At 70.1% G+C, this 114,915-nt stretch carries 106 protein-coding genes, 2 pseudogenes and 2 riboswitches (1 of these 110 only partly in view); of the genes and pseudogenes, 75 read left to right on the plus strand and 33 right to left on the minus strand.

What is annotated here, in order from left to right:
* The 3 genes from OO70_RS34265 to OO70_RS34275 all read left to right on the plus strand — a co-directional run.
* Positions 1-656: polysaccharide deacetylase family protein (locus tag OO70_RS34265; RefSeq protein WP_043680067.1), on the plus strand; the 656-nt coding region annotated here is incomplete at its 5' end.
* Positions 656-1,855 carry a YVTN family beta-propeller repeat protein gene (locus tag OO70_RS34270; protein WP_043680069.1) on the plus strand — a complete coding sequence of 400 codons (1,200 nt, stop codon included), beginning with the start codon at positions 656-658 and terminating at the stop codon, positions 1,853-1,855. The genes OO70_RS34265 and OO70_RS34270, both read left to right, overlap by 1 nt.
* Positions 1,856-1,942: 87 nt before the next feature.
* The gene (locus tag OO70_RS34275; protein ID WP_043680072.1) at positions 1,943-2,542 is read left to right on the plus strand and encodes an ADP-ribosyltransferase; all 600 of its coding nucleotides are present in this window, start codon (positions 1,943-1,945) and stop codon (positions 2,540-2,542) included.
* Positions 2,543-2,545: 3 nt separating this feature from the next.
* Here OO70_RS34275 and OO70_RS34280 read toward each other — a convergent pair whose 3' ends face one another.
* A complete protein-coding gene (locus OO70_RS34280) occupies positions 2,546-3,181 on the minus strand; it encodes a GNAT family N-acetyltransferase (RefSeq protein WP_043680075.1) in 636 nt (211 codons plus the stop codon).
* Between the two features lie 58 nt (positions 3,182-3,239).
* Here OO70_RS34280 and OO70_RS34285 point away from each other — a divergent pair, with 58 nt between their 5' ends.
* The 3 genes from OO70_RS34285 (at position 3,240) to OO70_RS34295 (ending at position 5,236) form a co-directional block, all read left to right on the plus strand.
* The gene (locus OO70_RS34285; RefSeq protein WP_043680078.1) at positions 3,240-4,157 is read left to right on the plus strand and encodes a MerR family transcriptional regulator; all 918 of its coding nucleotides are present in this window, start codon (positions 3,240-3,242) and stop codon (positions 4,155-4,157) included.
* A gap of 48 nt (positions 4,158-4,205) precedes the next feature.
* Complete coding sequence (locus tag OO70_RS34290; RefSeq protein WP_043680081.1) at positions 4,206-4,418, plus strand: EF-hand domain-containing protein; 213 nt, start codon at positions 4,206-4,208, stop codon at positions 4,416-4,418.
* A gap of 128 nt (positions 4,419-4,546) precedes the next feature.
* A complete protein-coding gene (locus OO70_RS34295) occupies positions 4,547-5,236 on the plus strand; it encodes an NADPH-dependent F420 reductase (protein WP_324604893.1) in 690 nt (229 codons plus the stop codon).
* Between the two features lie 254 nt (positions 5,237-5,490).
* On the opposite strand, the gene OO70_RS34300 is transcribed toward OO70_RS34295, so the two are convergent.
* Both OO70_RS34300 and OO70_RS34305 read right to left on the minus strand, forming a co-directional pair.
* Complete coding sequence (locus tag OO70_RS34300) at positions 5,491-6,048, minus strand: glycoside hydrolase family 25 protein (RefSeq protein ID WP_043680087.1); 558 nt, start codon at positions 6,046-6,048, stop codon at positions 5,491-5,493.
* Between the two features lie 35 nt (positions 6,049-6,083).
* Positions 6,084-7,124: a phosphatidylinositol-specific phospholipase C domain-containing protein gene (locus OO70_RS34305; RefSeq protein ID WP_043680090.1), complete on the minus strand. Its 1,041-nt coding sequence runs from the start codon at positions 7,122-7,124 to the stop codon at positions 6,084-6,086.
* Between the two features lie 197 nt (positions 7,125-7,321).
* On the opposite strand from OO70_RS34305, the gene OO70_RS34310 reads away from it, so the two are divergent.
* The 4 genes from OO70_RS34310 (at position 7,322) to OO70_RS34325 (ending at position 12,396) form a co-directional block, all read left to right on the plus strand.
* On the plus strand, positions 7,322-8,293 hold the full coding sequence (locus OO70_RS34310) for an LLM class flavin-dependent oxidoreductase (protein ID WP_043680093.1): 972 nt from the start codon (positions 7,322-7,324) through the stop codon (positions 8,291-8,293).
* A 185-nt stretch (positions 8,294-8,478) separates the two neighbouring features.
* Positions 8,479-10,056, plus strand: a complete 1,578-nt coding sequence (locus OO70_RS34315; RefSeq protein WP_234337013.1) for a streptophobe family protein — start codon at positions 8,479-8,481, stop codon at positions 10,054-10,056.
* 16 nt (positions 10,057-10,072) lie between these two features.
* Positions 10,073-10,789, plus strand: coding sequence for a response regulator transcription factor (locus OO70_RS34320; protein ID WP_043680096.1), 717 nt, complete (start codon positions 10,073-10,075; stop codon positions 10,787-10,789).
* A 2-nt stretch (positions 10,790-10,791) separates the two neighbouring features.
* Entirely contained in the window at positions 10,792-12,396 is a 1,605-nt protein-coding gene (locus tag OO70_RS34325) for a sensor histidine kinase (RefSeq protein ID WP_043680098.1), read from the plus strand.
* 26 nt (positions 12,397-12,422) lie between these two features.
* On the opposite strand, the gene OO70_RS34330 is transcribed toward OO70_RS34325, so the two are convergent.
* Positions 12,423-13,319 carry an aminoglycoside phosphotransferase family protein gene (locus OO70_RS34330; protein ID WP_043680101.1) on the minus strand — a complete coding sequence of 299 codons (897 nt, stop codon included), beginning with the start codon at positions 13,317-13,319 and terminating at the stop codon, positions 12,423-12,425.
* A gap of 273 nt (positions 13,320-13,592) precedes the next feature.
* Here OO70_RS34330 and OO70_RS34335 point away from each other — a divergent pair, with 273 nt between their 5' ends.
* Positions 13,593-13,871: a hypothetical protein gene (locus tag OO70_RS34335; RefSeq protein ID WP_043680103.1), complete on the plus strand. Its 279-nt coding sequence runs from the start codon at positions 13,593-13,595 to the stop codon at positions 13,869-13,871.
* Between the two features lie 21 nt (positions 13,872-13,892).
* Positions 13,893-14,303 carry an ANTAR domain-containing protein gene (locus OO70_RS34340; RefSeq protein WP_063749762.1) on the plus strand — a complete coding sequence of 137 codons (411 nt, stop codon included), beginning with the start codon at positions 13,893-13,895 and terminating at the stop codon, positions 14,301-14,303.
* A gap of 291 nt (positions 14,304-14,594) precedes the next feature.
* Here the strand turns inward: OO70_RS34340 and OO70_RS34350 are convergent, their stop codons facing one another.
* Entirely contained in the window at positions 14,595-15,884 is a 1,290-nt protein-coding gene (locus tag OO70_RS34350; protein ID WP_407702854.1) for a N(5)-(carboxyethyl)ornithine synthase, read from the minus strand.
* Between the two features lie 364 nt (positions 15,885-16,248).
* Between OO70_RS34350 and OO70_RS54815 the strand changes: the two genes are divergently transcribed.
* The 4 genes from OO70_RS54815 (at position 16,249) to OO70_RS34365 (ending at position 20,434) form a co-directional block, all read left to right on the plus strand.
* Positions 16,249-16,404, plus strand: coding sequence for a hypothetical protein (locus tag OO70_RS54815; RefSeq protein WP_158711554.1), 156 nt, complete (start codon positions 16,249-16,251; stop codon positions 16,402-16,404).
* Positions 16,401-17,321, plus strand: coding sequence for a phosphotransferase (locus OO70_RS34355; RefSeq protein WP_051741903.1), 921 nt, complete (start codon positions 16,401-16,403; stop codon positions 17,319-17,321). The genes OO70_RS54815 and OO70_RS34355 overlap by 4 nt, the downstream gene beginning before the upstream one ends.
* Entirely contained in the window at positions 17,318-19,219 is a 1,902-nt protein-coding gene (locus OO70_RS34360; RefSeq protein WP_043680109.1) for an ATP-binding cassette domain-containing protein, read from the plus strand. The genes OO70_RS34355 and OO70_RS34360 overlap by 4 nt, the downstream gene beginning before the upstream one ends.
* 81 nt (positions 19,220-19,300) lie before the next feature.
* Positions 19,301-20,434, plus strand: coding sequence for a bifunctional class I SAM-dependent methyltransferase/NUDIX hydrolase (locus tag OO70_RS34365; protein ID WP_051741906.1), 1,134 nt, complete (start codon positions 19,301-19,303; stop codon positions 20,432-20,434).
* Here the strand turns inward: OO70_RS34365 and OO70_RS34370 are convergent.
* Positions 20,414-22,051, minus strand: a complete 1,638-nt coding sequence (locus OO70_RS34370; RefSeq protein WP_051741907.1) for a serine/threonine-protein kinase — start codon at positions 22,049-22,051, stop codon at positions 20,414-20,416. The two genes, OO70_RS34365 and OO70_RS34370, sit on opposite strands and share 21 nt — an antisense overlap.
* Before the next feature lie 198 nt (positions 22,052-22,249).
* Between OO70_RS34370 and OO70_RS34375 the strand changes: the two genes are divergently transcribed.
* Positions 22,250-23,272 (plus strand): LLM class flavin-dependent oxidoreductase, encoded by a 1,023-nt coding sequence (locus OO70_RS34375; protein ID WP_043680111.1) that lies wholly within the window; start codon positions 22,250-22,252, stop codon positions 23,270-23,272.
* A gap of 27 nt (positions 23,273-23,299) precedes the next feature.
* Here OO70_RS34375 and OO70_RS57120 read toward each other — a convergent pair.
* The 4 genes and pseudogenes from OO70_RS57120 to OO70_RS34385 all read right to left on the minus strand — a co-directional run.
* Positions 23,300-23,734, minus strand: a pseudogene (locus tag OO70_RS57120) (ABC transporter substrate-binding protein); the annotation flags it as partial.
* Between the two features lie 64 nt (positions 23,735-23,798).
* Positions 23,799-24,656, minus strand: coding sequence for a zeta toxin family protein (locus OO70_RS51410; RefSeq protein WP_078651673.1), 858 nt, complete (start codon positions 24,654-24,656; stop codon positions 23,799-23,801).
* Positions 24,657-24,662: 6 nt separating this feature from the next.
* The gene (locus OO70_RS51415; protein ID WP_051741911.1) at positions 24,663-25,595 is read right to left on the minus strand and encodes a zeta toxin family protein; all 933 of its coding nucleotides are present in this window, start codon (positions 25,593-25,595) and stop codon (positions 24,663-24,665) included.
* Positions 25,596-25,703: 108 nt separating this feature from the next.
* Complete coding sequence (locus OO70_RS34385) at positions 25,704-25,967, minus strand: hypothetical protein (RefSeq protein WP_043680114.1); 264 nt, start codon at positions 25,965-25,967, stop codon at positions 25,704-25,706.
* Positions 25,968-26,084: 117 nt separating this feature from the next.
* Between OO70_RS34385 and OO70_RS34390 the strand changes: the two genes are divergently transcribed.
* Positions 26,085-26,909, plus strand: coding sequence for a GntR family transcriptional regulator (locus OO70_RS34390; RefSeq protein WP_051741913.1), 825 nt, complete (start codon positions 26,085-26,087; stop codon positions 26,907-26,909).
* 85 nt (positions 26,910-26,994) lie between these two features.
* Entirely contained in the window at positions 26,995-29,676 is a 2,682-nt protein-coding gene (locus tag OO70_RS34395; RefSeq protein WP_043680654.1) for a YfgM family protein, read from the plus strand.
* Position 29,677: 1 nt separating this feature from the next.
* On the opposite strand, the gene OO70_RS56695 is transcribed toward OO70_RS34395, so the two are convergent.
* The 5 genes from OO70_RS56695 to gcvT all read right to left on the minus strand — a co-directional run bounded on the left by OO70_RS56695 (position 29,678) and on the right by gcvT (position 34,252).
* Positions 29,678-29,800, minus strand: a complete 123-nt coding sequence (locus tag OO70_RS56695) for a hypothetical protein (RefSeq protein WP_267881245.1) — start codon at positions 29,798-29,800, stop codon at positions 29,678-29,680.
* 82 nt (positions 29,801-29,882) lie between these two features.
* Positions 29,883-31,250: an L-serine ammonia-lyase gene (locus OO70_RS34400; RefSeq protein WP_043680117.1), complete on the minus strand. Its 1,368-nt coding sequence runs from the start codon at positions 31,248-31,250 to the stop codon at positions 29,883-29,885.
* A gap of 92 nt (positions 31,251-31,342) precedes the next feature.
* Positions 31,343-32,617: a serine hydroxymethyltransferase gene (gene glyA / locus OO70_RS34405; RefSeq protein WP_043680656.1), complete on the minus strand. Its 1,275-nt coding sequence runs from the start codon at positions 32,615-32,617 to the stop codon at positions 31,343-31,345.
* A gap of 27 nt (positions 32,618-32,644) precedes the next feature.
* Positions 32,645-33,022, minus strand: a complete 378-nt coding sequence (gene gcvH, locus OO70_RS34410; protein ID WP_043680120.1) for a glycine cleavage system protein GcvH — start codon at positions 33,020-33,022, stop codon at positions 32,645-32,647.
* Between the two features lie 111 nt (positions 33,023-33,133).
* Positions 33,134-34,252 (minus strand): glycine cleavage system aminomethyltransferase GcvT, encoded by a 1,119-nt coding sequence (gene gcvT / locus OO70_RS34415; RefSeq protein WP_043680123.1) that lies wholly within the window; start codon positions 34,250-34,252, stop codon positions 33,134-33,136.
* 34 nt (positions 34,253-34,286) lie between these two features.
* Positions 34,287-34,405: riboswitch (glycine riboswitch) on the minus strand.
* Positions 34,406-34,504: riboswitch (glycine riboswitch) on the minus strand.
* Between the two features lie 154 nt (positions 34,505-34,658).
* On the opposite strand from gcvT, the pseudogene OO70_RS34420 reads away from it, so the two are divergent.
* From OO70_RS34420 to OO70_RS34465, 10 genes and pseudogenes are all read left to right on the plus strand, one after another.
* A pseudogene (locus OO70_RS34420) lies at positions 34,659-35,374 on the plus strand (AAA family ATPase).
* A 64-nt stretch (positions 35,375-35,438) separates the two neighbouring features.
* Positions 35,439-36,224, plus strand: coding sequence for an enhanced serine sensitivity protein SseB (locus OO70_RS34425; protein ID WP_043680126.1), 786 nt, complete (start codon positions 35,439-35,441; stop codon positions 36,222-36,224).
* A gap of 174 nt (positions 36,225-36,398) precedes the next feature.
* Positions 36,399-37,187, plus strand: a complete 789-nt coding sequence (locus OO70_RS34430) for an enhanced serine sensitivity protein SseB C-terminal domain-containing protein (protein WP_043680128.1) — start codon at positions 36,399-36,401, stop codon at positions 37,185-37,187.
* A 343-nt stretch (positions 37,188-37,530) separates the two neighbouring features.
* A complete protein-coding gene (locus tag OO70_RS34435) occupies positions 37,531-38,529 on the plus strand; it encodes an ABC transporter permease (protein ID WP_043680131.1) in 999 nt (332 codons plus the stop codon).
* A gap of 53 nt (positions 38,530-38,582) precedes the next feature.
* The gene (locus tag OO70_RS34440) at positions 38,583-40,334 is read left to right on the plus strand and encodes an ABC transporter substrate-binding protein (protein WP_043680134.1); all 1,752 of its coding nucleotides are present in this window, start codon (positions 38,583-38,585) and stop codon (positions 40,332-40,334) included.
* A gap of 75 nt (positions 40,335-40,409) precedes the next feature.
* The gene (locus tag OO70_RS34445; RefSeq protein WP_043680137.1) at positions 40,410-41,417 is read left to right on the plus strand and encodes an ABC transporter permease; all 1,008 of its coding nucleotides are present in this window, start codon (positions 40,410-40,412) and stop codon (positions 41,415-41,417) included.
* Positions 41,414-42,511, plus strand: coding sequence for an ABC transporter ATP-binding protein (locus tag OO70_RS34450; protein WP_043680141.1), 1,098 nt, complete (start codon positions 41,414-41,416; stop codon positions 42,509-42,511). The genes OO70_RS34445 and OO70_RS34450 overlap by 4 nt, the downstream gene beginning before the upstream one ends.
* Positions 42,508-43,782 carry an ABC transporter ATP-binding protein gene (locus OO70_RS34455; RefSeq protein ID WP_051741915.1) on the plus strand — a complete coding sequence of 425 codons (1,275 nt, stop codon included), beginning with the start codon at positions 42,508-42,510 and terminating at the stop codon, positions 43,780-43,782. Before OO70_RS34450 ends, OO70_RS34455 begins: the two co-directional genes overlap by 4 nt.
* 97 nt (positions 43,783-43,879) lie before the next feature.
* Entirely contained in the window at positions 43,880-45,271 is a 1,392-nt protein-coding gene (locus OO70_RS34460) for a M1 family metallopeptidase (RefSeq protein WP_043680143.1), read from the plus strand.
* A 44-nt stretch (positions 45,272-45,315) separates the two neighbouring features.
* A complete protein-coding gene (locus OO70_RS34465) occupies positions 45,316-45,987 on the plus strand; it encodes a trimeric intracellular cation channel family protein (RefSeq protein ID WP_043680146.1) in 672 nt (223 codons plus the stop codon).
* On the opposite strand, the gene OO70_RS34470 is transcribed toward OO70_RS34465, so the two are convergent.
* Positions 45,881-47,119: an alpha/beta hydrolase gene (locus OO70_RS34470; protein ID WP_043680661.1), complete on the minus strand. Its 1,239-nt coding sequence runs from the start codon at positions 47,117-47,119 to the stop codon at positions 45,881-45,883. The genes OO70_RS34465 and OO70_RS34470 overlap by 107 nt on opposite strands.
* A 163-nt stretch (positions 47,120-47,282) precedes the next feature.
* On the opposite strand from OO70_RS34470, the gene OO70_RS34475 reads away from it, so the two are divergent.
* Entirely contained in the window at positions 47,283-48,164 is an 882-nt protein-coding gene (locus OO70_RS34475; RefSeq protein ID WP_043680150.1) for a thioesterase family protein, read from the plus strand.
* Here OO70_RS34475 and OO70_RS34480 read toward each other — a convergent pair.
* The gene (locus tag OO70_RS34480; RefSeq protein WP_043680153.1) at positions 48,157-48,744 is read right to left on the minus strand and encodes a TIGR03086 family metal-binding protein; all 588 of its coding nucleotides are present in this window, start codon (positions 48,742-48,744) and stop codon (positions 48,157-48,159) included. The genes OO70_RS34475 and OO70_RS34480 overlap by 8 nt on opposite strands.
* 78 nt (positions 48,745-48,822) lie before the next feature.
* Between OO70_RS34480 and OO70_RS34485 the strand changes: the two genes are divergently transcribed.
* Both OO70_RS34485 and OO70_RS54820 read left to right on the plus strand, forming a co-directional pair.
* On the plus strand, positions 48,823-49,800 hold the full coding sequence (locus tag OO70_RS34485) for a helix-turn-helix transcriptional regulator (protein WP_043680155.1): 978 nt from the start codon (positions 48,823-48,825) through the stop codon (positions 49,798-49,800).
* A 140-nt stretch (positions 49,801-49,940) separates the two neighbouring features.
* A complete protein-coding gene (locus OO70_RS54820; protein WP_043680157.1) occupies positions 49,941-50,315 on the plus strand; it encodes a hypothetical protein in 375 nt (124 codons plus the stop codon).
* 78 nt (positions 50,316-50,393) lie between these two features.
* Here OO70_RS54820 and OO70_RS34495 read toward each other — a convergent pair whose 3' ends face one another.
* Positions 50,394-51,017, minus strand: a complete 624-nt coding sequence (locus OO70_RS34495) for a TetR family transcriptional regulator (RefSeq protein WP_043680159.1) — start codon at positions 51,015-51,017, stop codon at positions 50,394-50,396.
* A gap of 141 nt (positions 51,018-51,158) precedes the next feature.
* On the opposite strand from OO70_RS34495, the gene OO70_RS55495 reads away from it, so the two are divergent.
* The 6 genes from OO70_RS55495 (at position 51,159) to OO70_RS34525 (ending at position 57,604) form a co-directional block, all read left to right on the plus strand.
* Positions 51,159-51,326, plus strand: coding sequence for a hypothetical protein (locus OO70_RS55495; RefSeq protein WP_043680160.1), 168 nt, complete (start codon positions 51,159-51,161; stop codon positions 51,324-51,326).
* 44 nt (positions 51,327-51,370) lie between these two features.
* The gene (locus tag OO70_RS34505) at positions 51,371-51,655 is read left to right on the plus strand and encodes a hypothetical protein (RefSeq protein WP_043680164.1); all 285 of its coding nucleotides are present in this window, start codon (positions 51,371-51,373) and stop codon (positions 51,653-51,655) included.
* A gap of 74 nt (positions 51,656-51,729) precedes the next feature.
* On the plus strand, positions 51,730-52,893 hold the full coding sequence (locus tag OO70_RS34510) for a cysteine desulfurase family protein (RefSeq protein ID WP_043680167.1): 1,164 nt from the start codon (positions 51,730-51,732) through the stop codon (positions 52,891-52,893).
* A gap of 289 nt (positions 52,894-53,182) precedes the next feature.
* The gene (locus OO70_RS34515) at positions 53,183-55,138 is read left to right on the plus strand and encodes an autotransporter outer membrane beta-barrel domain-containing protein (protein WP_043680170.1); all 1,956 of its coding nucleotides are present in this window, start codon (positions 53,183-53,185) and stop codon (positions 55,136-55,138) included.
* A gap of 194 nt (positions 55,139-55,332) precedes the next feature.
* Entirely contained in the window at positions 55,333-56,364 is a 1,032-nt protein-coding gene (locus OO70_RS56255; protein WP_043680173.1) for a formylglycine-generating enzyme family protein, read from the plus strand.
* Between the two features lie 76 nt (positions 56,365-56,440).
* Positions 56,441-57,604 carry an FG-GAP repeat domain-containing protein gene (locus OO70_RS34525; protein WP_051741916.1) on the plus strand — a complete coding sequence of 388 codons (1,164 nt, stop codon included), beginning with the start codon at positions 56,441-56,443 and terminating at the stop codon, positions 57,602-57,604.
* 36 nt (positions 57,605-57,640) lie between these two features.
* On the opposite strand, the gene OO70_RS34530 is transcribed toward OO70_RS34525, so the two are convergent.
* Entirely contained in the window at positions 57,641-59,200 is a 1,560-nt protein-coding gene (locus OO70_RS34530) for a multicopper oxidase family protein (RefSeq protein WP_043680175.1), read from the minus strand.
* Between the two features lie 212 nt (positions 59,201-59,412).
* Positions 59,413-60,081, minus strand: coding sequence for an N-acetylmuramoyl-L-alanine amidase (locus OO70_RS34535; RefSeq protein ID WP_043680177.1), 669 nt, complete (start codon positions 60,079-60,081; stop codon positions 59,413-59,415).
* A 60-nt stretch (positions 60,082-60,141) separates the two neighbouring features.
* Between OO70_RS34535 and mnmA the strand changes: the two genes are divergently transcribed.
* On the plus strand, positions 60,142-61,272 hold the full coding sequence (mnmA, locus tag OO70_RS34540) for a tRNA 2-thiouridine(34) synthase MnmA (RefSeq protein ID WP_043680180.1): 1,131 nt from the start codon (positions 60,142-60,144) through the stop codon (positions 61,270-61,272).
* Positions 61,273-61,293: 21 nt separating this feature from the next.
* Here mnmA and OO70_RS34545 read toward each other — a convergent pair whose 3' ends face one another.
* Together OO70_RS34545 and OO70_RS34550 are read right to left on the minus strand one after the other, a co-directional pair.
* Positions 61,294-62,073: an alpha/beta fold hydrolase gene (locus tag OO70_RS34545; RefSeq protein WP_043680183.1), complete on the minus strand. Its 780-nt coding sequence runs from the start codon at positions 62,071-62,073 to the stop codon at positions 61,294-61,296.
* Between the two features lie 36 nt (positions 62,074-62,109).
* Entirely contained in the window at positions 62,110-62,433 is a 324-nt protein-coding gene (locus OO70_RS34550) for a DUF427 domain-containing protein (protein WP_043680186.1), read from the minus strand.
* Between the two features lie 50 nt (positions 62,434-62,483).
* Here OO70_RS34550 and OO70_RS34555 point away from each other — a divergent pair, with 50 nt between their 5' ends.
* The 10 genes from OO70_RS34555 to gatB all read left to right on the plus strand — a co-directional run bounded on the left by OO70_RS34555 (position 62,484) and on the right by gatB (position 73,805).
* Positions 62,484-63,023 (plus strand): LOG family protein, encoded by a 540-nt coding sequence (locus OO70_RS34555; protein WP_043680191.1) that lies wholly within the window; start codon positions 62,484-62,486, stop codon positions 63,021-63,023.
* A gap of 7 nt (positions 63,024-63,030) precedes the next feature.
* Positions 63,031-63,729 (plus strand): SDR family oxidoreductase, encoded by a 699-nt coding sequence (locus tag OO70_RS34560; protein WP_078651675.1) that lies wholly within the window; start codon positions 63,031-63,033, stop codon positions 63,727-63,729.
* Entirely contained in the window at positions 63,726-64,127 is a 402-nt protein-coding gene (locus tag OO70_RS34565) for a hypothetical protein (RefSeq protein ID WP_043680197.1), read from the plus strand. The genes OO70_RS34560 and OO70_RS34565 overlap by 4 nt, the downstream gene beginning before the upstream one ends.
* A 65-nt stretch (positions 64,128-64,192) precedes the next feature.
* Positions 64,193-65,200 (plus strand): methionine synthase, encoded by a 1,008-nt coding sequence (locus tag OO70_RS34570; RefSeq protein WP_043680200.1) that lies wholly within the window; start codon positions 64,193-64,195, stop codon positions 65,198-65,200.
* A gap of 15 nt (positions 65,201-65,215) precedes the next feature.
* Positions 65,216-67,408, plus strand: a complete 2,193-nt coding sequence (gene ligA / locus OO70_RS34575; RefSeq protein ID WP_043680203.1) for an NAD-dependent DNA ligase LigA — start codon at positions 65,216-65,218, stop codon at positions 67,406-67,408.
* Positions 67,409-67,678: 270 nt separating this feature from the next.
* Positions 67,679-69,937 (plus strand): putative bifunctional diguanylate cyclase/phosphodiesterase, encoded by a 2,259-nt coding sequence (locus OO70_RS34580; RefSeq protein WP_043680206.1) that lies wholly within the window; start codon positions 67,679-67,681, stop codon positions 69,935-69,937.
* 294 nt (positions 69,938-70,231) lie between these two features.
* A complete protein-coding gene (gene gatC / locus OO70_RS34585) occupies positions 70,232-70,528 on the plus strand; it encodes an Asp-tRNA(Asn)/Glu-tRNA(Gln) amidotransferase subunit GatC (RefSeq protein ID WP_007384860.1) in 297 nt (98 codons plus the stop codon).
* Between the two features lie 5 nt (positions 70,529-70,533).
* Positions 70,534-72,036, plus strand: a complete 1,503-nt coding sequence (gene gatA / locus OO70_RS34590) for an Asp-tRNA(Asn)/Glu-tRNA(Gln) amidotransferase subunit GatA (RefSeq protein ID WP_043680213.1) — start codon at positions 70,534-70,536, stop codon at positions 72,034-72,036.
* A complete protein-coding gene (locus tag OO70_RS34595) occupies positions 72,033-72,275 on the plus strand; it encodes a hypothetical protein (RefSeq protein WP_019068646.1) in 243 nt (80 codons plus the stop codon). Before gatA ends, OO70_RS34595 begins: the two co-directional genes overlap by 4 nt.
* A gap of 15 nt (positions 72,276-72,290) precedes the next feature.
* Positions 72,291-73,805, plus strand: coding sequence for an Asp-tRNA(Asn)/Glu-tRNA(Gln) amidotransferase subunit GatB (gene gatB / locus OO70_RS34600; RefSeq protein ID WP_043680220.1), 1,515 nt, complete (start codon positions 72,291-72,293; stop codon positions 73,803-73,805).
* Positions 73,806-73,889: 84 nt separating this feature from the next.
* On the opposite strand, the gene OO70_RS34605 is transcribed toward gatB, so the two are convergent.
* Positions 73,890-74,678, minus strand: coding sequence for an SAM-dependent methyltransferase (locus OO70_RS34605; RefSeq protein WP_043680222.1), 789 nt, complete (start codon positions 74,676-74,678; stop codon positions 73,890-73,892).
* 116 nt (positions 74,679-74,794) lie between these two features.
* Between OO70_RS34605 and OO70_RS34610 the strand changes: the two genes are divergently transcribed.
* From OO70_RS34610 to OO70_RS52920, 7 genes are all read left to right on the plus strand, one after another.
* Positions 74,795-75,085: a hypothetical protein gene (locus OO70_RS34610; protein WP_043680225.1), complete on the plus strand. Its 291-nt coding sequence runs from the start codon at positions 74,795-74,797 to the stop codon at positions 75,083-75,085.
* A gap of 203 nt (positions 75,086-75,288) precedes the next feature.
* On the plus strand, positions 75,289-77,532 hold the full coding sequence (locus OO70_RS34615; RefSeq protein WP_043680228.1) for an MMPL family transporter: 2,244 nt from the start codon (positions 75,289-75,291) through the stop codon (positions 77,530-77,532).
* Positions 77,510-78,085 (plus strand): GNAT family N-acetyltransferase, encoded by a 576-nt coding sequence (locus tag OO70_RS34620; RefSeq protein ID WP_043680231.1) that lies wholly within the window; start codon positions 77,510-77,512, stop codon positions 78,083-78,085. Before OO70_RS34615 ends, OO70_RS34620 begins: the two co-directional genes overlap by 23 nt.
* A gap of 35 nt (positions 78,086-78,120) precedes the next feature.
* On the plus strand, positions 78,121-78,726 hold the full coding sequence (locus tag OO70_RS34625) for a hypothetical protein (protein WP_043680234.1): 606 nt from the start codon (positions 78,121-78,123) through the stop codon (positions 78,724-78,726).
* Between the two features lie 196 nt (positions 78,727-78,922).
* Positions 78,923-79,108 carry a hypothetical protein gene (locus OO70_RS34630; protein ID WP_043680238.1) on the plus strand — a complete coding sequence of 62 codons (186 nt, stop codon included), beginning with the start codon at positions 78,923-78,925 and terminating at the stop codon, positions 79,106-79,108.
* A 56-nt stretch (positions 79,109-79,164) separates the two neighbouring features.
* Positions 79,165-82,227: a helix-turn-helix transcriptional regulator gene (locus OO70_RS34635; RefSeq protein WP_043680241.1), complete on the plus strand. Its 3,063-nt coding sequence runs from the start codon at positions 79,165-79,167 to the stop codon at positions 82,225-82,227.
* 37 nt (positions 82,228-82,264) lie between these two features.
* Positions 82,265-82,486, plus strand: a complete 222-nt coding sequence (locus OO70_RS52920; RefSeq protein WP_078651676.1) for a DUF6191 domain-containing protein — start codon at positions 82,265-82,267, stop codon at positions 82,484-82,486.
* On the opposite strand, the gene OO70_RS34640 is transcribed toward OO70_RS52920, so the two are convergent.
* Positions 82,443-83,600: a PQQ-dependent sugar dehydrogenase gene (locus OO70_RS34640; protein ID WP_043680244.1), complete on the minus strand. Its 1,158-nt coding sequence runs from the start codon at positions 83,598-83,600 to the stop codon at positions 82,443-82,445. The genes OO70_RS52920 and OO70_RS34640 overlap by 44 nt on opposite strands.
* A 184-nt stretch (positions 83,601-83,784) precedes the next feature.
* Positions 83,785-84,783: an aldo/keto reductase gene (locus tag OO70_RS34645; protein ID WP_043680247.1), complete on the minus strand. Its 999-nt coding sequence runs from the start codon at positions 84,781-84,783 to the stop codon at positions 83,785-83,787.
* Positions 84,784-84,859: 76 nt separating this feature from the next.
* Between OO70_RS34645 and OO70_RS34650 the strand changes: the two genes are divergently transcribed.
* The 6 genes from OO70_RS34650 (at position 84,860) to serA (ending at position 94,806) form a co-directional block, all read left to right on the plus strand.
* Positions 84,860-85,819 carry a 2-hydroxyacid dehydrogenase gene (locus OO70_RS34650; protein ID WP_234337014.1) on the plus strand — a complete coding sequence of 320 codons (960 nt, stop codon included), beginning with the start codon at positions 84,860-84,862 and terminating at the stop codon, positions 85,817-85,819.
* Positions 85,820-86,256: 437 nt separating this feature from the next.
* A complete protein-coding gene (locus OO70_RS34655) occupies positions 86,257-89,235 on the plus strand; it encodes a putative bifunctional diguanylate cyclase/phosphodiesterase (protein WP_043680253.1) in 2,979 nt (992 codons plus the stop codon).
* Between the two features lie 237 nt (positions 89,236-89,472).
* The gene (locus OO70_RS34660) at positions 89,473-91,326 is read left to right on the plus strand and encodes an acetolactate synthase large subunit (RefSeq protein ID WP_043680257.1); all 1,854 of its coding nucleotides are present in this window, start codon (positions 89,473-89,475) and stop codon (positions 91,324-91,326) included.
* Between the two features lie 20 nt (positions 91,327-91,346).
* Complete coding sequence (gene ilvN, locus OO70_RS34665; protein ID WP_043680260.1) at positions 91,347-91,874, plus strand: acetolactate synthase small subunit; 528 nt, start codon at positions 91,347-91,349, stop codon at positions 91,872-91,874.
* 111 nt (positions 91,875-91,985) lie between these two features.
* Entirely contained in the window at positions 91,986-92,984 is a 999-nt protein-coding gene (gene ilvC / locus OO70_RS34670; protein ID WP_043680264.1) for a ketol-acid reductoisomerase, read from the plus strand.
* Positions 92,985-93,216: 232 nt separating this feature from the next.
* Positions 93,217-94,806, plus strand: coding sequence for a phosphoglycerate dehydrogenase (serA, locus tag OO70_RS34675; protein WP_043680266.1), 1,590 nt, complete (start codon positions 93,217-93,219; stop codon positions 94,804-94,806).
* Positions 94,807-95,203: 397 nt separating this feature from the next.
* Here the strand turns inward: serA and OO70_RS34680 are convergent, their stop codons facing one another.
* Positions 95,204-96,778 carry an MFS transporter gene (locus OO70_RS34680; RefSeq protein ID WP_043680268.1) on the minus strand — a complete coding sequence of 525 codons (1,575 nt, stop codon included), beginning with the start codon at positions 96,776-96,778 and terminating at the stop codon, positions 95,204-95,206.
* A gap of 123 nt (positions 96,779-96,901) precedes the next feature.
* Between OO70_RS34680 and OO70_RS34685 the strand changes: the two genes are divergently transcribed.
* A complete protein-coding gene (locus OO70_RS34685) occupies positions 96,902-97,477 on the plus strand; it encodes a TetR/AcrR family transcriptional regulator (RefSeq protein ID WP_043680270.1) in 576 nt (191 codons plus the stop codon).
* Between the two features lie 129 nt (positions 97,478-97,606).
* On the opposite strand, the gene OO70_RS34690 is transcribed toward OO70_RS34685, so the two are convergent.
* From OO70_RS34690 to OO70_RS34700, 3 genes are all read right to left on the minus strand, one after another.
* On the minus strand, positions 97,607-98,833 hold the full coding sequence (locus OO70_RS34690) for an MFS transporter (RefSeq protein ID WP_043680272.1): 1,227 nt from the start codon (positions 98,831-98,833) through the stop codon (positions 97,607-97,609).
* Between the two features lie 80 nt (positions 98,834-98,913).
* Complete coding sequence (locus OO70_RS34695; RefSeq protein WP_051741918.1) at positions 98,914-99,183, minus strand: DUF7848 domain-containing protein; 270 nt, start codon at positions 99,181-99,183, stop codon at positions 98,914-98,916.
* Positions 99,180-99,452 carry a hypothetical protein gene (locus tag OO70_RS34700; protein ID WP_234337020.1) on the minus strand — a complete coding sequence of 91 codons (273 nt, stop codon included), beginning with the start codon at positions 99,450-99,452 and terminating at the stop codon, positions 99,180-99,182. The genes OO70_RS34695 and OO70_RS34700 overlap by 4 nt, the downstream gene beginning before the upstream one ends.
* Positions 99,453-99,558: 106 nt before the next feature.
* On the opposite strand from OO70_RS34700, the gene OO70_RS34705 reads away from it, so the two are divergent.
* From OO70_RS34705 to OO70_RS34715, 3 genes are all read left to right on the plus strand, one after another.
* On the plus strand, positions 99,559-100,386 hold the full coding sequence (locus tag OO70_RS34705; protein ID WP_043680274.1) for a helix-turn-helix domain-containing protein: 828 nt from the start codon (positions 99,559-99,561) through the stop codon (positions 100,384-100,386).
* Complete coding sequence (locus OO70_RS34710) at positions 100,383-100,592, plus strand: DUF397 domain-containing protein (RefSeq protein ID WP_043680275.1); 210 nt, start codon at positions 100,383-100,385, stop codon at positions 100,590-100,592. Before OO70_RS34705 ends, OO70_RS34710 begins: the two co-directional genes overlap by 4 nt.
* Positions 100,593-100,691: 99 nt before the next feature.
* Entirely contained in the window at positions 100,692-101,270 is a 579-nt protein-coding gene (locus OO70_RS34715; RefSeq protein WP_043680277.1) for a DUF4240 domain-containing protein, read from the plus strand.
* Here the strand turns inward: OO70_RS34715 and OO70_RS34720 are convergent.
* The gene (locus OO70_RS34720; protein ID WP_043680279.1) at positions 101,242-101,901 is read right to left on the minus strand and encodes an HAD family hydrolase; all 660 of its coding nucleotides are present in this window, start codon (positions 101,899-101,901) and stop codon (positions 101,242-101,244) included. The genes OO70_RS34715 and OO70_RS34720 overlap by 29 nt on opposite strands.
* 30 nt (positions 101,902-101,931) lie before the next feature.
* Positions 101,932-103,113 carry a PucR family transcriptional regulator gene (locus OO70_RS34725; protein ID WP_043680282.1) on the minus strand — a complete coding sequence of 394 codons (1,182 nt, stop codon included), beginning with the start codon at positions 103,111-103,113 and terminating at the stop codon, positions 101,932-101,934.
* Between the two features lie 128 nt (positions 103,114-103,241).
* Between OO70_RS34725 and OO70_RS34730 the strand changes: the two genes are divergently transcribed.
* From OO70_RS34730 to OO70_RS56700, 5 genes are all read left to right on the plus strand, one after another.
* Positions 103,242-104,168, plus strand: a complete 927-nt coding sequence (locus tag OO70_RS34730) for a proline dehydrogenase family protein (protein WP_043680285.1) — start codon at positions 103,242-103,244, stop codon at positions 104,166-104,168.
* Between the two features lie 37 nt (positions 104,169-104,205).
* A complete protein-coding gene (gene pruA, locus OO70_RS34735; RefSeq protein WP_043680288.1) occupies positions 104,206-105,837 on the plus strand; it encodes an L-glutamate gamma-semialdehyde dehydrogenase in 1,632 nt (543 codons plus the stop codon).
* A gap of 53 nt (positions 105,838-105,890) precedes the next feature.
* Positions 105,891-106,751 (plus strand): alpha/beta fold hydrolase, encoded by an 861-nt coding sequence (locus OO70_RS34740; protein WP_051741920.1) that lies wholly within the window; start codon positions 105,891-105,893, stop codon positions 106,749-106,751.
* A gap of 24 nt (positions 106,752-106,775) precedes the next feature.
* Positions 106,776-107,315 (plus strand): GNAT family N-acetyltransferase, encoded by a 540-nt coding sequence (locus OO70_RS34745; RefSeq protein WP_043680294.1) that lies wholly within the window; start codon positions 106,776-106,778, stop codon positions 107,313-107,315.
* 252 nt (positions 107,316-107,567) lie between these two features.
* The gene (locus OO70_RS56700; protein WP_106971817.1) at positions 107,568-107,699 is read left to right on the plus strand and encodes a hypothetical protein; all 132 of its coding nucleotides are present in this window, start codon (positions 107,568-107,570) and stop codon (positions 107,697-107,699) included.
* 96 nt (positions 107,700-107,795) lie between these two features.
* On the opposite strand, the gene OO70_RS34750 is transcribed toward OO70_RS56700, so the two are convergent.
* Positions 107,796-109,355 (minus strand): purple acid phosphatase family protein, encoded by a 1,560-nt coding sequence (locus OO70_RS34750; protein WP_043680297.1) that lies wholly within the window; start codon positions 109,353-109,355, stop codon positions 107,796-107,798.
* A gap of 143 nt (positions 109,356-109,498) precedes the next feature.
* On the opposite strand from OO70_RS34750, the gene OO70_RS34755 reads away from it, so the two are divergent.
* The 4 genes from OO70_RS34755 (at position 109,499) to OO70_RS34770 (ending at position 114,427) form a co-directional block, all read left to right on the plus strand.
* The gene (locus tag OO70_RS34755) at positions 109,499-110,542 is read left to right on the plus strand and encodes a 3-isopropylmalate dehydrogenase (protein WP_043680300.1); all 1,044 of its coding nucleotides are present in this window, start codon (positions 109,499-109,501) and stop codon (positions 110,540-110,542) included.
* Between the two features lie 263 nt (positions 110,543-110,805).
* Complete coding sequence (locus OO70_RS34760; RefSeq protein WP_043680303.1) at positions 110,806-111,894, plus strand: branched-chain amino acid aminotransferase; 1,089 nt, start codon at positions 110,806-110,808, stop codon at positions 111,892-111,894.
* 129 nt (positions 111,895-112,023) lie between these two features.
* Positions 112,024-113,091, plus strand: coding sequence for a hypothetical protein (locus OO70_RS34765; RefSeq protein WP_158711556.1), 1,068 nt, complete (start codon positions 112,024-112,026; stop codon positions 113,089-113,091).
* Between the two features lie 13 nt (positions 113,092-113,104).
* Complete coding sequence (locus OO70_RS34770) at positions 113,105-114,427, plus strand: KamA family radical SAM protein (RefSeq protein ID WP_043680305.1); 1,323 nt, start codon at positions 113,105-113,107, stop codon at positions 114,425-114,427.
* Here OO70_RS34770 and OO70_RS34775 read toward each other — a convergent pair.
* Positions 114,374-114,915, minus strand: partial view of a cytosine permease gene (locus OO70_RS34775; protein WP_043680308.1) — the 3' portion only. The gene runs 892 nt beyond the window's last position; the window shows 542 of its 1,434 coding nt (coding positions 893-1,434); its start codon lies off the right edge, out of view — the gene reads right to left on this strand; its stop codon occupies positions 114,374-114,376. The two genes, OO70_RS34770 and OO70_RS34775, sit on opposite strands and share 54 nt — an antisense overlap.

A 114,915-nucleotide genomic window follows, 5' to 3' on the forward strand; every position in this document is an offset into this window, starting at 1 on the left:
CCCCCGCCGCCAAGGCGACCCCGCTCGCCGCCCCCGCCCCGCGCGCCTTCCCCCAGCAGCCCGCGCAGATCACCCACGGACCCCGCGACCACCCCCGGATCGCGCTCACCTTCCACGGCCAGGGCGACCCCAAGGTCGCCACCGCACTCCTCACCGAGGCCGAGAAACACGGTGCCCACGTCACCGTCCTCGCCGTCGGGACCTGGCTCGACACCCACCCCGAGATGGCCCGCCGCATCCTCGACGGCGGCCACGACCTCGGCAACCACACCCAGCGGCACATCGCCGTCAACACCCTGTCCGAGGCCGACGCGTTGGCCGAGATCACCGGCTGCGCCGACCGCCTCAAGCGGCTCACCGGCTCGATCGGCACCTGGTTCCGCCCCTCGCGCGCCCCGGCCGCGTCCCCGCTCGTCGAGCGCCTGGCCCACCGCGTGGGCTACCCGCACGTGCTGTCCTACGACGTCGACTCCCTCGACTTCACCGCGCCGGGCGCCCCCGCCGTCACCCGCAAGGTGCTCGCCGAGGTCCGCAACGGCTCCGTCGTGAGCATGCACTTCGGGTACGCCGACACGGTCGCCGCGCTCCCTGCCGTACTGGAAGAACTCGACCGCCGCGGACTGCGCGCGGTGACGACCACGGAGCTGCTGAGCTGATGCCACCCACCCCCCTCACCCGCGCCGCCCGCGTCCTGGTCACCGGCGCCGCCCTCGCCGCGCTGACCGCCCTCGCCGGCTGCGGCTCGCAGAACCACGCCGACGAGGCCCTCGGCACCAAGGCCGCGCTCCAGCCGCAGCAGCAGAAGAAGGAGAAGCAGGCGGCGCAGGGGCTGCCCGGTATGCCGCCGGTGCTCGACCCGGCCGACGTGTACGCGGCCGACCGCCCGAACCGGCTCTCCCCGGTGGTCAAGGACTTCCCGTCCCGGGTCTACGTCCCCAACACCAACTCCAACACGGTCTCGGTGATCGACCCGAAGACGTACAAGGTCATCGAGACCATCCCGGTCGGCGCACAGCCCCAACACGTCGTTCCCTCCTGGGACTTGAAAACCCTGTGGGTCAACAACGACCGGGGCAACACCCTCACCCCGATCGACCCGAGGACGGGGGAGGCGGGCAAACCGGTCGACGTGCACGACCCGTACAACCTCTACTTCACGCCCAACGGCAAGTACGCGATCGTGATGGCGTCCCTGGACCGCCAACTGGTCTTCCGGGACGCGCACACGATGAAGACCGTGAAGGCGGTCCCGGTCGGTTGCTACGGCGTCAACCACGCCGACTTCTCCCCGGACGGGCGGTACTTCATCGTCTCCTGCGAGTTCAGCGGTGAACTGCTCAAGGTCGACACCGAGAAGATGAAGGTCATCGGGCAGCAGAAGCTGCCGTTCCACGGCTCGATGCCGCAGGACGTCAAGATCTCGCCCGACGGGAAGCGGTTCTACATCGCGGACATGATGGCGAACGGCATGTGGGTCCTCGACGGCGACACCTTCGCCAAGCCGGACTTCCTGCCCACCGGCAAGGGCTGCCACGGCCTGTACATCAGCCGGGACTCACGCGAGATGTACATCTCCAACCGCGGCGAAGGCACCATCTCCATCTTCGACTTCACGAAGAACAAGCTGACGAAGAAGTGGCACCTCCCGAACGGCGGCAGCCCCGACATGGGCGGCGTCTCGGCCGACGGCAAGGTCCTGTGGCTCTCCGGCCGCTACAACTCCGAGGTCTACGCCATCGACACCCGCACCGGCACCCAACTCGCCCGCATCAAGGTGGGCGGCGGCCCCCACGGCCTCGCGGTGTACCCACAGCCGGGGCGTTACTCGCTGGGCCACACGGGAATCTTCCGCTGAAACCACGTTGACATGCGGTCAGTTGGACACACTCCGTACGGGTGATGATCCACGGTCCGCCGCCGCAGAACCGGAATCGTGCCCGGCATGATCACCCTTCACCTGCGACGGCGGACCGCCGCCGCCGTCCTGTCCCTCGCGGCCGTCTTCGCCACCACGGCCGCGACCGTCCCCGCCCACACCTCGGCCCGGGCCGCCGCTCCGGCCTGTCCCGTGGTCGCCGACCCGGCGATGGCCGCCGTCGACCAGCGCGTGGACATCAGCCGCATCACCCCCGACCCGGTCTGGCGCACCACCTGCGGCACCCTCTACCGCAGCGACAGCCGCGGCCCGGCGATCGTCTTCGACCAGGGCTTCGCCCCCAAGGACGTCATCAACGGGCAGTACGACATCGAGAAGTACGTCCTCGTCAACCAGCCCTCGCCGTACGTCTCGACGACCTACGACCACGATCTGTACAAGACCTGGTACAAGTCGGGCTACAACTACTACATCGACGCCCCCGGCGGCGTGGACGTCAACAAGACCATCGGCGACACCCACAAGTGGGCCGACCAGGTCGAGGTCGCCTTCCCCGGCGGCATCGCGCGGCAGTACATCATCGGCGTCTGCCCGGTCGACAAGAAGACCAAGGTCGAGATCATGAGCGACTGCGAGAGCAACCCGTACTACAAGCCCTGGCACTGACCCCTAGGGCTTGCTGAGCAGCACCGCCTCCGCGCCCACCGGACGGTAACCCGCCGCCAGGAACGCCCGCATGCTGCGGGCGTTCCCCGGTGCGACCTGCGCCCACAGCGGCTCCGTGGCGAGGTGGCGGGCGGCTGTCACCAACGACCGCCCCAGTCCCCGGTGTCGTACGCCTTCCTCGATCTCGACCGAGACCTCCAGGCGGCCACCGACCCCTCGGCCCATCACCAGCACACCGCCGTCCGTCGTCCAGGCGCGGACGTCGTCGCGCCGGCCGCGGGCGTACACGATCCGGGGATGGGCGCCGTGCGTGATCTCCCGTAGGGGGAGCGGGGGTTCGCCCGGCAGTGGGGAGCCCACGAGCATCGCGTCGATCGTCTCCGCCCTGCGGCCCGTCCGGTCGAGCAGGGCCATCAGGAACCGTGGGTTCATCGGCGCCGCGAGCGCGTCGCACGGCACGGCCGCCAGGGTGTCGAGGACCCACTGCGGATCCTCGTCGATGAAGACGACCGCGTGCGCGGTGAAGGCGAGCACCCCCGCGTCCCGCTCGGACATCTGCGGCACGACGGTCGTACGACCGTCCGGCGGAGGGAGGACACCCTGGGCCACCGCATCGAGAATGTCCCGAAGAGTCTCCATCACCGTGCTCCTTGAACTCCTTGAGTCTCCACCCACTGGAAGGCCCACACTCGCAGACATGATCGACGACGGCACCGGACTTTTCACCATCGGAGAGCTGGCCAGAGCCACCGGGCTGACCGTGCGCACCATCCGCTACTGGTCGGACGAGGGCGTGCTCACCCCGGTGACCCGCTCCGCCGGCGGCTATCGGCTGTACGACGCCGAGTGTGCCGCCCGTCTCGAACTGATCCGCACGCTGCGGGAGTTGGGCCTCGGCCTGGACGACGTACGCAAGGTGCTGGCCGGCGAGACGACGGTCGCGGAGGTGGCCGCCGCGCATGTGGTGGCGCTGGACGCGCAGATCAGTTCGCTGAGGGTGACCCGTGCGGTGCTGTCGACCGTGGCGCGACGCGGTTCGACCGCGGAGGAGATGACGCTCATGAACAAGCTGGCACGGCTGTCGGCGGCCGAACGGAAGCGGATCATGGAGGAGTTCGTGGACGAACTGTTCCACGGACTCGACCAGGTGGACCCGGCAATCGAGGAGCGGATGCGCACCATCGCGGTGGACCTGCCCGACGACCCGACCCCCGAACAGGTCGACGCCTGGGTGGAGTTGGCGGAGATGGTGCAGGACCCGGAGTTCCGGGCGCAGATGCGCAAGGTCATGGAGTTCAACGCGGCGGACCAGGACCGCAGCGCCGCACCCGGGCGCGCCATGTGGTTCCCCATGCGCCTGGTGAAGTTGGGCGCGGAGGCCCGCGAACGGGGCATCGCCCCCGAGTCGCCGGAGGCGGAGGCGATCGTACGGGGGGTGCTGGGGGAGGGCGGCGACCCGGCCGTCGTACTCGAACGGATGGTGTCGGCGTCCAACGACCGGCTCGCCCGGTACCGGGAGTTGCTGTCCACGCTGAAGGGCGGGACGGCCGCGGGGGCGCACCGTCCGGAGTTCGCGTGGGTGGTCGCCGCACTGCGTGCTCGCGTGGCCGGTTAATCTGGCCTGCGTCAACAAGTAGTAATGCGTTACGAAGGGGCGGATCCGGTGGCGGACATCGAGGAAGCACGCAAGCATTTCCAGCGGATCGACACGGATGGTGACGGCTTCGTCACCGCGGCCGAGTTCAAGACCGCCCTGGCCCAGGGAGGCGACTGGAACGTGACCGAGGCGGTCGCCGAGGCCATCATCAAGAGCCGGGACCTCAATGGGGACAAGGTCCTGTCGTTCGACGAGTTCTGGGCCCACCTGAACAAGTGACCCGAGAGTGATCCGATCGGAAGGGGTGCCCGTCCTACGGTGGACGGGCACCCCTCCGTCATGTCCGGCGGGGGATCGGAATAGGGGGCGATCGCCAGGGGTTGCCGTACCCAGATGCATGCGTATGCATTGATTCTGGATCGGCGAAGGGTCCTGTTATGAAGATCGGCATCATCGGCGCGGGTCAGATCGGTGGCAACCTCACCCGGCGGCTCACCGCTCTCGGTCACGACGTCTCCGTCGCCAACTCGCGCGGCCCGCAGACACTCACCGCACTGGCCGAGGAGACGGGCGCGACCCCCGTACGGGCCGAGGACGCGGCGCGGGGGGCCGAAGTCGTCGTGGTCACCGTCCCGTTGAAGGCGGTCCCGAACCTGCCCAAGGGCTTCCTCGACGGCGCGGCGGAGAACGTCGCGGTCATCGACACCGGCAACTACTACCCCGGGCGGGACGGCCGGATCGCCGCGATTCTGGACGACGGGCTGATGGAGAGCCGCTGGACGGCGCAGCAGATCGGCCACACCGTGATCAAGGCGTTCAACGGCACCTACGCCCAGGACATCCTGGACCGGCACCGCCCCGCCGGCGCCCCCGACCGCCTCGCGCTCCCGGTGGCCGGTGACGACGAGGCGGCGAAGCGGGTGGTCAGGGCCCTGATCGACGAACTCGGCTTCGACACGGTCGACACGGGCAGCCTGGACGACTCCTGGCGTCAGCAGCCGGGGACGCCGGTGTACGGGATGCGGGAGGGCGTGGACCCGATCACGAAGGGGCTGGCGGAGGCTTCGCCGGAGCGGACGGGCGACTTCAGGGCCTGAGGAGTCGGCTCACGCGATCTCCAGGGCGCGGCTCGTGGGGTGCGTCGAGCGCACGGCCTCCGGGCCGCGGTCCCTGGCCGAGGGCCCGGTCTTCCCCGGCTTCCGGGTGGCCCCCGCGATCCCGGGCAGGGAACTGGTCCTCCAGGGTTCCCACCGGTTCTCGGTGTACGCCCTCGTCATCCGCACCGGCGGCCACGCGGTCGGGGTCCGCCGACTGCTGATCGGGATGCGGCGCCGGGCCGAGCAGGCAGAGCTCAGGCGTTCTTGGCCCACGTCTGCAGGGCCGCCTTGCTCGCGAAATCGGCGACGTCCTTGTCGTGGGGCTCGGACGTGTACTGGTGGAAGGTCCAGTCGGCCTTGATGCGGGGCTTGCCGGCCGTCGTGTAGTCGGCGATCCACAGGCCGTCGCCCGCGTAGGACGTCGTGTCGATGTTCAGCCAGAAGTTGCGGTTCGTGTAGAGGACGACCCGGTTGTCCGGCCGGAGTGCCTTCACCTTGCGGATGAAGCTGTCCTTCTCCGCGTTCGTCGCGTGGGTGCCGTCGCCGGTCGTCTCCCAGTCCACGGCCAGCAAGTCCCCTGCTTTTTCGGGGGTCTTGCTCACGAAGTACTCCGCCTGGGCCGTGATGTCGCCGGGCCAGAGGAAGTGGTAGAAGCCGACGACCAGGCCCGCGTCACGGCCCGTCTTCGTCTGGGCGGTGAGTCTCGGGTTGACGTACGAGCGGCCCTCCGTCGCCTTGATGAAGACGAAGGAGGAGCCGTCCGTTTCGTGCGCGGTGGACTGGTATGCGCTTACGTCGATGCCATGCAACATGGGGGACTTGTGCCCCCTCCCCGGCATCCGGAACCTCAGCTTCTGGTGGCCACCGAGGACAGTACCGACGCCGACTTCGACGACCAGTCGGAAGTGATCACGCTTGCGTGGTCCGCCGCCAACAGTGCCAGTTTGGCGGCGACTTCCGCGTCCGTGGGGGCCGTGGAGGAGATCGCCGGGGCCACCGCGTACGCGTCTGTCATGATCAGGATGTAGTGGTTCGTGGAGTAGAACGACGTGTCGTAGCCGTTGTTGACGTACGTCGCCGCGTCACCGTCGAAGAACACGAACCAGGGGCGGATCGACGTGTCCGAGGTCCAACGGGTCGATCGCGGATCGCCGTTCGCCGCGCCGAGTACAGCCGGGAAGGCCTGCGCCTGCGCGATCGTGCCGGCCGCGTACAGGTCGCGCAGGTGGTCGCCGTACTCCTGGTCCGTCCAGTAGTGGTCGAACGGGTTGGCCTGCTCGACCGTGCCCGGGATCAGCTCGAAGATGAACTTGCCCTTGAGGGCGTCGCGCGAGGGCCACGCGTTCGCCTGGGCCGCCGCGTCGAGCGTGGAGTACGAGGAGCCCAGCAGGTCGGACGGCTTGTAGACGCTGCTGCCGAGCTTCTGCGAGACCAGGGTGTCGAACGCGGTCGGGCCGAGGCCGATGGTCTGGTTGAAGCCGACCTTCATCTCCACCTTGATGATGATGGGTGCGTGGTCCGGGTGGAGGGTGTTCCAGGCGGCCATGTTGTCCAGGCAGCTGCCGAGGTCCTGGTTGCGGTCCTTGCTGTACAGGTCGGCGGGGGTGCTCGCGTACTCGCAGTTGTTGTCGTTGGAGAACAGGTCGCTGTGGCTGACCCGCCACCGCTTGCTCAGACTGTCGACGTAGACGTCGAGTTCGAGCAGCGAGGCCCCGGAGTCCAACGCCTGTGCCCAGTACGTGTACTTGTCCTTCTCGTACGCGTTGTGCGTGCCGATCGTCGTCGTCTCGGAGAACTTCGCCGCCGCCGCGTGGGCGTTGCCCGCGGCCCCGGTCAGCAGCAGGGCCGTGGCGCCGAGCAGCGCCGCCAGCCGTCTTATCGCCTTCATGAGTCTCAAGTCCCCTTCGCCGTGGCCTAGTTGGCGCCTGTTGGCGGCAGCAGCGTAGGGCGAAGGGGTTACTGCCCGGTAGCCCCTGGAGGAACATAGGCTTCCGCCTGTCCCGTGCGGAGAGGGTTGATTTCGTTTCTCGGATATTGCGTTCTGTTGAGCGAGAATCATATTCTCGCACCATGAATCGTCCTGGCATGGGGTTCGCTCTTCGCTTCGACTTCCGCAACCCGGAGTCGGCCGGTACGTCCATGGCGGAGCGTTACGCGGCCGCCCTCGACATGGCCGAGTGGGCCGACGGGCTCGGCTGTACGCGGATCACCGTCTCCGAGCACCACGGTTCGGCGGACGGCTATCTGCCCAGCCCGGTCCAGATGCTCGCGGCGATGGCCGCCCGCACGAAGCAAGTCCGTTTCCTCGTCGCCGCGTTGATCGCCCCTTTCCACGATCCGCTGCGCCTCGCCGAGGAGTTGACGGTCCTCGACAACATCAGCCGGGGGCGCGTCGATCTGATCGTCGCGGGTGGCTATGTGCGCGAGGAGTTCGACATGTTCGGCGTGCCGATGAACGAGCGGGCCAAGCGGGTCACCGAGGTGGTGACCACCCTCAAGTCGGCCTTCACCGGGGAGGAGTTCGGCTACCGGGGCCGGGCCGTGCGGGTCACGCCGGCGCCGTACCGACCGGGCGGCCCCTCCGTCCTGCTCGGCGGCAGCAGTGAACCGGCGGCGCGCCGGGCCGCCCGGATCGCCGACGGGTTCGTCCCCTCGGTGCCCGAGGTGTGGGAGTACTACCGCGACGAGGTCGGCAAGCTGGGCCGTCCCGACCCCGGCCCCAGCCCGATCGGGCCGAACCAGGTGGTGGCCCTCGCCGAGGACCCCGACGACGGCTGGGAGCGCATGGCGCCGTTCTTCCTGCACGAGACCAACGCCTACGGCGAGTGGCAGGCCCAGGACGACGCGGCCTCACCCTTCCGTACGGCCGACGGTCTGGCGGAGCTGCGGCGCGGCGATCAGTACCGGGTGCTGGCGCCCGAGCGGTTCGTGACGGAACTGAAGGCCGCGCCAAGCCCGTTCACCCAGTTCCATCCGCTGTGCGGGGGCATGCCGATGGATCTGGCGTGGTCGAGCCTGCGGCTGTTCGAGCGCGAGGTGCTGCCCGCCTTCGGCTAGCAGGCCGCGCGGCGCCTCTGGGAACTTCCTGGGAACCGGGGCGGACGCGGGCAGCCCCGCCCCCGTGACCTGCATCCGTTCCGCGCCGACTCTCAGAAACCTCCCAGAACCTCTCCGGAACCCGGCAATCGCGTGCGCCACCTTGTGCGGACGACGTCCCCGAAGCACTCCGGAGGGTTCCCGCGATGCCCGTCTCCACATCCACGTCCACCAGGTCCCGTCCCGTTTCCACCCCCACGCCGGACGGCCCGGGAGCGAGCGCTCTCGAAGGCGCGGCGGCCGCGCTGTGCGGGCTCGTCGCGATGGCCGCCGTGGCATGGCTCGCGTTGTGGCTGATGGGCGCCGGTTCCGTCGGATCGCCGGGAACGATGGCAATGGCCCTGGCCGCCATGGCAGTTGGCGGGTCGGTGAGCGCGGGCTCCGCCATATCCGCTGGGGGTGCGGGCGGTTCGGGGTCGTTGGGCTCGATGCTGTCCGGGCTTCTCGGTGGCGGCGGGGGCGGAATGAGTCCGTCGATGAGCGGGGCGGCCGACATCACGCCGCTCGGCTTGACGCTCGTCGGGTCCGTGGTGCTGTGGCTGGTGTTCTCGCGGAGGTTGCGCCAACGACCTGTCACCGTGCGTGAGTTGGGCGCTCGGGCGGCCGGTGCCGGAGCTGCGGCACTGATCGCGTTCGTCCTCGTGGCCACCCTCGCGCACGGCACGTTCAGCATGCCCGCGTCGGCGATGAGCAGCGGACTCGGCGGCGGGCAGAGCGCCGGGGCGGGCAGCGGCGGCGGTGTGCTCGGCGGGCTGTTCGGCGGCGGCAGCGCGTCGCAGGACACGACGATGTCGTACGACGTCCAGGTGGGCTCGACCGCGTTCGGCGCGCTGGTGTGGGTGGCCGTGGTGCTCGCCCTGGGGTGCCTGGTCAGCCGGCGGGTGCGGGTGCCGTTGGGCGGTGCGGTGGACCGGGTGCGGCCCGGGTGGGCGCCGAGTCTCTCGGCGGTCGTGCGCACGCTGCTGGTCCTGGTCGCCGTACCGATGGCGTTGGTGACGTTCGTGGGGGTGGTGGTCGGCGGCCGGGCCGGGACGGCGGCCGGTGGGGTGCTGCTGTTGGCGCCGAACGCGCTGGCGGTGTTCCTGAGCCTGGGCGTGGGATCGCCGTGGACGGCCGCGACGCACCCCGTGCGGAGCCAGGGCGGCAACCCCCTCGCCTCGCTGATGGGCGCCCTGGGCGGCGGACAGCAGGCCACCCCGCAGCAGCAGGACCGCACCGAGCACCTCAGGAGCCTTTCCGCCGGGGGCCGGCCGCTGTGGCTCGCGGCCCTCGCCGTGACCGCCGTCATCCTCCTGGCCTGCGCCTACGCTGCTGCGCGGAACACCGCCCCGGCCCACACGCTCCCGCCGCACCGCTACGACGGCCCGCTGGCCCGGCACCTCGGCATGGCCGAGCGGTTCGGACTCGTCACGGCGGTGGTCCTGGGCTCGGCGGCCTGGCTGGCGGGGGCGTCCGGGAACTTCGGCGTCAGCATGTTCGGCAGCGAAATGGGCGGTATGCGGGCCGAGTTGACCGGCAGCGTGCTGTGGACGGTGATGTTCGGGCTGCCGGCCGGCGGTCTGGCGGGCTTCCTGGCCGGCCTCCTGCGCACAGCGGACCTTTACGGAGGAATGACATCCCTCCGCCGTATTCTCGCGCGCAAGTCCCCGCTGTCCGTGTCCCCGCACGCCCCGGCGCCGGGCACCGATCCCGGCACCCTGGAGGCACCCCTTGGCAACCATTGAGCGGGCAGGCCCGCCCATGTCCCGGCCCACCACCACGGACGTGAACCTGCTGGTCGTCGACGACGAACCGACCGTACGAGAGCTGCTGTGCGCGGCGCTGCGGCACGCCGGGTTCACGGTCGCCGCGGCCGCCACCGGGCAGGAGGCGCTCGACGGGGCCCGCGAGGTCTCGCCGGATCTGGTCCTGCTGGACGTGATGCTCCCCGACATGGACGGCTTCGAGGTGATCCGGCGGCTGCGCGAGCAGCGCGGTGCCGCCTCCCGCTCGGGGCACATCCCGGTCGTGTTCCTCACCGCCCGTGACGCCACCCAGGACAAGATCGAGGGGCTGGTCCTCGGCGGCGACGACTATGTCACCAAGCCCTTCGACCTCCAGGAGTTGATCGCCCGTATCGGCGCGGTACTGCGCCGCACGAGCGGCGATCCCTCGGCGCTGCTGCGGGTGGCCGACCTCGAACTCGACCCGGAGGGCGTCCAGACGACCCGTGCGGGCGAGCCGATACGCCTCTCGCCCACCGAATTCCGGCTGCTGCACTACCTGATGTCCAACGCCGGGCGCACGGTCGGCAAGGCACAGATCCTCGGGCGGGTGTGGGAGTACGACTTCGGCGGCGACACCGGCATCGTCGACACCTACATCAGCTATCTGCGCCGGAAGCTGGACAACGGCGGGCCGAAACTGATCCACACCGTGCACGGCGTCGGCTACGTCCTGCGCGGGCCGCGGACATGACCGTGAACCGGCGTCGCCCGCAGGCCATTTGGGCGCGGGCCTCGCTGCGCAGCCGGGTCCTGCTGCTGGCCGTGGTCCTGCTGACGGCCGGGTTCACCGCGTTCAGCCTGGTCACCGGCAACGCCCTGCGCTCGTACATGGCGGACCGCGTCGACGCCCAACTCCGGGCCTCCGCCCAGGTGTTCGCCCTGCTCCCGGCAACTGTGGCCAAGACGGGGACCGGTGGGAAACCGCCGCCCGGTCTCACCGACTTCAGCACGGAGGTGCTGGGCAACCCGGTCATCACGTATGTCACCAAGGACGGCAAGGTCGAGAGCAGTATCGACTCGCTCGCCGGCCCGAAACGCACCGAGGACGCGTCAGGCCCCGACCTGCCGACGCTGGACGCGTCCGCCGTCGCTGCCCGCGCGGGCAAGCCGTTCACCGTGGCCGGCACCTCGGGCGACACCCGGTGGCGGTCGATCGCCGTGCCCCGGATCACCGGCGCCAAGCTGCTGGGCGGCGGCACGCCGGGCAGCGTGATCGTGTCCGCGCCGATGAGCCAGGTGGACGGCACGGTGGACCGGATGTGGCACATCTACGAGACCACCGGGCTCGGCCTGCTCGTGGTGCTGGGGCTGGCCGGCTGGTTCGCGGTGCGTTCCGGGCTGCGCCCGCTGACCCGTATCGAGCAGACGGCCGCCGAGATCGCGGCCGGTGACCTGTCCCGCCGCGTCCCCGAACTGGCGGGCCCGCACACGGAGATGGGCCGGCTGGCCACCGCCCTGAACGGCATGCTCGCCCAGGTCGAGACCGCCTTCGCCGCCCGCGCCGAGTCCGAGGCGCGGATGACCCGCTTCGTCGCCGACGCCAGCCATGAGCTGCGTACCCCGCTGGCGGGCATCAAGGGCCTCACGGATCTGCACCGCATGGGCGCGCTCGCCGACCGTGAGGACATCGACGCGACGATGGCCCGCATCGCCCGGGAGTCGGACCGTCTCGCCCGGCTGGTGGAGGACATGCTGCTGCTGGCGCGCTTCGACGAGCAGTCGCTGAAGAAGGCCGATGCCGACACCGACACCGGCGGCGATGTGAGTGCGGTCGGGCGGATCGCTCCAGCCCTCGATCTGGCTCCCATGGACCTGCGCACCCTCGCCGCCGACGCGCTGCACGACGTACGGGCCCTGGACGCGAGCCGTCCCGTCACGCTCACCGGGCCTGACGGCGTGGGCACCCCCGCCTCGGCCCCGGCCCTTGCCGACGAGGCGCGGCTCCGCCAGGTGGTCACCAACCTGGTCGGCAACGCGGTCGCCCACACCCCGGCCGGCAGCGCGATTCGGATCGGGGTCGGCACGGTCGGGGAGGAGGCGGTCCTGGAGGTGGCGGACGAGGGGCCCGGCCTCACACCGGCGCAGGCCGACCGTATCTTTGAACGCTTCTACCGCGCCGACACCTCCCGCACCCGTGCCACGGGCGGTGCCGGTCTGGGGCTGGCCATCGTCGACTCCCTGGTCGGTGCGCACGGGGGACAGGTCGAGGTCCGCTCGACGCCCGGACGAGGGGCCACCTTCCGGGTCAGGCTGCCGCGCCATGCCGAACTGCCGTCGCCAGTGGGGTTGTTGGGGTGAGTATCGGTGGTCGGTGGCTGTCGGCGTCAGGGGGTGGTGGATGTGACTCCGGCGTGCTCGGTGAGGACCTCGGTGAGTTGGCGGGTGGTCTGCTGTGCGACGCGGGGGTTGGTGGCCGCGTGGAACGTGTAGGCGTTCAGTCCGGTGGCCAGGGCCCAGCCCATGCCGCGGGTCCAGGTGGCGTCGTCCGGGCCGAGCGCTTCGCGGAAGAGCGGGCGGGTCGTGGCCGACAACAACGTGTAGGCGATGACCAGGTCGCAGGCGGGATCGCCCATGCCCAGGCCGCCGAAGTCGATGACGGCGGAGAGGTGGCCGTCGACGGTGAGCAGGTTGCCGGTGTGGAAGTCCCCGTGGCACCAGACCGGTTCGCGGTCCCAGGCGGGGGCCCGCAGCGCGTTGTCCCAGACCTCGGTCAGGGCGGCGGTGTCGAACACTCCGTCCACGGCCTCGATCGCCGCCCGCGTCGCGTGGTCGCGGTCGGCCAACGGGGCGCGGTTCAGCTCGGGGTGGGCTCCGGGGGCCAGCGTCCCGGCGGCGGGGATGCTCTGCAACTGCCGTAGAAAGTAAGCCAGTTGATGTGCGGTCGCGGCGGGATCGGCGAGGCTGTCCACGGTCGGTGTCGTGCCGTCGAGCCAGCGGGTGACGGACCAGTGCCACGGGTAACCGGGGCCCGGTGTGCCGAGCCCCAGCGGTTCCGGGACGGCCAGCGGCAGCCGAGGGGCCAGGCGCCGTAGCCAGGTGTGCTCCTTGGTGGCCTCCCCGTCCGCCCAGTCGCTCCGCGGCAGCCGTACGGTCATCGTCTCGCCGAGCCGGTAGATGACGTGATCCGAACCGGCGGGTTCCAGGAGGGTCAGCGGCAACGGGGCCCAGTGCGGAAACTGCGCGGCGAGCAGACGATGGACGAGCTCGGGGGTGATGGTCATCTTTCCCTTTCCCGGGGTGGTGAGTACCGGTCAAGGGTGGCAGCGGAGGGTACGGCGGTCTCGGGAATTACCGGCTGGGCGATGGCAGTCGCATCCCACACGCCGCCGCCGCTCCTCCGGGACAGACGCCAAGTGGCCGTCCGGGGCGTCCGGTTGGGCGCGCTGAAGACCGGGACCCGGATCACTGTCCGTCACCTCCGGGGAGGACTAGGCTGAGAGCACAGGCCCCGGCCCCCGGCAGTGACACTTCGCTCCGCTCCGGGGAGGCCCGCCGTGTTCGTTCTGCTCGTCGTCCTGATCGTGATCCTGTTCGGCCTCGGCTTCGTCAACGCCCTCTGGTGGGTGGCCGCGGTCGTACTGGTCTTCGCCGCCACCCGGCGCGGTCGCGGTGGTGGCGGTGGCTGGATCCGCGGTGACGGCTCCGATCTCCGTGACTACCGGGACTACGAGGACCGCCGTGACCGTCAGGACCGCTGGGACCGCCGCTACAGCCGCCGGCACCGGGCGCGGTGGAGGCGCGAGGACCGCAGGGACCGTGAACGTCGTGGGTGACCGAGGAAACCGAGGAAACCGATGAACCTGTGGGGAGCCAGAGCCGTGGCCCCGGCGGAGGCGGACCCGCCGGGCGGGGATGCCGTGGCCCTGCGTGCGGAGATCGGCCGGTTGCGGCGGACGCAGGCCGGCAGCGCGGTCGTAGAACAGGCCTGCGGGATTGTGATGGCCCTGGCACCCTGCACCCGGGAGCCGGCCAGGCATCTGCTGGAGGACATCGCCCGGCGGTGCAACACCAAGCTGCCGGACGTGGCGGCGGCCCTGGTCGCCACGTGGGAGGGCGAGCCGCTCTCCCGGCTGATGCAGCACGGGTTGCGGCACGCGCTGCGGCGGCTCTACGCGCAGGACCGGGAGGGCGGTTCACCCTCGGTACCGCCGACGTTCCCAGCGTCACCGGTCCCACCAGTCCCACCGGTGGTCCCGGTGGACTAGGGCCGGTCCGGGAGGAGTTCACCACCACGGCCTGCCCTACGGCCCCGATGCGGCCGGCGCACGCCAACTGGCGCGCCGCTGACGGCACCGGGCGCCGCGAGGTTTCAACTCGGCTTTACGGGCCACCCGTTGAACATGTCCAGACGCTACGGCGGAAGCCCCGCGGGGACGGCGATCTCCCTCATCGCCGACATCGCGGCACTGATCCTGATCCTGTGGATCGTTCTCTACCTGTTCGACGCCAACACCGCGAACAACACGGTCTCCTGGGTCCACGACGCGGCCAACTGGCTATCCGGCTGGTCGCACAACCTGTTCACCATCCACTCGGCGGACTGGCGCACCGTGGTCAACTACGGCCTGCCCGCCCTCCTTTACCTGTTCATCGGTCACGCGGTGGCCACCGGGGTCAACCGCTCCTAGACCGCCGGACCCCTGGACCTCGGGGCTGTGGGGGTACGCGGCCGACCGGTGCTGGAAGGAGAGGATCTTCGGGTTCTGGACGACACCGTCCCGGATCTCGATGGCCTTCCTGACCGTGACGTCGTCGTCCCATGCGGTGGGGCCGCTCATGACCTTGCGCAGGTAGGGCAGGAGCGCCTCGCTGATCTCCCAGGTGGCGGAGTCCCACAGGTGGGACGGGCTGTGGTCCACCGCGTAGTAGTGGCAGCCCGGACCCACCGTGGACATCGGGTCGTCGAAGCCGCTCGGCTTGGCCCAGGCGAAGCCCATGCCCTCGTCGCAGGCGACGTCGATGAAGAAGGTCCCCGGCTGGAACAGGGCGAGTTCCTCGTTGTTGACGAACATGAGCGGCGCGTCGGTGTCCTGGAGGACGCAGTTGACGACGATGTCGAACCCGGCGAGGTACTGCGCGAGCGGTACGGGCCCGAGTCCGGTGACCGCCTGGAGCCGCGTCGGATCGTCCTCCTGCTCCTCGAAGTGCCCCATCACGACCGACGGCATCGGCGAGGCCACCGCCGCGGCGGCACGCTGAGTGAGCACCGTGACGTCGGAGACCCCCATCGCGCCCAGGCCCGTGACGGCGCCGCGCGCGGTGGCGCCGAAGCTGATGACAACCGCGCGCAGACGGCGCCCGTAGCTGCCGGTCAGGCCGCCGAGCTGCAGGGCCTGCAGCACCGAGCAGTAGCCGGCGAGCTCGTTGTTCTTGTGGAACACGTGCACGCTGAAGGCGCCCGTGGACGTCCAGTGGTTCATGGCTTCCCAGGCGATCAGGGTCAGCCGTCGGTCGATGCCGATCTGCGTCATCTTCTCGTCCTGCACACAGTGCGGCCAGCCCCACAGCACCTGGCCCTCGCGCAGCTCCGCGAGGTCCTCGTGCATGGGCTTGGGCAGCAGCATGATGTCGCACTCGGCGACCAGTTGCTCACGGGAACGCAGTCCCGCCACAAGTGGTCGCAGCGCGTCGTCGGCGACGCCGAACCGTTCGCCGTATCCCTCTTCGAGGAAGATCCGCTCCCTTATGTCCGGGGCGATCCTGTCGAGGTGGCGGGGGTGCAGCGGCAGACGGAACTCGTTCTCCTTGCGGGAGGAGGAGAGTACTCCGAGACTCATCAGACTCATGTGGGGCGGCTCATTTCCGACCGGACACGAGGCGCTCCGGCCTTGCCGTTCCCCGAGGGCGACGCCGAAACGGCTGACGGCGTGCGAGGTGCGCTCGGTAACGCCCACGTTACTCCTGTCCGGAAAGGCCGGATTCCACCGTCGACGTGCACGCCGGGCGGTCCGGCAATCCCTCGATCAGGTGACGGCCCCTTGCGCGGCTGATCGAACACCGCACGGCGACCGCACCTCCCAGCGGCCCCTAGGGCGGCACCCACATCCTCGAACTTTCGTCCGACGATTCGCCCGCCCTCACCCGTGACGGCTACTTGATCAGGCACGTTCTTCAGGCGCCGAGTCACTCCGTCGACCGCAGGAGGTCGCCATGAATCCCGTCCCCGTCCCCGCCCTCGCCCCGCTCGCGTTCGAACATCGCGCCACCTCGTTCGCGGTCCCGCTCCTGCCCGCGATGCGCAAGGTTGACGCCACGGCCGTCGCCCACGCGGATACGTCACGACGCGCACCGAGGTGGGGGGCATGACCGGAGCGACCACACTTCCGGACCCCGTCCGGGCCTGGGCCGAATCCGTCATCGGTCCCCTTGCCGATCTCCACGACACCTCCGCCGACCGCTCCTCGCACGCCGACCGCTCCTTGCACGCCGGCCGCTCCTCGCGTGTATGGGAGGTGACGACCCGCCCGGACGGCGGTGAACGCTTCTGCGTGAAAATCGCCCCGTCCCCCCTCGCCTTCACCCGCGAGACCTTCGCCCACCGGCACGCCGTGTCCTTCCTCGGCCCCGGCCGAGCGCCCCGTCTCACCGCTACGTCGGCCCAGCACCTCGCCCTGATCATGACCGCCGCCCCCGGCACCCCCCTGAGCGCCCTCAGGGCAACCGGTGCCGCACTGGAGACGGTCCACCGGAGGGCCGGCGCCCTCGTCGCCCAACTGCACCAGGCCGGAAAGCTGACCCGCACGGCGCGCGAGGAGGCGTCGCAGACGCTGCGACGCACCGCCGACCGCGCCGAGCGGAGCGTCCGGGGAGCGGGTGACCAAATGCCGCCCGCCGAAAGGGAGTTCGCGCTGGACCGGGCCGCCGAACTGCGTACCGTCGGACGGGTCCCGCTCGGCTACATCCACGGCCGGCTGGACGAGCACACGCTGAGGTGGTCCGGCACACGCGAACCGTTGGCGCTGATCGACTTCGAGCACGCGCGATTCGCCCCCGTCGTCCAGGACTTCGTACCGCTCGCCCGCGGACCCTGGGCCGACCAACCACGCCTGCGCACCGCGTTCTTCACCGGCTACGGCCGCCGCCTCCTCCCGGAGGAGAAGCGCGCGCTGCACTGCCTGACTGCCCTGCACACGGCCGGACTTGGGGCTTGGGGCGCCGGTCATGAGGAGCAGGAAATCGCCGGGCGCCGCGTACCGGAGCCGATGCGGGAGGCGACCGTATGAGCGCCAGTACCACCGGCCGGACGCCACCGCCCGGGACGGCGTCACGCGTGCCGCCACCGCAACCCGCCGAGATCCGCTACGAAGGCCGGCACGCCCAGAACCCCCTGGCCGAGGCCGAGTTCGGGAAGCTGTGCGCGCGGCTGCCCTCCGTGTTGGCGCAGACCGCGCGGATGGCGTGGGCCATCGACCGGTACGCGGTACTGCTGCTCGCCGGCTGCCAACTGGCCGTAGGCGCAAGTGCCGTGGTCCTGCTGCTGTCCACCGCACGCGCGATGCGCTCGGTCCTGGCCGCCGGGCCGGTGGCCGACCGGCTGCATCAGGTGCTGCCCGCGCTGCTGGTGATCACCGTCGCGGCGGCGGTCGGCCGGATCGCGAGCGCGCTGTCCTCGTACGCCGACGGGCGGATCACACCCCGCCTGACCACGGCGGCGGACAGCGCCCTCGTCGAGGCGGTGTGCCGGGTGGAGGCCTCCGCCCGTGCCGAGGACGGCTTCGCGGACCGGCAGGAGGCCGCGGAGATGGGCGTGATCCGCGGCCACGTGATGGTGCAGGACGCCACGCGCTTCACCGCCGCCGTGGTCCGCATGGTCAGCGCGAGCGGCGTGCTCTCCGTACTGCACCCGCTGCTGCTGCCCCTGCTGCTGCTCGCCGTCGTACCCGCCGCGGTGGGCGCGATCCTGCACGCGAAGGTCCAGTACGAGACGCACTACGCCAACGTCGGCGACCGCAACGTCCGCCAGAACATGCGGGGTTGGGTGACCAGCCCGAAGTTCTCCGACGAGATCCGCGCCAACGGCATGGTCCCCTACCTCGGGTTCTGGCACCGTACGATCTCCGAACGCATCGACCGCCGGGTCCTGGACGTGGCGCCGCGCATGCTGCGGATCGTGCTGGCCAGTTCGGCGATCGGCGGGGTCTTCCTCGTCGCGACCTGGGCCGCGCTCGCCTGGCTGGCCGGCACCGGACGCGTCGAACCGGCGATCGCCGCCACCGCGGTCGTCGCCGTCCAGACCACCCTCGCCGCCCTCGGTCAACTCGTCGTCTACGGCGCCGCCATGTTCCACACCGCCCTCTACCTCGCCGACATGGAGGGCTTCCTCGCCTTCGCCGCCGAACGTGCCCCGAAACGAGGGGAGTTGGCGCCGGGGGAGCCGGTGCGGGAGATCCGGCTCGACGAGACCGTCTACCGCTACCCGGGCAAGGAGATCCCGGCGGTGGCCGGCGTCTCGCTGACCGTGCGCCGCGGGGAGATCCTCGCCGTGGTCGGCGAGAACGGCTCCGGAAAGTCCACGCTGACCCGACTCCTCGCGGGCATCTTCCTCGCCGACAAGGGCACGGTCAGCTGGAACGGCCACGACCTCGCCACTCTCGCGCCCGACCGGCTGTGGGAGTCGTCGGGGCTGGTGCCCCAGCATTTCGCGCAGTGGCCCCTCAACGTCCGCGACAACGTCACCCTCGGCCAACCCCGCACGTACGACGACCTGTTGGTGTGGGAGGCCCTGGACGCCGTAGGCCTGCGGGAGGCGGTGGAGGAACTCCCGTACGGGCTCGACACGTTGCTGGCCCGTGAACTGTGGGGCGGCACCGAACTCTCCGGCGGCCAGTGGCAGCGGCTCGCGTGCGCACGGGCCCTGTACCGGCAGCCGGACCTGCTGATCCTGGACGAGCCGACCAGCCAGATGGACGCCCGCGGAGAACACGCGATCCTCGAACGGATCAAGGCGATCGCCGCCCACCGCATGACGATCGTGGTCACCCACCAACTGGTCAACACGAAGATCGCCGACCGGATCGTCGTCATGACACACGGCCGCATCGCCGAACAGGGCACCTACGACGAACTCGCCCACGGCGGCGGCCTGTTCGCCGAACTCCTGGCACTGTCGACCGACCGCTGACGGTCGGGGTGCCGTGCCCCGGCGGGGTGCGGCACCCCTGCCCTCACCCGCGAACCCCCACCACGCACACCAGGAGCCCGAGTGGCACACACCAACCCCGACGCATGGAACGCGCACTACACCGACGGCAACACCTTCAGCCCCCTCAGTGACGCCGAGCGCGCCCTGCTCGCCGAGCACGCGCCGGCCCCCGACGGCGGCGGACACGCCCTGGACGTCGGCTGCGGGCTGGGTGAACTCGCCCGCCATCTGGCCGAGTTGGGCTATGAGGTCGACGCGGTCGACTTCGCCCCGGCCGCCCTCGCCCGCGCCGCAACCCGACCCCGGCACCCCACCACCCCGGCGGTGACCTACCACCTGCTCGACATCGAACGCGACAGCCTCGACGCCCTGCCCCACCCCGCCTACGACCTGATCACCTTCCGCCTCAGCTGGGCCTTCGTCCACGACCGCACCCGCGTACTGAACCGTCTGCGCGAGCGGTTGCGACCGGGCGGCACCCTCTGCGTCATCACGCCTGTCGCGGAGGACGTACCGGACGGCAAACGACCCACCGCCCTCGACGACGAGGAGATCGGGGTGCTGCTGCGCGCGGGCTGGGTGTCCGCCGAGCGCCATGACGCGGACGGCCTCGCGTTCGTGGTCCTGCGTGACCCCGCCCCCGCCTCGGCCCCCGTCGACTGCGCGGACAAGGGGCGCCCCTCGCCGCACGCCCTCACCGGTGCCGGTGTCGTCGTCACCGACCCGGCGGGGCGGATCCTGCTGGGCTGGTCGGTGCGCGGGGTCTGGGAGTTGCCCGGCGGCAAGAACGACGTAGGCGAAGGCTTTCTGGAGGCGGCTGTACGGGAGTTGGAGGAGGAGACAAGCCTGCGGGCCGACCCCGCCGACGCCCGCCTGGTGGCCTTCCTGATGGACTCCACCCACGGCATGCCCCGGCTGACGGCCGCCGTCCACGTCACCGCCCACACCGGCCAACCCACCGTCACCGAACCGCAGTTGATCCACCGCTGGGAGTGGCACGAGATCACCGACCTGCCCACCCTGCCCCGGCCGCTGTTCACACCGAGCGCGCATGTCATCAACACGGTGTGGCCCGGTTTGTTGCCTGGTCTTCCGCCTGTTCATCGTTACCCGGTCAGTCGGCTCGACGACGCCCTCGACCTGCCCCGCACGGACGCCGGACCGGCATCGGACTCAGCACAGGTAGTTCGGTGAACCGGCCCAGTAGGTGAGGTAGGACCATGTCTCCGGGCCGATGAGCCCGTCCACCGTGATGTTCGCGCAGGCCTGGAACCGCCTCGTCGCCGCCTCGGTGACGGGCCCGAAGTCGCCGTCCTCGGGAATCGTGCTTCCTGTCATCGAAAGGTTCAGATAGCACTGCGCCTGCTGGACGGCCGCGCCGGACGAGCCGTTCTCGATCGTCGGGCGGCTGCTGGTGTAACCGCAGGAGGTGGCGGGGCCCCTTGGCACGGTGCCCGCCGGCGGGGCGACCGTGGCCGTCACCGTGACCGGCGGCGCTTTCGTCACCGTCGGGGTGCTGGTCACCGTCGGAGTGCCTGCCGACGTCGGGGTGCCTGCCACCGTCGGAGTGCTGGTCACAGTCGGAGTGCTGGTCACCGTCCGCACCGGCACCGCCGTCCTGGCGGCCGCACTGGGAGGGGTCTGCGCGGCCGTCGGGGCCGTGCTCCGGGAGGCGGTGGGCGCGGACTGCGAGCTGTCATGGGTATTGCCGCTCAGCACCACGGCCGCTGCGCCGCCTCCCGCCAGAGCCACCGCGAGTGCGGCCCCGGCGATCAGCAGCGACTTGCGTCGCCCCCGCTTGGGCTCCCGCTGTCGGTCGTACGCCGCCGGACCGGACTCGGGTCGGTCGACCGACCCCTGCGACGGCATCGGCGTGGGAGGTGTCGCGCGGGTGGGTGCCTGGGGGAAACGCTCCTCGTCGGTGCCTTCCGCCGGCGCCACCACCTGCGTGGCCGGATGCTCCGCTGCCCCGGCCGCCGCCGCGTCCACCGGCTGCCCGGCTGCCACCTGGTTCAGCATGCGCTGGGCCTGCTCGGCGGTGGGCCGTTCGGTCGGGTCCTTGCGCAGCAGCGCTTCGATGACAGGAGCGAGCGGTCCCGCGTGCCGGGGTTCGGGAAGCTCCTCGGCGATCACCGCCTGCAAGGTGCTCATCGTCGTAGTGCGATGGAACGGAGACTCTCCCTCCACCGCGGCGTACAGCGTCACACCGAGCGACCACAGATCGGACTCCGGGCCCGGACGGTGGCCCATGGCGCGCTCCGGGGCGAGATAGTCCGGCGACCCGACGACGTCGCCGGTGCGCGTCAGACCGCTGGAGCCCTCCATGACGGCGATGCCGAAGTCCGTGAGCACCACCCGGCCGCCCCGCTCGAGCAGTACGTTGGCGGGCTTCACATCCCGGTGGAGAACGCCCAGTTGATGCGCCCGGTCGAGCGCCGACAGCAACTGTGCGCCGAGCCGGGCGGCGTCCCGCGGCAGCAGCGTTCCCTCGGTGGCGAGGACGTCGGCCAGCGACTGTCCGTCGATCAGCTCCATCACGATCCACGGCCGGCCGTCCTCCTCCAGCACGTCGAATACGGTGACGACCCCCGGGTGCTTGACCCGCGCCGCGGCCCGGGCCTCCTGTTCCATGCGGGTGTGCAGCACCGCGAGCTCTTCGCGCGGCAGGCCGCCGACCGTCAGCTCCTTCACCGCCACCTCGCGGCCGAGCACCTGATCCCGGGCCCGCCACACGGTCCCCATCCCACCGCGGCCGAGCCGCTCGACGAGGAGATACCGGCCGGCCAGCAGCCGCTCCTCCTCCTCACTCATGGCGTACGCATGATCATGGTTCCTCACTTCCGCCGACATGCGGCCGAGGATGATCCCGCCTCCTTCCATGCTGTGCCGACCGCTCGGCGTTGTCGCGCCGAACCGGACCGAGGACGCCGATGGCCGCACCGGCCGGTGGCCTGGTCACGGTGGGCCGGCGCGGGGAATCAAACGGGGTCGCCGGACGCTCTGGCCTGCGTGAAGAAGATAGGTTTCCTTTCGTTCGGTCACTGGTCGCCGAGTCCGCATTCCAAGACCCGGTCCGCCGCCGACTTCCTGCACCAGTCCATCGACCTGGCGGTCGCGGCCGAGGAACTGGGCGTGGACGGCGCGTACTTCCGCGTGCACCACTTCGCGCAGCAGGCGGGCAGCCCGTTCCCGCTGCTCTCGGCCATCGGCGCGAGGACCTCGAAGATCGAGATCGGCACCGGCGTGATCGACATGCGCTACGAGAACCCGCTGTACATGGCCGAGAACGCGGGCGCGGCCGACCTCATCTCCGGCGGCCGACTGCAGCTCGGCATCAGCCGGGGCTCACCGGAGCAGGTGATCGACGGGTGGCGCTACTTCGGCTACGCCCCCGCGGAGGGCGAGACCGGCGCGGACATGGCCCGCCAGCACGCCGAGGCTTTCCTGAAGGTGATCGAGGGCGACGGCTTCGCACAGCCGAACCCGCGGCCGATGTTCCCCAACCCGCCGGGGCTGCTGCGCGTCGAGCCGTACTCCGAGGGGCTGCGTGAACGGATCTGGTGGGGCTCCAGCTCGAACGCGACCGCCGTCTGGGCCGCGCAGCTGGGGATGAACCTGCAGAGTTCCACCCTGAAGGACGACGAGACGGGCGAGCCGCTGCACGTCCAGCAGCGCAAGCAGATCGAGGCGTACCGCGAGGCGTACAAGGAGGCGGGCCACACGCGCGAGCCGAGGGTGTCCGTCAGCCGCAGTATCTTCGCCCTGACCGACGACGTGGACCGGGCCTACTTCGGCCGCGACCGCGACTCGCGCGACCAGATCGGCATGATCGACGACACGACCAGGGCGATCTTCGGACGCTCGTACGCCGCCGAGCCGGACGTGCTGGTGAAGCAACTCCGGGAGGACGAGGCCATCCAGGCCGCGGACACCGTCCTGCTCACCGTCCCGAACCAGCTCGGGGTCGACTACAACGCCCACGTACTGGAGAGCATCCTGACCCAGGTGGCACCGGAGCTCGGCTGGCGCTGAGTGTCCGGCACACAGGGGATACGCGATGGTCTTGGCCAGTCCCTTGTACGTGGACGCACGGAGCCTGTGCACCACGGCGCCCCGCTCGACCGCGCCCGTGCCCGGTTCGCGCAGGCTCCGGGCGATGAAGAGCAGCGCGTCGTAGGCCTCCACCGCGAAGAGCTCGACGCTGCGTCCCCCGAAGCGTTTCCTGTACGACGCCACGAAGCGCGCCGCTGCGGGCAGTTCGGCCGAGTCCACGTAGGTCGTGCCGAACAGCCGGCCCTCGACCGCCGTGCCCGCCTGCGTGAGGAACTCGCTCTGCAGGGCGGGTTCCGCCGCAGTGCGCGTGCCTGTGAAGCCCGCCTGTTCCAGCGCGCGGGCGCACAGGGCGGCCGGGTGCGGCGATGCGCCGGTGTACACCATGGCCTGCGACTTGGCCGCGACGACGGCGGCCGCGGGGCGGAAGTCCGCGCTGCCCGCCGGGACGACATGGCTGGTGGTCCTGCCGTTGGCCGGTGGCCATTCGGTCGTCGACCAGCCTCATTCAAGCCGGCCGCGCCCGAACGGCCTCCTCGATACCCCGAGCATTTATCAGCCCACGAAGCGGGAAGTCCGGTGGTAGCAGGGGCGCTGCCAAGGCGGCGATGTCCGAGAGTTCCGGGCGGTGTTGCGGTAGCGATGCCCACAGCCGGCGCTGCACGGCTGCGAACCGGGCTGCTTCGGTGTGCGTGTAGGGGCGCTGCCGCTCCCTTTCCAGCATGGCCGCGGGACCACCTTGCCGGTTCCGCAGCGCGCGAACGTCCCGGTCGGTCACCGTGACGGTGCGTACTGCCGGATGGCGGTCGAGGGCCGGTGCGAGTGCGGCGAGCGCTCGGTAGCACCGGTCGTGCCCGTGGAGAGTGGTGAAACGGGAGGGCAGGCCTTGTTCCAGGCCGAGGGCGAACCGGTGCGCGGTGCCCTGACGACTGTCGGCCGCACGTACCGCCAGGACCAGCATCTCGACGCGGTAGCCCGCGGCCTGGAACCGGGAGGCCGAAGCCAGCAGGTCCGTACCGGTGGCCGGCGCCGCCTCCACCACCACATCGGCCCTCCGGTTTCGGAGCCATTCCTCTGCCGCGTTCTGCCAGGCCCGGTAGTCGGCTCGCAGCACAGCTCCCGCCGTACGCGGACGCTCGGCGAGCAACCTGGCGTACTCGGGGTGGAACGCGCGGAAGTCCTCGCCGGACACGAGGACCGCACCTGGACGCATGGCACGTAGTACCAGGACGGAGGCCGCTGTCTTCCCGGCGCCGGGCTGCCCCACCACGTAGACCGCCACCGGGTGGCGTCGGGGTTCGGGGTCGCCGAGATGGCTCGGAACGATCAGGTCGGTGAAAATGCGTTGGTGTTCCGCGGGTGACAGCTGGCGCTAGCCGCCCCCTCGGGGAGCGGCCGGATCTGCGCGGTCCCGGGGGAGCAGTGGTGCGGCCCATCGGAGGCTGTGGCGGATGTCCTCGGCAACGGCCGTCCGGCGGGCCGGCCCAGGGGTGGTGCGCGCCATGTGCCGGACGCGCGAGGCGGTGTCGTGGAAGCGGTCGGCTTCGGTGACGGTCCATGGCCGTGTCCGCTCGGCGTCCACCGCCTGAGCAGCGCTCGGCCGGCGTGACCAACGTCCGTTCGGCGCCAGCCGGTTCAGGTACCGAACGCCGTTGGCGCCGATCACTGTCACCAGGTTCGCCAGTCGCTCGGCTTCGATGATGCGCAGGACTTCGGGGAGTGCTCGGGAGCAGTGGTCGTGGTGGTGCGCCGACACATAGCGGCCGGTCCCGGTGGCCCGCACCTGCTGGAGGTAGCGGCGCAGTACGGCCAGGCCGCTGAGGGCCTGCGGAACTGCGAGCACGGCCAGTTCGACCCGGTGGCCGGCGTGTCGGTAAGCGCCCACGGTGGTGCGGGCCTCCTGCGGGTCGGCCAGAGCCGTCTCGATGACGGCGTCCAGCCGGTGACGGCGGGTGTAGTCCTCCACCTCGGCCTGCCAGCGGCGGGTGTCCGGGCGCGTACGCATTCCGGCGCTGAGGTCGTCGACAGCCAGGAGCGCCGGATAACAGGGGTGGGCCCGTTTGTAGTCGTCGCCGGCGATGCGCACGGCGCCTCCGCGGTGGGCCAGCGCGTGGTGCACCAGGTTCGCGAAGGTGGATTTGCCGACGCCGGGCTGGCCCGCCACGAAGACCGCGACCGGGGAAGTCTGGGGCGTGGCCTTCTTGGTGACGGTCGGCAAGATCGTGGTGATCAGCAGGTCGCGGTGTCGCTCTTCGGGCAGTACGGCAGGGGCGAACCGTTGTTCACCGTCACGTGGCCGCGTCAATCGGCGTCCCGCGCTGTGGGCGCCCCTGCGTGACGCGGACTCGACTCCGCGGCCCGACGGGCATGGGGGCGTCGAGGACTGGAGAGGGTGATCGCAGAAGTGCGGAAGTCATCCGGTGTCGGGATCCTTCGAGCGGAGCTCGGCGCGCAGCAGTCGGGGTTCGGGGCCGGGGCCGCGGCCTTGCACGCTCCAGGCGTCGGCGTCGTCGAGTGCGTTCTGCACGTCGACCCAGGCGTCCTCGGAGCCGATCGGGTCGATGGTGCACAGGACAAGCGCGCCCTGGTTGATCTCCTGGATCCGGGTGGTGCCGCCCGTGAGGTCCGCGAGCCGGGCGGCAAGTGCCGCGGCACGCCCTGCCAGGACCGCATCCACTCCTCCCCCTCACACCGCACTGATTACTGACCGTATTGCTAATCGATTAGCGTGCCGTTAACCGATTAGCGTGTCAAGGGTTGCAAGGAGTAGCCAGTTCCTCTCCGGGAGTAGGCAGTGCCCACTGCGGACTATCAGCGCATCGCCGAAGACCTGCGCAGGCGACTAGCGGAAGGAGAATGGTCCCCGGGTGAGCGACTGCCACCGCGGGCCCAGCTGGCTCACGAGTACCGGACCAGTCCGGCCGCGATCCAGCGCGGCCAGGAACTGCTGATCGACACCGGCCTGCTGGAGGGGCGCAAGAGCGTCGGCGTCTTCGTCCGCGCCCCGGAGGCGCGCATCGCGCTGCCCGTGCTGCTGCCGATTCCGGACGCGATCCGGCAGGCCGGGCTCGTCCCGGCCATCGAATACCGGTCGGACGTCAAGGTCCCGGCTCCGGAGCCGATCGCCCGGCGGCTGTCGGTCGACATCGACACACTGTGCGTCCGCACCCGCTACGAGTATCTGGGCAACGCCCGCCCTCTGGCCCTCGGTGAATCGTGGGAGCCGATGGCTCTCACGCATCGCACGCCCGTTCTCCTGCCGGAGGACGGGCCGCTGGCCGGTACCGGCGTGGCTCGCCGGATGGCCTCGGTCGGCGTCCGGGTCGGCCATGCCCAGCTCCGCACGCACGCCCGGCACCCGGACGACCATGAGGCACTGCGGCTCGGGATCACCCGCCGCACGTTGATCATCAGGCTGGACCGGACCCACCTGACCGACACGGGCCGGCCGGTCGAGACCGCCACCTTCCTTCTCCCGCAGACGCGTTGGGAACTGGTCTACGACGTCCCGATACCGGCCTGCGATCCCCTCGGCGACGGGCACCGCCCGCAGGGAGCCGACGGTCACGCCGCCGAGAGCCGACCGATCAGACAGGGCGGCACCCCCCGCAGGCGGTGACCGCCGCGTGGCACGTGGGGAAGGGATGCCGGCCACGCGGACCGGCAGTCACAGACGCGGGATCGGACGACCATCAGGGGTGGGCGTGACAGGTCGGGACTTGAGGGCTCTCTTCGGCTCCAACGACCACCAAGTGGGAGCGGACGAGGCGTTCACCAACCGGGAGGGCCAGTGGCGGATGTTCGTGAGCGCCCTGGACGCCCACCGGCAGCACGTGACCGCCGCGGGTTTCGACGCCGCAGACCTGGAGGCACCGCGACGCAACCTGCTCGTCTTCCACGGTGTCGGCGGCATCGGCAAGTCGACGCTGTCACGGAGGCTGGAGGCCGCGCTGGCCCATGCCGAACACAGGCCGGCGCAATGGGGCGAACCGGCCTGGCACGGGCCGCGGATCGTCCCTGTCCGGCTCGACCTGGCGCGCTCGGCGAACACCGACTTCGAACGCGTCGTCGTCACGATCCGGCTCGCCGTCGCGGCCGCGGTCGGCCGGCCCATGCCCGCCTTCGACATCGCGCTGCGCCGCTACTGGGACCACCAGCACCCTGGCGAGCCGTTGGAGGAGTACCTGCGCCGTGACGGTCTGGTGACCCGCTTCGGCCAGGCTCTTCCGCAGCAGGTGCAGGCGGCGCTCGGCGAAGTCGCCCAAGGCCTGGCACTGCCCGGGATGCTCGGATCCGCGGTCGGGCAGCTCACCGGCGCGCTGGTGCGGGCGCTGCGCGAACACCGCCGCTCAGTGAGCGCGTTGGCCGGCTGCGCGCGGCTGGCCGACCTCCTGGAAGCAGACACCGACCTGGAGGCACTCTCGTACTACCCGCACCTGCTCGCCTGGGAGCTGGCCCGCTTACCGGCCCGCAAGCAGATCACCCCGGTGGTGCTGCTGGACACCTTCGAGGACATCGGGGACCGCACCCACCGGGACCTGGAGCGGCTGCTCCAGCACGTGGTGTGGCTCATGCCCAACGTCTTCTTCGTCGTCACCGGACGCAACCGGCTGCAGTGGGCCGACCCGGCCCTGCACGGCCAACTCGACTGGACCGGCCCGGCAGCCTGGCCCGGGCTGGCAGGCCACGGTGTGCCGGCGCCCCGCGCCGCCGCAGCCGATCCGGCAGCCGACCCGGACGGTCGCCGTCAGATCCTGATCGGGGACTTCAGCGACGAGGACTGCCAGGATTACCTCACCCACCGCCTCGCCACCGACGGCCGGCCACTGATCGACCCGACGCTGCGACGGGTGATCGCCGAGCGCTCCCACGGACTGCCTCTGTACCTCGACCTGGCCGCCATGCGCTTTCTCGAGATCCGCCGCACCGGCCTCACCCCGCGACCGGCCGATTTCGACGTCGACTTCCCGGCCCTGATCGCCCGCACCCTCACCGACCTCACCCCCGACGAACGCCACGTCCTGCGCTCGGTCAGCCTCCTGGACGCCTTCGACATCCCCCTGGCCACGGCCGGCGCCGGAATCAGCCGCGACGCCCCGGTACTCCGCCTGCTCGAGCGGCCCTTCGTCCGCCACACCCCCACCGGCCTGTGGCCCTACCACCTGCACGCCCTCATCCGCTCGACCCTGCGCACCGCCGAAGACACCACCGACGACCGCTGGTCACCCCGGGACTGGCGAAACGCGGCCGAACGCGCCCACAGCGCCGTGGGCCGACAGTGGGCCGAGCACACCGGTCCCGGCCGCCGTCTGCTGATCGCCTGCCTGCGCCAAGGTCTCACCCTCGCGGCCGAGTTCCACCTCGACCTGGGCTGGCTGACCGAGGCAGCCTGGCAGTACGTCAGCGACTCCGTGTGGGAACCCGTCACCCCCACCCGGCGGGACATCGGCGACGAGGCACATCCACAGACACCGGCCGACGCCCTGGCCGAACTGCTCAACACGCTCGGCCGCCGACAACACGAACACCGCCGCACGACGGCCCACCGGCTCGCCGCCGTCATCGACGCCGGCCTGCTACCGGAGGAACTGGGCCAGATGGCCCTCTACTACCTGGCCAAGGCCCACCGTGACCTCGGCGAGTCGGCCGCCTCCCGAACCGGGATGCAGCAGGTGGCCGACGGAGGAGGCCGCCTCGCCCCCGCCGCCCGCCGCGGCCTGGCCCACCTCGCCCGCCTGGCCGGCGACTTCCCTGCCGCCCTGACCGTTGCCGAGACACTGGGGTGGGCCGGCCGGCAAAACCGCGTACTCGGCGACATCCACTGGCCTCAAGGCGACATCACACGAGCAGCCGACGCCTACGAACATGCCCGCGACGACGCCGACCAACGCGGTATCGCAGGAGAACGCGCAACCGCCCAGGCACACCGCGCACTCGCACTGGCCTTCGCGGACCCCACGACCGCGGACAGCGACATCGCCCTCGCCCACCACCTCCTGACCGACCTCACACTCCACGCCACCACCCTGACCCTTCACATCGCCGTCCTCATCCGCGACGCGGGCCGCAGCACGGACATCGACGAACGCGCCCGGTCCCTGCGCACCGAGATCGAGACCGCCGGGCTGACGTCCCTCTTCCCCCTGCTCGAGCTCGCAGTCTGCTTCCACCACGCCGTCCGCAGCGACGAGGAACTCCTCGCCGCCGCCATCCACCGACTGCGCCGGCTCACCAACGACGGCGACCACGCCTACCTGGCCGACATCGCCTGCTTCATGGACAACCGGCCACTCACACCGGACGCCCGCCCTGTCCGGTGGCTGGAGAACGAAGAGACCATCCGCCGACGCTGGCGCACGCTCGTCACCGAACGGCGCGGCACCTGACTCACCCGAACGTGATCGCTGTGGGGGGGAGTTGGAAGCGCCCCGCGCGGCTGCGACGCTGGAAGCCGCCGAGGTCGGGCTGGAGCGGCAGATCATCGCGCGCGAGGTACTGTCCCAGGGACATTCCGGGGATTTTCCGCCGCGTAAGAAGGGAAGGCCCCGACAGCGCCGAAAGACAAGAACGCGCTGATCAGGCCCCACCCCCCTCAACACTCGATGATGTTCACCGCAAGCCCGCCCCGAGCCGTCTCCTTGTACTTCACGCTCATATCCGCCCCCGTCTCCTTCATCGTCTTGATGACCTTGTCGAGGGACACCTTGTGCGACCCGTCCCCCCGCATGGCCATCCGCGCCGCGGTCACCGCCTTCACCGCTGCCATGCCGTTGCGTTCGATGCAGGGGATCTGGACGAGGCCGCCGACGGGGTCGCAGGTGAGGCCGAGGTTGTGTTCCATGCCGATCTCGGCCGCGTTCTCGACCTGTTCGGGGGAGCCGCCGAGGACCTCGGCCAAGGCGCCGGCCGCCATCGAGCACGCCGAGCCGACCTCGCCCTGGCAGCCGACCTCGGCGCCGGAGATGGAGGCGTTCTCCTTGAAGAGCATGCCGATCGCGCCGGCGGCGAGCATGAAGCGGACCACGCCCTCCTCGTCGGCGCCGGGCACGAAGTTGATGTAGTAGTGCAGGACCGCCGGGATGATGCCGGCCGCGCCGTTCGTCGGGGCCGTCACCACACGGCCGCCCGCCGCGTTCTCCTCGTTCACCGCCATCGCGTAGAGCGTGATCCACTCCATCGCGTGCGCCAACGGGTCGCCCTCCGCCCGGAGTTGGCGTGCCGACATGGCCGCCCTGCGCCGGACCCGGAGGCCGCCGGGCAGGATGCCCTCCCTCGACATGCCCCGCGACACGCACGCCTGCATCACACGCCAGATCTCCAGCAGGCCGGTCCGGATCTCCTCCTCCGTGCGCCAGGCGCGCTCGTTCTCCAGCATCAGGGCGGAGATGGACAGGCCGGTCTCCTGCGTGAGGCGCAGCAGCTCGTCGCCGGTGCGGAACGGGTACTTGAGGACCGTGTCGTCCAGCTTGATGCGGTCGGCGCCCACCGCCTCCTCGTCGACGACGAAACCACCGCCCACCGAGTAGTACGTCTTGGAGAGCAGCTCCTCGCCCGCCGCGTCGAACGCCCACAGCGTCATGCCGTTCGCGTGGTACGGGAGGGCTTTTCGGCGGTGCAGCTTCAGGTCGTTGTCGAAGGAGAACGGGATCTCGTGCTCGCCGAGGAGACGGATGCGTCCCGCCGCCTTGATCTGCTCGACCCGTTCATCGGCCCCCTCCACATCCACCGTGCGCGGCGACTCGCCCTCCAGGCCCAGCAGCACCGCCTTGGGCGTGCCGTGCCCGTGGCCGGTCGCGCCGAGGGAGCCGTACAGCTCGGTGCGGACCGAGGCGACGGAGTCCAGCAGTTCGTCGTTGCGCAGTCGGCGCGCGAACATGCGGGCCGCCCGCATCGGGCCGACCGTGTGGGAGCTGGACGGGCCGATGCCGATCGAGAACAGGTCGAAGACCGAGATGGCCACGGTGACTCCTCAGAACGCAAGACGTGCGGGGTGGTGCAAGGGGTAGGACACCGCGCACACCTACTGGCGTGCGCGGCGCCCGGTGGGCCGACTTACAGCCCGGGATACAGCGGGTACTTCTCCGCCAGCGCGGTCACGCGGGCCTTCAGACCCTCCGCGTCGGCCTCCCCGAAGGGAGAGGGCGCCTTCAGCGTCTCGGCGATGACGTCCGCGACCTCGGCGAAGTCCTCGGCCGTGAAGCCGCGGGTCGCCAGCGCCGGCGTACCGATGCGCAGGCCCGAGGTGACCATCGGGGGACGCGGGTCGTTCGGGACGGCGTTGCGGTTGACCGTGATGCCGACCTCGTGGAGCCGGTCCTCGGCCTGCTGACCGTCCAGTTCGGAGTTCCGCAGGTCGACCAGGACCAGGTGCACGTCCGTGCCACCCGACAGGACGTCGACTCCTACGGCCTTCACGTCGTCCCGCACGAGGCGCTCGGCCAGCAGCCGCGCCCCCTCCACGGTACGCCGCTGACGCTCCTTGAAGTCCTCGCTCGCCGCGACCTTGAAGGAGACCGCCTTCGCGGCGATCACATGCTCCAGCGGACCGCCCTGGAAGCCGGGGAAGACCGAGGAGTTCAGCTTCTTCGCGAAGGACTGCTTCGCCAGGATGATGCCGCCGCGCGGGCCGCCCAGCGTCTTGTGGGTCGTGGACGTGACGACGTCCGCGTACGGCACAGGGTTCGGGTGCAGACCCGCGGCCACGAGCCCCGCGAAGTGCGCCATGTCGACCCACAGATAGGCCTCGACCTCGTCCGCGATCCGGCGGAACTCGGCGAAGTCCAGCTGCCGCGGGTACGCCGACCAGCCCGCGATGATGACCTTCGGGCGGTGCTCCTTGGCGAGCTTCTCGAGCTCGGCCATGTCGACCAGACCGGTCTGCGCGTCCACGTGGTAGGCGACCACATTGAACTGCTTGCCGGAGAAGTTCAGCCGCATCCCGTGGGTCAGGTGGCCGCCGTGCGCCAGGTCCAGGCCGAGAATCGTGTCGCCCGGCTGGGCCAGCGCGAACAGGGCGGCCTGGTTGGCGGAGGCGCCCGAGTGCGGCTGCACATTGGCGTACTCGGCGCCGAACAGCTCCTTGACCCGGTCGATCGCGATCTGCTCGGCCACGTCGACGTGCTCGCAGCCGCCGTAGTAACGACGGCCCGGGTAGCCCTCGGCGTACTTGTTGGTGAGGACCGAGCCCTGCGCCTCCATGACCGCGACCGGAGCGAAGTTCTCCGAGGCGATCATCTCCAGCGTGGACTGCTGCCGGCGCAGCTCGGCGTCGACCGCGGCGGCGATGTCCGGGTCGAGCTCGTGCAGGGGAGTGTTCAGGACGGACAGGTGATCAGACATCGGTGGTACGACTCCTCAGCCGGCGGAAAACGCGGTGTACTCGTCGGCGGAGAGCAGGTCGGCCGGCTCCTCCGCGACGCGCACCTTGAACAGCCAACCGCCCTCGAAGGGCGCCGAGTTCACCAGCGACGGGTCGTTCACCACGTCCTCGTTGATCTCGGTGACCTCGCCGCCGACCGGCGAGTACAGGTCGGACACCGACTTGGTCGACTCCAGCTCACCGCAGGACTCGCCCGCGGTCACCGTGGAGCCCACCTCGGGGAGCTGGGCGTAGACGACATCGCCGAGCGCGTTGGCCGCGAACTCGGTGATGCCGACCGTCGAGACGCCGTCCTCGGCGACCGACAGCCACTCGTGCTCCTTGCTGTAGCGCAGCTGCTGGGGGTTGCTCATGGCCTGAATTCTCCTGTACGCGGGGGAGTGCTGATGAATGGGGGACTACGGAGGACATCGGCAAGCAGGGGCGATCCGCCCCGGGTCACAGACGTGACGCTACGACGACTGTCACTTCTCGCGCTTGTAGAACGGCAGCGCCACGACCTCGTACGGCTCGTGACTGCCCCGGATATCCACGCCGACACCGGTCGTGCCCGGCGCCGAGTGCGCCGCGTCGACGTAGGCCATGGCGATGGGCCTGCCCAGGGTGGGGGACGGCGCGCCGGAGGTGATCTCGCCGATGACCTGGCCGTCGGCGACGACGGAGTACCCGGCGCGCGGGACCCGGCGGCCCTCGGCGACGAGCCCGACCAGGACGCGCGGGGGCTGCGAGGCGGCGCGCTCGGCGGCCGCCTCCAGGGCGCCGCGCCCGACGAAGTCGCCGTCCTTCTCGAACTTCACGACCCGGCCGAGCCCGGCGTCGAACGGGGTGAGGGAGGTCGACAGCTCGTGGCCGTACAGCGGCATGCCCGCCTCCAGGCGCAGGGTGTCCCGGCAGGACAGGCCGCACGGGATCAGGCCGACCGGCGCTCCGGCCTCGGTCAGGGCCAGCCACAGCTTCTCCGCGTCAGCGGGGGAGACGAACAGCTCGAAGCCGTCCTCGCCGGTGTAGCCGGTGCGCGCGATCAGCGCGGGGACGCCCGCGACCGTGCCGGGCAGACCGGCGTAGTACTTCAGTCCGTCGAGGTCGGCGTCCGTGAGGGACTTGAGGATGCCGGGGGACTCGGGGCCCTGCACGGCGAGCAGTGCGTACGCGTCACGGTCGTCGCGGACGACGGCGTCGAAGCCCTCGGCCCGCTCCACCAACGAGTCCAGGACAATCTGGGCGTTGGACGCGTTGGCGACCACCATGTACTCGGTCTCCGCGAGGCGGTAGACGATGAGGTCGTCGAGGATGCCGCCGTCGGCCCGGCAGATCATGGTGTAGCGGGCGCGGCCCACGCCCACGGAGGCGATGTTGCCGACGAGCGCGTAGTTGAGGAGACGGGCCGCGTCCGGTCCCGTGACCGTGATCTCGCCCATGTGCGAGAGATCGAAGAGGCCGGCCTTCGTGCGGACGGCGAGGTGCTCGTCGCGCTCGGAGCCGTAGCGCAGCGGCATGTCCCAGCCGGCGAAGTCGGTCATCGTCGCACCGAGCGAGCGGTGCAGCGCGTCGAGCGCGGTACGACGGGGGGCGGTACTGCTCATCGGTCGGTCTCCCAAGGCATGACGGCGAGGTCGTTCCTCCCCATCTGTCATCGGAACCTGAGAGGTTCGCCATGACCGCGCGGGACACGCACGGGACATGGGTTGCACCTTGGGTGGGACCACCGGCGATGGCGGTCCGCTTTTCAGATGTGCCTCGCCCGCGCGGTAACTGGGCCTGAGAGATTCAAGGGAGGGACTTGCTCCTTCGGCGCCCCAGCAACAGATGCCTGGGGACTCTCCCGCGCGGATTCAAGCGGCCGGTATGCAGTTGGCGCGCACATCATCGCACAGGCTTTGTAACAGGCCTGTGGCCGGAAGCGAACGGAACCGCGAGACACCGTGCATTACCTTCTCTTTACGTTCAGTGGGGAGAACCTTTCCTGACCCCGCAGGGAGGACGATCACGGTGACAAGGACCACGGTGTACGCCACGACCTCGGCCGTAGCGCTGCCCAAGCAGCCCTCGGCCCCGGCCAGGGAGGCATGCCCGGCCCGCCCGGTACCGATAGTCCGCGACCTGCGCGAGCGCGCAGGCCACAGCCCGCGCGCGAGCGCGCAGGCCACAGCCCGCACGGACTCCTCTTCGGCCCCCGCGACCTGGTCGTGGTCACCGGCCTGCCCGGCAGCGGCAAGTCCACGCTGATGCGGCGCGCGGTCGCGGGCGACGCCGTCCGCGTCGACAGCCAGGACACCCGCGACCGCTGGGACGCCCGCATGTCCCGCACATCCGGCCTCCTTGCCTTTCCGTACGCGGTCTACCGCCCCTTGGTCCGGCTCGCGCACTACGCCGGGCTGCACCGCACCCTGCGCTCCGCGTCCGGAGCCGTCGTGCACGACTGCGGCACCCAGAGCTGGGTGCGCGGCTGGCTGGCCCGCGCGGCGCACCGTCGGGGCGGCTCGCTGCACCTGGTGTTCCTCGACGTCAGCCCGGACACCGCGCTCGACGGCCAGCGCGCACGCGGGCGCGGAGTCTCGCGGTACGCGTTTCTGCGCCACCGCCGGGCGGCCACCCGGCTGCTGCGTGCCGTGGAGCGCGGAGACCTGCCCCGGGGTGTCGGCTCGGCGGTCCTGCTGGACCGGGACGCGGCGGACGTGCTGCGCCGGATCGACTTCGCGGGCTGAGCCGCTAGCCTTTTGAGCCACGGCAGGTTTGCAGCAGGCGGTATCACCAGCAGGCGGTAGGTAGATGGACTTCCCGGCGGACTTCCCCGGACACGCGTACCCCCACCCGCATCCGCACGGCGGATGGCCCGGCAACGAGCTGGAGGAGGTGCTCTCGGTGTCCCTCGGCATGCCCTCGGCGAGCGGCCGGATCATCGAGGTGCTCGGCCGCAGCTTCGTCTGGATCCCGCTGCCCAGCGGCGGCGGCTCGCAGAGCGGCCCCCTGGACCTGCCCACACTGGAGATCGACGGTCAGGCCTACGTCCCGGTCTTCAGCTCGGAGGAGCAGTTCCGCCGGGTCGTCGGCTCGCATCTGTCGTTCACCATCGCGCCCGCGGTGGAGTTCGCCCGCGGGCTGCCCCCGCAGGTCGGCATCGCGGTGAACCCGGACGGCATGGTCGGCGTCCCCCTTCCCCCGCCCGCCGTCGCCGAGCTCTGCCGCGTCGGCCGCAGCGCCCTCGACGGCCCCACCAGCGGCGGCCGGGTCCGCCTCTTCGAACCCGACTGGCAGGACGACCCGGTCGACTTCCTCGCCGCGGCCGCCGCCGAGTTCGCCGGCACGGGCGTCGTCGGCACCGCCCGCCGCTGCCTGGCCGCCATCGAGACCGCCGACCCCGTCATGTTCGTAGGCGTAGAACTCACCAACTGGGACGGCGACTTGAGGGCGGCCCCCATGGACGCCCTGTCCCGAGCCCTCACCACAACCCAGATCAAATGGCCGGTCAACCTGGTCCTCCTGGACGTAACCCAGGACCCGGTAGCGGACTGGATGCGCCAGACGGTACGACCTTTCTATACACAGGGTCACTAGAAACCCCGCAAAGGGCAGCCAACCTAGGGGCGCGGGGCTGTGTCGATTTGCGGCTCCGCCGCGGGGCGCACCCAGCCACAACGCACCCGCACTCGCCAACGCACACCAAGCCGCAGACGATTGGGCGCTTAAGCTGTTTCCCAACGCAGGGCACCTACCAAAAGGAGCGGACACGTGAGCGCCAGCGGCACCGCGACCGGCCAGGTCGAGCACATGCTGCGCCAGGTGACGCCCGGGCGCTACGACGCCTACGAGGCACTCCTCCGCGCCCTCGCGACCCCCCACTCCGGCCAGATCTGGATGCTCCTGTGGCACGGCCAGTCCGGCTCCCCGGACGCCCAGTACGGAAACATGCACGTCGAGGGCTACGGCTACGCCCCCTGCGTCACCTCCGCCCAGGAGCTGTCGGCCAGCGGCTGGAACCGCTCGTACGAGGTGGTCGACGGCCTGGACGTGGCCCGCACCCTCTACCCCGACCACTTCGGCCTCTGGCTCAACCCGCACGCCCCCGGCGGCGGCGTCGGCATCCCGTGGCTAGATCTGCGCCGGATCGCCACCGGCCTGGAACGCCAGCCCGCGGGACCGCTGCGGCTGACGGAACCGGCCATCGAGGTCCCGCAGTTCTACGCCGTGCTGACGCAGAACGCCCACCGCACCCCGGCGGTCCGCACCCTGCGCCGCGCCTGGGTGCAGCCCGCGCTCGGGGCGCCGTATCTCGCGATCGGTCTTGATGTCTACGACACCAGCCCGGCCGCTGTGGACTCGGTGCGCGGAATGATGCAGCAGTCCATCGGCGTGGTCCCGGACGGGCTGCCGGTGTCGACCGTGGCGATGTCCGACGACTACGACCCGGTGGCGCTGTGGCTGCGGGCGAACGCCCGCCCGTTCTACGACCGTGAGGCGCACGCGGCGCCCGCCCAGGCGGGTGGGTACGGATACCCACCCGTCCGTGGTGGATACTGAGCCCGCGAGTCCTCTTCCCAGCTTCTCCGCAGGATTTACGTCTACGACACATTTCTTCGCGCGTAGACGGCGGTGGGATGCCCCGAAAGACGCCGAATCTCCGTACTGTCCCAAGTATCCGGCGTCCGGGGGGCGTTACCCACTGTTCGGATAACGGAATCCCTAGTTAAGCATCACGGTTGCGCATACTTTCGCCGTCAGACCTGGCGGGTGATCGCAGCCACGCTGAAGACTCGCGACTCAGACACAGGGTCGAGGGCTCCGTGTCCACTGCAAGTCGACAAAGCCGCTAATCCGCGGCAGGCGTAAGCCGGTAACCACCGGCGAGAGGGGTCGGGTCACAGTGACCGCACCGATCGAGACCACGGGGGCGGAAGCCGGGGCGCAGCCGGAGGCTGTGCTGGCCGGCGCCGAGAAGGGGCAGATCGAGGGCCGTTCCCTTGGACAGATCGCCTGGACCCGGTTCAAGAAGGACAGGGTCGCCGTCGCCGGCGGTGTCATCGTCGTCCTGCTGATCCTGGTCGCGGCACTCTCCCGCCCCATCCAGTCGATGTTCGGCCTGGACCCCGATGCCTTCAACCAGAACCTGATCGACGCCAACACCTCGCTGCCCAAGGGCGGTTGGGGCGGCATGAGCTGGGACCACCCGCTCGGTGTGGACCCGCAGTTCGGCCGGGACGTCGCCACCCGCATCCTCGAGGGTTCCTGGGTGTCGCTGGTGGTCGCCTTCGGCGCCACGATCCTGTCGAACGTGATCGGCACGATTTTGGGCGTCATCGCGGGGTACTACGGCGGCCGGGTCGACTCGATCATCAGCCGTCTGATGGACACCTTCCTCGCCTTCCCCCTGCTGCTCTTCGCCATCGCGATCTCGGCGACCCTGCAGGGCGGTGCCTTCGGCCTCAACGGTCTGCCGCTGCACCTGAGCGTGCTGATCTTCGTCATCGGCTTCTTCAACTGGCCCTACCTGGGCCGGATCGTCCGCGGTCAGACCCTCGCACTGCGCGAGCGGGAGTTCGTGGACGCCTCCCGGGGGATGGGCGCCAAGGCGCCGTACATCCTCTTCCGGGAACTGCTGCCCAACCTGGTCGGACCGATCATCGTCTACTCGACGCTGCTCATCCCGACGAACATCCTCTTCGAGGCGTCCCTCAGCTTCCTCGGGGTCGGTATCCAGCCCCCGCAGGCTTCCTGGGGCGGCATGCTGCGGGACGCGGTCACCTATTACGAGGTCGACCCCGCGTACATGATCGTGCCCGGCCTCGCCATCTTTGTGACCGTCCTGGCGTTCAACCTGCTCGGCGACGGTCTCCGCGACGCTCTCGACCCCCGCAGCCGCTAGGGCCCGCACCCGAGAGTTCATCAAGTTTCCGACAATGGAGGAAGCAGACCATCATGCGAAGGTCAGCGCTGGCCGCAGTTGCGGCCATCGGCGCTGCGACACTGCTCATGGCAGGTTGCAGCAAGGCCGATGACAGTAAGAGTGACAACGGTGGGACGAAGGCGGCTGGGGCCAACGCAGCGACCAAGGACGTCGTCAACGCCTCTACGCACAAGGGCGGGACGGTCACCTACGAACTGTCCGACGTTCCGGACTCGTTCGACCCGGGCAACACGTACTACGCGTACATGTACAACTTCAGCCGGCTGTACGCCCGTCCGCTGATGACGTTCGAGCCCGGCCCCGGTTCCAAGGGCAACACCCTTGTCCCGGACCTCGCCGCGAGCAAGGGTGTCTCCAGCGACGGCGGCAAGACCTGGACGTACAAGCTGCGTTCGGGCCTGAAGTACCAGGACGGCACGGCGATCACGTCCAAGGACGTCAAGTACGCCGTGGAGCGCTCCAACTTCGCGCGTGACGTGCTCTCCCTCGGCCCGAACTACTTCCAGCAGTTCCTGGTCGGCGGCAAGGACTACAAGGGCCCGTACAAGGACAAGAGCGCCGAGGGCCTCAAGTCCATCGCGACGCCGGACGACACCACGATCGTCTTCCACCTGAACACGGCCTTCCAGGAGTTCGACTACCTGGTCGCGGCGCCGCAGACGGCTCCGGTTCCGCAGGCGAAGGACACGGGCGTCGACTACGTCAAGAACATCGTGTCCTCCGGCTCGTACCAGTTCTCCAGCTACGAGGACGGCAAGTCGGCCACCCTCGTGCGCAACAAGAACTGGGACCCGAAGACGGACCCGCTGCGCAAGCAGTACCCGGACAAGATCGTCGTCAACCTCAAGGTCAACGCCGACACGATCGACAAGGACGTCCTCGCGGGCAACGCGATCGACATGGGCGGTACGGGTGTCCAGGCCGCGACCCAGGCGCAGCTGCTGACCTCCGCGGACAAGAAGGCGGGCACGGACAACACCTTCGGTGGCCGTCTCGTCTACATGGCGATCAACACCAAGGTCGCGCCGTTCACCAACGTGCAGTGCCGCAAGGCCGTCGAGTACGCCATCGACAAGGTCTCGGTGCAGACCGCCGAGGGCGGCCCGATCCGCGGTGAGATCGCCACCACCGTCCTGCCGCCGGACATCACCGGCTACGTGAAGGACGACCAGTACGCCTCCACGGGCAACAAGGGTGACGTCGCCAAGGCCAAGGCCGCGCTGCAGGCCTGCGGCAAGACGACGATCTCGACCAACCTGTCGGCCCGCAGCGACCGCCCGCAGGAGATCTCCGCGGCCACCGCGATCATCAACTCGCTGAAGGCCGTCGGCATCAACGCCAGCCTGAAGCAGTACCCGTCGGGCAAGTACTTCACCGACTACGCGGGTGTCCCGAAGTTCACCGAGCAGCAGAACATCGGCCTGATCATGATGCAGTGGGGTGCCGACTGGCCCTCCGGCTACGGCTTCGAGCAGCAGATCCTGAACGGTGCGGCGATCGGTGCCTCGGGTAACACCAACCTTTCGCAGTACGACAACAAGACGGTCAACAACCTCCTCTCCAAGGCCATCGGCACCGAGGACGTCACGACCCGCAACAGCATGTACGCGCAGGTCGACAAGCAGACCATGAGTGACGCGGTGCTCGTCCCGCTGACCTACTTCAAGGTTCTGCTCGCGCGTCCGGCGAACTACAGCAACCTGGTGTCGACGGCGGCCTTCAGCGGCCAGTACGACTACCTCAACATCGGCACCACGAAGTAGTCGCAGCCCCGGAAGGCAGGTGAAGGCATTGGTGCCCGCGGGCTTAGCGGCCCGCGGGCACCAGCGCCGATCCCCGTGATCTCGTACATTCTCCGTCGGACAATCGCAGCGGTGATCCTGCTGCTGGTCGTCTCCGCGGTCACCTTCGGCATCTTCTTCCTGCTGCCACGGCTCGCCGGCCAGACCGCGGACCAACTGGCCCAGCAGTACATCGGGAAGAGCCCGTCGGCGGCGGACATCGCCGCGGTCAAGCACAACCTGGGTCTGGACCAGCCCCTTTACCTGCAGTACTGGCACTTCATCAAGGGGATCGTGGCGGGCGCCACCTACAACCTCGGCCCCACCACCGTGCACTGCAACGCGCCCTGCTTCGGCTACTCCTTCAAGGACCACGTCGAGGTCTGGCCGCAGCTCACCTCTCGTCTTCCGGTGACCGTCTCGCTGGCCGCCGGCGCCGCCGTGCTGTGGCTGGTGTCCGGTGTCACCGTCGGTGTGATCTCCGCGCTCAAGCCGCGGTCGTTCTTCGACCGCGCCTTCATGGGCGTGGCGCTCGCGGGTGTCTCGCTGCCCATGTTCTTCACGGGCAACCTGGCCATCCTGCTCTTCACGTACCAGTGGCCGATCTTCGGCCGCACCTACGTCCCGTTCACCGAGAACCCCGCGCAGTGGGCCAACACGCTGTTCCCGGCGTGGTGCTCGCTCGCGCTCCTCTACTCCGCCATCTACGCGCGGCTCACCCGCTCGGGCATGCTGGAGACGATGAACGAGGACTTCATCCGCACGGCCCGCGCCAAGGGCCTGCGGGAACGCAACGTCGTCGTCAAGCACGGTCTGCGGGCCGCCCTGACGCCGATCATCACCGTCTTCGGCATGGACCTCGGTCTGCTGCTCGGCGGCGCTCTGATCACCGAGTCGGTGTTCTCCCTGCACGGCATCGGCCAGTACGCGGTGCAGTCGATCGAGAGCAACGACCTGCCCCCGATCCTCGGCGTGACCCTGCTCGCAGCGTTCTTCGTAGTGATCGCAAACCTTCTGGTGGACCTGTTGTACGCCGCCGCCGACCCGCGGGTGAGGCTCTCGTGACCGACCTTTCGAAGACCGGCGCCGCGGTCGGCGAGCCCGTCAACGCTCCCTCGGACGCCCCGAACGCGTTCCTCGAGGTCCGCGACCTCAAGGTGCACTTCCCGACCGACGACGGCCTGGTCAAGTCCGTCGACGGGCTCAGCTTCTCGCTGGAGAAGGGCAAGACCCTCTCCATCGTGGGCGAGTCGGGCTCCGGCAAGTCCGTCACCTCGCTGGCGATCATGGGCCTGCACCGGCTCGGCCCGCGCGGCAAGAACGTGCAGATGTCCGGCGAGATCTGGCTCGACGGCCAGGAGCTGGTCAACGCCTCGCCGGACGACGTGCGCAAGCTCCGCGGCCAGCAGATGTCCATGATCTTCCAGGACCCGCTGTCCGCGATGCACCCGTACTACAAGATCGGCGACCAGATCGTCGAGGCGTACCGGGTCCACCACGACGTCAGCAAGAAGGTCGCCCGCAAGCGCGCCATCGAGATGCTCGACCGGGTCGGCATCCCCGAGCCGGCCAAGCGCGTCGACGGCTACCCGCACGAGTTCTCCGGCGGTATGCGCCAGCGCGCCATGATCGCGATGGCCCTGGTCAACAACCCCGAACTGCTCATCGCGGACGAGCCGACGACCGCCCTGGACGTCACCGTCCAGGCGCAGATCCTCGACCTGATCCGGGATCTGCAGAAGGAGTTCGGCTCCGCGGTCGTGCTGATCACGCACGACCTCGGTGTCGTCGCCGAGATCGCCGACGACGTCCTGGTCATGTACGGCGGCCGGTGCGTCGAGCGCGGTCCGGTCGACGAGATCTTCGAGACCCCCCAACACCCGTACACCTGGGGCCTGTTGGGCTCGATGCCGCGTATCGACCGGGAGACCTCGGACCGGCTCATCCCGGTCAAGGGCCAGCCGCCGAGCCTCATCAACGTCCCCTCGGGCTGCGCCTTCCACCCGCGCTGCCCGTACGCGGACATCCCCAAGGGCGACGTCACGCGAACCGTGCGCCCCGAGCTGGAGCTGGTCCCCGGCGGACACTGGTCCGCCTGCCACCTCCCGGCTGCGGACCGTACGCGGATCTGGACCGAAGAGATTGCGCCGAAGCTGTGAGCGATACGACGAAACAGACCGCCGCCGCGGTCGCCCCGGAGCAGACGTCCTCGTCCGAGGAGCGTGAGGTACTGCTCAAGGTCGAGGGCCTGAAGAAGCACTTCCCCATCAAGAAGGGGATCCTGCAGCGTCAGGTCGCCGCGGTGAAGGCCGTCGACGGCATCGACTTCGAGGTGCGCAAGGGCGAGACCCTGGGCGTCGTCGGCGAGTCGGGCTGCGGCAAGTCGACCATGGGCCGGGTCATCACCCGGCTCCAGGACCCGACGGGCGGCTCGATCCACTTCGAGGGCCAGGACATCACGCGCCTCAACTCGGCCGGGATGCGCCCGCTGCGCCGCGACATCCAGATGATCTTCCAGGACCCGTACGGCTCCCTGAACCCCCGGCACACCATCGGCTCGATCGTCTCGGCGCCGTTCCGGCTCCAGGGCGTCGAGCCCGAGGGCGGGGTGAAGAAGGAGGTCCAGCGCCTTCTGGAGCTGGTCGGCCTGAGCCCCGAGCACTTCAACCGCTACCCGCACGAGTTCTCCGGCGGTCAGCGGCAGCGCATCGGCATCGCCCGCGCGCTGGCCCTGAAGCCGAAGCTGGTCGTCGCGGACGAGCCGGTCTCCGCCCTGGACGTGTCGATCCAGGCGCAGGTCGTGAACCTGATGGACGACCTCCAGACGGAGCTCGGCCTGACGTACGTGATCATCGCGCACGACCTGTCCGTGGTCCGGCACGTCTCGGACCGGGTCGCGGTGATGTACCTCGGCAAGATCGTCGAACTCGCCGACAGCACCAAGCTGTACGAGTCGCCGATGCACCCGTACACCAAGGCCCTGATGTCGGCCGTACCGGTGCCGGACCCCAAGCGCCGGGGTACCAAGAGCGAGCGCATTCTCCTCAAGGGCGACGTCCCCTCGCCGATCTCCCCGCCCAGCGGCTGCCGTTTCCACACGCGCTGCTGGAAGGCCACGGAGATCTGCCGGACGACGGAACCCCAGCTGATCGAACTCCGCCCGGGTCAGCAGGTCGCCTGCCACCACCCGGAGAACTTCGCGGACCAGGCTCCTCAGGACACGGTCCTGCTGAGCGCCGCGAAGGAAGCGGTGGAGCTGGTGGGGGAGGCCGTACTGGAGAAGTCGGCGGAGACGGTGGCGGCGGCCGAGGCCGAGGAAGCCGCTGCGGAAGCCCCTGTTGCCGACGCCGAAGCTCCCGTGGCTTCCGAGGGAACTCCCGACGAGACCCCCGAAGCGGAATCCGGCGATCAGGAGTCAACTCCCAAGTAGGGCATGACAAGTTGGTAAAGTCATGACCATGACGAAACGGGAGAGTGCAGAGTCGAGCGTGTCCGACTGATCGGAAACGCACCCGAAGGGACGACTCATGGCACTCTCCCGTTCGGCACGTTTAGGGGCCCTCGCTACCGCGGCGGCCTCTTTTCTTGTCATAGCCGCCTCCTCCGCCCCCACCCCCGGCGCCGACGGCATCGGTGACAGCTACTTCCCGCAACTGGGCAACGGCGGCTTCGACGCCCGGCACTACGCCCTCGACGTCGCCTACAACCCCGACACCGACCGCCTCGACGGCCGTACGACACTCACCGCCCGCGCCACCCAGAACCTCTCCTCCTTCGACCTGGACCTGCAGAAGCTGGAGGTCACCAAGGTCCAAGTGAACGGAAGACGGGCCGACTTCACCCGCACCGGTGACGAACTGCGTATCACCCCGCGGGACTTCCTCCGCAAGGGCAGGGACTTCACGGTCACCGTCACCTACGGCGGAGTGCCCGAACCCCTCAACGGCCCCATCGTGTTCGGCTCCGACTACGGCTGGATGAAGACCACCGACGGAGTCTTCGTCGCCTGCGAACCCAACGCCGCCTCCACCTGGTTCCCGTCCAGCGACCACCCCTCCGACAAGGCCACCTACGACATCCGTATCAAGGCCCCCAAGGGGCTCACGGGAGTCTCCAACGGGCGGCTCGTCTCGACGTACGACAAGGGCGACTCGACGTACACCCACTGGCGGGAGTCGAAGCCCATGGCGACCTACCTCGCCACCGCCACCATCGGGAAGTTCGACGTGAAGACGGGGACGACCCCCGGCGGCACCCCGATCTACGTCGCCATCGACCCCGTCCTCGCCAACAGCAACAGCGTCGACGTGTACGCCGTGACGGCCGCCGCCACCGACTACTGGTCGCAGGTCTTCGGGCCGTACCCCTTCGAGGAGACCGGCGCGATCGTCGACGACATGCCGGAGGCGGGGTTCTCGCTGGAGGTGCAGAGCAAGCCCGCCTACTCCGCCGTGCGCAGCGAGACGACGATCGTGCACGAGCTCGCCCACCAGTGGTTCGGCGACTCCGTGTCGGTCGCGCACTGGAAGGACATCTGGCTCAACGAGGGCTTCGCGACCTACGCCCAGTGGCTGTGGGCCGAGCACCAGGGCACCCGCACCGCCCACGACTCGTTCCTGGCCGGATACAACGCCCGCCCCGCCGAGAGCGCCTTCTGGCAGACCGTCGTGGCGGACCCGCAGCGCGACACGATGTTCGCGTCCGCGGTCTACCAGCGCGGCGCGATGACCCTCCAGATGCTCCGCGAACGCATCGGCGACACCGCGTTCTTCAAGCTGCTGCCGACCTGGACGAAGCTGCACCGCTACGGCAACGCGAGCACCGCCGAGTTCATCAAGCTCGCCGAGAAGATCAGCGGGCAACAACTCGACGACCTGTTCCAGACCTGGCTCTACACGACAGGCAAGCCCACCCTGTAGATCCACCCAGGTCCGTGCAGATCCCCCGCGAGTAACAATGTGGGGTGCTTCAGCAACTGTTCAGCCCCTCCGTCCAGCACACGCTCGACCTCGTCGGCATCTTCGTGTTCGCGATCTCCGGCGCGCTGCTGGCCGTCCGCAAGAACTTCGACGTGTTCGGCATCGCCGTGCTCGCCGAGGTCACCGCGCTGGGCGGAGGGGTGTTCCGCGACCTCATCATCGGGGCCGTACCCCCGGCCGCCTTCACGGACCTGGGCTACTTCAGCACCCCGCTCTTCGCCGCGCTCCTCGTCTTCTTCCTCCATCCGCACGTGGAGCGCATCCAGACCGGCGTCAACGTCTTCGACGCGGCCGGCCTCGGCCTGTTCTGTGTCACCGGCACGGTGAAGGCGTACGACTACGGGCTCGGCCTGACCGCCTCGGTGGCCCTCGGTCTCGGGTCCGCCGTCGGCGGTGGTGTGCTGCGGGACGTCCTGGCCAACGAGACTCCCTCCCTGCTCCGCTGGGACCGCGACCTCTACGCGGTCCCGGCGATCGTCGGCGCCACCATGGTCGCCGTGTGCATCCGCTACGACGTGCTGGGCCCGTTCACCAGCGGGCTCGCGGTCGTCACCGCTTTCGTGTTGCGCCTGCTCGCGATGCGGTTCCACTGGCGAGCGCCTCGCGCGTGGAACCGGCGGTCGAACGCCCGCGAGGATCCGACGCCGACTTCGTGACCCTGGGGTGGTTCTGGCCCAGCTCCAGGGTCAGCCAGCGGAACACCGTCTTCACCTGGGGCCGCCACAGCGCCATGGTGTGCCCGCCGTCGCTGCGCGGCAGGAACACCACGTGCACGCTCGTCGGCGCCTTCGCGATCTGTTCGAGGGCCACGCCCGCCTGATAGCCGTCGCCGGACTCGCCGGAGAGGTACATTGCGATCGGCGGGGGTGTCGCCGCCTTCTTGAGCAGCAGGTAGGGGTTGTTCGCCTCGCGCAGGGCCACACTCTGCGCGGCCAGCGAATTGCGTTCGCCGATCGGGTCGTTGTAGCCGGACATGCTCACGGCGGCCTGGTAGCGGTCGGGGTGGGCGACGGCGAGCTTGACCGCGCAGTGCGCGCCGGCCGAGTAACCGGCGACCCCCCAGCCCTTGGGCGCGGGCTGGGTGCGGAAGTTGTCGGTGACCATCTTCGGCACGTCGATGCTGAGCCAGGTGTCGGCGTTGACCGTGCCGGGGATGTTGGCGCAGCCGGTGTCCACCCCGGCCAGCAGGTTGTAGCGCGGCGCGACCAGGATGAAGGGCGCGATCCGTCCGCTCCTCATCAGCGGCTCCAGCTGCTGGGTCACGTGCATCGACCCGAACCACGCCTTCGCCGAACCGGGCCAGCCCGGCAGCAGTTCCACGACGGGGAACTTCTTGTGCCGGTAGGCCGCTTCCTTGTACTGCGGCGGGGTCCAGACGTAGACCTCGGCGTTCACGCCCGACACCCGGCCCTTGAGCTGGGTGACCTCCACCTGCCCCGCGGAGCTCATGCCGGGACCGGTGGCGGGGGCGAACGCCTGCCTGACCTTGGGCAAGCGCCTCAGCGCGATACCGCCGGTGCCGTCCTTGCCGAGGTTCGCGGCCTGCTGCACGTGGTTGCCGGTGCCGAGGAGGTCGGCCCAGTTGTCGTAGAGGTTGTTCTGGTTGTTGACCATGACGAAGACCAGGGTGACGGCCGTCGCCTGGGCGAACAGCAGCATCAGGGCCCGTGCCGCCACGCGTACGGCCTTGGGGCCGCGCAGCCGCGACCACAGCACGAGCGGCAGTATCAGGGCGACGATCGTCAGCACGACGGCGGTGTAGAGGAACGGAGTCCCGGTGAGGCTCATGTCCCCAAAGAGGGGGATCACGGGCCGAGGGTCACGGACGAGTTCGGACACTTACCAAGAAATTGCCGGTTCCTCACCCGGGTGGCCGAGGGCTTGCCGGTGTTTTCATCTGCCCGCAACAACAAAGCTACCGCTTAGTAATCACCTGTTGTACGGTTCATTCATGCGAGAAGCAGCATCCGCCCCGGCGCCCACGCGGGCCGCACAGGCCGTACGGGCCACGATCGGCGACAGCGAGTTCGACCGCGACACGGCGGTCACCCGTCGCGCCCCGGGCGTCTACGACATCGACCTCTCGGCCGGCTGGACGATCATCAACGCCGTCAACGGCGGCTACCTCCTGGCGGTCCTGGGCCGAGCCCTCGCGGACGCGCTCCCGCACACCGACCCGTTCACGATCTCCGCGCACTACCTGACGGCGTCCCAGCCGGGCCCCGCGGTCATCCGTACGGACACGGTCCGCACCGGCCGCACCCTCTCCACCGGCCAGGCGTCCCTCTTCCAGTACGACGAAGAGGGCGCCGAGGTGGAACGCATCCGCGTCCTGGCTTCCTACGGCGACCTGGACACCCTCCCGGACGACGTCCGCACGACGGCGAAGCCCCCTGCTTTCCCACCCATGGACCAGTGCTTCGGCCCGGAGGACGGCCCTGCCCCGGTCTCCGGCAGCTCGGCGATCGCCGACCGCCTGATGCTCAAGCTCGACCCGTCCACCCTCGGCTGGGCCCTCGGCGCCCCCTCCGGCAAGGGCGAGATGCGCTCGTGGTTCGGCCTCGCGGACGGCCGCGACGCGGACCCGTTCTCCCTGCTCCTCGCGGTGGACGCGCTGCCCCCGACGGCGTTCGAGATCGGCCTCAAGGGCTGGGTCCCCACGGTGGAACTCACCGTCCACGTCCGCTCCCGCCCGGCCCCGGGCCCCCTCCGCGTCTCCATCACCACCCGCAACCTGGCCGGCGGCTTCCTGGAGGAGGACGCGGAGGTCTGGGACAGCAGGGACCGACTGGTGGCCCAGTCGCGACAGTTGGCCCGGGCCCGACTCAGCTGACCGGCTTCCGGCCCAGCCAGGCCGCCAACTGGCCGTAGGCATCGGTTCCTTCGGGTACCGGCACGGCTGTGTCGAAGGGCGTGTCCGCGTCCCGTTGCTCGTCCGGGAGGACCCGGCGGGCGATCGCCAGGGCGAACTCGGCGAGTTCCGGGTCGAGTTGGACGGGGTGGCCCAGGGCCTCGGAGAGGTCCCAGGTGTGGGTGACGGCCTCCATGACATAGCCGGAGAGGGCGATGCGGCCGGGGGCCTTTCCCCAGGGGACCTGGACCAGGGCGTCTAGACGGGCGTCGTCGGCCCAGGCGTTCAGGACGCGGGTGCGGGCCTCGGCGTACGCCGTCGGCCAGCCGTCGTCGTCGACGCCGTCCACGAAGGGGTGTACGGCCATGCCGTCGCCGCCCTCGCCGACGGTCGCAATGCGGTGGGTGCCGCCGACGAGATGGCTCAGCAGGGTCCGTACGTCGAACTCCGTGCAGGGGGTGGGGGCGGCCAGCTGCTCCGGTCGTACCGTCCTGATCAGGGCGGCGACCTGGTCGGTGGTGCGGGTGTAGAGGGGGCGGGGGTCCGTGGCGTTTGTGTTCATGGCGCTGATGCTGGCCCCATAACCTGACAGTTTCCGTCAACATTTGCGCGGGGTTTTCGGGAGGCGGATTCTGGGGGTGTGAAGGCCGACCGACTGCTCTCGATCCTGTTGCTCCTGCAGACCCGGGGCCGTGTCCCCGCGCACGAACTCGCCGACCGGCTGGAGGTGTCGGTGCGGACCATCTACCGGGACGTCGAGGCGCTGTCCGCCTCCGGGGTGCCGGTGTACGCCGAGCGCGGGCGGCACGGCGGGATCGAGCTGCTCGCCGGGTTCCGTACGGACGTCACGGGACTGACCGCCGACGAGTCACGCGCCCTGTTCATCCTCGCCGCGCAGGGCGCCCACGCCGCGCTGGGTCTCGACGCCGCGCTCGGTTCCGCGCTGCGCAAAGTGATGGCCGCGCTGCCGGCACCGTACCGACCGGCGGCCGAGGTGACCTCCCGGCGCATCCTGGTCGACGCCACGCGCTGGAAGGGCGGACCCCAACCCGCCGTGGATCTCGACGTGTTGCAGGACGCGGTCTTTACCGACCGGCGGCTGCGCCTGAGCTACCGGCACAGCGGCGCCAAGGAGCCGCGCACCTACACCGTCGACCCGTACGGCCTGGTCTCGAAGGCGGGCGTCTGGTACCTGGTCGCCGATCGCCGTGCGCAGCCCCGCCTCTTCCGCGCCGACCGCGTGCACTCCGCCACCCTCCTGCCCGACCCGGTGAAGCGCCGCCCCGGCGTCGAACTCGCCCACGCCTGGGAGGAGTTGCGCCGCCAGGTCGAGGACCGCCCCGGTGGAATCGACGTCACCGTCCGCGTCCGCCGCTCCCGCCTCGACATGTTCGTCCGCCTCAACGCCTCCTCGCTCGCCGAACTCCCTGAAGACCCCGGCGAGAACGAGTGGGTGACGGTCCGGCTGACGTACGGCTTCGTCCCTGAAGCCCGCCAACTGCTCCAGTTCGCGGACGCGTTGGAGGTCGTATCGCCGCCGGAGGTGCGCGCCGAGGTGGCCGCGGCGGCCGCTTCTGTCACGGAGCTGTACCAGCGAGTAGGCGAGTCCCGATCGTGAAGTCGCAGGTCAGGGCGTTCTCTTGAGCTGCGCTTTACCTGGCGCACAGGGTGGGGACAGGGCGCCGACAAGGAAGCCCTAAGCGGCGTTGATTGAGTTCCCGCCACAAGGCCTCCTCATCGTTTTTGGAGTTGTTTCTCATGAAGCGTGCGCGTCTCTTCCCCGCAGTGGCCCTGCTGGCGCTCTCGCCCCTGGCCCTGGCGGCCTGCGGCTCTAGCGACTCTTCGTCGTCCTCCGGCAGCGGCAACTCCGGTTCCACGCAGTCCTGTTCGGCGGCCTCCGGCATGCCCACCGGCAACGCCACGGCACGGCCCAGCGGCGCCCCGTCCGGTGCGCCCACGGGTGCCGCGGCCTCGGGCGCGCCGACAGGTCAGCCGACCGGCAACCCGTCCGGAATGCCGAGCGGCGGCCCCGGCGGGGGCGGCGGACAGGGCGGCCAGGGCGGCGGCCCCGGCGGCGGATGCGGCGGCGGCCCGGGCGGTGGCCAGATGAGCGGGGCCCCACAGCAGGGCTGACCGCGGCTCCGCACGACAGGGGCGGCACGCTCGTACACCGGGCGTGCCGCCCCTGTCGTATGCCTGCCGGTGTGGCGGTCAGCCGAGCCAGTGGCGGCGGCCGACGCTGATCAACCGCATCTGGCGCGTGGCGAGTTGGGTCACGCGCTCACGCTCCTCGGCCGACGCCTCCTGGGCCTCCAGGAAGAGCGAGGCCGTGACGAGCATCTGGTCGACATAGAGGTGGGCCAGCATCAGCAGGTCGTCGTCGTGCCAGCCGCCCGACTCCGGGTCCTTGGCGAGTTCGGCCTTCACCTCCTCGGCGAACCGGGCGAGTTGCTCCCGGATGGCCTCCCGCACCGGCTGCACCCCGCCGTGCCGCTCGCGCGCGAGGAAACGGACATGGGCCGGGTACGCGTCCACGTGATGGGCGATCAACTGGACGGCGCGCGCGATGCGTTGGTCGCTGTCCGCCGGGGACACCGTCTGCCGGATCATCGGGTGCAGACTGCCCAGCGCCTCCTCGACGAGCGCGACCCCGAGGTCGGCCGTGGAGCGGAAGTGCCGGTAGAAGGCGGTCGGGGCGACGCCCACCGCACGGGTGACCTCGCGCAGGCCCAGGCTGCTCAGGCTCTGCTCCTCCAGCAGCCCCAACGCGGCGTCCAGCAACGCCTGTCGGGTCTTCTGCTTCTGTACCTGCCGGATGCCGAGGGTGTGACTCATGTCATCCAGTTAACAACTGTTCTCCGTAATTGGAAAGTCGCCGGACGCGCTAGACTCAAGTTCAGTGAACAACTGTTACTACAACCGTTCACCGAAACGTAACGAGAGCCGTCCCGGACATCTCGGAGGGGGATTCATCCCATGCTGTTCCTCGTCGTAGCGCTCCTGCTGTTCGGCGTCGTGGTGGGCACCGTGGCCCACGCGCCGCTCGCCTTCACCGCCGTCGCCGCCACCGTCATCGCCGTGTGGCTGGGCATCTTCGCGCTCCGCGAGCGGCACGGCCGCCGCGGCCGTACGCCCGCCAACTGACCGCCCGCCCATCCGCTCACCCCATCGACGGGAGCTGATCCACCATGCAACTCACCGCACCGGCACCCAGCAGCGCGGCCGACGTCAAGCCCACCGGCCGCCGCGACGCCGACGGCATGGCCGTCGCGTCCTTCATCCTCGGCCTCGTCGGCCTGCTCGTACTCAACGTCTTCCTCGGCCCGATCGCCATCGCCCTGGCCGTCGCGGCGCTGTGGCGCGGCACCGCCCGTCGCGGCCGTGCCCTCCTCGGTCTGGGGCTCGGCATCGCCGATCTGCTGGTCCTCGTCGCCTTCATGCAGATCGACAGCACGCTCTCCTGGAGCTTCTAGGCGGCGGGGCCGGATCCCATCGAGGCGCCCGCCCCTCCGAGGTACGCACCGGGGCCCGTAGAATCGGCGTCACCATGGCATACCTCGACCACGCCGCGACCACCCCGATGCTTCCCGAGGCAGTCGAGGCGATGACGGCCCACCTGAGCATCACGGGCAACGCCTCCGCCCTCCACGCTTCCGGCCGCAAGGCCCGCCGTACGGTCGAAGAGGCCCGCGAAGCGCTCGCCGAGGCGCTCGGCGCCCGCCCCAGCGAGGTCGTGTTCACCTCCGGCGGCACCGAGGCCGACAACCTCGCGGTGAAGGGCCTGTACTGGTCCCGCCGCGACGCCGACCCGGCCCGCACCCGCGTCCTGGCCAGCCCCGTCGAACACCACGCCGTCCTGGACGCCGTCCACTGGCTGGGCGAGCACGAGGGCGCCACCGTCGAGTACCTCCCGGTCGACTCCTACGGCCGTGTCCACCCCGAGGCGCTGCGCGAGGCGATCGCCCGCAACCCCGAGGACGTGGCCCTTGCCACCGTGATGTGGGCCAACAACGAGATCGGTACGGTCATGCCGGTCCGTGAACTCGCGGATGCGGCGCGGGAGTTCGACATCCCGCTGCACGCGGACGCGGTGCAGGCCTTCGGCCAGGTCCCCGTCGACTTCGCCGCCTCTGGCCTCGCCGCGGCGACGGTCTCCGGCCACAAGATCGGCGGCCCGTACGGCATCGGCGCCCTGCTCCTCGGCCGCGAGTACACCCCCGTACCCGTCCTGCACGGCGGCGGCCAGGAACGCCATGTCCGCTCCGGCACCCTCGACGTCCCCGCGATCGCCTCCTTCGCGGTCGCCGGCCGCCTCGCCGCCGAACAGCGCGAATGGTTCGCCCGCGAGATCGGCGCCCTGCGCGACAGCCTGGTCGACGCGGTGCGTACGGCGGTCCCGGACGCGATCCTCGGCGGCGACCCGGTGGACCGGCTGCCGGCCAACGCCCACTTCACGTTCCCGGGCTGCGAGGGCGACTCGCTGCTCCTCCTGCTGGACGCCCAGGGCATCGAGTGCTCCACGGGTTCCGCCTGCACGGCGGGCGTCGCCCAGCCCAGCCATGTCCTGCTCGCCACGGGCACCGATCCGGACCTGGCCCGCGGCACCCTGCGCTTCTCCCTCGGCCACACCTCCACGGAGGCCGACGTGGAGGCCGTGGCGAAGGTGATCGGCCCGGCGGTGGAGCGGGCGCGTGCGGCGGGGCTGATGTAGAACGCTGAGGGGCTGTTCCCCGTATGCCCGCCTTGTCGACCAAGTGTCGGCAGAGGCGGGCTTTTTCACAGGCGCTTACCCCTTGAGTGGAGAAAGTGTCGACAGTAGTCTCCCGGTTGCCATCCTCGTGGGGGGACGGCGACGCATCAGCCGCCCCAGGGGCCCCTGATCCGGCGCCGCGACGAGGCCGTTGAACACGCCCGCCCCACCGCGCCGCTCACTTCCTGTTGAACGCGTCACGCGGCGGGCGCGGCTGCCCGAAAACACCCGGAAGACAAAGGAGTTCACAGTGGACGTCAGTTATCGCGCCCGCCCCCGCGCCCTTCTCGTGGCGGTCGCCGCCGTGTTGGCGCCGACGGTGATCGCCCCCGCGACCGCACGCGCCGCGACCGCCAAGGCCGACGCGGGCATCACGGTGGCCTCCGGCGAGACCCTCACGCTGACCGAGACCACCACCACGACCAGCCTCACCATCGAGGAGGGCGGCGTCATCGCCGTCCCCGACGGCTACAGCCTGACCCTCACCGTCGACGGTGAGGAGACCGGCAGCGAACTCGCCGCGCTCACCGACGGATACGGCGGAGCGGCCACCTCCATCGCCGCCGGCACCTACACCGGCACCGTCATCCTCACCGTCGCCGACGCCACCGACATCGCCTACAGCGACCTCACCTTCCCGTTCCGCCAGGCGATCTACGTCGACTCCGACGGAGTGGACGAAGCCAAGTCCGTCCCCTCCGCCGTCCTCGGCGGCACCGTCACCGACATCGCCGCGACCGGTGTCACCCTCACCTCCGACGGCGAGGCCTTCAACGGCGTCTACGTCGCCGACGGCGGCACCTACACCCTCACCGACCCGACCATCTCCTTTACGGGCAACGGCCGTTGCGACTTCGTGGGCTACGGCGCCGCGATCGTGGGCACCGGCTCCGGCACCACTCTCGTCGTCGACGGCGCCACCATCGCCAACGAAGGTGTCGTCCGTACCGCCGTCATCGCCGACGCCACCGCCAACGTCGTCGTCAAGAACTCCACGATCCACTGCGCCGACGGCACCCTGCCCGCCGAGTACCCGGCCTCCGGCACCGGCGACACCCGCTACATGATCACCGTCCCCTGGATGCTGGGGATCTCGGGCAACGTCCGCGCTACCAACCTGCTCGGCGCGAGCACCAGGGCGTCGTACATCAACTCGTCGGTCTCCTCGGAGAAGTGGGGCGCCCTGTCGGTCGACGGCGGCAGCTACTGCACCCTGACCGCCATCAACAGCACCATCGCCAACACCGGTGGCCAGGGCTACGGTTCGTACGCCATCGGCAATGTGACCGAGCACTTCCTGGGCTGCACCTTCGACGTCGGTGACTACGCCCTGATCCACTGGGGCGCCTCGGCGCACTACGGGGACAGTACGAAGGACGCCGTGGCCGCTCTCAACACCTCGCTCGAACTGGGGCTCACCAGCGCCGAGTTGAGTGCCCTGCCGGTGCGGGCGACCACCATCGACGCCGGCCGCTTCATGGTCCTGTGGTACGCCGCCGGATCCGTCGCCATCGACGGCGGCACCCAAGTCACCACCGGCGAGACCGCGTTCATGTGCAAGGCGGTCGCGGGCACCGTCACGGTCGACGGCTCCGACGGCGCCACGATCACCGCGGGCAACGGTGTCCTCTTCCAGTTGATGGACACCGACCGGCCCAGCAGCGTCACCGTGTCCGGCGAGCCGTGGAGCTCCGAGACCATCGGCACCTACACCGAGCCCACCGGTTCCCCCACCAAGTCCTCGACGTGGGTGACCACTTCGGCCCAGACCACCGACGCCAGGGGCACCTTCACGGACATCGACCTGACCGGTGACTTCTACAACTCCGTGCGAGGCGGCGGCAACGCGAGCCTCCGGGGCCAGAACCTGGTCCTGAGCTTCACCGGGTCCACGGTCGAGGGTGTCATCTCGGCGTCCACCGCCGCGCACGCCGTCTCCACGATCACCTCGGCCGAGTACCGCGAGATCAGCGAGGTCACCAACACCCCGAGCGCGGTGGTCAACAACGGCGTCGTCGTGACCCTGGGCGCCGGCTCCACCTGGACGGTCACGGGCACGTCGTATCTGAGCGCTCTCAGCCTGGCCTCGGACGCCTCGGTCACGGCACCGTCCGGCAAGACGGTCACCCTCAAGGTGAACGGCACGACCACGGCGATCAAAGCGGGCGGCACATACACGGGCGCCCTGACTCTGACGGTGTCCTGAACCAAAACTGTCGACAGAATAGCCGACTATCGGGCTCATATGTCATTCATAGCCCATTCTGTCGACACTGTGTTGTCTTGTCGTGCACACTCCGTGCTTACGGGAATCCGTGAACGGCCGGTCACGTGGCACGCCCCCCCCGGCGCCGCGTGACCGGTCCCGCCCCTGCCAACCCATCGACGGAGGGCCGCCCCATGGCCGTCGTACCCTCGCGCCACCACTTATTGTCCCGGCGGAAGTTGCTCGTGCTCGGCGGTGCCGGAGCCGCCTGGCTGGTCACGTCGGTGCCCGCCGCCGCGTCCGATGCGGTGTCCGTCGCCGGGCAGACGCTCACCGCGGTCCCCGCGGATCCCTCCTTCGTCTTCACCGCCGACCTGTCCAACAACGCGGGCGCGGGGGAGGCCTCGGCGATCGACTCCCCGTACTGGCTCGGCGCCTACCAGGTCACCAACACCCAGTACAAGGCGTTCCTGGACGCCTCCCCGAACGCCTCGTACACCGTCCCGTCGTACTGGGACGACGGCGCCGTCCCGACCGCCAAGACGGACCATCCGGTCCTGGAGATCTCGGCGGCGGACGCCGAGGGATTCTGCGACTGGCTCACCGGTCAGGCGGACGGCTGGACCTTCCGGCTGCCCACCGAGGCCGAGTGGGAGAACGCGGCGCGCGGCCCGGACGCGTACGCCTACCCCTGGGGACAGGCCTCCGGCACCACGTACACGGACTCCACGCTGACCAGCAACTACAACTACAACGCCGTGTGCGCCGCGTACTACCTCGCCAACGAGGGCGACACGCTTGCCACTTACGACAACGAGAACTCCACCCGGTACGGCGAGAGCGAGCCGATCTCCGAGATCCTCACCGTCTCCGCCACCGGCGGGGTGACCGGCTGGATCGACCACAGCACCTGGACCGGGTTCGTCTACACCGACGTCTTCGACGCGCTGACCGCCACCGGCGGACTCACCTCGGCCGTGGGCGCGTACCCCGCCGGCGTCAGCGTCCACGGCGCCTACGACATGGCCGGCAACTGCTTCGAGTGGACCTCCAGCATCGTCACGGCCACCAACGGCGGCGAGGCCGGCCTGGAGGTCAACGCCGTACGCGGCGGCTCCTGGTACGCGACCGGCCGCAGCTGCACCACCCACTACCGGGGCGAGGGCCGCGACGGCACCGGCGGCTACCTCACCGTGGGCCTTCGCGTCGCAGCGGTCCAGAGCTGATCCATGAACTGCCCCGCATCGAAAGCGGACCAGAACTGACCCCCGTCAACCGCCCCGCACGAAAGGCGACATCACCTTGAACCGGCCCAACTCCCGTCTCCCGCACCGGATCGCCGTGACCGGCGCGGCCGGCCTGCTCGTCGCCGTCGGCGCGGGTACGGCCCCGGCAGCCGTAGCGAGTACGACGGAACTGTCCAACTCCTGCACAGGCACGCCCACTTACGCCCTCTCCGCCTCGGCGACGGCGTCCACGAACACCCGTCATGTGGTCGCCGCGGACGTCAACGGCGACGGCGCGCAGGACGTGGTCGCCGCCAACCTGGACGACAACTCGGTGACCGTACTGCTCGGCAACGGCGACGGCACGTTCGCCACGGGCGGCACCTACGCGGTCGGCACGCATCCGTACCAGACCGTGGTCGCGGACTTCGACGGCGACGGACACCCGGACCTCGCGACCGCCGACTTCGGCGGCGCCCAGGTGAGCGTGCTGCTGAACACGGGCGACGGCACCTTCGGTACGGCCACCGCCATCGACGTGTCCGGGGCGCCGCGTGCTCTGGCCGCCGGGGACCTCGACGGTGACGGCCGCACCGACCTCGTGGTCGCCGAGCAGGAGACGAGCACCGTGCGCGTACTGCTCGGCAACGGCGACGGCACCTTCGACGACGAGGGCGAGACCGCCACCGGAAGCCAGCCGCACGGCATCGTCGTCGGCGACTTCGACGGTGACGGGAGTCCCGACGTGGCCACGGCGAGCGTCGGCAGCGACGGGGTCAGTGTCCTGCTCGGTGACGGCACGGGCGCGTTGGGCACCGCGACCGACCTCGCCACCACGTCCCGCCTCTACTCCCTGGCCGAGGGCGACTTCGACGGGAACGGCACCCTCGACCTGGCCACGGTGAGCAACGGCTCCGACGCTCTGGACGTGCTGCTCGGCAACGGCGACGGGACCTTCGCCTCGGCCACCACCTACACCACGCCCGCCCTGCCCGTGGCCGTGGGAGCCGCCGACCTCGACGGCGACGGCGTCACGGACCTCATGGTCTCCTCGCTGAAGGGCGCCTCGGTGACGCTCTTCCGGGGCACCACCACGGGTACCCTCGCGCAACTCGCCGAAGTGTCCGCCACCGGTGCCTACGACACCGCCGCGACCGATCTGGACGCGGACGGGGTCGTCGACCTCGCGGTGGCGGACAGCACGGCCGGCCAGGTCGACGTGTTCCGAGGGACCTGCTAGCCGTCGGAACACCCGACCGACCGTTCTTCGGGGCTGTCAGCTCTCCGTCACCATGAGGGCGGCCATCATGCCCTCGTCCTCGTGTTGCAGGAGATGGCAATGGAGCATGTACATATAGGTGTCGTCGGAGAAGTCCGTGAACTCCATGGCGATCTCGATCGAGCCGCCACCGACCACTTCGTAGGTGTCGTACCAGCCGAGTTCGACTCCTGTCGGTGTCTCGCCGTTGATCGATATGAGCTGATACGGCACGTCGTGCAGATGGAACGAGTGTTCCAGCTGGGTGCTGTTGGTGATCGTCCAGACCTCCTTGGAGCCCACCGTGGTGCTGATCATCGCCATGGACGACATGCTCGTGCCGGCCGAGCCGTTGATCAGCATCTTCGTGCCGCTCTGGCCGAGCGTGATGGTGCGGGCGGTGAAGTCGCTGGTGTCGTACCGGTCGATCGTGTTGAGGCTGGACGGCAGGTCGTCCGGGGTGTCCGTGCCGCTCGCGGTGATCGCGAGGACGTCGTAGGTGCCACTGCCGCCGCGCACCCAGCCGGTGGTGACGACGGCCTGGAGCGTGGCGTCCGCGCTCAGGTCCATCACGAACTCGGCGCGGGCGCCGGCCACCAGCCGGATGGTCGTGACGTCGGTCGCCTCCGTCAGATAGCCCTGGTCGGTGGAGATCTGGGTGAGCGTGCCGCCGTCGCTGCGCTGGATGGTGATGATGTCCGACGGCGAGGCGTTCAGCGCCCGGAACCGGGTGCGGGTCTTGGTGGCGGTGAAGGCGAGCGTGGTGGAGTCGACGTTCGTGCCGTTCAGCAGCAGCGGGTAGCTGAGGCCGCTGCTGAGGTAGCCGGTCAGGTCGTACTTGATGTCACCGGCGCTGTCCGTGGCGAGGCACTGGAAGATGAGCGGGATGTCGTCGACGCCGTAGTCGCTGGGCAGCGCGGCGGACGCGTCCGTGGAGTCCTCGACGATGATCATCCCGGCCAGGCCGTGCACGGCCTGCTTGGCGGTGGTGCCCAGCGCGTGCGGGTGGTACCAGAGCGTGGTGGCCGGGTCCTTGACCGTGAACGTGGGCGACCAGGTCGTGCCGTCGGAGAAGGCGACCTGCGGGCCGCCGTCCATCTTCGCCGGGACGTGGGCGCCGTGGAAGTGGACGGTGGTGTCCTCGCCCAGGCTGTTGGTGATGTTCAGCAGGACCGTGTCGCCGTTGGTCCACTTCATGGTGGGGCCGAGGAACGACTGGTTGTAGCCCATGGTGTCGCTGGTGACACCGCTCAGCACCTCGGCGGTGCCGGTCTGCGCCTCCAGCGTGAAGGTGGTGGTGCTGTCGGAGGTGGTGCCCTCCAGCAGGTCGGGGATGGTGAGGGCGGTGTCCACCGCGGACGCCTTGTTCTTCGTCGCGCCACTCAGCAGGGAGAAGGTCGTCCCGGCCCCGACGACCGCCGCGATGCCGGCGCCGGCCATGCCGCCGAGGAACTTGCGACGGTGCAGACCCTTGCCCCGGGCCGCGATGTCCTTGCCGTGTTCGCGCTTCTCGGCCGTGTTCTTCCGGTGGTTGCCCTTGCCGTTCTCGCCGGACGCGGGCTCGCTGGTGTGTGTCATGCGGCAGAGATTTGACCTAAGGGCTGTGTAAAGACTGGGGAGTTGTTAGTAGTCAGCGGGGCAAGCTGTGAAAGGTAAGAGTGCGGGATGTCTCCCAACTCCCCTTGAAGTGAAGCCGAGTTGGCGTACCCCAGGTCACATCCGGAGCAGGGGACGCATCGGACACGGCCGTGACTGAAACGACTCATAGCCAAACCCGAGTGTGACCAGCATCACACTTGCGTCCGATGTGCCCGCCTTACGAGTGTCATGTACCGGTCCCAGTCCCAGTACCGCCCGGGGTCCGTGTGATCCGTCCCCGGCACCTCCACGTGCCCGATGACGTGCTCCCGGTCGACGGGCATTCCGTAGCGTCGGCATATCTGCGCCGTCAGCCGCGCGGAGCCCGCGTACATGGCGTCCGTGAACGAGGACGCCCGCTCCACGAAGCCCTCGTGCTCGATGCCGACACTGCGTTCGTTGTACTCGCGGTTGCCCGTGTGGAAGGCCACGTCCAGCTCGCGGATCATCTGCGTGACGTGCCCGTCCTTGCGGACGATGTAGTGCGCCGCCGCCTCGTGCGCGGGGTCCTGGAAGGCCTTCACCGCGCTGGTGAAACTGCCCTGCGTGACATGGATGACCACCCGGTCTATCGCGTAGTCGTCCGGCCGGTCGGCCCGCCGGTAGTTCGCCGAGGACGCCGCCACCCAGGACGCACCCCGGTAGTCGACCGCACCCGGCGTCCGCGGCTTCTCCACCCCCGGCAGCCGCCACCACATCCGCGACAACTCGTCCCGCGCCAACGCCGCCGTCCCCACGGCGGCCACCGCCCCGCCGATCAACAGCGCGCGCCTGCCGGGCCGCCGGCCCTTCGCTTCCCCGTCGTCCTTCGCATCCCCCATGTGATCGTCAACGGATACTCGCGGGTCCCGGTTCCCGATGCCCCGTACCCTGGAAGGGTTATGACTGAGACCTCGCAGCGCCCCCGCCCCCTTCGCGTACTCGCCGCCATGTCGGGTGGCGTCGACTCCGCCGTCGCCGCCGCCCGGGCCGCCGAAGCCGGCCACGACGTGACCGGCGTCCACCTCGCGCTCTCCGCGAACCCGCAATCGTTCCGCACGGGCGCGCGTGGCTGTTGCACGATCGAGGACTCACGGGACGCCCGCCGCGCCGCCGACGTCATCGGCATCCCCTTCTACGTCTGGGACCTCGCCGACCGCTTCCGCGAGGACGTCGTCGAGGACTTCGTCGCCGAGTACGAGGCCGGCCGCACCCCGAACCCCTGCCTGCGCTGCAACGAGAAGATCAAGTTCGCCGCGCTTCTCGACAAGGCGCTCGCCCTCGGCTTCGACGCGGTCTGCACCGGCCACTACGCCCAGGTGATCGTGAACGACGACGGCACCCGCGAACTGCACCGCGCCTCCGACATGGCGAAGGACCAGTCGTACGTCCTCGGCGTCCTGGACGAGCGGCAGCTCGCGCACGCCCTGTTCCCGCTCGGCGACACGGTCACGACGAAGGACGAGATCCGCGCGGAGGCCGAGCGCCGCGGCCTCGCGGTCGCCAAGAAGCCCGACTCGCACGACATCTGCTTCATCGCCGACGGCGACACCCAGGGCTTCCTCGCGAACCGCCTGGGCAAGGCCGAGGGCGACATCGTCGACGAGTCCGGGTCCGTCATCGGCTCGCACGAGGGCGCGTACGGCTTCACCATCGGCCAGCGCAAGGGCCTGCGCATCGGCACCCCGGCCGCCGACGGCAAGCCGCGCTACGTCCTGGACATCTCCCCGGTCGACAACACGGTGACGGTCGGCCCGGCCGCCTCCCTCGACGTCAGCGCCCTCACGGCCGTCAAGCCGCGCTGGTGCGGCACGGCTCCCTCCGGCCCCGGCACCTACACCGCCCAGCTCCGCGCCCACGGCGGCGAGACCGAGGTCACCGCGGAACTCGTCGACGGCACCCTGGAGGTGTCGTTCAGGGAGCCGGTGCGGGGCGTGGCTCCCGGGCAGGCGATCGTCCTCTACGACGACACGCGCGTGGTCGGCTCCGCGACGATCGCGACGACCACGCGCGCGGCGACGGCGATGGCGTGACCCTTCAGGAGCGTCGCGCGGTCACTGTGTGAAGAACTCCGTGAGCAGCGGCGCCAGGACGGTCGGGTCCACCATGTGGGTCTGACCGTCCAGCGTGCGATACGTCCCGTCCGGCGCCGCCTCCGCCGCGGCCCGCGCGGCCTGCCGCATCCACTCGGGGCTCGCGCCGCCCGCGATCGTGAGCACCGGGACGGACAGGGACGCCAGCCGCTCCACCGGCACCAGACCGTCACCCATGGCCGCGTCGTCGTAGGCGAGGGTGGGGGCGATGGCCTCCATGCCGGACCACATGGGGGAGCGGCGGGCGCCCGCGATCATCTCCGGGGCCGCGCCGGTGAGGGCCATGAACAGTTCTACGGCGTCTCCGTGGCGGCCCTCGGCGAGCAGTTCCGTGAGCCGCTCGGTGTATGCGGCGCGTTCCTTGGCGCCGGCCGCGTCGAGGGCGAACGGCGGTTCGTACAGGGCGACTTGGATGACCGGCAGGCCGCTCGCCGCCGCGTGCAGGACCAGGGCGGCGCCCGAGGAGTGGCCGTACAGGGCCGCGCTGCCGCCCACGGCGTCGATCAGCGCCGCGAGGTCCTCGACCTCGCGGGCCACGGCGAACGGGGCCGTGTCGCCACTGGCGCCACGACCCCGGCGGTCGTACGGAACAGCCCCGAACCGGTGCGCGAGCTGCGCGGCGAGCGGCAGCAGGCCGTCGCCCGTCGTCATCGCGCCACCGACCAGGACGACGGGCGGACCCGCACCGATGCGCTCGTACGCGAGGGCGGTGCCGTCGCGCGAAACAGTCTTCTTGTCCATGCCCTGGAGACTGCCGCAGGGCGGAGGACTAATCGGTCACAACACCTCTACTTCGTAGAAGGAGAGGTGGTCCTTGATCTGTGCGACGTCGGGCTTGGGGTCGGGGTACGCCCACACCAGGTCGGGCGCGTCCGGCAGGGACCAATAGGACGCGTCGCCCTTGAAGGGGCAGTGGGTGTGGGTCTCGGAGGGGGTCAGGAGGTCGAGGCGTACGTCCTCCGGGGGGAGGTAGTACCGCACCGGGGAGCCGGTCTCCTTCAGGATCAGGGGCCGGTCGCTCTCCGCCAGCACCTGGTCGCCGTGGACGACGCGTACGTGCTGGTCGCCCTGCTCGATCGTGATCGTGTGTCCGTCAGCCATACCGGAAAAGCACTCGCGGACCCCTGGTTCTTCCCGCGTACGGTGACGGGATGAAGATCTGTGTCTTTCTCTCGGCCGCCGACCTGGACGAGCGCTACACGCGCCCCGCGCGGGAGTTCGCGGAACTGCTGGGCAAGGGCGGGCACACGCTCGTGTGGGGCGGCTCGGACGTCGGGCTGATGAAGGTGGTCGCGGACGGCGTCCAGGCTGCCGGCGGACGGCTGGTGGGCGTCTCGGTGGACTTCCTGGCGGCGAAGGTGCGCCCGGGCGCCGACGAGATGGTGATCGCGGCCGACCTCGCCGAACGCAAGAAGCTGCTCCTGGAGAAGGCCGACGCCGTGGTCGTCATGGTGGGCGGCACCGGGACGCTGGACGAGGCGACCGAGATCCTGGAGCTGAAGAAGCACGGCCACACCGACAAGCCGGTGGTGCTGCTCAACACGGCGGGCTTCTACGACGGCCTGAAGACGCAGTTCCGGCGCATGGAGGACGAGGGGTTCCTGCCCGTCCCGCTCACCGACCTGGTGTTCTTCGCGGAGGAGCCGGTGGGGGCGCTGGCCTACCTCGAAGAGTCCTTGGGTACCCGCTGATGCGAGCATGGCGGGCATGGCTACACATGTGATCACCGGGGCCGGTTCCGGCATCGGCGCGGCCGTCGCCCGCCGGCTGCACGCGCGCGGGGACGAACTCGTGCTCCACGCGCGCGACGCGGGCCGCGCGAAGGAACTGGCGGCGCAGTACCCGGGAGCGAGCACCCTGGTGGGCGACCTCGCGGACCCGGACCGGCTCAGCTGGGCGTTCTCGCACCAGAGCCTGCCCGACCGGGTGGACACGCTCCTGCACATCGCCGGGGTGGTCGACCTGGGCCCGGTGGGCGACCTGACCCCGAAGACCTGGCGCCACCAGTTGAACGTCAACCTGATCGCCCCCGCCGAACTGACCCGCCACTTCCTCCCCCAACTCCGGGCGTCCGGCGGCCACGTGCTCTTCGTGAACTCCGGCGCGGGACTGCGGGCGAGCGCCGACTGGTCCGCGTACGCCGCCTCCAAACACGGCCTGAAGGCCCTGGCGGACTCCCTCCGCCACGAGGAACACCCCAACGGCGTCCGCGTCACCTCGGTCTACCCCGGCCGCACCGCCAGCCCCATGCAGGCCAAGGTCCACCAGCAGGAGGGCAAGCCCTACGACCCCTCCGAGTGGATCGACCCCGAGTCGGTCGCGACGACGATCCTGATGGCGATCGATCTGCCGGGGGACGCGGAGGTCAACGACCTGACGGTGCGGCCGGGACGGTGACCGGACCGGCGCAGCGGCGCGGGGCGAGCGGTGCGGAGGTCCGGGACTGGCTTGACGAGGTCTGGGGGCGCACGGAGGCCGCATTGGTCCTCGTGGGCGGCGACGATGGCGGGCCGCTCGCCGAACGCAGGGTCTGCGGCGAGGTGTTCGACCCCGAGGGCGTCGCGGAACTGCGGGCTCTCACCACGACCGGTGAGTTCTCGAACGGCATCTGCCGCTGCCACGGCAGCGTGACCATCGCGCTTCTCGACGCGGAGGGCGAGTTCATCGGGAGCGGCAGCGTGCACGGCGAGACGGACGTCTCCTGGGAGCGCGGTCGATTCCGGAACAACCTGAAGGTCACGGATCCGGAGCGGCTGATCACGTTCTTGGAGCGGCTCGGGATCCCGATGCGCTGAACCGACCATCGGGTACCGGCGGCACCCCGGAATCCACCCCACTGCCGGCGGCATACGCTTCCTGGGTGAGCAACAACAGCCAGTTCAGCTTCGGCGCAGCCACCGGTGTCGGTTCTCTGCCCGGCCTCGACGCCCGGGAGGCCGCGAAGACCGCGACCGGGGCCTTCGAGGACTTTCCGTTCCTGCCCGAGCTGCCCGCTCGGGGACCCGGCGCGGACATGATCGGGCGGACCGCCGGGCTGCTCGTCGAGGTGTACGCGCGTGTGGAGCCCAGCGGGTGGCGGATCGGGGACCGGCCGGGGCGGGACACGAAGCGGGCCTGGGCGTGGCTGGGGGAGGACCTCGACGCCTTCGAGGAGTTCACCCAGGGGTACGAAGGGCCGCTCAAGGTGCAGGCCGTCGGGCCCTGGACCCTCGCCGCCAACCTGGAGTTGAGGAACGGCGAGTCCGTGCTCTCCGACCTCGGCGCCTGCCGGGACCTCGCCGGCTCGCTCGCCGAGGGCCTGCGCAACCATCTCGCCGACGTCCAACGCCGAGTCCCCGGCGCCCAGATCGTGCTGCAACTCGACGAGCCGTCCCTCATCGCCGTACTGCGCGGACACGTCAGGTCCGCCAGCGGCTACCGCACGCACCGCGCCGTCGACCGCCAACTCGTCGAGGGCACCCTCCGCGAGGTCGTCGACGTACACGAGAACGGCCCGGTCATCGTGCACTCCTGCGCGCCGGACGTGCCGTTCGCCCTGCTGCGCCGGGCGGGCGCGACCGGGGTCTCCTTCGACTTCTCGCTCCTCACCGAGCGTGACGACGACGTGATCGGGGAAGCGGTGGAGTCCGGTACCCGGCTCTTCGCCGGTGTCGTGCCGGGCACGGACACCGCATTGTCAGACCCTGCCGGTAGCGTCATGGGTGTCAGGACGCTGTGGCGCAGGCTGGGGCTGCGACCGGGACTTCTCGCGGAGGCGGTCACGATCACCCCGGCGTGCGGACTCGCGGGGGCTTCCCCCGAGTACGCGCGCCATGCTCTCGCCCACTGCGTCCGGGCGGCGAGATCCCTCGCGGACAACCCTGAGTGACGGAAGGACAACACGGTGGCCGGCGACAGGCAGGCGGAGACGACGGTGCCCGCAGAGGCACGGGAGAAGCACGCGCAGCTCGCTGAGCAGATCGAGGAGCACCGCTTCCGTTACTACGTGAACGACGCCCCGGTCGTCAGCGACGCGGAGTTCGACAAACTCCTGCGCACCCTGGAGGCGCTGGAGGAGGAGTATCCCGAGCTGCGCACGCCGGACTCCCCGACGCAGAAGGTCGCGGGGGCGTACGAGACGGAGTTCACCTCCGTCGTGCACCGCTCGCGCATGCTCTCCCTGGACAACGCCTTCGACGACCTGGAGTTGGCGGCCTGGGCCGAGCGCGTCCACAAGGACGTCGGCACCTCCGACTACCACTTCCTGTGCGAGCTGAAGGTCGACGGCCTCGCCGTCAACCTGACGTATGAGCAGGGCCGTCTCACGCGCGCGGCGACCCGCGGCGACGGCCGTACGGGCGAGGACATCACGCCCAACGTCCGGACGATCGCGGAGATCCCGGACCGGCTGACCGGCGAGCGCGTGCCCGACCTCGTGGAGATCCGCGGCGAGGTCTACTTCCCGATGGAGAAGTTCGAGGAGCTGAACGCCCGTCTGGTCGAGGCCGGCGACAAGCCTTTCGCCAACCCCCGTAACGCGGCGGCCGGTTCGCTCCGCCAGAAGGACCCGCGCGTGACCGCCACCCGCCCCCTGCACATGGTCGTGCACGGCATCGGCGCCCTGGAGGGCTTCGATCCCCTCACCCGCCTCTCCGAGGCGTACGCCCTGCTGAAGACCTGGGGCCTGCCGACCTCCCCGCACAACAAGGTGGTCGACGACCTCGACGGCGTACGGGAGTTCATCCGGTACTACGGCGAGAACCGGCACTCCGTCGCGCACGAGATCGACGGCGTGGTCGTCAAGCTCGACGAGATCCCCCTCCAGGGGCGGCTCGGTTCCACCTCCCGCGCCCCGCGCTGGGCGATCGCGTGGAAGTACGCGCCCGAGGAGGTCAACACCAAACTCGTCAACATCCGCGTGGGCGTGGGCCGTACGGGCCGGGTCACGCCGTACGCCCAGGTCGAGCCGGTGACGGTGGCCGGCTCCGAGGTCGAGTTCGCGACGCTGCACAACCAGGAGGTCGTCAAGGCCAAGGGCGTCCTCATCGGCGACACGGTGGTGCTGCGCAAGGCCGGTGACGTCATCCCGGAGATCCTCGGCCCGGTCGCCGATCTGCGCGACGGCAGCGAGCGGGAGTTCGTGATGCCGGCGGAGTGCCCCGAGTGCGGTACGCCGCTGCGGCCGATGAAGGAGGGCGACATCGACCTCCGCTGCCCGAACGCCCGTACGTGTCCTGCCCAGTTGAGGGAGCGCCTCTTCTACCTCGGGGGCCGCAAGGCGCTGGACATCGACCACTTCGGCTATGTGTCGGCGGCGGCCCTCACCAAGCCGCTGGAGCCGGCGGACCCGCCGCTGAAGGACGAGGGCGACCTGTTCGGCCTCACCATCGAGCAGTTGCTGCCCATCAAGGCGTACGTCCTCGACCAGGACAGCGGGCTGCCCAAGCGGGACCCGAAGACCGGCGAGGAGAAGATCGCGACGGTCTTCGCCAACCAGCAGGGCGAGCCGAAGAAGAACGCGCTGGCGATGCTGGAGACCATCGCGGCGGCCAAGGAGAGCCCGCTCGCCCGCATCCTCACCGGCCTGTCGATCCGTCATGTCGGCCCGGTCGCGGCCGAGGCGCTGGCCCGCGAGTTCCGCTCGATCGAGCGTATCGAGCAGGCCGACGAGGTGGAGTTGGCGAACACCGACGGGGTCGGCCCGATCATCGCCGCCTCGCTCAAGGAGTGGTTCGCCGAGGACTGGCACCAGGAGATCCTCCGCAAGTGGCGGGCCGCCGGGGTCCGGATGGAGGACGAGGGGTCCGGCGAGGACGAGGGCCCGCGTCCGCTCGAAGGGCTGACCGTGGTCGTCACCGGCACACTTGAACACTTCACACGGGACGGGGCCAAGGACGCGTTGCAGAGCCGGGGAGCGAAAGTGACCGGTTCTGTTTCGAAGAAGACCTCTTTCGTTGTCGTAGGTGACAATCCTGGTTCCAAGTACGACAAGGCGATGCAGGTCAAGGTGCCCGTTCTGAACGAGGACGGGTTCAATGTCCTGCTTGAACAGGGACCTGAGGCGGCCGCCGAAGTCGCGCTTCCGGTCGAGGAGTAGCGAGGAGCAGCGGTTGAAGGCCACCCGATCGGCGCATACCAGATGCATACGGGTGGCCGGGTCGCATTCGGGCAACCGTCTACGACCGCTGCCCGTGGAAGCCTTCTGCGGCCTACTGTTGAGGTGTGCACCTGCCGTGCCCAGCTGCGGTTGGGGCAACCCCCTGCTCTTGGTGAGCAAGGGGAAGGGTTTTCCAAACGCGGTGCCGTTGGTGGAAGTCGGGCATCGGACCGCGTGGCGTGGGCACCGCCGGCTGTGAGAGGGACGGGAATGGAACCGACCGAGAGCGCCCCCCCGGACTCACTCCTGCGCCGGGTCACCGGCGCCTGGCGGGAGAGTCGTTGGGGTGCGCGACCCGTGGAGCGTCCGGGCGCCCAGCCGCGCGCCACCGGACAGTACTCCACACCGGACGCGCGTCACGACGCACCGCTCACCCCCGACCACTCCTCCGGACTGCCGGGCGGTGAATCCGGACGCCACCTGACCTGGCCCGCGCTGCCCACGGCGGTCGTGGCCGCGGCCGGCTTCGTCCTGGGCGCCGGATTCTTCCGGGCGTTCACCGGCGACCACGCGCTCTTCCCGTCCGGCACCGTCGGCTGGTCGCTCGCCGTCCTCACCGGCATCATCGTCGGCCACCTCGTCGCCCTCGGCCGCGCCCGCTGGTGGGGCGGCACCGGCTCGGGAGCCGCCCTCACCCTCGGCGTCCTGCTGCTCTACGGCTGGGTCGCCGCCGGCATGGTGAGCCTCACCGTCGTCGTCCTGGTCGGCATAGCCCGGCGCAACCGCTGGCGCCAGGGCGTGCTGCACGGCGCGGTGGACATCCTCGGCATAGCCGCCGGAGCACTCGTGCTGGGCGCGTTCGGCCGGGTGCCGTCCGTCGAGAAGCCGTGGAACCCCGACACCTGGACGGTCTACACCGCCCCCGAAGTCGTGCTGGTCGCCCTCGCCTATCTCGCCGTGACCCGCACCCTGCTCTGGTATCTGCACGCCCCGCGCCACGGCGGGCTGCCCACCGTCGCCCGCACCGCCCTGCTCAGACAGGGCCTCGTCGCGGTCGCCCTGCTCGGTATCGCCCCGCTGATCTGTGTGGTCGCCGTAGCGCAGCCGGTTCTGCTGCCCCTCTTCTCGATCCCGCTCATCGCCCTCGACTCCACCCTGTGGATGGCCCGCGCCCGGGCCGAGGAGCAACTGCGCGACCCGCTGACCGGGCTGCCCAACCGGCAGTGGCTCCTGGAGCGCATCTGGACCGCCCTGGACGACGCCGAGCGCATCGGCGCCAAGGCCGCTCTCATGCTGATCGACCTCGACCGTTTCCGATCGGTCAATGACACTCTCGGTCATCTGGCCGGAGACAGGCTGCTGTTGCAGATAGCCGACCGGCTGCGGGTGGCGCTGCCGCGCGGGGCGGAGGCCGCGCGGCTCGGCGGCGACGAGTTCGCCGTCCTGCTGCCCGTCGCCGACTCCACGACGTCCGCGACCCGGGTCGCCCGCAACCTCGTCGTCGCGCTCAGCTCCCCGCTCGACCTCGACGGGCTCACGCTCGTCCTGGAGGCCAGCGCGGGCGTCGCCGTCTTCCCCGACCACGCCCTCGACGCCGAGGGACTGCTGCGCCGGGCGGACGTCGCGATGTACCAGGCGAAGCGGGACCGCACGGGCGTAGAGGTCTACGAGTCCAAGCGGGACTCCAACACCCCCGACCGGCTGGGCCTGTTGGGGGATCTGCGCCGGGCGCTCGACGCGCACGAGGTGCAGCTGCACTACCAGCCCAAGGTCCGCTTCGACGGTCAGGTCGCCGGCCTGGAGGCGCTGGTGCGGTGGGTGCATCCCGAGCGCGGGAAGGTGCCGCCGGACGAGTTCATAGCGATCGCCGAGTCGTCCGGACTGATGCCCCATCTCACCGAGTACGTGCTCGACACGGCGCTCGCCCAGGTCGCCAGATGGCGGGCCCAGGGGCTGTTCGTGCCGGTCGCGGTGAACGTCTCCCCGCGCGATGTGCACACCCCCGGTTTCGCGGGCTCCGTCGCCGCGCGTCTCGCCCGGCACGGCGTCCCGGCGGGGTCCCTCCAACTCGAGATAACGGAACACGTCCTCCTGGAGGACCCCCAGCGCGCCGCCGACACCCTCAACGGCCTCACCGGCCACGGCGTGAAGATGTCCCTCGACGACTTCGGCACGGGGTACTCGTCCCTGGTGCACCTACGGCGGCTGCCGGTCAGCGAGTTGAAGATCGACCGGTCGTTCGTGGCGCGGCTCGCGGTGGACAACGAGGACGCGGAGATCGTGCGCTGCACCGTTGATCTGGCGCACTCCCTCGGGTTGCTCGTTGTGGCGGAGGGGGTTGAGGACGACGAGACGTGGGAGCGGTTGCGGGATCTGGGGTGTGATGCGGTGCAGGGGTGGCTTGTCGCTGCGGCGATGCCTCCGGAGGACATGACGGCTTGGTTGCGGGCGAGGGGCTCGCGGGGTTGGCAGCGGCCTCGGGCTGCGTTGCCGGCGGCTGCGGCGGATGATCCCGGGAGGATCGGCTGATTGGGTGCGCCTATGGGGGAGGGGGCTTCTGTGGATTTGCGGCTGCGGGTCCGCTGTGGCTGGTCGCGCAGTTCCCCGCGCCCCTGACGATGCAAGCCCCGTTGTGAAGTGGACGATCGGCAGCCCTGGGCGCGCCCACGCGGCGGAGCCGCAAATCGACACAGCCTCCCGCCCCTAGGGGGTTGCCCCTCGACCCTGCTGAGAGCTGGGCGATCGAAACCGTTTAACGGCTACGGCCCCCCGCCCCATAGGATTGGCCCCAAACCACACACACTCACCCCAGAGGAACGCTGCATGCCTGGCATCACGCGCGAGGAGGTCGCCCACCTCGCCCGGCTGGCGCGTCTGGAGCTGAAGCCCGAAGAGCTCGAACACTTCGCGGGACAGCTGGACGACATCATCGGCGCGGTCGCCCGCGTCAGCGAGGTCGCCGACCAAGACGTACCGCCGACCTCCCACCCGCTGCCGCTGACGAACGTCATGCGCGCGGACGAGGTCCGTCCCTCGCTCACCCCCGAGCAGGCGCTCTCCGGCGCCCCGGCCCAGGAGCAGCAGCGTTTCAAGGTGCCGCAGATCCTGGGGGAGGACTAATCACCATGACGGACCACAGCAGCATCATCCGGCTCACCGCCGCCGAGACCGCCGCGAACATCGCGTCCGGCGTGCTCACGGCCGTCGAGGTCACCGAGGCCCACCTCGCCCGGATCGAGGAGGTCGACGCGAAGGTCCACGCCTTCCTGCACGTCGACCGCGAGGGCGCCCTCGCGCAGGCCCGTGCCGTCGACGCGAAGCGCGCCAGGGGCGAGCAGCTCGGCCCGCTGGCCGGCGTCCCGCTCGCGCTCAAGGACATCTTCACCACCGAGGGCATCCCGACGACCGTCGGCTCGAAGATCCTCGAGGGCTGGATCCCGCCGTACGACGCGACCGTCACCAAGCGGCTCAAGGCCGCCGACGTGGTCATCCTCGGCAAGACCAACATGGACGAGTTCGCCATGGGGTCGAGCACCGAGAACAGCGCGTACGGGCCGACCGGCAACCCGTGGGACCTGACCAAGATCCCCGGCGGCTCCGGCGGCGGTTCCTCCGCCGCGCTCGCCTCCTTCCAGGCGCCCCTCGCGATCGGCACCGACACCGGCGGTTCGATCCGTCAGCCGGCCGCCGTCACCGGCACGGTCGGCGTCAAGCCGACGTACGGCGCGGTCTCCCGCTACGGCATGGTGGCGTTCTCGTCCTCCCTCGACCAGGGCGGGCCGTGCGCCCGTACGGTCCTGGACGCGGCGCTGCTGCACGAGGTCATCGCCGGGCACGATCCGCTGGACTCCACCTCGATCGACGCCCCGGTGCCGCCGGTCGTCGAGGCCGCCCGCAACGGCAGCGTCGAGGGCATGCGCGTCGGCGTCGTCAAGCAGTTCCGCGGCGAGGGCTACCAGGCCGGCGTCATCCAGCGCTTCGACGAGGCCGTCGCCGTACTCAAGGAACTCGGCGCGGAGATCGTCGAGTTGGACTGCCCGTCCTTCGACCTCGCCCTGTCGGCGTACTACCTGATCGCGCCCTCCGAGTGCTCCTCCAACCTCGCCCGCTTCGACGGCCTGCGCTACGGCCTCCGTACCGGCGACGACGGCACCCACTCGGCCGAAGAGGTCACCTCCCTCACCCGTGAGGCGGGCTTCGGCCCCGAGGTGAAGCGCCGCATCATGCTCGGGACGTACGCGCTCAGCTCCGGCTACTACGACGCGTACTACGGCAGCGCCCAGAAGGTCCGTACGCTCATCACCCGCGACTTCGAGAAGTCGTTCGAGAGCGTCGACGTGATCGTGTCGCCGACGACGCCGACCACCGCCTTCCCGATCGGCGAGCGTGCCGACGACCCGATGGCGATGTACCTCGCGGACCTGTGCACCATCCCGACCAACCTGGCGGGCAACTCGGCCATGTCGCTGCCCTGCGGTCTCGCGCCGGAGGACGGCCTCCCGGTCGGGCTCCAGATCATCGCGCCGGCGCTGAAGGACGACCGCCTTTACAAGGTCGGCGCCGCCGTAGAGGCCGCCTTCGTGGAAAAGTGGGGCCACCCGCTGCTTGAGGAGGCACCGTCGCTGTGAGCAACGCACTGTCGAAGGCCAAGGGCTTCAAGAAGTCCAAGTCCGGCACGTATGTGTCCATCGCCACCACCGCGTTCGGCGCGCTGGGTGTCGCCAAGCAGATCAAGAAGGCGCGCACCGAGCACGACACGCTCCGTCTGATCGACGCCACGGTCTCCGCCGTCGCGATCGTCACCGGCCTCGCCATCCTGTACCGCGAGCTGAAGCGGCTGGGCGACGACGACGTCCTGCTGGGCTGAGAGGGAAAGTTCACCGTGACCACCACGACCGACCTGGAGTCGTACGAGGACGCGCTGGCGTCGTACGACCCCGTCATGGGCCTTGAGGTCCATGTCGAACTCGGCACCAAGACCAAGATGTTCTGCGGCTGTTCGACCGAACTGGGCGCCGAGCCCAACTCGCAGACCTGCCCGACCTGCCTCGGCATGCCCGGCGCGCTCCCGGTCGTCAACGCGATCGGCGTCGAGTCCGCCATCAAGATCGGCCTCGCGCTGAACTGCGAGATCGCCGAGTGGTGCCGCTTCGCCCGGAAGAACTACTTCTATCCGGACATGCCGAAGAACTTCCAGACCTCCCAGTACGACGAGCCGATCGCCTTCAACGGCTATCTGGACGTCCAGTTGGAGGACGGCGAGACCTTCCGGGTGCAGATCGAGCGCGCCCACATGGAGGAGGACACCGGCAAGTCGCTGCACGTCGGCGGCGCGACGGGCCGTATCCACGGCGCCTCGCACTCGCTGCTCGACTACAACCGCGCCGGCATCCCGCTCATCGAGATCGTCACCAAGCCGATCGAAGGTGCGGGCGAGCGCGCTCCCGAGGTCGCCAAGGCGTACGTCGCCGAGCTGCGCGAGCTGATCCGGGCGCTCGGTGTGTCCGAAGCCCGCATGGAGCAGGGGCAGATGCGCTGCGACGTCAACCTGTCGCTGCGCCCGCACGGCCGCGAGAAGTTCGGCACCCGCAGCGAGACCAAGAACGTCAACTCGCTGCGCTCCGTGGAGCGTGCCGCCCGCTACGAGATCCAGCGCCACGCCGCGGTGCTGAACTCCGGCGGCACGATCATCCAGGAGACCCGCCACTTCCACGAGGACACCGGGTCGACGACCTCGGGCCGCGTGAAGGAGGAGGCGGAGGACTACCGTTACTTCCCGGAGCCGGACCTGGTTCCGGTGGCCCCCTCGCGCGAGTGGGTCGAGGAGATCCGCGCCGGGCTTCCGGAGCAGCCGTTGGCCCGCCGCAACCGGCTGAGCGAGGAGTGGGGGATCACCGCGTTCGACATGCAGTCGATCCTCAACGCCGGTGCCATCGACCCGATCGTCGCGACGATCGACGCCGGTGCCGACGCGGCCTCCGCGCGCAAGTGGTGGATGGGCGAACTCGCCCGCAGCGCCAACGAGTCCGGCAAGGCGCTCGACGAGCTGCCCATCACGCCGGAGCAGGTCGCCCGGGTCACCGCCCTGGTGACCGCCGGTGACCTGAACGACAAGCTGGCCCGCCAGGTCATCGAAGGCGTCCTCGCCGGCGAGGGCACCCCGGACGAGGTCGTCGAGAAGCGCGGCCTGAAGGTCGTCTCCGACGACGGCGCCCTCACCACCGCCGTCCAGGAAGCCATCGCCGGCAACCCGGGCATCGCCGACAAGATCCGCGGCGGCAAGGTGGCGGCGGCCGGCGCCCTGGTCGGCGCGGTCATGAAGGCCACCCGAGGCCAGGCCGACGCGGCCCGCGTCAAGGAACTGATCCTGGACCAGTTGGGCGTCAGCGAGAGCTGAGACGGTCGTAGGGAAAAGCGACCGTAGGAAATCAACGGCCCTGGGGGATGCATCGGTTGCGATGCATCCCCCAGGTGCGTCGCATCAGAGGCGGCGCCCCACGACGCGTGTGAAGCCCAGCAGATGCTCCACGTCGGCGTGTACCAGCTCCGCCGACGTGCGCGCCATGCCCGCCATGAACTCGCTCGGGCTCTCCTCGGCGCACACCTCGCTCCACAACAGCCAGTCGCGCCATCCGTCGGGCAGCCAGTCGGCCGTCTCGACCTCCACGGCCTTGCCGCGTGTCCAGTGCCCGCGCCACCAGGCGGGGGAGTGGAAGGCCCAGAAGCCCGGGTCCCCTTCCCAGTACTGCTTCAGATGCTCCGGCGGCTCGTCGCCCGGCAGTTCCTCCCGCAGCGCGGGCATGACGACGCCGATCCGGCCGCCCGGCTTCAACAGCCGTGTCAGCGTGGGCAGATAGAGGTCGGCGGTGCCGAAGTACTGGTACGCGTCGATCGACACGATCGCGTCGAACGTGCCCTCCCCGAAGGGGAGATCGTGTGCCTCCACGTGCAGGGGCAGCACGCGGTCGGCGACGCCCGCCTCCGCGATCCGTACGGCGTTCTCGTCGGGCTTCACCCACAGGTCGGCGGCGGTGACCTGGACGTCGTACTCCCGGGCGAGGAAGACGGAGGTCATGGCGCGCCCGCAGCCCAGGTCGAGGACGCGGGCGCCGGGGCGCAGCGCGTCGAGGCCCAGGGCGGGGGCCAGCCATTCCAGGAGCCACAACGCGTGCGGGCCCATCTGGTTCTCGATGGTCCAGCGGGCGTCGTAGCCGTTGCTGCGCGGATAGCGGGGGTGGGTCAGACGGGCGGTCAGGTCGGTGTCCGGCATCGGTGAACGGGCTCCTCCGGTTCTGCGTAGCTTCCTAGGGAGAGCAACGAGATTGTGGAGGACGTCGGTTGGCCGCGCACCAGGTTTCTCAGGCGGAGGCGCTACCCTCGCCCGCCATGGACGGACGCGCAGATTCCGAGACACCGGACTTCGATCCGGCACTGGACGCGCGGCGGGCCCGTTGGACGGCCGCGCTGACCGGTGCCGTGCTGGCCCTCGCGGGGGTGGCCGCGGCGGCGCTCAGAGCGAGTGGTTCCGCTCCGGTGCTGGTCCCGGCCGCCTATGCCGCGGGTGCCGCGGTGTGTGCGCTCGCGTCGGTGCTCGGGTCCAGGGGCCGTACCAGACGGGCGCTTTGGCTGCTGGTCGTCGGCGCGATGGTGATGGCGCTGGGGGACCAGTTCGACTGAGCAGGGTGCCCTGACAGAGTTGCCGTTACTGTCCTGTGATCTGGCTCCCACTCCTGTGAATAAGGGCACGAACGTGCTGAACGATCACTTTCGGCTGCAAGAGTGGGTCACGCATTGCTCATGCGTTCTTTGCGGGCTGTTCATCCCTTGAACCTGGATTCCCGGTCAAAGATCCACAATTCGTCATCCCCGGGAGCACGTTCGTGGCAGCCCTTGCCCGCTGGTGTGTTCGGCACCGCCTTGTCGCCGTCCTGCTGTGGCTCCTCGCGTTCGGCGGGGTCACCGCGGCCGCCGCCGTCGCCGGCTCGGCGTACTCGAACGACTACGAGGCCCCCGGCACCGAGTCGGGTCGCGCAACTCAACTGCTCAAGGAGAGTTTCCCGGGCCTCGGCGGCGACAGCGACACCGTCGTCTGGCACACCTCGCCCGGTTCCGTCCGCGCCGCCGACGTCGAACAGACCATGACCGGCGCCCTGGACAAGATCGCGGACCTGCCCGGGGTGGCCTCCGTCGTCAGTCCGTACGACGGGCAGGGCGCGGGCCGGATCAGTGCCGACGGGCACACCGCGTACGCCACCGTCACCTTCGCGCACCAGGCCGAGGACATCGACAAATCCGAGGCGCAGGCCGTCGTCCGCGTCGCCAAGGCCGCCGGGACGGACGGGCTGCAGGTCGAACTGGGCGGCAGCGCCATCGCGCTCACCGAGCCGTCGAGCGGGCACACCGCCGAGATCGTCGGGGTCGCCGTCGCCGCCCTCGTACTGTTCCTCGCCTTCGGTTCGCTCGCCGCCTCGCTGCTGCCCATCGGCACCGCCCTGTTGAGCGTCGGCACCGCGTACGCGGCGATCGTGCTGCTCGGGCACGTCATGACCGTCGCCGACTTCGCGCCCATGCTCGGCATGCTGATCGGGCTCGGTGTCGGCATCGACTACGCCCTGTTCATCGTGACCCGGCACCGACGCGGGCTGAAACGCGGACTGTCCGTCACCGAGGCGGTCACCAACGCGGTCGTCACCACCGGGCGCGCGGTCGTCTTCGCGGGCGCCACGGTGTGCATAGCCCTCCTGGGGATGCTGATCCTGCGGCTCGGCTTCCTCAACGGGGTCGCGATCGCCGCCTCGTTGACCGTGGTGCTCACCGTCGCGGCCGCCGTGACGCTGCTCCCGGCCCTGCTGTCCTTCATCGGCCCCCGTGCCCTCAGCCGCCGCGAACGGCGCCGACTGGCCGACCACGGGCCCCAGCCGGAGCTGCCCACCGGCCTCGCCGCCCGCTGGTCCGCGTTCGTCGAGCACCATCCCAAACTGCTCGGCACCCTCGCCCTGGCCGTCATCACCGTCCTCGCGCTGCCCACCTTCGCGCTCCACCTGGGCACCTCCGACCAGGGCAACGACCCCAGGTCGTCGACCACCCGCCAGGCCTACGACCTCCTCGCGGAGGGCTTCGGCCCCGGCGTCAACGGCCCCCTCACCCTCGTCACCAGGATCGACGGAGCCGAGGACAAGCTCACCCTGGACAACCTCGACGCCACCCTGCGCACCACCGAGGGCGTCGCCTCCGTGACCCCGGTGACCTACGACAGCAGTGGCTCCACCGGGTACTTCAGCGTCGTACCGGACTCGGCACCGCAGTCCCAGAAGACCAGCGACCTCGTCGACCGGCTGCGCACCGAGGTACTGCCGAGGGCCGAGACGGGCACCTCGCTCGACATCCACGTCGGCGGAGTGACCGCGAGTTACGACGACTTCGCCGCCGTGATCGTCGGCAAGCTGCCGCTGTTCGTCGGGGTCGTCATCTCGCTCGGCTGTGTGCTGCTCCTGCTCGCCTTCCGGTCGGTCGGCATCCCGCTCAAGGCCGCCGCGATGAACGTCGCCGCCGTGGCCGCCGCCTTCGGGGTCGTCGTCGCGATCTTCCAGTGGGGCTGGGGGAGCGAGTTCCTCGGCCTGGGACGCGCCGGGCCCATAGAACCCTTCCTCCCCGTGATCATGGTGTCGGTCCTCTTCGGGCTGTCCATGGACTACCAGGTCTTCCTGGTGAGCCGGATGTACGAGGAATGGCTGGAAACCGGCGACAACCGCCGCGCCGTCCGGGTCGGCCTCGCCGAGACCAGCCGGGTCATCAACTCGGCCGCGGTCATCATGATCTCGGTCTTCCTCGCCTTCGTGCTCAGCGGCGACCGAGTGATCGCCATGTTCGGCATCGCGCTCGCGGCGGCCGTCGCCCTGGACGCCTTCGTGCTGCGCACCCTCCTGGTCCCCGCCCTCATGCACCTGCTGGGCGGCGCCAACTGGTGGCTGCCCCGCGGCCTGGACCGCGTCCTGCCCCGCATCAGCATCGAGCCCCCCGAGTGCCGCGCCGCCCATGAGAGGCTGGCCGCTGCGACGGACGCCGAGGTGGCGGACGTACTGGCGAAGGAGCGGGAACAGGATGTACGCGATATCCCTGGGTGACGACGGCACCGAACTGCGTCCCCTGGAGACGTGGCACGCCGAGGAGTTCCTCGCCCACCTGGAGCGCGGCCGGGAGTTCATCGGACAGTTCATCTCCTTCGGCTCGAAGGCGACGGACGTCGAGTCGGCGCGGGGGGAGCTCCAGCGCTACGCCGACCTGCGCGCCGCCGACAGCGCGTCCCTGCACGGGATCTGGCTGGACGGGAAGCTCGTCGGCGGGGTCCTCTTCCTGAACTTCCACGCCGACCAGGGCAACTGCGAGGTCGGCTGCTGGCTGGAACCCGCCGCTGCCGGGCGCGGGCTGATCACCCGCGCGATGCGGATTCTCATCGACTTCGCGATCGAACAGCGCGGAATCCACCGCGTCGAATGGCATGCCGCCTCGGGCAATGAGAAGAGCCTGAATGTTGCCCGCCGCATGGGCATGACCAGGGACGCGATACTCCGCGAGTCCCACCCCTTTGGGGGCGTACGGCACGACATCGAGGTGTGGTCCGTGCTCGCCCCCGAGTGGCGCGAGGCACGCGCGCGTGCGCAGCACAGCGATCTTTAAGGAACTTCTCAGAAATCACCCCTACCGTGCGCACCATGGGTACCAAGACTGTTGACGAGGCCGCGAACGAGGCCACCGAGGTGAAGAGCGACGCGGAAACCGTCGATGTCACCAAGACCGACGAGGAAGTGACCGAGCCGGAGACCGCGAACACCGAGGCCGAAGCCGCCGAGGACGAGGACGACCTCTCCGAGGAGGAGTACGCGGCCGAGCTCGCGAAGCTCCGGCTGGAGCAGCCGGAGGGCCCCTCCGGCGTCGGCCAGGGCGCCGCCGCCGTGGTCTCCGCCGCGCTCGGCTTCATCTCGCTCTCCGGCGGCTGGATCGGCTCCGTCGCCGCCGCCCGCGAGACCCTCGTCGGTCAGCTCCACACCGCCTCCACCGCGAGCGTGGCCACCCAGATCAAGGAGGTTTACGGCGACGCCTGGCACACCACCGCGCTGTGGGCCGGCATCTTCGCGCTGGTGGGCGCCCTCGTGGGTGTCGCGGCCCTGGTCCGGCCCGCGTTCGGCACCCCCGGCAAGCCGCAGGCCACCTGGATCAAGTCGGTCGCCTGGGCGGGCGTCGCGCTCGGCGTCGTAGGCCTGCTCCTGGCCGTCCTCAAGTACACCGACGTCCTGCTCAGCCTGCCGTCCGCGACCTGAGTCACCGCAGTTCACCAGGGGTCTTAGGGCCTTCGTAAGCACCTTACGGAGGCCCTAAGACCCCTTACGCACGTCTAAGGCCCGCCCGGCCCCGCAAGATGCGGAACTCTCCCGATGTGGCGGACCCCCCTTGGAGACGAAGGTTGAGGCATCGCAGAAAGCGAAGCCAGAAACCGCCACTTCCAAGGGACTTGAGATGTACGAGTACGAACTCCACCAGATGCGTTCCGCCGAACTCCGCCGTCAGGCCGCCGAAGAGCGGCTGGCCCGCGAGGCCGTCCGCAGCCGTCGCGCCGCCCGCCGCGAGCAGGCCAGGCAGGCCGCCGAGGGGGAGGTGCATACCCAGCGCCCCCGCAGGCACCTGTTCGCCCGCGCGTGGTGAACGGCTCCGCGGCAGCCCTCCAGAAAACGGGTGCCGCGTTGTCAGACCCGCGTGACATGCTCGGATCTGTGGAGACCAGGTCCGTCAGTCCGGTCTTCGTCGGCCGCGCCGACGAGTTGGACACGCTGAACGATGCGCTCGCCCGCGCCGCCGCGGGCGAGCCGCAGGCGTTGCTGCTGGGCGGCGAGGCCGGCGTCGGCAAGACCCGGCTGGTCGAGGAGTTCGCCACCACCGCCTGCCGCCGGGGCGCCGTCGTCGCCCTCGGCGGCTGTGTCGAGATCGGCGCGGACGGACTGCCCTTCGCCCCGTTCTCCACCGCCCTGCGCGCCCTGCGCCGCGAACTGCCCGAGGAGCTGTCCGCGGCGGCCGCCGGCCAGGAGGAGGAACTCGCCCGACTGCTCCCCGAGTTGGCGGAGGCGCCCACCGACCGCCGCGCCCGCCGGCAGGACGAGGAGGGCATGGCCCGCCTCTTCGAACTCACCGCGCGCCTCCTGGAGCGCGTCGCCGCCGACCGCACGGTCGTCGTCGCCCTGGAGGACCTGCACTGGGCCGACGCCTCCACCCGCCACCTCCTCGCCTACCTCTTCCGCACCCTGCGAACCGGCCGTCTCGTCGTCCTCGCCACCTACCGCGCCGACGACATCCACCGCCGCCACCCGCTGCGCCCCCTCCTCGCCGAACTCGACCGGCTCCGCACGGTCCGCCGTATCGAGCTCGGCCGTTTCAACCGGCAGGAGGTGGGCCGCCAGATCGCCGGCATCCGCGCCGCCGAACCGGACCCCGCCCAGGTCGACGAGATCTTCGAACGCTCCGACGGCAACGCCTTCTTCGTCGAGGAACTCGCCGTCGCCGCGCACGACGGCTGCCGCTCCAGCCTCACCGACACCCTGCGCGACCTGCTCCTCGTCCGGGTCGAGTCACTGCCCGAGAGCGCCCAGCGGGTCGCCCGGATCGTCGCCGAGGGCGGCTCCACCGTGGAGTACCGACTGCTCGCCGCCGTCGCCCGGCTCGCCGAGGACGACCTCATCGAGGCGCTGCGGGCCGGCGTCGGCGCCAACATCCTCCAGGCCGCACCCGGCGACGACGGCTACCGCTTCCGCCACTCCCTGGTCCGCGAGGCGGTCGGCGACGACCTGCTGCCCGGCGAGCGCTCCCGCCTCAACCGCCGCTACGCCGAAGCCCTCGAGGCCGACCCGACGCTCGTCCCCGCCGACCAGCGCGTCATGCGCCTGGCGAGCTACTGGTACCACGCCCACGACCCCGCCAAGGCCCTCCCCGCCGTCCTGGACGCCTCCGTGGCGGCCCGCGGCCGGCACGCCCACTCCGAGCAACTGCGGCTCCTGGAGCGGGCGATGGAGCTGTGGGACACCGTCCCCGACGCCGTACGGGCCGGTCTGCGCCCCGTCGACTACACCGAGGTCTACCCGCCCTGCGGCTGCGACCCGGAGACCACACCGCTGCGCTACCTCGACCTGATGGCGGAGGCCGCCGTCGCCGGGCGGCTGAGCGGGGAGCGCGAGCGCGCCCTGAAGATCACCAAGCGGGCGCTGCATCTCCTGGAGGACGAGGGGGACCCGCTGCGGGCCGCCTGGTTCTGGGTGCAGCGCTCCGTCCTGGTCCGGCACCAGGCCCGCGGCGACGGCTGGCCCGAACTGGCCGCCGCCCAGGAGCTGGTCCGCGGACTGCCGCCCTCCGAAGTGCACGCCGAAGTACTGGCCCAGGTCGCCGGCTGGTCCATGGTCCATGTGCCCGGCCCGGACGCCTACGTGGCCGCCGAGCGCGCCGTCGAGTACGCGCGCATGGTGGGCGCCCGCGAGATCGAGATGGACGCCCGCCTCACCCTGGCCGGCCTCATGGTCGCCTCCGGCGACGTCGAAGCGGGCCTCGCCGAACTGGCCGAGGTCAACGAACGCACGGTCGCCGAGGGCATCACCACCGTCGCCGGACGCAGCTATGTCAACCTTCCGTCCTCCCTCGAGACGGTCGGCCGCTCCCGCGAGGCCGTGCCGATCCTGGAGACGGGGCTCGCCTACGCCAAGAAGTTCGGCCAGTTCGACAAAGAGGCCTGGATCTGGGGAAACCTCGCCGAATCCCTGTTCACCCTGGGGCGTTGGGACGAGGCCACCGAGGCCGTGACCAAGGCGGAGCGGGTGAGCCGGCGGTCCAAGCCGCGCGGCTTCCACGCCACGCTCCGCGCCGAACTCGCGCTCGCCCGGGGCGATGTGGCCGAGGCCCGTCGCCAACTGGCCGCGGCCCGCGAGCACTTCGGCACCCTTGACGTCGCACCCCAGCACCATCAGCCGCTGGAGCGGATCGCGATCCAGATCGCCGCCGCTGAAGGCCGCCTCCTGGACGCCCGGGCCACCCTCGAAGAGATCCTGGACTCCGGCTTCCGCCCCGGCACACAGTTCGACGTCTGGCCCCTGCTGCTCACCGCCGCCGTCGCGGAGAACCAGGCAAAGGGCCTGCCCGTCGCCGAGCCCGGCCGCCCCAAGATCCTCGACCGCATCCGGCAAGCCGCCAAGCCGGTGGCCACGAACGTCCCCGTCTGGCGGGCCTACGAACGCTGGGTGCGCGCCGAACTGTTGCACGCCGAGGGACGCGGCACCCCGGACGACTGGTCCGAGGTGGTCGCGGCCTTCGAATGCCTGGAGCGCCCCTACGACCTCGCCCGCGTCCGGCACCGCCTCGCCGAAGCCCTCCTCGCCGACTCCGACGGCGGGGACGACGAGCGCGACCGCGCCACCGAACTCCTCCGCCTGTCCGGTGCCGTCGCCGAGCACCTCGGTGCCCGCCCGCTCGCCGACTCCGTCGCCCTGCTCGCCCAGCGGGCCCGGCTGACGCTCACCAGGGTCCCGGCGCCCAGAGCCGTCCCCGCCGACCCCGTCGAGGCGCTCGGCCTCACCAGCCGGGAGCGCGACGTGCTGCGCCTGGTCTCCGCCGGCCGCACCAACCGGCAGATCGCCGAGGAACTCTTCATCTCCCCGAAGACCGCGAGCGTCCACGTCTCGAACATCCTCGGCAAGCTCGGCGTCTCGGGCCGGGGAGAGGCCGCGGCCGTCGCCCACCGGCTGGAGCTGTTCCCGCCCGACCCGCTCACCGCGCGCTCGGCGAGATGAGTCGTACGCTGTAGGGGACCGGCACAGGGGAGGCGCCGTGTTCAACATGTTCGAGGAGTTGTTCTCACCGGGCCGCAAGCACACCCAGGACGAGGCCAACCGGCTGGAGCTGACCAGGGTCGACGTCGCCGACGGAGACCCCGGGCGCGGGCCGATAGACCTGGAGTCCGGCAAGGTCGTCGTACGCCTGCCGGACCCTGCTGCCGACGCGTCCGCTACGTCACCTGAAGCTCCAGAATCCGGTCGTCCCCCGACTTAGGCGTGCCCCGGCCGTCCGTGTTGCTGGTCACCAGCCACAGCTTGCCGCCGTCGGCCGACACCACCGTGCGCAGCCGGCCGTACTCGCCGGTGAGGAAGGCCTGCGGGGCGGCCGACGCCTTCGTGCCGTCCAGCGGGATGCGCCACAGGCGCTGCCCCTTCAGCCCCGCCATCCAGATGGAGCCCTCGGCATAGGCGATGCCGCTGGGGGAGGCGTCGTCCGTGTGCCACTGGGCGATCGGGTTGTGGTACTTGGGGTCGCTGCTCTTGCCTTCAGCGTTCGGCCAGCCGTAGTCGTCGCCCGGCTTGATCGCGTTCAGCTCGTCCCAGGTGTCCTGGCCGAACTCCGAGGCGAACAGCCGCTGCTTGGAGTCCCAGGCGAGACCCTGCACATTGCGGTGGCCGTAGGTGTACACCGGCGAGTTCGGGAAGGGGTTGCCCGGCGCCGGGTCGCCCTCCGGGGTCAGCCGCAGGATCTTGCCGCCCAGGGACTTCTTGTCCTGCGCGAGACCCCGCTGACCGCTCTCGCCCGTGCCCGCGTACAGCATCCCGTCCGGGCCGAAGGCGATCCGGCCGCCGTTGTGGATATAGCCCTTGGGGATGCCCTTGAAGACCGTGTCGGGCGCCCCGAGCTGTTCACCGGCGGGCTTCTTCTCGTCGTACAGCATGCGGACGATGCGGTTGTCCGAGTCCGAGGTGAAGTAGGCGTAGATCATGTGGTCCGAGGCGTAGTCCGGCGAGAGCGCGATGCCGAGGAGGCCGCCCTCACCGGCCGGGGACACCCCGGACACGTTGCCCAGCTCGGTCTTCTTGCCGGTCTTCTCGGTGATCCGGGTGATCGTCCCGTCGTCGCGGGAGGAGACGAGGAGATCCCCGCCGGGCAGCGGGGCGAGGCCCCACGGGGTCTTCAGTCCCGTGGTGACCGTGCGCAGCACCTTCACCGTGCCCTTGGCGGGCGGGGGCTGCTCGGCGGCCTGCGCGGAGGGGGACGCCCCCGTCGCCGTACCGCTGTCGCCGGACGACGCGCTCGTGCCGTTGTCCGGGGAGCCTCCTCCGCCGTCGGAGGAGCAGCCGGCCGTCAGCAGGAGCGCGGTCACGGCCAGGGCGGCCGACACGACTCGACGTTGCACGATCAGGTCCCTTCGACGGACGGGTTCCTACGGTGGCTACGGCGGGCTCTCCCGGGCCTGCCCCTGTGGCTGGTTCTACTTTTCATACACCGCTCGCGCCGCAGGGGTTCCCGATCACCGCGTACCGACGCACGATCGAGCCGTTGCCCTCGCGCGACCGATCCCGCCGTCAGTCCCACGACCCCAGCGCCGCCGGCAGCCCCGCCACCTCCGTCAGGTCCTCCGCCGTCAGCCGCAGTCCCGCCGCCCCCGCGTTCTCCGTCACCCAGCGCTCCTGCTTGGTGCCCGGTACCGGCACCACGTGCGGGCCCTGCGCCAGCGTCCACGCCAGGGCCACCTGGGCGGGCGTGACGTCCTCGCCGTGCCGGCGGGCCACCCGGCGCAGGCCGGCGACGATCGGCTGGTTCGCGGCGGTCATCTCGGCGGTGAAGCGGGGGTGGCGGGCGCGGACGTCGTCCGGTTCGAAGCCCTCGCCCGGGGTGAGGGTGCCGGTCAGGAAGCCGTTGCCGAGGGGCATCGCCGCCAGGAAGCCGACCCCGCGCGCCGCGCACCACGGCAGCAGCGCGTCCAGCGCCTCCGTCGACCACACCGACAGCTCGGCCTGCACCGCGCTCACCGGGAACACCTGCTGCACGCGCTGGAGTTGGCGGATCGTTCCGTCATGCAGCCGTGCCCCGGGCCGGCGCGCGGCGCGGGCGCCGACCGCGCACACCCCCAACGCCCTTACTTTTCCGGCCTGTACGAGGTCCGCCATCGCACCCCAGGTCTCCTCGACCGGGACCTCGGGGTCGGCGCGGTGCAGTTGGTAGAGGTCGATGACGTCGGTCTGCAGGCGGCGCAGCGAGGCGTCGCAGGCCCGTTTCACGTAGCCGGGGCGGCCGTTGGCCACGATGTGCTGTTCGCCGACCAGCAGGCCGACCTTGGTCGACACGAACGCGTCCTGGCGCCGTTCCTTCAACACCCGCCCCAACAACAGCTCGTTGGTGAACGGGCCGTACATGTCGGCGGTGTCCAGAAGCGTCACGCCGAGATCGAGCGCCCGGTGCACGGCCCTGACCGACTCGTCGCCCCGTTGCCGCGACCCGCTGTACGCCCAACTCATCGGCATGCAGCCGAGTCCGACGGCTCCCAAAGCGAGCGCCCCCGCACCGATCGTCCTGCGCTCCACCTGCTCGTGACCCTCCCTCTCCTGGCCCACAAACCTAACCTCTGCACGCGCGCGTGCCTGACATAGCCTCTCGACCATGACTGTTGACGTGTGGCTGCCCATCCCGCCGGCGGAGATCGAAGGGCTTCCCGAGGGCCTCAACTACCTGTTCTGGGACGGGGGTGAGGACGGCGATCAGGAGTTCCCCGGCGATCCCGCGGACTGCCTCGTATACGTAGTGCCGTACATGAAGCGTCACCCCGTGAAGACCCGGCCGCTGGAGCACATGCGGAATCTCCAGGTCATCCAGACGCTCACGGCCGGCGTCGACGACATGACCGCGAGCCTCTCCTCCATCGTCCCGGGTGTGCGGCTGTGCAACGCGCGCGGAGTGCACGAGGCGAGCACCGCCGAGCTCGCGCTCGCACTGACCCTCGCCTCGCTGCGCGGCATCCCGGGATTCGTGCGGGCGCAGCAACAGGAGCACTGGCAGGGGGACTTCCACCCGGCGCTCGCGGACAAGTCGGTCCTCATCGTCGGCTACGGCGCCATCGGCTCCGCCATCGAGGACCGGCTCACTCCGTTCGAGCTCGCGCGGGTGGCGCGGGTGGCGCGCTCCGCGCGCACCACCGAGCGCGGACCGGTGCATCCGCTCGCCGAACTCCCCGCCCTGCTCCCGGAAGCCGACGTCGTCATCCTCTCCACGCCCCTCGACGACACCACCCGGCACCTCGTCGACGCCGAGTTCCTGGCCCGGATGAAGGACGGGGCGCTGCTGGTCAACGTGGCCCGCGGTCCCGTCGTCGACACCAAGGCGCTGCTCGCGGAGCTGGAAAGCGGCCGTATCACCGCCGCGTTGGACGTCACCGACCCCGAACCGCTGCCCCAGGGACACCCGTTGTGGCAGGCGCCCGGCGTGCTGATCAGTCCCCATGTCGGCGGGCCCACTTCGGCCTTCCTGCCGCGTGCGAAGCGTCTGGTGGTGGACCAGTTGGGACGGTTTGTGAACCGGGAGCCGTTGCGCAACGTGATCCTTACGACGGGCCCAACGGGGTAGTCGCAACAAGCGTGTCATCCGCTTCCGGTACCCTCCGCAACCTTCCGGAAGCGGTGCGTGCACGCATCTCCGCTGGTCGTCACGGAGCGTAGAGGAACTATGTCCCTGAGTGACGAGACTGGTGTATCGTCCCGGCAGGGGCTGCGCCGCGCACCGTTCGGCGCCGGGGTTGGACATTTCAGACTGTGAGGGGGGCGACGGGCGATGCACGGCCTATGGACGAGCGATCCGACGCGGCGGGGCCGCCGACGGCGACCCTGGCGCGCCGCCGCGGCCAGACGCGGCCACCACGGAAATCACGGCAGCCACAGCAGTCACGGCGGACATCACAGCCACCACAGTCACCACCACCGCAGGCACAACAGCCGCCGACGGCACGCTCATCCGGCGCACCGGGCCCCGCGGGACCGGGGAGCGACACGGACCGGGAGGGACCGGTGAGTTCGCCACCGTCTCCGACGACCACCCTCAACGGGGCGCTCCGGGACCGGACTTCACCGGGAGCGCGGCTGCCTCGACCGCCGGCCTCCGGCGGCGGATGGAGCCTGGTCCAGCAACTCGTCCTGGCCCTGGTGTGCGCGGGATACGCCGTCGGTTCCGCGCTCGACTGGGGGTCGCACCAAGTCGCCCTGATCATGGGCGACTTCGGGCTCAGCGCGGCAGCCGGTACCGCCGCCGTCTCGTGCTTCCTCTACGCGCGCAGCCGCCGTATCCGCTTTCGACCCGCCTGGCTGCTGTTCTCGCTCTCCTCGGCGATGGCGGCGCTGGGCAACGGAGTCTGGGGGTGGTACGAGGTCGTGCTGGAACGACCCGTGCCCAGCCCCAGTTTCGCCGATCTGTTCTTCCTGTGCTTCGCGCCGCCCGCCATCGTCGGCCTCCTGGTGCTGGCCAAAAGGCCTGTCACGAAGGCCGGTTGGGTCTGTCTGGCGCTGGACGCCTGGCTGATCGGGGGCTCGCTGCTCACGCTGTCCTGGAGCCTCGCGCTGGCCCAGGCCGCCAAGTTCGACGGGCCGAGCGTGGCCCACACCGCGCTGTCCCTGGCGTACCCGCTGCTCGACATCGCCCTGGTCAGCATGGTGCTCGCGCTGCACTTCCGGCGCTCCTCGGTCAACCGCACCGCGGTGAACACCGCGATCGGCGCACTGGCCCTGACCGTGATGTGCGACGCCCTGTTCACCTCGCCGCTGCTCCACAACAACTACCACTCCGGCCAGTTGCTCGACGCGGGCTGGTTCGCCGGCTCACTGCTCCTCGCGTACGCCCCCTGGGCCACGCCCCGGCACACCCAGCCCGAGGACGACGGGCACACACGCGTGGTGCACGAGCACCGGCCCGGACAGCGGACCGGCATCCACCACCAGGCCCCCGTCCAGGGCGCCGACCACGGTCGGTATCCGGCCACCCGGCCCATCGCCGGTTCACTGGCCGCGCTCACCCCGTATCTCGCCGCCGCCGTCTGCACGTTGGGGATTCTCTACAACGTCCTCAACGGCCGCAGCCCCGACCGCGTGGTGCTCATCACCGCGGGCTGTGTGGTCCTCGCCCTCGTGGTGCGCCAGGGCATCATGCTGCTCGACAACATCACCCTCACCCAGGAGTTGGCGCAGAAGGAGAACCACTTCCGCTCCCTGGTGCAGGGCTCCAGCGACGTCATCATGATCGCCGCCCCGAACGGCATCCTCCGCTACGTCTCCCCGGCCGCCGCCGGTGTCTACGGCAAGGCCGCGGAGGAGCTGGTCGGGACCGAACTGGCCTCGCTGATCCACCCGGAGGACCTGGGCTGTGTGGTGCACGAGGTGCGCCGCTTCCTCACCGCCAGCCCCTTCGACGAGTCCACCACCCGCATCGAGTGCCGCTTCCGCTCCGGAGACGGCGGCTGGCTGAACGTCGAGTCGACGGTCAACCGCCATCACGGCGGCCTGATCTTCAACAGCCGCGACGTGACCGAAAGAGTGCGCCTGCAGGCGCAGTTGCAGCACAACGCCGAGCACGACCCGCTCACCGACCTGCCCAACCGCGCCCTGTTCACCAAACGCGTCCAGCAGGCCCTCTCCGGCCGCCGCTCCACCGACCGAGGCACGGCCGTCCTCTTCATCGACCTCGACGGCTTCAAGGCCGTCAACGACACGATCGGGCACCAGGCGGGGGACGAACTCCTCGTCCAGGCCGCCCGCAGACTCGACGGCGCCGTCCGGCACGGCGACACCGCGTCCCGGCTGGGCGGCGACGAGTTCGCGGCCCTGATCGTCGGCGACGGCACCCGGGACCGGGCCGCCCGCGAGCGGCACATCATGGAACTCGCCGACCGCCTCAGGATCACCCTGTCCCAGCCGTACCTCATCGACGGCAACGATGTCCGCGTCGCCGCCTCCATCGGCGTCGCCTTCGCCGAACCGGGCCTGGGCGCGGGGGAGTTGCTGCGCAACGCCGACCTCGCGATGTACCGCGCCAAGGGGGCGGGCAAGGGCCGGGTCGAGCTGTACGCCCCGCAGATGCAGCAGGACGTCGTACGGAAGGCGGAGCTGGCCACGCGGCTGCGGGCCGCGCTGCACGACGGCGAGTTCGCGCTGCTGCACCAGCCCGTGGTGTCGCTGACGGACGGCCGGATCGTGTCGGTGTCCACGCAGGCGCGCTGGCGTTCGTCGCAGGGGGTGCTGTTCACGCCGGCCGAGTTCCTGCGGGTGGCCGAGGACAGCGACAAGACCGCCGAGCTGGGGCGCTGGATGCTGGAGGAGGCCGTGGAGCAGGCCGCCGAGCGCACCGCGACCGGGCTCGCCGTCTCCGTGGCCGTACGGATAAGCGCCCGGCGGCTGCTGGACAAGTCGATGCCGCTCGGTTCGATCGAGGCCCTGCTCACCCGGCACGGGCTGCCGTCCGGCTCGCTGGTCATCGAGCTGGCCGACACCGACCCGCGCGTCTCCCTGGACGAGCTGGAGCGGCGGCTGACCGCGCTGCGGCGGCTCGGTGTCCGCGTCGCGCTGGACGGCTTCGGCAGCGGCTACGCGGCCATCACGACGCTGCGGCGGCTGCCCGTCGACGTACTGAAACTGGACCGCAGTCTGGTCGAGGGCGTCGTCGAGTCCGCGCGGCTGCACAAGATCACCAGCGGGCTGCTGCGGATCGCCGGAGACCTCGGACTCCAGTCCGTGGCCGACGGGGTGGACCTGCCGGAACAGGTGCTCGCCCTGCGCGCGATGGGCTGCACACACGGGCAGGGCATGGCCTTCTCCGGGCCGCTGGACGAGTACCGGCTGCGCCGGGCCCTGTCCTGCGGCCACTATCCGGTGCCGCACGGCCCGGCCGAGCCCGCGTTCGCGGGCGGCGGCGCGGGGGTGTACACCAGTAACGTGCCGGTCGTTTTCGGTGGCGGAACAGCCCTCCGTTCACATAATGAGACTCCCGTCCCACCCACTTGACAGTCGGTGCGTGCCGGGGGGAGGGTCAATGCCATGCGCACCCGAATTCTCGTACTTGGAAAGCGCGTCGGCTGAAGCTGGTGACGTCCGGACGGACCCGGAACTCCCAGCGACCGCACCCGGCGCGCTCCCCTCGCTTGCCTCACGGCACGAGGGGTTTTTTGTTGCACAGGATCGAGTCGTGCAGCAGCAGAACCCCGCACAAACCTCGCAAAAACCCTCAGCATCGAGAAGAGAATGACGATGACCGAGCAGGCCACCGGGGCCCATCCGCAGCCGCGGCCCCGATCCGGAGGACAGCAGTCCGCCCCCGAGCACGTCACGGGTGCGCAGTCCCTCATCCGCTCTCTTGAGGAAGTCGGGGCCGACACGGTATTCGGCATCCCCGGCGGTGCGATCCTTCCGGCGTACGACCCGCTGATGGACTCGACGCGGGTGCGTCACGTCCTGGTCCGGCACGAGCAGGGCGCGGGCCACGCGGCCACCGGCTACGCGCAGGCCACCGGCAAGGTCGGCGTCTGCATGGCGACCTCGGGGCCCGGCGCCACCAACCTGGTGACCCCGATCGCCGACGCGCACATGGACTCGGTGCCGCTCGTGGCGATCACCGGGCAGGTCGCGTCGAAGGCGATCGGTACGGACGCCTTCCAGGAGGCGGACATCGTCGGCATCACGATGCCGGTCACCAAGCACAACTTCCTGGTCACCAAGGCCGAGGACATCCCGCGCGTCATCGCGCAGGCCTTCCACATTGCCTCCACCGGACGACCGGGCCCGGTCCTTGTCGACATCGCGAAGGACGCCCTCCAGGCGAAGACCACCTTCTCCTGGCCGCCGGTCATGGATCTGCCCGGCTACCGCCCGGTGACCAAGCCGCACGCCAAGCAGATCCGCGAGGCCGCCAAGCTGATCACCTCGGCCAAGCGGCCCGTCCTCTACGTCGGCGGCGGCGTCCTCAAGGCCCACGCCACCGCCGAGCTGAAGGTCCTCGCAGAACTCACCGGAGCGCCCGTCACCACCACCCTGATGGCGCTCGGCGCATTCCCCGACAGTCACGAGCTGCACGTGGGAATGCCGGGCATGCACGGTGCGGTCACCGCCGTCACCGCGCTGCAGAAGGCCGACCTGATCGTCGCCCTCGGAGCCCGCTTCGACGACCGCGTCACCGGCAAGCTGGACAGCTTCGCCCCGTACGCCAAGATCGTCCACGCCGACATCGACCCCGCGGAGATCGGCAAGAACCGCGCCGCCGACGTGCCGATCGTCGGGGACGCCCGCGAGGTCATCGCCGACCTGGTGCAGGCGGTGCAGAAGGAGCACAGCGAGGGTCACACCGGCGACTACAGCGCCTGGTGGAAGGACCTCAACCGCTGGCGCGAGACCTACCCGCTCGGCTACGAGCAGCCCGACAACGGCTCGCTCTCCCCGCAGCAGGTCATCGAGCGCGTCGGTCAACTCGCCCCGGAGGGAACGATCTTCGCGGCGGGCGTCGGTCAGCACCAGATGTGGGCCGCGCACTACATCCAGTACGAGAAGCCCGCGACCTGGCTCAACTCCGGTGGCGCCGGGACGATGGGCTACGCGGTCCCGGCCGCGATGGGTGCCAAGGCCGGCGCCCCGGACCGGACGGTCTGGGCGATCGACGGCGACGGCTGCTTCCAGATGACCAATCAGGAACTCACCACCTGCGCCCTGAACAACATCCCGATCAAGGTCGCCATCATCAACAACGGCGCCCTCGGCATGGTCCGCCAGTGGCAGACGCTGTTCTACAACCAGCGCTACTCCAACACCGTGCTGCACAGCGGCCCGGAGGCCGACGGCAAGCAGCCGAGCGCCGGCACCCGCATCCCCGACTTCGTCAAGTTGTCGGAGGCGATGGGCTGTTACGCGATCCGCTGCGAGTCCCCGGACGAGCTGGACAAGGTCATCGAGGAGGCGAACTCGATCAACGACCGCCCCGTCGTGATCGACTTCATCGTCCACGAGGACGCCATGGTGTGGCCGATGGTCGCGGCCGGCACCTCCAACGACGAGGTCATGTTCGCCCGGGACGTCCGCCCCGACTTCGGCGACAACGAAGACGACTGAGCGAGAGAGACGAACGAGAAATGTCCAAGCACACGCTCTCCGTCCTGGTCGAGAACAAGCCCGGTGTCCTCGCCCGGATCACCGCCCTGTTCTCCCGGCGAGGCTTCAACATCGACTCCCTCGCCGTCGGGGTCACCGAACACCCGGAGATCTCCCGCATCACGATCGTGGTGAACGTGATCGAGGCACTCCCGCTCGAACAGGTCACCAAGCAGCTCAACAAGCTCGTCAACGTGCTGAAGATCGTCGAACTGGAAGCGGGTTCCGCGGTTCAGCGCGAACTCGTTCTGGTGAAGGTGCGCGCCGACAACGAGACGCGCTCCCAGATCGTCGAGATCGTCCAGCTCTTCCGCGCCAAGACCGTCGACGTCTCCCCGGAGGCCGTCACCGTCGAGGCCACCGGCTCCAGCGACAAGCTGTCCGCCATGCTCAAGATGCTGGAGCCGTACGGCATCAAGGAGCTGGTCCAGTCCGGCACGATCGCCATCGGCCGCGGCGCCCGCTCCATCACCGACCGCTCGCTGCGCTCCCTCGACCGGTCCGCGTAGACCCGTGTGCGGGCGGCCCCGGCCGCCCGCATTCCGAGACCCCCGAACTTCGATTCCCACCGCCGTCATACGGTGGGACGCAACACCTGCACACCAAGGAGAGAACCCAAAGTGGCCGAGCTGTTCTACGACGCCGACGCCGACCTGTCCATCATCCAGGGCCGCAAGGTCGCGGTCATCGGCTACGGCAGCCAGGGCCACGCCCACGCGCTGTCGCTCCGTGACTCGGGCGTCGACGTGCGCGTCGGTCTGCACGAGGGCTCCAAGTCCAAGGCGAAGGCCGAGGAGCAGGGCCTGCGCGTGGTGACGCCGTCCGAGGCCGCCGCCGAGGCCGACGTCATCATGATCCTGGTGCCGGACCCGATCCAGGCCCAGGTCTACGAGGAGTCCATCAAGGACAACCTCAACGACGGCGACGCGCTGTTCTTCGGCCACGGCCTGAACATCCGCTTCGACTTCATCAAGCCCCCGGCCGGCGTCGACGTCTGCATGGTCGCCCCCAAGGGCCCGGGCCACCTCGTCCGCCGCCAGTACGAAGAGGGCCGCGGCGTTCCGTGTATCGCGGCCGTCGAGCAGGACGCGACCGGCAACGGCTTCGCGCTCGCGCTGTCGTACGCGAAGGGCATCGGCGGCACCCGCGCCGGCGTCATCAAGACGACCTTCACCGAGGAGACCGAGACCGACCTGTTCGGTGAGCAGGCCGTGCTCTGCGGTGGTACGGCCGCGCTGGTCAAGGCCGGTTTCGAGACGCTGACCGAGGCCGGTTACCAGCCCGAGATCGCGTACTTCGAGTGCCTGCACGAGCTGAAGCTCATCGTCGACCTCATGTACGAGGGCGGCCTGGAGAAGATGCGCTGGTCGATCTCCGAGACCGCCGAGTGGGGCGACTACGTCACCGGCCCGCGGATCATCACGGACGAGACCAAGGCCACGATGAAGCAGGTCCTCGCCGAGATCCAGGACGGCACCTTCGCGCGTGAGTGGATGGCCGAGTACCACGGCGGTCTGAAGAAGTACAACGAGTACAAGCAGAAGGACGCCGAGTCCCTGCTGGAGACGACCGGCAAGCAGCTCCGCAAGCTGATGAGCTGGGTCGACGAAGAGGCGTAAGTCCTGAGGCACAGGGGCTGGAGCGAACGCTCCGGCCCCTTTGTCCAACCCGTCCAGCCTCGGACGGGTGATCCTTCCGCAGAGGCGTAAGACGCCCCTCGCCGCGCCACTACACTGCCGTACTACATACGCGTCAGGCCCACAGCGTCGTGCGTCTCCACGCGGCCCGTACCTCCACCGCCTGCGGCCGTCGGGACGGCCGTCCGCACGCAATGGACTTGTGAGGACTCACGTGAGCTCGAAACCTGTCGTACTCATCGCTGAAGAGCTGTCGCCCGCGACCGTGGACGCCCTTGGCCCGGACTTCGAGATCCGGCACTGCAACGGCGCCGACCGGGGCGAGCTGCTCCCCGCGATCGCCGACGTGGACGCGATCCTGATCCGCTCGGCCACCAAGGTCGACGCCGAGGCGGTCGCCGCCGCGAAGAAGCTGAAGGTCGTCGCACGAGCCGGCGTCGGCCTGGACAACGTGGACGTCTCCGCCGCCACCAAGGCCGGCGTGATGGTCGTCAACGCCCCCACCTCGAACATCGTCACCGCCGCCGAACTGGCCTGCGGTCTGCTGCTGGCGACCGCACGCCACATCCCGCAGGCCAACGCCGCGCTGAAGAACGGCGAGTGGAAGCGCAGCAAGTACACGGGCGTGGAGCTGGCCGAGAAGACCCTCGGTGTCGTGGGTCTGGGACGCATCGGCGCGCTCGTCGCGCAGCGCATGTCCGCGTTCGGGATGAAGGTCGTCGCCTACGACCCCTACATCCAGCCCGCGCGGGCTGCCCAAATGGGCGTCAAGATCCTTTCGTTGGACGAACTCCTCGAGGTCTCCGACTTCATCACCGTGCACCTGCCCAAGACCCCGGAGACGGTCGGTCTGATCGGCGACGAGGCGCTGCGTAAGGTCAAGCCGACCGTGCGGATCGTCAACGCCGCGCGCGGCGGGATCGTCGACGAGGAGGCGCTGTACTCCGCGCTCAAGGAGGGCCGCGTCGCCGGTGCCGGCCTCGACGTGTACGCGAAGGAGCCCTGCACGGACTCCCCGCTCTTCGAGTTCGACCAGGTCGTCTCCACCCCGCACCTCGGCGCCTCCACGGACGAGGCGCAGGAGAAGGCCGGTGTCTCGGTCGCCAAGTCGGTGCGTCTCGCGCTCGCCGGTGAACTCGTCCCCGACGCGGTCAACGTCCAGGGCGGCGTCATCGCCGAGGACGTCAAGCCGGGCCTCCCGCTCGCCGAGAAGCTCGGCCGCATCTTCACCGCGCTGGCGGGCGAGGTCGCGGTCCGCCTCGACGTCGAGGTCTACGGCGAGATCACCCAGCACGACGTCAAGGTGCTCGAACTGTCCGCGCTCAAGGGCGTGTTCGAGGACGTCGTCGACGAGACCGTGTCGTACGTCAACGCCCCGCTGTTCGCGCAGGAGCGCGGCGTCGAGGTACGGCTGACGACCAGCTCCGAGTCCGCCGACCACCGCAACGTCGTCACCGTGCGCGGCACGCTGAGCAGCGGCGAGGAGGTCGCGGTCTCCGGCACGCTGGCCGGACCCAAGAACCTGCAGAAGATCGTCGCGGTCGGCGACTACGACGTCGACCTCGCGCTCGCCGACCACATGGTGGTGCTGCGGTACGAGGACCGTCCCGGGGTTGTCGGCACGGTCGGTCGTGTCTTCGGTGAGGCCGGGATCAACATCGCCGGGATGCAGGTGTCGCGGTCGGTGGCGGGGGGCGAGGCGCTTGCCGTGCTGACCGTCGATGACACGGTGGCGGCGGGTGTGCTCGCGGAGGTGGCCGAGGAGATCGGGGCGACGTCGGCTCGTTCGGTCAACCTCGTCTGAACCTGGTCCGAGGCTGAGGTGGTGCTGGGGGCTCCGCCCCCAGACCCCCATCGGCCCTGAAGGGGCCTCGTCCTCAAACGCCGGACGGGCTGAGTATTGGCGGCCTGGGTTGAAAGGTGCCGGCGGGTTGGATGTTGGCGGCCTGGGTTGAAGAGGCGCCGGACGGGCTGGATTGTGCCGGTCCGGGTTGAAGAGGCGCCGGACGGGCTGGATTGTGCCGGCCCGGGTTGAAAAAGCGCCGGGTGGGCTGGATTTGCGGGCCTGTGTTGAAAAGGCGCCGGACAGGCTGGATGTTGCCGGCCGGCGTTGAAAGGGCACCGACCGCGTGTGTGCGTGAACGCCGGGCGGGTTGAGGAGACGATCCTCAACCCGCCCGGCGTTTCTGTGCAGTTGGGGCTCACACCGAGGTCTTCGCCGCATCCTCCGCAGGGGTCTCCTGGACCGGTACCCGCAGCCCCCGCAGAGTCCGCGCCGCCGCGAAGGCCGCCCCCAGCAGCAGCACCGCACCCGCGATCGCCGCGCCGTGCATGCCGTCGGTGAAGGCCTGCCGTGCGGTCGCGGTCAGGGCGTCTCCCGTGCGCCCCGGTAGCTGACGGGCGACGGCGAGGGCTCCGCCGAGGGTCTCGTGGGCCGGGGCGGGGGCCGAGGCGGGGATGCCGTGGCGGTAGACGGCCGTACCGATGGAGCCCAGCAGGGCCATGCCGAGGGCGCCGCCGAACTCGGCTCCCGTTTCCATCAGTGAGGATGCCACCCCCGCCTTCTCCACCGGCGCGCTGCCCATCGCGAGGTCCATGATCTGGGACATCACCATGACGGTCCCGGAGGCGAGGACACCGGCGGCGGCCAGGGACAGCCAGAGGGAATCCGTGCCGGTGAGGGCCAGCATGCCGTAGCCGGCGGAGGCGAGGGCGAAGCCGGCCGCGACGACGTGGGCGCGGTCAACTCCCTTCTGTACGAGGGTCGTTGCCAGCGGGGCCGCCATGCCGATCGGCACCGAGGGGAGCAGTGCCCACAGGGCCGCCTCCATCGAACTCTTGCCGAGCACCGACTGCAGGTACTGCGTGGTGAAGAAGGCCGAGCCCATCATGCCGAAGGCGGAGACGAGGTTGAGGACGACCGAAGGGGTGAAGCCCCGGGCGCGGAAGAGGGACGGGTCGATCATCGGGGACGCGGTCGTGCGCTGACGGTGGACGAAGAGGGTTGCGAAGAGCAGACCGACCGTGATCGAGACGACGTACTGGACGTGCCAGCCCTCGGACGGGATCTCCTTGAGGCCGTAGATCACGGGCAGGACGGCTGCCAGGGACAACGGGACGCTCGGCCAGTCGAAGGGGCCGGGGGCGGGGTTCTTCGACTCGGGGAGCAGGAACGGGCCGATGAGCAGGAGCAGGGCCATCGCGGGCAGGTTGATCAGGAAGACCGAGCCCCACCAGAAGTACTGGACCAGGACACCGCTCAGCACCGAGCCGAGCGCGACACCGGCGGTCATCACGCCCGACCACAGGCCGATCGCCTTCGCGCGCTGGCCGGGGTCGGTGAACATCGTGCGCAGCAGCGCCATCGTCGAGGGCATCAGGGTGGCGCCGCCGATGCCGAGGACCGCGCGGGCGGCGATGAGGGTCTCGGCGCTGTTCGCGTAGGCCGCGATCAGGGATGCGGTGCCGAAGGCCGCCGCGCCGATCAGGAGGAGCCTGCGGCGGCCGATGCGGTCGCCGACCGAGCCCATCGTCATCAGCAGGCCGGCCAGGACGAAGGCGTAGATGTCGAAGATCCACAGCTGCTGGGTGCCGCTGGGCTCCAGGTCCGCGCTGATCGCCGGGATGGCGAAGTAGAGGACGGAGACGTCCATCGAGACGAGGAGTAGCGGAAGCATCAGGACGCCGAGGGCGGTCCATTCACGGCGCCCGGCACGGGAGTTGGGGGTGCAGCTCGCGGGGTCGGTCGAGTTCGTCGAGCTCGGTGAGTTCGTCATGACAGCGAATGTACGCACGTATTAAACGCTTGTCTATGACGGGTGTGTAAGTCGACCGTCTAGGCCGTGCGTATAAATCGTGCGTCTAGGACGGTTGTATGGATCGGCAGTAGGGTGGTGGGCATGGGACACCGTGAGGATCTGCTCGAAGGCGCGAAGCGCTGCCTGCTGGAGAAGGGGTTCGCGCGGACGACGGCGCGCGACATCGTCAAGGAGTCGGGGACGAACCTCGCGTCCATCGGCTACCACTACGGCTCGAAGGACGCGCTGCTCGCGCAGGCCTACGTCGCGCTCGTGGACGAGATGTCCTTCGAGTGGGGTGACCGGCTCGAGGGGGCGCCGGGTTCGCTGGAGCGGTTCAGGGAGGTGTGGGCGAACGTCGTCGCCTCCCTGCGCGAACCGGGCTCGATGTGGCGGCTCAGCGGGGAGATCATGGCGATGGGCGACCAACTCCCGGAGGCCCGCGACCAGTTGTCCCTCGCGCAGCGCGAGGGTGGCCGAGGACTGGTCTCGCTGCTCATGGGCGTACCGGAGGAGGAGGTGTCGGACGAGACCGCCGACACCCTCGGCGCGTTCTACATGGTCGTGATGTCCGGTCTCATCATGCAGTGGACCTTCGACCCGAAGACCGCGCCGGACGCGGTGCAACTCACCGAGGGGCTGCGTCAGGTGCTGGAGGGGGCGCGGGAGGCGCGCTGACCCGTCGGTCATCGAGGGTCTGCGGCAGGTACGGGAGGGTGCGCGGAGGCGAGGTGATTCGCCGGTCCCACAAGGCCGGTGCCATCGCCCGGCGCCGGGGCGCGTGCGCGAGGCGCGTCGGCCCGGTGGCTACCCCGCCGTCGCCCCGTCCTCGCGCCGCCGGTCCCGCAGCGCCGGTGCCACCGCCCCCAGCATCAGCAGCGCGGTCAGCGTGAAAGCCCAGGGGTAGCCGGTCAGGCCTGCCGTGATGCCGAAGCCGGCTGCGCCGAGGCCCATTCCGGCGTCGTAGGCCAGGTTCCACAGGGCGCTGACCGTGCCGTAGGAGGCGGCGGAGACGCGGGCGTACATCAGGGTGAGCGTGGCGTTCTGGGTGATGCCGAAGCCCGCGCCGAAGAGGGCGGTGCCGGCGATGACCGCTACCGGGTGGGTAGTTGGGGCGATGACCAGGACTCCTGCCGCCGACAGCAGCAGTCCGGGGAGGACGAGGCGTGTGCTGCCGTGTCGGTCGCCGTGGCGGCCCGCCAGCCAGCGCGTCAGGGTCGCGGTCGCGGTCTGCACGAACAGGGCCGCCGCGACGACTCCGGCGGACGCGGACGGGACGGCCAGCGGCAGGAAGGTGACGAGGATGCCGGTGGCGGTGGCGGTGGCCGCGAAGACCACAACCGGCCGCAGCAGCGCGCCCGTTCGCAGGCCTCGTACGACACCCAACGGCTGCTCGGAGCGGTCCGCGCGGTCCGGCAGTCCGAGGACGAAGACGATCGCGGCCAGCGCCGCGAGGCCGGCGGCGACGGCGACCGGGCCGTAGCCCACGCGCCCGGTCAGCCACAGTCCCAGCGGCAGCGCGACCAGCGACGGCCCACCGGACACCACACCCACCAACGCGAGCCCCTCGCCCCGGCGTTCGTCCGGAATCAGCGACGCGATCAGCGCGCCGCCCGCGACGATCGTCAGCGCGAAACCGAGCCCGCGTACGAGGCACACCGCGACGATCCAGGCGGTGTGCCCGGAGACGGTCAGCACCAGCGCCGGGGCTCCGAGCAGGAACAGCCCGGCGATCAGGGTCAGTCGATAGCCGAAGCGGCCGACGAGCCGGGGAGTGACCAGCTCACCCAGGACCGTCGCGAGCATCAGCGAACCGGTCGCGAGCCCCGCCGCGCCCTCACCGCCCCGCTCGGCCGCGTACGCCGGTACGACCGAGAGCAGCAGGAAGAAACTGAGACTGGCGCCGACCACGCTGATGAAACGGAGGAGGAGGGGGCGGGTGAGGAGCGGGGGGCGCGGGTGCGAAGTGGCTTCAGGGGCAGGTGAGTTCGGGGTTGCGGGGGTCGGTGGGTCGGAGGCCGGGCCGGTCGTCATGGCATCGACACTAGGTTCCGAACGGACCGCCGGTCAGCTCCAATTCCGGGCCGGTGGACCGGTTGGACCGGCGGCGCTCGTCACCTCGAACCGCCCTGCCACATCACCCACGGCCGCTCGATGACCTCGGCGTAACTCGTGTGCCCGGGGTGCTCGCGCAGGTGGGCGAAAGCCCAAGTCTGGGGCTCGGTCGGGTCGTTGCTCGGGGACGACTGCGCGGCGCACTCCGTGTCGTCGGCGTCGAGCGCGAGGCAGCGGAACGCGTACCTGAGTGGCGGGGCGTCGGTGTCGTGGTCGGGTCTTAGCGTCCAGTCGACGAAACGGAAGGTGCGGCGGATCGGGACGGTCACAACACCTCACCCCGGCTTCGTGCGTTGGCGCGGGCGGTCTCGGCGCGGAGGCGTTGCTCGGGGGTCGGCGGCCGTACGTCCTCTGGGGCCACGGTCCACTCCGTCCCGCCGGTGACGCGGCGCAGGGACCAGGCCCCGCACCACTCGCCGCGGAACTCCCCGATCCTGCCCTGCGCGTCCACAACGAGGGTGCCGACGGGCGGAATGGGTGGATTCGGTGGAACCGGTGGAGGGGGCTCGGATCTCACGGGTACGTTCTCGTCGGGCACGGCAGCTCCTCTCCGTAGTGCTTCCACTACTCAGGGGGTTCAGCGTGACTGTCGGCGGGGAACCCTTCAACTTGTCGGACGGGAACGAAAGGTTGGTGAAGGTCCCTTGAACCGCAGGGAGTTGGACCCCGACAGCTCGCCCCAGGCGGCGTTCGGCGCGCGTTTGCGCAGGGCACGGGAGGAACGGGGCTGGACGCAGGAGAAGTTGGCCGAGGAGATGGGGTACTCCAGCACGCACATCTCGTCGGTCGAGGTCGGCCGCAAACTTCCTACCTTGCGTCTCGCGCGTAGTGCCGACGCGGCGTTGGGAACCGGCGACATGTTCGAACGCGCCTGGCGCAAGGTGCGGCACGCCGGACTCCTCGAAGGGTTCCCGCAGTTCATCGACCACGAGGCACAGGCGGCGGAGATCCGGCTGTACGAGGTGGGCGTCGTCCCCGGTCTGCTCCAGACACCGGAGTACGCGGAGGTCCTCGCGCAGGGTGCGGTCAAACGGGGAGCGATCACGGACGACCAGGCCGAGGAGCGCGTCACCCTCGTCGCGGAACGGCAGGCCACGCTGGTGAGGACACCGGCGCCGTTGGTCTTCGTGGTGCTGGACGAGAGCTGTCTGCGCCGGCCGATCGGTGAACCCGCCGTCATGGACGCCCAGTTGGTGCGGTTGCTGGAGTTCGCCGAGCTGCCGAACACGGTGCTTCAGGTGGCGCCGTTCGCCATGGGGGAGCTGCGGCCGTTCAACCTGCCGGTGTATCTGCTGACACTGCCGGACCGCTCGTTGGTGTCGTACGCCGAGTCCGCCCACCGAGGTCATCTGGAACGGGAAAGCGCGTTCGTACTGCCCTTGCTCACGGCCTACCATCAACTACAGGCCCATGCCTGCTCGCAGGCGGAAACCGTGGCCATGATCAGTCAGTTGAGAAAGGGCAGCCCGTGACGACCGAAGCCCCGCAGTGGTTCACGTCCTCGTACAGCGACAACGGCGGCGCCTGCATCGAGGTCGCCACCAACCTCGTCGCCTCGCGCGGCCTGGTCCCCGTCCGTGACTCCAAGAACCCGAGCGGGCCGGTTCTCCACCTCCCGGCCGGTGCGTTCGCTTCCTTCGTGACGAGCGTGAAGACCGGCGACGCGCCCTGCGGGTGACCCTCCTCGTGGAAGTGTGACACTTCGGCGAAAAGTGTCACACTTCTGCGCCTTACCTGTCCGGAGGGCGATGTCAGTCCCGCCTGCCATAGTGCGGCCGTGGATGACGAGACCTTCTGGGACCTGATCGAGAACTGTCGGCGGCGGACGCCGGACCCGGACGAGCGGGTGGCCTGGTTGTGCGGGCAACTGGCGGGCGGGGCGGCCGAGTCGGAGATCGTGGGGTTCCAGATATCTCTGGACCGCGTGTTGACTCCCACGTGCACCTGGGATCTGTGGGCCGCGGCGGACCGGATCATGGGCTGGTGCTCCGATGACGTCTTCTTCTATTTCCGGCTCTGGTTGGTCGGCTTGGGCCGGGACGTGTTCGAGCGGGTTGCCCGTGACCCGGACGTGCTGGCCGAGGTTCCGGAGGTGACGCGGCTCGCGGGCCGGGACCGGGAGGACTGGGACGAGGAGGAGTGGCTCGCCTGGGAGGAGTTGGACTACGCGGCGGGGCAGGCCTTCACACAGGTGACGGGTAAGTCCGAAGAGGACTTCTACGGCGCCGTCGAGGCCCAAGGGGGCGTGGATCCCGAGCTGTTGGACCCGGCCGGTGAACGCTGGGACGCGAACGACGACGAGCAGGCGGGGCGTCGACTGCCTCGCCTCAGCGTGCTGTTCTTCGGCGACCGATGACGTGATGGACGGCGGATGCCGCGTCGGTGGCCATATCCGTGGGGCGGAACGTCGACTCCGTCCAGCGGTGGCCGTTCGACACCCACACGCTGTGCGCGTCGACCCCCGCCGCGCCACGGATGTCGGCCTGTGCCGAGTCGCCGATCATCCAGGCCCCGTGGAGGGACGCTCCCACCGATGCCGCCGCCGCGTGGAAGATCTCCGGTGCGGGCTTCTCGTGGCCGGCCGACTCGGAGATCACCCAGCCGTGGACGAGCGCGTCCAGTCCGGTGTTCCGGATCTTCAACTCCTGTTGTGCGACACGGCCGTTGGTGACGATCACGCAGGTCCAGCCCGCGGCGACGGCTTTCGTGAGGGCGTCGCGCGTGGGCTCGGCCAGGGTGACGCGGTCGGCGGCGCCCCGGTCGAGGAGCGTCCGCACGGCATCGGCGGGAACGGTCCCGTCGTAGCGCTCGGTCATGGCCTCGGCGACGGACTGCCTCGGTGTGTATCCGCCGGCGTCCACGGACATCAGCCAGGCGAGGTCCTCCTCAGGCAGCCCGTGCGCGGCCAGGAACTCCGTCACCGCGTGCCGGAACGCGGCATCGCGGTCGACCAGGGTGTTGTCCAGATCGAGCATCAGCAGCGGCATGACAGGCAGTAGCTCACCGGACTGCGATTCCTACAGCCGCGCCGCCTTCAACCCCATGTGCAGCAACAACCGGTCCTCCCCGTCGTCCAGATCCAGCCCCGTCAACTGCTCCACCCGGGACAGCCGGTAGTACAACGTCTGCCGGTGAATCCCCAACTCCGCAGCCGTACGCCCCGCTTGGCCCGCGCGGTCGAGGTACACCTCGGCGGTGCGGGCCAGTTCGTGGTGGGCGGGGGAGAGGAGAGGGGCCACGACCGGGTCGTGGGCGGACTCGGGCGAGAGGGAGGTCAGCAGGCGGTACGGGCCGATGCGGGACCAGTCGGCCACCGGGCCGAACCGGGGTTCCGCGAGGGCCGCGCGGCAGGCCGCCGTGGCCTCCTGCCAGGCGGTGGCCAGGTCGGTGAGGCCGGTGCGCGGGGCGCCGATGCCGGCGGCGCGCGCGCTCTCCTTCAGGAGCCGGGCCGCGGCCGTCGTCGCCGGAGTCCCCACGTCCGTCGAGCGCAGCCGGACCAACACCGCCAGGCACTGGTCCGCCGTACCCCAGGGGACCGTGCACAGCGCGGTCGCGTGCGGCACCGTACGCGCCGAGGGGGCGTCGTCCGGGTCGGCGGACGGCCAGGAGGCGACGCACACCAGCGCGTACGGCCCGTCGCCGCGCGTGCCGAGGGCCGTGCGCAGGGCGGCCACCGCCATGTCCCCCTGCCAGCCGCGCTCGGCGGTCAGCACCGCCCGCAGCTCCCGGCTGAGATCCGCCCCGTGCTGCGCCTCGTCCGCGAGCAGCGCGCCGATGCGGGCCGTCACCGCCATCGCGGCGTCCAGCTGCGCGGCGGTGGGGCCCGGGTCGTCGTCCAGGAGCCAGACGTAGCCGAGGACGACACTCCGATGGCGGACGGGGAGGCAGATCCGGCCCCGGTAGACCCCCGCCTCGGGGGTGGGCGGGATCCGCACCGGCCCGGTCGCCCGGGTGATGCCGAACCCCTCGAACCAGGTCCGGACGGTGGCCGTCGAGCGCCGGGTCAGGATCGAGCGGGTGCGGACCGGGTCCAGCGCGGACGCGTCCAGGTCGCCCTCACCGTCGTAGACCCCGAAGGCGATCAGCTCGAAGTCACGGTTCTCCAGGGTCGCCGGGGCGCCGAGGAGCTCGGAGATCTCGTCGACGAGCTCCTGGTAGTCGCCTCTGGAATCGGATGTCACCCGGGCATTCTCCCGCATTCCCGGCTGCCTTCATACATTTGTCTGAGATCTGCGGCACGGATGCGTGACAGCTGTCGATGGTCGACGATCGGAGAGGTCCCTAGGTTTCACGGTGGTCCTGTCTGCTGGTTCTGTGGAGGTGCCCCGTGCTGGGTCCCGTGATTCTCGCCGCTTCGCGCAGCGATCAGATGCGTCGGCTGATCTCGGCGGCGCCGGTGACCAAGCAGGTCGTCGACCGCTTCATCCCCGGTGAGACCGTGGACGAGATCGTGCCGATCATCCAGGACCTCACCGCGAAGGGTCTGGAGCTGACGATGGACGTCGTCGGCGAGGACATCACCACCCCCGAGCAGGCCGCCGCCGCCCGCGACGCCTATCTCCTGCTCGTCGACCGGCTCAAGGAGCTGGAACTGGGCACCCGGGCCGAGATGTCCATCAAGCTGTCCATGTTCGGGCAGGCGCTGGACGGCGGCCACGAGCTGGCCCTCGCGAACGTCCGGCCCGTCGTCGAGGCCGCCGCCGCCATCGGTACGACGGTCACGCTCGACGCGGAGGATCACACCACCCTCGACTCGATGTTCGCGATCCACGAGGAGCTGCGGAAGGACTTCCCGGAGACCGGCTGCGTCATCCAGGCCTACCTCTTCCGCACCGAGGCCGACGCCCGCCGCCTCGCCGAGGCCGGCAGCCGCGTCCGGCTCGTGAAGGGCGCGTACAAGGAGCCCGCCGAGGTCGCGTACCAGCAGAAGCACGAGATCGACAAGGCGTACGTCCGGATTCTGCGGATCCTGATGGAGGGGGAGGGGTACCCGATGATCGGGTCCCACGACCCGCGCCTCATCTCCATCGCCCAGGAGCTGGCCCGGCGGGCCGGCCGCAAGCTCGACGAGTACGAGTTCCAGATGCTGTACGGGATCAGGAGCGACGAGCATCTGCGGCTGGCCGCCGAAGGACACCGCATGCGCGTCTACACCGCCTACGGCACCGACTGGTACGGCTACTTCATGCGCCGGCTGGCGGAGAAGCCGGCCAACCTCCTCTTCTTCGCACGATCCACCCTCACCAAGGGCTGACCGAACACCCGCTCACGTACAAGGAGTTACGGATCCCATGGACGCTGTGACCCAGGTCCCCACCCCCGTCAACGAGCCGGTGCACGGCTACGCGCCCGGCTCTCCCGAGCGTGCCCGTCTCGAGGTCAAGCTCAAGGAGCTGGCCGAGAACCCGATCGACCTGCCGATGACCATCGGCGGCGAGCGGCGGATGGGCGGCGGCGAGCGCTTCGACGTCGTACAGCCGCACAACCACAAGGCGCGGATCGGGACTTACGCCAACGCCACCCAGGACGATGCCCAGGACGCGATCGACGCGGCCCTCACCGCCGCGCCCGCCTGGCGCGCGATGTCCTTCGACGACCGCGCCGCGATCATCCTGCGTGCGGCGGAGTTGCTGTCCGGCCCGTGGCGCGAGACCCTCGCCGCGTCCACCATGCTCGGGCAGTCGAAGACCGCTCAGCAGGCCGAGATCGACTGTCCCTGTGAGCTCGTCGACTTCTGGCGCTTCAACGTCAAGTACGCCCGCGACCTGCTCGCCGAGCAGCCCCCGGCGAACTCCCCGGGCGTCTGGAACCGCCTCGACCACCGCCCGCTCGAAGGCTTCGTCTACGCGATCACGCCCTTCAACTTCACTGCGATCGCGGGCAACTTGCCGACGGCCCCGGCTCTCATGGGCAACGTCGTCGTCTGGAAGCCGTCGCCGACGCAGACCCACTCCGCCGTGCTGCTCATGCAGTTGCTGGAGGAGGCCGGTCTCCCCAAGGGCGTCATCAACCTCATCACCGGTGACGGCATCGAGGTCTCCAAGGTCGCCCTTGAGCACCGTGACCTGGCCGCCATCCACTTCACCGGGTCCACCAAGACCTTCCAGTACCTGTGGAAGACGGTCGGCAACAACATCGAGAAGTACCGCTCGTATCCGCGTCTGGTCGGCGAGACCGGCGGCAAGGACTTCGTCGTCGCCCACCCGAGCGCGGACCGTGCCGTGTTGAAGACGGCGCTGACGCGGGGCTCCTTCGAGTACCAGGGGCAGAAGTGCTCCGCGAGCTCCCGGGCGTACATCCCGGCGTCGATCTGGAACTCCGGTTTCAAGGAGGAATTCGCCGCCGAGGTCGACTACTTGACGATGGGTGACGTCACCGACCTGTCGAACTTCATCGGCGCGGTCATCGACGAGCGCGCCTTCGCCAAGAACAAGGCGGCCATTGACCGCGCGAAGGCGGACCCCAACTGCACGATCGTCGCGGGCGGTTCCTACGACGACTCGGTGGGCTACTTCGTCCGGCCCACCGTCGTCGAGTGCAGCGACCCGGCCAACGAGGTGTTCACCACTGAGTACTTCGGCCCGTTCCTCGCCGTGCACGTCTACGACGACGAGAACTACGACGAGATGCTGACCCAGATGGAGTCGGTGTCCGACTACGCCCTCACCGGCTCGGTCATCTCCAACGACCGTGCGGCGGCGGCCTACACGATGGAGAAGCTGCGCTACGCGGCCGGCAACTTCTACATCAACGACAAGTCGACCGGTGCGGTCGTCGGCCAGCAGCCCTTCGGCGGCGGCCGCTCCTCCGGCACCAACGACAAGGCCGGCGCCCCCCAGAACCTGATGCGCTGGACCCTGACCCGCGCCATCAAGGAGACCCTGGTGGCGCCGACCGACTACGCGTACCCGCACATGGGCTGAGACCCGAGGAATCCAGGAGACCCGGGGCGCCCGCAGCGGGCAGACTCCCCGTCATGACCTCAACCCCTGTGCAGAACACGGCGGTTACGGCGGACGACGGAGTACGGCTGTGGGCCTCCCGGTCCGGCCGTGGCACATCCGGCACCACACCCCTGATGCTGTGCCACGGCGGGCCCGGGCTGTGGGACATGTCCGAGGACGTGGCCGGGATGTTCGACGACCGTGCCACGGTGGTCCGTTGGGACCAGCGCGGCTGCGGCCGGTCCGAGCCCTGCGCGGGCCCGTGGACCACCGACTGTTTCGTGGCCGATCTCGACGCCGTACGACGGCACTTCGCGCTGGAGCGGCCCGTGCTGCTCGGCCACTCCTGGGGCGCGTCGCTCGCCCTGAGCTACACCCTCGCCCACCCGGAACACGTCGCCGCCCTCGTCTACGTCAGCGGCACCGGCATCGGTCCGGACACCGACTGGCACGGCGCCTTCGAGGAGAACTTCCTCGCCCGCCTCGGCGAGGACCCCCAACGGCTCGCCCGCTGGCGGGAGTTGCCCGGCGAGAGCCGTGAACGGGCGGTGCTCCAGTGGTCGGCCGAGTTCGTGGACCGCGACCGGGCGATCGAGCACGCCGAGCGGATGGCCGACCCCTGGTTCCCGATCAACTTCCCCTGCAACAAAGCCCTGAACGCCGAAGCGAAGCAGACCGCCGGCACCTCCGCGCTGTACGCCGCCTGCCAGGCCCTCGACGTGCCCGTACTCATCGTGGACGGCGCCCAGGACACCCGCCCCCGCTCGGCGGTCGACTCGCTGGAGCGGGCGTTGCCTCGCGTGCGCCGGGTGACCCTGCCCGCGGCCGGGCATCTGCCGTGGGTCGAGGACCCGTACGGATTTCGCGATGCGGTGATGACGGCAGCGCAGTGAGCCGTCGTCTCCGATACTGACCCCGTGACCATCCGTATGCGCACCGCCCACACGGCCGACCTCACCCCGGCCGACCTCCGCGCCGCCCGCGAACTGCTGGACGCCGCCTTCGCCGGCGACCTCACCGACCAGGACTGGGAGCACGGCCTCGGCGGCGTCCACGCCCTGCTCGCCGACGACACCGGGCTCGTCGCGCACGGCTCGGTCGTCATGCGCCGGGTGCGGTACCGCGGGCGGTGGCTGCGGGTCGGGTACGTGGAGGGGGTCGGCGTACGGCCCGACGCGCGGCGCCGGGGGTACGGCGGGCGGGTCATGGCGGAGCTGGAGCGCATCGTCGACCACGCCTACGACGTCGGTCTGCTCGGCGCGAGCGACGACGGCGCCCGTCTCTACACCGTGCGCGGCTGGCGGCTGTGGGGCGGCAAGATCTCCGCGCTGGGCCCGGACGGCATCGTCCATCTGCCCGAGGAGGAGGACAGCACGTACGTCCGCCCCGCGCTCGCCGGACCCCTCGACCTCGGTGAGGATCTGCTTTTCGACTGGCGTGACGGGGATGTGCTCTAAAGATAGAACCGCAGGTCAGCGCCGTGTGACTCGTTTCACCGTCTCAGATAGTAGGAAGTCCGAGTAATTGTGGAGACAGATGCGCGGTCCTGTCCTAGCTTTGTAGGAGCCGAACGACTCGCTCGACCAAGCGAATGGCGGCCGTGAGCCGGACCCCGTGCAGGCAACCCCTGTGGTCCACCGCTCCCCGCCTCTTCCGGCGTCTCGCACACCCTCCCGCACTCCAGGATGTATCGAAGGAGTCGATTCTCCATGGCCGAGACGACCGTCCGCCGCCGAGTCCGCCACGTGTCCCGCACGACCGAGTCCGACCGGAAGAACGCCGCCGCTGCGCTGCAGCGCGCCCTCGACCGCCGGGACAACGGCGGCGAGACCGGCCACTGAGCCGACGTAACTCTTGAAAAGCACGACTCGTCAACACGACTCGTAAAAGCACGCCCACCAGCCGGGAGCCGCGCCCGCACGGGGTGCGGCGCGGTCTCACCGGCCGCGCCGCACCTCGAAGTGGTCGATGCGCTTGCCGTTCTGGTCCAGCGCCGACACCTTGAGCCTGGGAGTGCTGCCGCTCTCCGCCTCCACCGAGAGGAGGGAGAAGCCCCGGTAGCGCACCCGCGACCACTCCACCGTCTCCGCCTTCGAGTGCTGGCCCTTCGCCCACTGCATGGTGTCGATCGCCCCGTGCCGCGTGACGTGCCCCTCGTAGCTCTCCTTGACGCCCGCCGGGAACCCGTACAGATCCCGGCCGCCGCCGCCCGCCGTGACGTAGACGATCCCGTCCTTCGTCGGGTCGGTGGACGCGCCGATGGGGACCGCCCTGCCGACCGCGCCGTTCTTGATGGCGTCGGTTCGCTCGTAGACGTGGTTGTGCCCGTTGATCACCAGGTCCACCTGGTGCTTCGCGAACACCGGCAGCCACTCGCTCCGCACCCCGCCGTCCGAGGCGTGCGCGGAGGTCGAGTACGCGCAGTGGTGGAAGAAGACCACGAGGAAGTCGACCCCCTTGGTCGCCCGCAGCTCCCGCAGCCTGCCGTCCAGCCACTTCGTCTGCTTGCCGCCCGTGTAGCCGAGGTTGGCGGTGATCTCGTACGACACGTCGTTCGCGTCGAGCGCCACGACGCCGACGTTGCCGTAGACGAAGGAGTACACGCCCGGCGCGTGCGTCGGGTCGAAGCCGTTGTCCGGGAGGGACCAGCGGGCGAGCTGGCCGCCGTAGCCGTCGGGGGAGTACCAGGCCTCCATGTCGTGGTTGCCGGTCGTCACCATCCACGGGACGGACCGGGAGACGCCCTCGTTCTGCTTGAGGAAGAGGTCCCAGTACGTCGGGTCGTAGCCGTCCGTCTTCTTGCCCTGGCCGTTGGTGTCGGCGTAGCAGATGTCGCCGGCGTGGAGGTGGAAGGCGGGGTTCTGGCGCAGGACGACATGGTCGCTGGCGGCGGCCGCGTTGCTCACGCCCTGGTCGCCGAAGGCCGTGAACACGAACTTCTCCGGGCTCGCCGGCGCCGTACGGAAGGAGCCGATCGTCGAGCGGTGGGCCGGGGAGGCCGGGTCGAAGCCCTCGTGGCCGACGCCGTAGTAGTACGTCGTGCCGGGGTGGAGGCCGTTCAGGGCCGCGTGGACGTAGTACTGCTCGACTGCCGCGCGTACGCCTGTCAGCCCCGGGGTGTGCAGGTCGCGTACCTCGGCGGTGATCCTGCGGCTCAGGTCGTCGGGCTTCAACCCCACCCGTACGTACGGCTTCTTGACCGCGAACGGCACCTGCCAGGAGATCCGCATCCCGGTCTTCGGGTCGGCGCCGAAGGCGAGATGGCGGCCGAAGGGGGTGACGGCGGCGCCGGGCACCTTCGACGTGGCGGGGGAGGCCGACTTGTGATCGCTCGTCGCCGTAGCACTGGCGCACCCCGTCAGCAGCCCGCCCGCCACCGCGCCCGCCGTCACCAGCGCGCGGCGCCGGGACAGTTTGGTGCGCAGGTACTCGTACTGCTCGGCCATGCTCATCCGGACCGCGAGGTGCTCCGGGATGCCGACGTCGGGTGTCTCCATGTCGATGAAACTCCCCCAGCAGTCCAACGGCCTCCCGGCGTAGGGGTGAACGCCGGTCGAACGGTCGACACCGTACCCCCGAGACGCGTCCGCATCTTGGACACCCCATGTCATCCCATGGGACGCGGAGTACGGTGGCGGGCATGTCTCGCAGCATCGATCTCGCAGTGATCCCCGGTGACGGCATCGGTCAGGAAGTCGTGGCCGAAGGTCTCAAAGTCCTCTCCGCCGTCCTTCCGCAGGATGTGAAGCTGGAGACCAAGGAGTTCGACTTCGGCGCCCGCCGCTACCACGCGACCGGTGAGACCCTCACCGACGCCGACCTGGCCGCGCTGAAGCCGCACGACGCGATCCTGCTGGGCGCGATCGGTGACCCGAGCGTCCCCTCCGGGGTGTTGGAACGCGGCTTCCTGCTGAAGCTTCGCTTCGCCTTCGACCACCATGTGAACCTGCGGCCGAGCAAGCTGCTCCCGGGCGTGGCGACCCCGCTCGCCGGTGAGCCGGAGATCGACTTCGTCGTGGTCCGTGAGGGCACCGAGGGCCCGTACACCGGCAACGGCGGCACCATCCGCAAGGGCACCGAGCACGAGGTCGCCACCGAGGTCTCCGTCAACACGGCCTTCGGTGTCGAGCGCGTCGTCCGTGACGCCTTCGCCCGTGCCCAGGCCCGTCCGCGCAAGAAGCTCACGCTGGTCCACAAGAACAACGTGCTGACCTTCGCGGGCCACCTGTGGACGAACGTCTTCAACAAGGTCGCGGCCGAGTTCCCCGAGGTCACCACCGACTACATCCACGTCGACGCGGCGACGATCTACCTCGTCACCGACCCGGCCCGCTTCGACGTGATCGTCACCGACAACCTCTTCGGCGACATCATCACCGACCTCGCCGCGGCCGTCTCCGGCGGCATCGGCGTCGCCGCGAGCGGGAACATCAACCCGTCCGGCGAGTTCCCCTCGATGTTCGAGCCCGTGCACGGCTCCGCGCCCGACATCGCGGGCCAGGGCAAGGCCGACCCCACCGCCACGGTCCTGTCCGTCGCCCTCCTGCTGCGCCACCTCGGCTACGAGTCCGAGGCCGTCCGCATCGAGGACGCCGTCTCCGCCGACCTCGCGGACCGCACCGGCAAGCCCGCGCGCAGCACCACCGAGATCGGCGACGCGCTCGCCGTACGAGTAGCCGGCTGACCCCGCGCCCACTCGAAGAACTCTCGTAGTCTTCCGAAGCCGCCGGGTCGCATATGCACCCGGCGGCTTTTCTTATGTCCCCGCCGGGTGTCACCATCATCCCTGGGTCGCATTCACGCCGTTTTCGTCCACGGTCCTCCCCGCGCGATAATCGAACGCGGAGCCGCGGAATGAGGCAATGCTCGGACGTCCTAACACTGGCCACTGGCAGTCGAGGGCGTGAGCGCGGCCCGTCACACACAACCGGTGAAGGACAACCACTCATGACGACGCCCACGATCGAGCTCAAGCCCTCGGCCTCGCCACTTTCCGCCGCCGAGCGCGACGCGATTCTGGCGAACCCCGGGTTCGGCCGCCACTTCACCGACCACATGGTGACGATCAAGTGGACGGAGGGCCGCGGCTGGCACGACGGCCAGCTCGTGCCGTACGGCCCCCTCTCCCTCGACCCGGCGAACATGACCCTGCACTACGCGCAGGAGATCTTCGAGGGCCTCAAGGCCTACCGGCAGGCCGATGGCTCCATCGCCACCTTCCGCCCCGAGAAGAACGCCCGCCGCTTCCAGACCTCCGCCCGCCGCCTCGGCATGCCCGAGCTGCCGGTCGAGACGTTCATCGAGGCCTGTGACGTGCTGGTCCAGCAGGACCGCGACTGGGTCCCGGCGCACGGTGGCGAGGAGTCCCTCTACCTGCGCCCGTTCATGATCGCGACCGAGGTCGGCCTGGGCGTGAAGCCCGCCAACGAGTACCTCTTCCTGGTCATCGCCTCCCCGGCCGGCGCCTACTTCCCCGGCGGTGTGAAGCCCGTCTCCATCTGGGTCTCCGAGGACCACGTCCGCGCCGTCCCCGGCGGCATGGGCGACGCCAAGACCGGCGGCAACTACGCCGCGTCCCTCCTCGCCCAGGCCGAGGCCGCCGAACAGGGCTGCGCCCAGGTCTGCTACCTCGACGCGGTCGAGCGCAAGTGGGTCGAGGAACTCGGCGGCATGAACCTGTACTTCGTCTACGGCGACCGGATCGTCACCCCGACCCTGACGGGCTCGATCCTGGAGGGCGTGACCCGCGACTCCCTCCTCACCCTCGCCCGCGACCTCGGCTACGAGCCCGAGGAGGGCCGGATCTCCATCGAGCAGTGGCAGCGCGACGCGGAGAACGGCACGCTCACGGAGGTCTTCGCCTGCGGCACCGCGGCCGTCATCACCCCGGTCGGCACGGTCAAGCGCACCGGCGCGGAGTGGACGCAGTCGGGCGGCGAGCCCGGCGAGGTGACGTTGAGGCTGCGTGCGGCCCTTCTGGACATCCAGCGGGGCGACACCGTGGACAAGCACGGCTGGATGCATCCGCTGGGCTGAGCCGGACTCCCGGCCGACGGCCGGTGATCCGTTCGACGCGTATCGCCTCCCCCGTGCGGGTATCCACTGATTCCGCAGACCATGGAATCAAGGCATCAGGGTCACGGGGTCACGGGGGAGGTGACGCGGGTGAGTGGTGGGCCGATACCGCGACTGCGCTGGCTGCTGCGCACGTTACGCACCCCGCGCCGCCCGCAGAGCCTCACCGTGCTCCTCCTGCTCGCCGCCTGCGCAGGCCTGCTGCTGTGGTTCGCCAAGCGCATGGACAACTACGGCGAGAACCTCGCCCTCAACCTGGGCACCGACATCGTCGGCGTCGTCATCACCGTCTTCGTGATCGGCCCGCTGATCTCCCGCGCCCAGGAGGGCCGGGTCCGCGAACACACCCGGCTCGACTACGAGTGGTTCAGCGCCCAGGTCTACGGCTCGACCTCGAACGTGAAGGTGCTCGACACCTTCTCCAACCTCTTCGGCCCCCAGTACTCCGAACGCCTCTTCCGCGGCATCCGGTCGGCCACCGCGCACGGCGCCCGGGTGCAGATCCTGCTCCTGGACCCCGACTCCCTCGCCGTGATCCTGCGCGGCCGTGAACTGGGCGAGCAGAGCGCCGACATCCGCCGCGACATCCTGCGCAACCTGCGCACCCTCAGCCACTTCGCCCGTCGACTCGACGACACCTCACGCCAGTTCCTCGAAGTGCGGCTCTGCTCGACCTCCCCCGGTGTGACCCTCTACCGCTGGGACGAACGCTCCCTGGTCTCCTTCCTCACCGTCGGCCGCCTCTCCGGCGAGGGCGTCCAACTGGAGGTCGCCGTCCGCTCTCCGCTCGGCGCCTTCGTGGAGCAGCGCTTCGACGAACTGTGGCAGCAGAGCAAACCGATGGAACGGTTCACCCATCTCCCGGTGACCCTGGTCGACGCGACCGACGGCCGCCGGGAGTTCACCTGTCGCTTCGTCTACGTCGACGACTGCCTGTACATCGCCGGGCATGACGTCGTCTCGTACATGGCACGCCACCGCCTCGACCAACTCTCCGCGTACAGCGAGAACTTGACCGTTCCGGGTGCCCACGAACTGATCGTCGTCGACGACGAGAGCGACCTGCACGAGCTGCTCAGGCAGAACTTCGCGGAGAAGTACGATGCGTCGGCGACCGCATTCGTCGAATTGCGGCCGCCAGTCCTGGTCACGGAATAGAGGCACTGCACCAATGAGTTCAGCGCTCCACCTCGCTCCACCACACACGAGCACCCGATTTCGCGCCTTCACACCCCGTGACCTGGACGGCCTGCTGAAGCGCGTGTCCCTCTCGGCCACCGAACGGCTCGCCCTGCGGGCCGTCTCCTCGGTGCTGCCGTTCCGTACGAACACATACGTCGTGGACGAGTTGATCGACTGGTCGGCGGTGCCCGACGACCCGATCTTCCGGCTGACGTTCCCGCAGGCCGGGATGTTGCCCGAACCCGATCTCAAGCAGATGGCCGACCTCCTCTCCCAGGAGGCGCCCAAGGCCGAAGTCCTGCGCGCGGCCCACGAGATCCGGATGAAACTCAACCCGCACCCCTCGGGCCAGCTCGACGCCAACGTGCCCGTGCACGAGGGGGAGCGCCTCGCGGGCCTCCAGCACAAGTACCCCGAGACCGTGCTGATCTTCCCGCGCCAGGGCCAGACCTGCCACGCCTACTGCACCTACTGCTTCCGCTGGCCCCAGTTCGTCGGCGAGTCCGAACTCCGCATCGCCACCGACGACATCGCGACCACGTCCGCCTACCTCCGCGCCCACCCCGAGGTCACCAGCACGCTGATCACCGGCGGCGACCCCCTCGTCATGAGCACCGAGGTCCTTCGCCGCTACGTCGACCCCCTCCTGGAGATCGACACGATCCGCTCGATCCGCATCGGCACCAAGTCCCTCGCCTTCTGGCCGTACCGCTTCACGACCGACCGGGACGCCGACGACCTGCTGCGCCTCTTCGAGAAGGTGGTGGAAAGCGGCCGTCACCTCGCGTTGATGGCCCACTTCACCCACCCGCAGGAGCTGCGCCCGCCGGTCGTACGGGAGGCGATGCGCAGAGTACGGGGTACGGGCGCGGTGATTCGCTGCCAGGGTCCGCTGGTGGCCGGCATCAACGACAGCGCCGAGGCCTGGGCCGAACTGTGGGACGAGACGACCACGCTCGGCGCGGTGCCGTACTACCAGTTCGTCGAGCGCGACACCGGCCCCCAGGGCTACTTCGGCGTCCCGCTGGCCCGCGGCCACCAGATCTTCCGCGACGCCTACGCCCGCGTCTCCGGCCTCGCCCGTACGGTGCGCGGCCCGGTGATGTCGGCGATGCCGGGCAAGGTCTGCGTGGACGGCATCGCGGAGGTGGCCGGCGAGAAGGTCTTCGTGCTGCACCTGATCCAGGCCCGCGATCCGGCCCTCGTGGACCGCCCGTTCTTCGCGGCCTACGACGAGACCGCGACCTGGTTCACGGACCTAAAGCCGGCTTTCGGAGCGAGTGAGTTCCTCCCGGGGCTGGCGGCGCACTGAAGCCTGCCCGGCCGTGAGCGCGAGGTACACGACACCGCCCACCACCCCCGACAACAAGAAGCTGCAGTCCACCCCGCCCGTCCACGACAGCAGCGGGCCCTCGTAGGTCGGAAGGGACACGGCCAGCAGCCCGACCCCCGCACCCACCGCCCAGGAGATCACCGCCTGGACGTGCCAGCCCGCGCGGTACCAGTAAATCCCGCCCCGCGAGCGCCGGTTGAACACCTGGAGGGCATCCGCGTCGTACATCCCCCCGCACCGCACGAACCCGATGAGCGTGATGACAGCCCACGGCGTGCCGATCGCCGTCAGCAGCAGCACGAAGGACGTCATCGCCGACTGCGCGTTCCAGGCGTAGTGGCCGACGAACACGCACACCGTGGCGACGATCGCGACCGTGCAGGTGGCCCGCGCCCGGGAGGCGCGCGGCAGGATCGCGTCCAGGTCGAGGCCCATGGAGTAGAGCATCAGCCCGGCGTTGCCCACCG

This window comes from Streptomyces xylophagus, assembly GCF_000716435.1.
Lineage (GTDB): Bacteria > Actinomycetota > Actinomycetes > Streptomycetales > Streptomycetaceae > Streptomyces > Streptomyces xylophagus.

What these genes read in the sequence shown, in the direction of transcription:
- OO70_RS34630 (WP_043680238.1), top strand. Translation starts at nt 78,923, where the DNA reads ATGTACGAGTACGAACTCCACCAGATGCGTTCCGCCGAACTCCGCCGT.
- OO70_RS34475 (WP_043680150.1), top strand. Translation starts at nt 47,283, where the DNA reads ATGCGAGAAGCAGCATCCGCCCCGGCGCCCACGCGGGCCGCACAGGCC.
- OO70_RS34305 (WP_043680090.1), bottom strand. Translation starts at nt 7,124, where the DNA reads ATGAAGGCGATAAGACGGCTGGCGGCGCTGCTCGGCGCCACGGCCCTG.
- ilvN (WP_043680260.1), top strand. Translation starts at nt 91,347, where the DNA reads ATGTCCAAGCACACGCTCTCCGTCCTGGTCGAGAACAAGCCCGGTGTC.
- OO70_RS34725 (WP_043680282.1), bottom strand. Translation starts at nt 103,113, where the DNA reads ATGCGGGAGAATGCCCGGGTGACATCCGATTCCAGAGGCGACTACCAG.
- OO70_RS34685 (WP_043680270.1), top strand. Translation starts at nt 96,902, where the DNA reads ATGGGACACCGTGAGGATCTGCTCGAAGGCGCGAAGCGCTGCCTGCTG.
- OO70_RS34620 (WP_043680231.1), top strand. Translation starts at nt 77,510, where the DNA reads ATGTACGCGATATCCCTGGGTGACGACGGCACCGAACTGCGTCCCCTG.
- OO70_RS34360 (WP_043680109.1), top strand. Translation starts at nt 17,318, where the DNA reads ATGAGCGCCAGTACCACCGGCCGGACGCCACCGCCCGGGACGGCGTCA.
- OO70_RS34470 (WP_043680661.1), bottom strand. Translation starts at nt 47,119, where the DNA reads ATGAGCCTCACCGGGACTCCGTTCCTCTACACCGCCGTCGTGCTGACG.
- OO70_RS34690 (WP_043680272.1), bottom strand. Translation starts at nt 98,833, where the DNA reads ATGACGACCGGCCCGGCCTCCGACCCACCGACCCCCGCAACCCCGAAC.
- OO70_RS34650 (WP_234337014.1), top strand. Translation starts at nt 84,860, where the DNA reads ATGACTGTTGACGTGTGGCTGCCCATCCCGCCGGCGGAGATCGAAGGG.
- OO70_RS34530 (WP_043680175.1), bottom strand. Translation starts at nt 59,200, where the DNA reads ATGACACACACCAGCGAGCCCGCGTCCGGCGAGAACGGCAAGGGCAAC.
- OO70_RS34300 (WP_043680087.1), bottom strand. Translation starts at nt 6,048, where the DNA reads ATGTTGCATGGCATCGACGTAAGCGCATACCAGTCCACCGCGCACGAA.
- OO70_RS34480 (WP_043680153.1), bottom strand. Translation starts at nt 48,744, where the DNA reads ATGAACACAAACGCCACGGACCCCCGCCCCCTCTACACCCGCACCACC.
- OO70_RS34770 (WP_043680305.1), top strand. Translation starts at nt 113,105, where the DNA reads ATGAGTTCAGCGCTCCACCTCGCTCCACCACACACGAGCACCCGATTT.
- OO70_RS34370 (WP_051741907.1), bottom strand. Translation starts at nt 22,051, where the DNA reads ATGAGTGAGGAGGAGGAGCGGCTGCTGGCCGGCCGGTATCTCCTCGTC.
- OO70_RS34560 (WP_078651675.1), top strand. Translation starts at nt 63,031, where the DNA reads ATGGCGGGCATGGCTACACATGTGATCACCGGGGCCGGTTCCGGCATC.
- OO70_RS34610 (WP_043680225.1), top strand. Translation starts at nt 74,795, where the DNA reads ATGGACGGACGCGCAGATTCCGAGACACCGGACTTCGATCCGGCACTG.
- OO70_RS34275 (WP_043680072.1), top strand. Translation starts at nt 1,943, where the DNA reads ATGATCACCCTTCACCTGCGACGGCGGACCGCCGCCGCCGTCCTGTCC.
- OO70_RS34340 (WP_063749762.1), top strand. Translation starts at nt 13,893, where the DNA reads ATGAACCTGTGGGGAGCCAGAGCCGTGGCCCCGGCGGAGGCGGACCCG.
- OO70_RS34460 (WP_043680143.1), top strand. Translation starts at nt 43,880, where the DNA reads ATGGCACTCTCCCGTTCGGCACGTTTAGGGGCCCTCGCTACCGCGGCG.
- gatC (WP_007384860.1), top strand. Translation starts at nt 70,232, where the DNA reads ATGCCTGGCATCACGCGCGAGGAGGTCGCCCACCTCGCCCGGCTGGCG.
- OO70_RS54820 (WP_043680157.1), top strand. Translation starts at nt 49,941, where the DNA reads ATGAAGCGTGCGCGTCTCTTCCCCGCAGTGGCCCTGCTGGCGCTCTCG.
- OO70_RS54815 (WP_158711554.1), top strand. Translation starts at nt 16,249, where the DNA reads ATGAATCCCGTCCCCGTCCCCGCCCTCGCCCCGCTCGCGTTCGAACAT.
- OO70_RS34315 (WP_234337013.1), top strand. Translation starts at nt 8,479, where the DNA reads ATGCCCGTCTCCACATCCACGTCCACCAGGTCCCGTCCCGTTTCCACC.
- OO70_RS34750 (WP_043680297.1), bottom strand. Translation starts at nt 109,355, where the DNA reads ATGGAGACACCCGACGTCGGCATCCCGGAGCACCTCGCGGTCCGGATG.
- OO70_RS56700 (WP_106971817.1), top strand. Translation starts at nt 107,568, where the DNA reads ATGGCCGAGACGACCGTCCGCCGCCGAGTCCGCCACGTGTCCCGCACG.
- OO70_RS34310 (WP_043680093.1), top strand. Translation starts at nt 7,322, where the DNA reads ATGGGGTTCGCTCTTCGCTTCGACTTCCGCAACCCGGAGTCGGCCGGT.
- OO70_RS34350 (WP_407702854.1), bottom strand. Translation starts at nt 15,884, where the DNA reads ATGAGTCTGATGAGTCTCGGAGTACTCTCCTCCTCCCGCAAGGAGAAC.
- OO70_RS34355 (WP_051741903.1), top strand. Translation starts at nt 16,401, where the DNA reads ATGACCGGAGCGACCACACTTCCGGACCCCGTCCGGGCCTGGGCCGAA.
- OO70_RS34285 (WP_043680078.1), top strand. Translation starts at nt 3,240, where the DNA reads ATGATCGACGACGGCACCGGACTTTTCACCATCGGAGAGCTGGCCAGA.
- OO70_RS34760 (WP_043680303.1), top strand. Translation starts at nt 110,806, where the DNA reads ATGACGACGCCCACGATCGAGCTCAAGCCCTCGGCCTCGCCACTTTCC.
- OO70_RS34555 (WP_043680191.1), top strand. Translation starts at nt 62,484, where the DNA reads ATGAAGATCTGTGTCTTTCTCTCGGCCGCCGACCTGGACGAGCGCTAC.
- OO70_RS34510 (WP_043680167.1), top strand. Translation starts at nt 51,730, where the DNA reads ATGGCATACCTCGACCACGCCGCGACCACCCCGATGCTTCCCGAGGCA.
- OO70_RS34740 (WP_051741920.1), top strand. Translation starts at nt 105,891, where the DNA reads ATGACCTCAACCCCTGTGCAGAACACGGCGGTTACGGCGGACGACGGA.
- OO70_RS55495 (WP_043680160.1), top strand. Translation starts at nt 51,159, where the DNA reads ATGCTGTTCCTCGTCGTAGCGCTCCTGCTGTTCGGCGTCGTGGTGGGC.
- OO70_RS34535 (WP_043680177.1), bottom strand. Translation starts at nt 60,081, where the DNA reads ATGGGGGATGCGAAGGACGACGGGGAAGCGAAGGGCCGGCGGCCCGGC.
- OO70_RS34505 (WP_043680164.1), top strand. Translation starts at nt 51,371, where the DNA reads ATGCAACTCACCGCACCGGCACCCAGCAGCGCGGCCGACGTCAAGCCC.
- OO70_RS34330 (WP_043680101.1), bottom strand. Translation starts at nt 13,319, where the DNA reads ATGACCATCACCCCCGAGCTCGTCCATCGTCTGCTCGCCGCGCAGTTT.
- OO70_RS34545 (WP_043680183.1), bottom strand. Translation starts at nt 62,073, where the DNA reads ATGGACAAGAAGACTGTTTCGCGCGACGGCACCGCCCTCGCGTACGAG.
- OO70_RS34660 (WP_043680257.1), top strand. Translation starts at nt 89,473, where the DNA reads ATGACGATGACCGAGCAGGCCACCGGGGCCCATCCGCAGCCGCGGCCC.
- mnmA (WP_043680180.1), top strand. Translation starts at nt 60,142, where the DNA reads ATGACTGAGACCTCGCAGCGCCCCCGCCCCCTTCGCGTACTCGCCGCC.
- OO70_RS34680 (WP_043680268.1), bottom strand. Translation starts at nt 96,778, where the DNA reads ATGACGAACTCACCGAGCTCGACGAACTCGACCGACCCCGCGAGCTGC.
- OO70_RS56255 (WP_043680173.1), top strand. Translation starts at nt 55,333, where the DNA reads ATGGCCGTCGTACCCTCGCGCCACCACTTATTGTCCCGGCGGAAGTTG.
- OO70_RS34495 (WP_043680159.1), bottom strand. Translation starts at nt 51,017, where the DNA reads ATGAGTCACACCCTCGGCATCCGGCAGGTACAGAAGCAGAAGACCCGA.
- OO70_RS34635 (WP_043680241.1), top strand. Translation starts at nt 79,165, where the DNA reads ATGCTCGGATCTGTGGAGACCAGGTCCGTCAGTCCGGTCTTCGTCGGC.
- OO70_RS34550 (WP_043680186.1), bottom strand. Translation starts at nt 62,433, where the DNA reads ATGGCTGACGGACACACGATCACGATCGAGCAGGGCGACCAGCACGTA.
- OO70_RS34605 (WP_043680222.1), bottom strand. Translation starts at nt 74,678, where the DNA reads ATGCCGGACACCGACCTGACCGCCCGTCTGACCCACCCCCGCTATCCG.
- OO70_RS34440 (WP_043680134.1), top strand. Translation starts at nt 38,583, where the DNA reads ATGCGAAGGTCAGCGCTGGCCGCAGTTGCGGCCATCGGCGCTGCGACA.
- OO70_RS56695 (WP_267881245.1), bottom strand. Translation starts at nt 29,800, where the DNA reads ATGTCCCTGGGACAGTACCTCGCGCGCGATGATCTGCCGCTCCAGCCC.
- OO70_RS34580 (WP_043680206.1), top strand. Translation starts at nt 67,679, where the DNA reads ATGGAACCGACCGAGAGCGCCCCCCCGGACTCACTCCTGCGCCGGGTC.
- OO70_RS34320 (WP_043680096.1), top strand. Translation starts at nt 10,073, where the DNA reads ATGTCCCGGCCCACCACCACGGACGTGAACCTGCTGGTCGTCGACGAC.
- OO70_RS34625 (WP_043680234.1), top strand. Translation starts at nt 78,121, where the DNA reads ATGGGTACCAAGACTGTTGACGAGGCCGCGAACGAGGCCACCGAGGTG.
- OO70_RS34755 (WP_043680300.1), top strand. Translation starts at nt 109,499, where the DNA reads ATGTCTCGCAGCATCGATCTCGCAGTGATCCCCGGTGACGGCATCGGT.
- gatA (WP_043680213.1), top strand. Translation starts at nt 70,534, where the DNA reads ATGACGGACCACAGCAGCATCATCCGGCTCACCGCCGCCGAGACCGCC.
- OO70_RS34280 (WP_043680075.1), bottom strand. Translation starts at nt 3,181, where the DNA reads ATGGAGACTCTTCGGGACATTCTCGATGCGGTGGCCCAGGGTGTCCTC.
- OO70_RS34270 (WP_043680069.1), top strand. Translation starts at nt 656, where the DNA reads ATGCCACCCACCCCCCTCACCCGCGCCGCCCGCGTCCTGGTCACCGGC.
- OO70_RS34720 (WP_043680279.1), bottom strand. Translation starts at nt 101,901, where the DNA reads ATGCCGCTGCTGATGCTCGATCTGGACAACACCCTGGTCGACCGCGAT.
- gcvT (WP_043680123.1), bottom strand. Translation starts at nt 34,252, where the DNA reads ATGAGCAGTACCGCCCCCCGTCGTACCGCGCTCGACGCGCTGCACCGC.
- pruA (WP_043680288.1), top strand. Translation starts at nt 104,206, where the DNA reads ATGGACGCTGTGACCCAGGTCCCCACCCCCGTCAACGAGCCGGTGCAC.
- gcvH (WP_043680120.1), bottom strand. Translation starts at nt 33,022, where the DNA reads ATGAGCAACCCCCAGCAGCTGCGCTACAGCAAGGAGCACGAGTGGCTG.
- OO70_RS34425 (WP_043680126.1), top strand. Translation starts at nt 35,439, where the DNA reads ATGGACTTCCCGGCGGACTTCCCCGGACACGCGTACCCCCACCCGCAT.